This window comes from Streptomyces sp. NPDC002790 (genome assembly GCF_040295505.1).
Classification (GTDB): domain Bacteria; phylum Actinomycetota; class Actinomycetes; order Streptomycetales; family Streptomycetaceae; genus Streptomyces.
The window spans coordinates 56,644-142,459 of record NZ_JBEOVM010000007.1 but is presented as its reverse complement, the minus strand read 5'-3'; the positions used below and the strand labels follow the sequence as shown (position 1 = coordinate 142,459).

85 protein-coding genes and 1 pseudogene are annotated in these 85,816 nt (G+C 70.9%); 46 read left to right on the top strand and 40 right to left on the bottom strand.

What is annotated here, in order from left to right:
- Positions 1-168: 168 nt before the first annotated feature.
- Entirely contained in the window at positions 169-1,044 is an 876-nt protein-coding gene (locus tag ABT004_RS06825) for an SGNH/GDSL hydrolase family protein (protein ID WP_351331993.1), read from the bottom strand.
- A gap of 362 nt (positions 1,045-1,406) precedes the next feature.
- On the opposite strand from ABT004_RS06825, the gene ABT004_RS06820 reads away from it, so the two are divergent.
- Positions 1,407-3,800 (top strand): ATP-binding cassette domain-containing protein, encoded by a 2,394-nt coding sequence (locus ABT004_RS06820; RefSeq protein WP_351331991.1) that lies wholly within the window; start codon positions 1,407-1,409, stop codon positions 3,798-3,800.
- A gap of 71 nt (positions 3,801-3,871) precedes the next feature.
- On the opposite strand, the gene ABT004_RS06815 is transcribed toward ABT004_RS06820, so the two are convergent.
- Positions 3,872-4,258 (bottom strand): hypothetical protein, encoded by a 387-nt coding sequence (locus tag ABT004_RS06815; RefSeq protein ID WP_351331988.1) that lies wholly within the window; start codon positions 4,256-4,258, stop codon positions 3,872-3,874.
- A gap of 346 nt (positions 4,259-4,604) precedes the next feature.
- On the opposite strand from ABT004_RS06815, the gene ABT004_RS06810 reads away from it, so the two are divergent.
- The 7 genes and pseudogenes from ABT004_RS06810 to ABT004_RS06780 all read left to right on the top strand — a co-directional run bounded on the left by ABT004_RS06810 (position 4,605) and on the right by ABT004_RS06780 (position 13,604).
- Positions 4,605-5,129 (top strand): PadR family transcriptional regulator, encoded by a 525-nt coding sequence (locus ABT004_RS06810; protein WP_351331986.1) that lies wholly within the window; start codon positions 4,605-4,607, stop codon positions 5,127-5,129.
- Entirely contained in the window at positions 5,126-5,809 is a 684-nt protein-coding gene (locus ABT004_RS06805; protein WP_351331984.1) for an ABC transporter ATP-binding protein, read from the top strand. Before ABT004_RS06810 ends, ABT004_RS06805 begins: the two co-directional genes overlap by 4 nt.
- Positions 5,806-8,094 (top strand): ABC transporter permease, encoded by a 2,289-nt coding sequence (locus tag ABT004_RS06800; protein WP_351331981.1) that lies wholly within the window; start codon positions 5,806-5,808, stop codon positions 8,092-8,094. Before ABT004_RS06805 ends, ABT004_RS06800 begins: the two co-directional genes overlap by 4 nt.
- A gap of 241 nt (positions 8,095-8,335) precedes the next feature.
- Positions 8,336-9,921, top strand: a pseudogene (gene mdlC / locus ABT004_RS06795) (benzoylformate decarboxylase).
- Between the two features lie 2 nt (positions 9,922-9,923).
- Positions 9,924-11,381 carry an aldehyde dehydrogenase family protein gene (locus ABT004_RS06790; protein ID WP_351331979.1) on the top strand — a complete coding sequence of 486 codons (1,458 nt, stop codon included), beginning with the start codon at positions 9,924-9,926 and terminating at the stop codon, positions 11,379-11,381.
- An 86-nt stretch (positions 11,382-11,467) separates the two neighbouring features.
- The gene (locus ABT004_RS06785; protein ID WP_351331977.1) at positions 11,468-11,953 is read left to right on the top strand and encodes a GNAT family N-acetyltransferase; all 486 of its coding nucleotides are present in this window, start codon (positions 11,468-11,470) and stop codon (positions 11,951-11,953) included.
- A gap of 100 nt (positions 11,954-12,053) precedes the next feature.
- Positions 12,054-13,604, top strand: a complete 1,551-nt coding sequence (locus tag ABT004_RS06780; protein ID WP_351331974.1) for an MFS transporter — start codon at positions 12,054-12,056, stop codon at positions 13,602-13,604.
- Here ABT004_RS06780 and ABT004_RS06775 read toward each other — a convergent pair.
- The 5 genes from ABT004_RS06775 to ABT004_RS06755 all read right to left on the bottom strand — a co-directional run bounded on the left by ABT004_RS06775 (position 13,588) and on the right by ABT004_RS06755 (position 17,397).
- On the bottom strand, positions 13,588-14,526 hold the full coding sequence (locus ABT004_RS06775) for a PDR/VanB family oxidoreductase (RefSeq protein ID WP_351331972.1): 939 nt from the start codon (positions 14,524-14,526) through the stop codon (positions 13,588-13,590). The genes ABT004_RS06780 and ABT004_RS06775 overlap by 17 nt on opposite strands.
- A complete protein-coding gene (locus tag ABT004_RS06770; protein ID WP_351331970.1) occupies positions 14,523-14,693 on the bottom strand; it encodes a hypothetical protein in 171 nt (56 codons plus the stop codon). The genes ABT004_RS06775 and ABT004_RS06770 overlap by 4 nt, the downstream gene beginning before the upstream one ends.
- The gene (locus ABT004_RS06765) at positions 14,690-15,712 is read right to left on the bottom strand and encodes an aromatic ring-hydroxylating dioxygenase subunit alpha (RefSeq protein WP_351331967.1); all 1,023 of its coding nucleotides are present in this window, start codon (positions 15,710-15,712) and stop codon (positions 14,690-14,692) included. The genes ABT004_RS06770 and ABT004_RS06765 overlap by 4 nt, the downstream gene beginning before the upstream one ends.
- 95 nt (positions 15,713-15,807) lie before the next feature.
- Entirely contained in the window at positions 15,808-16,575 is a 768-nt protein-coding gene (locus tag ABT004_RS06760) for an IclR family transcriptional regulator (RefSeq protein ID WP_351331964.1), read from the bottom strand.
- 9 nt (positions 16,576-16,584) lie between these two features.
- On the bottom strand, positions 16,585-17,397 hold the full coding sequence (locus tag ABT004_RS06755) for an alpha/beta fold hydrolase (RefSeq protein WP_351331962.1): 813 nt from the start codon (positions 17,395-17,397) through the stop codon (positions 16,585-16,587).
- A gap of 178 nt (positions 17,398-17,575) precedes the next feature.
- On the opposite strand from ABT004_RS06755, the gene ABT004_RS06750 reads away from it, so the two are divergent.
- Both ABT004_RS06750 and ABT004_RS06745 read left to right on the top strand, forming a co-directional pair.
- Positions 17,576-18,430, top strand: coding sequence for a Cof-type HAD-IIB family hydrolase (locus tag ABT004_RS06750; RefSeq protein ID WP_351331960.1), 855 nt, complete (start codon positions 17,576-17,578; stop codon positions 18,428-18,430).
- 177 nt (positions 18,431-18,607) lie between these two features.
- On the top strand, positions 18,608-19,945 hold the full coding sequence (locus ABT004_RS06745) for a lipase family protein (protein ID WP_351331958.1): 1,338 nt from the start codon (positions 18,608-18,610) through the stop codon (positions 19,943-19,945).
- Between the two features lie 75 nt (positions 19,946-20,020).
- Here the strand turns inward: ABT004_RS06745 and ABT004_RS06740 are convergent, their stop codons facing one another.
- The 8 genes from ABT004_RS06740 to ABT004_RS06705 all read right to left on the bottom strand — a co-directional run bounded on the left by ABT004_RS06740 (position 20,021) and on the right by ABT004_RS06705 (position 27,746).
- On the bottom strand, positions 20,021-21,502 hold the full coding sequence (locus ABT004_RS06740; protein WP_351331956.1) for a SulP family inorganic anion transporter: 1,482 nt from the start codon (positions 21,500-21,502) through the stop codon (positions 20,021-20,023).
- 8 nt (positions 21,503-21,510) lie between these two features.
- Positions 21,511-22,092 (bottom strand): carbonic anhydrase, encoded by a 582-nt coding sequence (locus ABT004_RS06735; RefSeq protein WP_351331954.1) that lies wholly within the window; start codon positions 22,090-22,092, stop codon positions 21,511-21,513.
- 75 nt (positions 22,093-22,167) lie between these two features.
- A complete protein-coding gene (locus tag ABT004_RS06730; protein WP_351331952.1) occupies positions 22,168-22,527 on the bottom strand; it encodes a hypothetical protein in 360 nt (119 codons plus the stop codon).
- Positions 22,528-22,709: 182 nt separating this feature from the next.
- Positions 22,710-24,359, bottom strand: coding sequence for an ABC-F family ATP-binding cassette domain-containing protein (locus ABT004_RS06725; RefSeq protein WP_351331950.1), 1,650 nt, complete (start codon positions 24,357-24,359; stop codon positions 22,710-22,712).
- Between the two features lie 82 nt (positions 24,360-24,441).
- On the bottom strand, positions 24,442-26,076 hold the full coding sequence (locus ABT004_RS06720) for an ABC-F family ATP-binding cassette domain-containing protein (protein WP_351331948.1): 1,635 nt from the start codon (positions 26,074-26,076) through the stop codon (positions 24,442-24,444).
- A gap of 214 nt (positions 26,077-26,290) precedes the next feature.
- Positions 26,291-26,818: an HPP family protein gene (locus ABT004_RS06715; protein ID WP_351331946.1), complete on the bottom strand. Its 528-nt coding sequence runs from the start codon at positions 26,816-26,818 to the stop codon at positions 26,291-26,293.
- A gap of 77 nt (positions 26,819-26,895) precedes the next feature.
- Positions 26,896-27,057 (bottom strand): hypothetical protein, encoded by a 162-nt coding sequence (locus ABT004_RS06710; RefSeq protein ID WP_351331945.1) that lies wholly within the window; start codon positions 27,055-27,057, stop codon positions 26,896-26,898.
- A 131-nt stretch (positions 27,058-27,188) separates the two neighbouring features.
- Positions 27,189-27,746: a Dps family protein gene (locus tag ABT004_RS06705; protein WP_351331943.1), complete on the bottom strand. Its 558-nt coding sequence runs from the start codon at positions 27,744-27,746 to the stop codon at positions 27,189-27,191.
- Between the two features lie 143 nt (positions 27,747-27,889).
- On the opposite strand from ABT004_RS06705, the gene ABT004_RS06700 reads away from it, so the two are divergent.
- Genes ABT004_RS06700 through ABT004_RS06690 form a run of 3 tightly spaced genes read left to right on the top strand, consistent with a single transcriptional unit; the run spans position 27,890 to position 31,801 of the window.
- On the top strand, positions 27,890-28,762 hold the full coding sequence (locus ABT004_RS06700) for an ABC transporter ATP-binding protein (protein WP_351331941.1): 873 nt from the start codon (positions 27,890-27,892) through the stop codon (positions 28,760-28,762).
- Positions 28,759-29,742, top strand: coding sequence for an ABC transporter substrate-binding protein (locus ABT004_RS06695; RefSeq protein ID WP_351331939.1), 984 nt, complete (start codon positions 28,759-28,761; stop codon positions 29,740-29,742). Before ABT004_RS06700 ends, ABT004_RS06695 begins: the two co-directional genes overlap by 4 nt.
- Before the next feature lie 4 nt (positions 29,743-29,746).
- Positions 29,747-31,801, top strand: coding sequence for an iron ABC transporter permease (locus tag ABT004_RS06690; protein WP_351331937.1), 2,055 nt, complete (start codon positions 29,747-29,749; stop codon positions 31,799-31,801).
- Positions 31,802-31,814: 13 nt separating this feature from the next.
- Here ABT004_RS06690 and ABT004_RS06685 read toward each other — a convergent pair whose 3' ends face one another.
- Positions 31,815-32,288 carry a peroxiredoxin gene (locus ABT004_RS06685; protein ID WP_351331935.1) on the bottom strand — a complete coding sequence of 158 codons (474 nt, stop codon included), beginning with the start codon at positions 32,286-32,288 and terminating at the stop codon, positions 31,815-31,817.
- Between the two features lie 121 nt (positions 32,289-32,409).
- On the opposite strand from ABT004_RS06685, the gene ABT004_RS06680 reads away from it, so the two are divergent.
- The 3 genes from ABT004_RS06680 (at position 32,410) to ABT004_RS06670 (ending at position 33,762) form a co-directional block, all read left to right on the top strand.
- Positions 32,410-32,616: a hypothetical protein gene (locus tag ABT004_RS06680; protein WP_326016948.1), complete on the top strand. Its 207-nt coding sequence runs from the start codon at positions 32,410-32,412 to the stop codon at positions 32,614-32,616.
- 278 nt (positions 32,617-32,894) lie between these two features.
- Positions 32,895-33,365 carry an SsgA family sporulation/cell division regulator gene (locus ABT004_RS06675; RefSeq protein WP_351331933.1) on the top strand — a complete coding sequence of 157 codons (471 nt, stop codon included), beginning with the start codon at positions 32,895-32,897 and terminating at the stop codon, positions 33,363-33,365.
- A gap of 112 nt (positions 33,366-33,477) precedes the next feature.
- The gene (locus ABT004_RS06670) at positions 33,478-33,762 is read left to right on the top strand and encodes a hypothetical protein (RefSeq protein ID WP_351331931.1); all 285 of its coding nucleotides are present in this window, start codon (positions 33,478-33,480) and stop codon (positions 33,760-33,762) included.
- Between the two features lie 65 nt (positions 33,763-33,827).
- Here ABT004_RS06670 and ABT004_RS06665 read toward each other — a convergent pair whose 3' ends face one another.
- Positions 33,828-34,574, bottom strand: coding sequence for an IclR family transcriptional regulator (locus tag ABT004_RS06665; RefSeq protein ID WP_351331929.1), 747 nt, complete (start codon positions 34,572-34,574; stop codon positions 33,828-33,830).
- 179 nt (positions 34,575-34,753) lie between these two features.
- On the opposite strand from ABT004_RS06665, the gene ABT004_RS06660 reads away from it, so the two are divergent.
- From ABT004_RS06660 to ABT004_RS06615, 10 genes are all read left to right on the top strand, one after another.
- Positions 34,754-35,914: an amidohydrolase/deacetylase family metallohydrolase gene (locus ABT004_RS06660; protein WP_351331927.1), complete on the top strand. Its 1,161-nt coding sequence runs from the start codon at positions 34,754-34,756 to the stop codon at positions 35,912-35,914.
- Between the two features lie 45 nt (positions 35,915-35,959).
- Positions 35,960-36,355 carry a hypothetical protein gene (locus ABT004_RS06655; protein WP_351331926.1) on the top strand — a complete coding sequence of 132 codons (396 nt, stop codon included), beginning with the start codon at positions 35,960-35,962 and terminating at the stop codon, positions 36,353-36,355.
- Between the two features lie 23 nt (positions 36,356-36,378).
- Positions 36,379-36,747 (top strand): SFCGS family glycine-rich protein, encoded by a 369-nt coding sequence (locus ABT004_RS06650; RefSeq protein WP_351331924.1) that lies wholly within the window; start codon positions 36,379-36,381, stop codon positions 36,745-36,747.
- Complete coding sequence (locus tag ABT004_RS06645; RefSeq protein WP_351331922.1) at positions 36,744-37,079, top strand: DUF4312 family protein; 336 nt, start codon at positions 36,744-36,746, stop codon at positions 37,077-37,079. Before ABT004_RS06650 ends, ABT004_RS06645 begins: the two co-directional genes overlap by 4 nt.
- Before the next feature lie 4 nt (positions 37,080-37,083).
- Entirely contained in the window at positions 37,084-37,872 is a 789-nt protein-coding gene (locus ABT004_RS06640) for a DUF4311 domain-containing protein (protein ID WP_351331920.1), read from the top strand.
- Positions 37,873-37,885: 13 nt separating this feature from the next.
- Positions 37,886-38,638, top strand: a complete 753-nt coding sequence (locus ABT004_RS06635; RefSeq protein WP_351331918.1) for a DUF4310 family protein — start codon at positions 37,886-37,888, stop codon at positions 38,636-38,638.
- 25 nt (positions 38,639-38,663) lie between these two features.
- Positions 38,664-39,767 (top strand): DgaE family pyridoxal phosphate-dependent ammonia lyase, encoded by a 1,104-nt coding sequence (locus ABT004_RS06630; protein ID WP_351331917.1) that lies wholly within the window; start codon positions 38,664-38,666, stop codon positions 39,765-39,767.
- Entirely contained in the window at positions 39,764-40,027 is a 264-nt protein-coding gene (locus ABT004_RS06625; RefSeq protein WP_351331915.1) for an HPr family phosphocarrier protein, read from the top strand. Before ABT004_RS06630 ends, ABT004_RS06625 begins: the two co-directional genes overlap by 4 nt.
- A complete protein-coding gene (locus ABT004_RS06620) occupies positions 40,024-40,650 on the top strand; it encodes a bifunctional 4-hydroxy-2-oxoglutarate aldolase/2-dehydro-3-deoxy-phosphogluconate aldolase (protein WP_351331913.1) in 627 nt (208 codons plus the stop codon). The genes ABT004_RS06625 and ABT004_RS06620 overlap by 4 nt, the downstream gene beginning before the upstream one ends.
- A gap of 74 nt (positions 40,651-40,724) precedes the next feature.
- The gene (locus ABT004_RS06615; RefSeq protein WP_351331911.1) at positions 40,725-42,086 is read left to right on the top strand and encodes an FG-GAP repeat domain-containing protein; all 1,362 of its coding nucleotides are present in this window, start codon (positions 40,725-40,727) and stop codon (positions 42,084-42,086) included.
- Here the strand turns inward: ABT004_RS06615 and ABT004_RS06610 are convergent.
- Complete coding sequence (locus ABT004_RS06610) at positions 42,083-42,499, bottom strand: 5-carboxymethyl-2-hydroxymuconate delta isomerase (RefSeq protein WP_351331909.1); 417 nt, start codon at positions 42,497-42,499, stop codon at positions 42,083-42,085. The genes ABT004_RS06615 and ABT004_RS06610 overlap by 4 nt on opposite strands.
- Before the next feature lie 147 nt (positions 42,500-42,646).
- On the bottom strand, positions 42,647-44,011 hold the full coding sequence (locus ABT004_RS06605) for an FAD-dependent oxidoreductase (RefSeq protein ID WP_351331908.1): 1,365 nt from the start codon (positions 44,009-44,011) through the stop codon (positions 42,647-42,649).
- Positions 44,012-44,260: 249 nt separating this feature from the next.
- Between ABT004_RS06605 and msrA the strand changes: the two genes are divergently transcribed.
- From msrA to ABT004_RS06590, 3 genes are all read left to right on the top strand, one after another.
- Positions 44,261-44,770, top strand: a complete 510-nt coding sequence (gene msrA / locus ABT004_RS06600; protein ID WP_351331906.1) for a peptide-methionine (S)-S-oxide reductase MsrA — start codon at positions 44,261-44,263, stop codon at positions 44,768-44,770.
- Positions 44,771-44,876: 106 nt separating this feature from the next.
- Entirely contained in the window at positions 44,877-46,604 is a 1,728-nt protein-coding gene (locus ABT004_RS06595) for an MFS transporter (protein ID WP_351331904.1), read from the top strand.
- A 70-nt stretch (positions 46,605-46,674) separates the two neighbouring features.
- Positions 46,675-46,857, top strand: coding sequence for a hypothetical protein (locus ABT004_RS06590; protein ID WP_351331902.1), 183 nt, complete (start codon positions 46,675-46,677; stop codon positions 46,855-46,857).
- Positions 46,858-46,860: 3 nt separating this feature from the next.
- Here the strand turns inward: ABT004_RS06590 and ABT004_RS06585 are convergent, their stop codons facing one another.
- From ABT004_RS06585 to ABT004_RS06570, 4 genes are all read right to left on the bottom strand, one after another.
- The gene (locus ABT004_RS06585; protein WP_351331901.1) at positions 46,861-48,036 is read right to left on the bottom strand and encodes a MalY/PatB family protein; all 1,176 of its coding nucleotides are present in this window, start codon (positions 48,034-48,036) and stop codon (positions 46,861-46,863) included.
- 3 nt (positions 48,037-48,039) lie between these two features.
- Positions 48,040-49,632, bottom strand: a complete 1,593-nt coding sequence (gene malX / locus ABT004_RS06580) for a maltose/glucose-specific PTS transporter subunit IIBC (RefSeq protein ID WP_351331899.1) — start codon at positions 49,630-49,632, stop codon at positions 48,040-48,042.
- Between the two features lie 172 nt (positions 49,633-49,804).
- Positions 49,805-50,416, bottom strand: a complete 612-nt coding sequence (locus ABT004_RS06575; RefSeq protein WP_351331897.1) for a cysteine hydrolase family protein — start codon at positions 50,414-50,416, stop codon at positions 49,805-49,807.
- A gap of 7 nt (positions 50,417-50,423) precedes the next feature.
- Positions 50,424-51,413, bottom strand: coding sequence for an LLM class F420-dependent oxidoreductase (locus ABT004_RS06570; protein ID WP_351331896.1), 990 nt, complete (start codon positions 51,411-51,413; stop codon positions 50,424-50,426).
- Between the two features lie 118 nt (positions 51,414-51,531).
- Here ABT004_RS06570 and ABT004_RS06565 point away from each other — a divergent pair, with 118 nt between their 5' ends.
- Positions 51,532-52,125, top strand: coding sequence for a TetR/AcrR family transcriptional regulator (locus tag ABT004_RS06565; protein ID WP_351331894.1), 594 nt, complete (start codon positions 51,532-51,534; stop codon positions 52,123-52,125).
- Between the two features lie 26 nt (positions 52,126-52,151).
- The gene (locus ABT004_RS06560) at positions 52,152-53,390 is read left to right on the top strand and encodes an NADH:flavin oxidoreductase (protein WP_351331892.1); all 1,239 of its coding nucleotides are present in this window, start codon (positions 52,152-52,154) and stop codon (positions 53,388-53,390) included.
- Between the two features lie 26 nt (positions 53,391-53,416).
- Here ABT004_RS06560 and ABT004_RS06555 read toward each other — a convergent pair whose 3' ends face one another.
- From ABT004_RS06555 to ABT004_RS06545, 3 genes are all read right to left on the bottom strand, one after another.
- Entirely contained in the window at positions 53,417-54,070 is a 654-nt protein-coding gene (locus ABT004_RS06555; protein ID WP_351331891.1) for a dihydrofolate reductase family protein, read from the bottom strand.
- Positions 54,071-54,156: 86 nt separating this feature from the next.
- Complete coding sequence (locus ABT004_RS06550) at positions 54,157-54,891, bottom strand: hypothetical protein (protein WP_351331889.1); 735 nt, start codon at positions 54,889-54,891, stop codon at positions 54,157-54,159.
- 150 nt (positions 54,892-55,041) lie between these two features.
- Positions 55,042-55,836: an SAM-dependent methyltransferase gene (locus ABT004_RS06545; protein WP_351331888.1), complete on the bottom strand. Its 795-nt coding sequence runs from the start codon at positions 55,834-55,836 to the stop codon at positions 55,042-55,044.
- A gap of 297 nt (positions 55,837-56,133) precedes the next feature.
- Between ABT004_RS06545 and ABT004_RS06540 the strand changes: the two genes are divergently transcribed.
- Complete coding sequence (locus ABT004_RS06540; protein WP_351331886.1) at positions 56,134-56,859, top strand: GntR family transcriptional regulator; 726 nt, start codon at positions 56,134-56,136, stop codon at positions 56,857-56,859.
- 58 nt (positions 56,860-56,917) lie between these two features.
- Positions 56,918-57,679 carry a sulfite exporter TauE/SafE family protein gene (locus ABT004_RS06535; RefSeq protein WP_351331885.1) on the top strand — a complete coding sequence of 254 codons (762 nt, stop codon included), beginning with the start codon at positions 56,918-56,920 and terminating at the stop codon, positions 57,677-57,679.
- Positions 57,680-57,818: 139 nt separating this feature from the next.
- Here ABT004_RS06535 and yicI read toward each other — a convergent pair whose 3' ends face one another.
- Positions 57,819-60,041 (bottom strand): alpha-xylosidase, encoded by a 2,223-nt coding sequence (gene yicI, locus ABT004_RS06530; protein WP_351332004.1) that lies wholly within the window; start codon positions 60,039-60,041, stop codon positions 57,819-57,821.
- A gap of 332 nt (positions 60,042-60,373) precedes the next feature.
- Between yicI and ABT004_RS06525 the strand changes: the two genes are divergently transcribed.
- The 4 genes from ABT004_RS06525 to ABT004_RS06510 are packed head-to-tail and all read left to right on the top strand — an operon-like array spanning position 60,374 to position 64,823.
- A complete protein-coding gene (locus ABT004_RS06525; RefSeq protein WP_351331884.1) occupies positions 60,374-61,639 on the top strand; it encodes an ABC transporter substrate-binding protein in 1,266 nt (421 codons plus the stop codon).
- A gap of 15 nt (positions 61,640-61,654) precedes the next feature.
- Positions 61,655-62,605: a carbohydrate ABC transporter permease gene (locus ABT004_RS06520; protein ID WP_351331883.1), complete on the top strand. Its 951-nt coding sequence runs from the start codon at positions 61,655-61,657 to the stop codon at positions 62,603-62,605.
- Positions 62,606-62,610: 5 nt separating this feature from the next.
- The gene (locus ABT004_RS06515) at positions 62,611-63,435 is read left to right on the top strand and encodes a carbohydrate ABC transporter permease (protein ID WP_351331881.1); all 825 of its coding nucleotides are present in this window, start codon (positions 62,611-62,613) and stop codon (positions 63,433-63,435) included.
- 8 nt (positions 63,436-63,443) lie between these two features.
- Positions 63,444-64,823 carry a GH1 family beta-glucosidase gene (locus ABT004_RS06510; protein WP_351331879.1) on the top strand — a complete coding sequence of 460 codons (1,380 nt, stop codon included), beginning with the start codon at positions 63,444-63,446 and terminating at the stop codon, positions 64,821-64,823.
- Between the two features lie 8 nt (positions 64,824-64,831).
- On the opposite strand, the gene ABT004_RS06505 is transcribed toward ABT004_RS06510, so the two are convergent.
- From ABT004_RS06505 to ABT004_RS06480, 6 genes are all read right to left on the bottom strand, one after another.
- Complete coding sequence (locus ABT004_RS06505) at positions 64,832-66,241, bottom strand: MFS transporter (RefSeq protein ID WP_351331877.1); 1,410 nt, start codon at positions 66,239-66,241, stop codon at positions 64,832-64,834.
- Positions 66,242-66,393: 152 nt separating this feature from the next.
- The gene (locus ABT004_RS06500) at positions 66,394-67,368 is read right to left on the bottom strand and encodes a dipeptidase (protein ID WP_351331876.1); all 975 of its coding nucleotides are present in this window, start codon (positions 67,366-67,368) and stop codon (positions 66,394-66,396) included.
- Between the two features lie 4 nt (positions 67,369-67,372).
- Positions 67,373-68,110: a hypothetical protein gene (locus ABT004_RS06495; RefSeq protein WP_351331874.1), complete on the bottom strand. Its 738-nt coding sequence runs from the start codon at positions 68,108-68,110 to the stop codon at positions 67,373-67,375.
- Between the two features lie 2 nt (positions 68,111-68,112).
- Positions 68,113-69,807: a hypothetical protein gene (locus ABT004_RS06490; RefSeq protein ID WP_351331872.1), complete on the bottom strand. Its 1,695-nt coding sequence runs from the start codon at positions 69,805-69,807 to the stop codon at positions 68,113-68,115.
- Positions 69,808-69,890: 83 nt separating this feature from the next.
- Entirely contained in the window at positions 69,891-70,619 is a 729-nt protein-coding gene (locus tag ABT004_RS06485) for an IclR family transcriptional regulator (RefSeq protein WP_351331870.1), read from the bottom strand.
- 153 nt (positions 70,620-70,772) lie between these two features.
- A complete protein-coding gene (locus ABT004_RS06480; protein WP_351331868.1) occupies positions 70,773-72,308 on the bottom strand; it encodes a glycoside hydrolase family 18 protein in 1,536 nt (511 codons plus the stop codon).
- 72 nt (positions 72,309-72,380) lie between these two features.
- Between ABT004_RS06480 and ABT004_RS06475 the strand changes: the two genes are divergently transcribed.
- Positions 72,381-72,845, top strand: coding sequence for a TetR/AcrR family transcriptional regulator (locus ABT004_RS06475; RefSeq protein WP_351331866.1), 465 nt, complete (start codon positions 72,381-72,383; stop codon positions 72,843-72,845).
- Here ABT004_RS06475 and ABT004_RS06470 read toward each other — a convergent pair.
- A complete protein-coding gene (locus tag ABT004_RS06470; protein WP_351331864.1) occupies positions 72,766-73,665 on the bottom strand; it encodes a helix-turn-helix domain-containing protein in 900 nt (299 codons plus the stop codon). The two genes, ABT004_RS06475 and ABT004_RS06470, sit on opposite strands and share 80 nt — an antisense overlap.
- 157 nt (positions 73,666-73,822) lie before the next feature.
- Between ABT004_RS06470 and ABT004_RS06465 the strand changes: the two genes are divergently transcribed.
- A complete protein-coding gene (locus ABT004_RS06465) occupies positions 73,823-74,641 on the top strand; it encodes a phytanoyl-CoA dioxygenase family protein (RefSeq protein ID WP_451187661.1) in 819 nt (272 codons plus the stop codon).
- A 5-nt stretch (positions 74,642-74,646) separates the two neighbouring features.
- On the opposite strand, the gene ABT004_RS06460 is transcribed toward ABT004_RS06465, so the two are convergent.
- A complete protein-coding gene (locus ABT004_RS06460) occupies positions 74,647-74,970 on the bottom strand; it encodes a hypothetical protein (RefSeq protein WP_351331862.1) in 324 nt (107 codons plus the stop codon).
- 181 nt (positions 74,971-75,151) lie between these two features.
- Entirely contained in the window at positions 75,152-75,229 is a 78-nt protein-coding gene (locus tag ABT004_RS36365; protein WP_370443954.1) for a 50S ribosomal protein bL37, read from the bottom strand.
- A 205-nt stretch (positions 75,230-75,434) separates the two neighbouring features.
- On the opposite strand from ABT004_RS36365, the gene ABT004_RS06455 reads away from it, so the two are divergent.
- Positions 75,435-76,280: a PP2C family protein-serine/threonine phosphatase gene (locus tag ABT004_RS06455; RefSeq protein WP_351331860.1), complete on the top strand. Its 846-nt coding sequence runs from the start codon at positions 75,435-75,437 to the stop codon at positions 76,278-76,280.
- A gap of 112 nt (positions 76,281-76,392) precedes the next feature.
- A complete protein-coding gene (locus ABT004_RS06450; protein ID WP_351331858.1) occupies positions 76,393-77,373 on the top strand; it encodes an MASE1 domain-containing protein in 981 nt (326 codons plus the stop codon).
- A 47-nt stretch (positions 77,374-77,420) separates the two neighbouring features.
- Here the strand turns inward: ABT004_RS06450 and ABT004_RS06445 are convergent, their stop codons facing one another.
- From ABT004_RS06445 to ABT004_RS06435, 3 genes are all read right to left on the bottom strand, one after another.
- Positions 77,421-77,870: a Fur family transcriptional regulator gene (locus ABT004_RS06445; protein WP_351331856.1), complete on the bottom strand. Its 450-nt coding sequence runs from the start codon at positions 77,868-77,870 to the stop codon at positions 77,421-77,423.
- On the bottom strand, positions 77,870-78,076 hold the full coding sequence (locus ABT004_RS06440) for a DUF2180 family protein (RefSeq protein ID WP_351331855.1): 207 nt from the start codon (positions 78,074-78,076) through the stop codon (positions 77,870-77,872). Before ABT004_RS06440 ends, ABT004_RS06445 begins: the two co-directional genes overlap by 1 nt.
- 108 nt (positions 78,077-78,184) lie before the next feature.
- A complete protein-coding gene (locus ABT004_RS06435) occupies positions 78,185-79,507 on the bottom strand; it encodes a family 43 glycosylhydrolase (protein WP_351331853.1) in 1,323 nt (440 codons plus the stop codon).
- 302 nt (positions 79,508-79,809) lie between these two features.
- Between ABT004_RS06435 and ABT004_RS06430 the strand changes: the two genes are divergently transcribed.
- The 5 genes from ABT004_RS06430 to ABT004_RS06410 are packed head-to-tail and all read left to right on the top strand — an operon-like array spanning position 79,810 to position 84,559.
- On the top strand, positions 79,810-81,057 hold the full coding sequence (locus ABT004_RS06430) for an ROK family transcriptional regulator (protein ID WP_351331998.1): 1,248 nt from the start codon (positions 79,810-79,812) through the stop codon (positions 81,055-81,057).
- Between the two features lie 19 nt (positions 81,058-81,076).
- Positions 81,077-81,889, top strand: coding sequence for an ABC transporter permease (locus ABT004_RS06425; protein WP_351331851.1), 813 nt, complete (start codon positions 81,077-81,079; stop codon positions 81,887-81,889).
- Positions 81,886-82,695, top strand: a complete 810-nt coding sequence (locus tag ABT004_RS06420) for an ABC transporter ATP-binding protein (protein WP_351331849.1) — start codon at positions 81,886-81,888, stop codon at positions 82,693-82,695. The genes ABT004_RS06425 and ABT004_RS06420 overlap by 4 nt, the downstream gene beginning before the upstream one ends.
- 48 nt (positions 82,696-82,743) lie before the next feature.
- A complete protein-coding gene (locus tag ABT004_RS06415) occupies positions 82,744-83,730 on the top strand; it encodes an aliphatic sulfonate ABC transporter substrate-binding protein (RefSeq protein WP_351331847.1) in 987 nt (328 codons plus the stop codon).
- A 16-nt stretch (positions 83,731-83,746) separates the two neighbouring features.
- Positions 83,747-84,559, top strand: a complete 813-nt coding sequence (locus ABT004_RS06410; protein ID WP_351331845.1) for an MOSC domain-containing protein — start codon at positions 83,747-83,749, stop codon at positions 84,557-84,559.
- A gap of 24 nt (positions 84,560-84,583) precedes the next feature.
- Here the strand turns inward: ABT004_RS06410 and ABT004_RS06405 are convergent, their stop codons facing one another.
- Positions 84,584-85,561: a LacI family DNA-binding transcriptional regulator gene (locus tag ABT004_RS06405; protein ID WP_351331843.1), complete on the bottom strand. Its 978-nt coding sequence runs from the start codon at positions 85,559-85,561 to the stop codon at positions 84,584-84,586.
- Positions 85,562-85,816 lie beyond the last annotated feature (255 nt).

Below are 85,816 nucleotides of genomic sequence, written 5' to 3'. Positions count from 1 at the left end.
GGGGGGGGGGCGGGGCCCCCCGGGGGGGGGGGGGGGGGCCAACGGGGGGTTATCCGGCGGATTTCGCCCCCGGGGGCGCGGGGGGGGGGCCGGCGGCGCCCGGGCCCCCCCCCCCCCCGCGGTACCCGGAGATCGCCTTCATGTGAAGCGGGCTCCGCGTCCGTTCCGTCAGCGCATTCCGAGCGCACCCATCGTGGCGTCCGCCATCGCCGACTCGCCCAGCGCGTTCGGGTGCACGGGGACGAAGTTGGTGCCGAAGAGGGCCGGCTCGACCCAGCGGGTGCCCATCGGCTGACAGGCGTCGTGGCCTTCGGAGGACCGGGTGAAGTCCACGTAGGTCACGCCGGTCTCGCTCGCCGCGCGCTGCACCGCACTGTTGAGGTGGGACTGGATGTCGCGCACGTACGGGACGTCGCCGGACGCGATCGGCATCTTCACGAAGCAGCCCTTCTGGGCGGCCGGCGGCATGATCCACGGGTAGCCGAGGATCGCGACCCGCGCGTTCGGTGCCTTGTTCTTGATCGCCTCGAGCGCGGACTTCACCGCCGGGTACGTCTTGGTGTCGATGTCGTTGCTGAACTTGTCGCCGTACTTGGACTGGCACGGGTTGCCCTGGCCGCCCGAGGCGATCCCCGATGCGGCGCAGGACAGGATCGTGTTGATGAAGGTGCTGTTGTCGTTGCCGCCGATGGAGAGCGTCACCAGGTCGGTGTCCTGGCCGAGGGCGTCGAGTTGCGGTGGCACGCCGGGGTACTGCGCTCCGGCGAAGTCCTTGGTCTGTGCGGCGCCGCACGTCACGTCCTTGAGCGCGGCGCCCGTGCGCTTCGCGATGACATGCGGGTAGTTGGCGGTGGAGCGGGCGCACAGCGGGCTGGTCTTCGGGTCGAGCGGGAGCACACCGGAGGCGGCGCTGTAGCTGTCGCCCAGGGCGGCGTAGGAGAGGGGCTCGGGGGCCGCGTGTGCGGGCGCGGCGAGGGTGACGAGGACGGCGCCGGTCGTGGCCGCAAGGGCGGTGAGTCTGCCGTTGAACGCGCGGAGGGCCATCTGATGCTCCTTCGAAGCCTTCGGAAGCCGCGAAACCGGACCGGGGCATGGCCAAGTTCCGTTTGAGGCAAGGGGGTTCAGCGCGCTGGTAGTTGAAGCTACCGACGAGTTTGAATTTGAGTCAATAGGCGTGCACGGGGTCGTGTGCAGGGTCGTGACCAGGGGAGAGTTGTGCAACACGGGGTTGTCAGTGGTGCTCGATAGCCTCACAGACGGATGGCGGACCCGTCGGCAGGCCGCCCGGCGTGTTCACCGATAGCGGTGGCGGGGGCGGCGTGGACGGAGACAATCGAACACACCGATTCGAGACTGGCGACGCCGCGGATTCCCGTCGGCGGCCGTGGACACCCGATGGAGACATGATGAGCAAGGTCGCGAGGACGGGGACCCCGTCGGCACCGTCGCACCCCGCCGACAGCCACGACCTGATCCGCGTGCACGGCGCGCGGGAGAACAATCTGAAGGACATCAGCATCGAACTGCCCAAGCGGCGCCTGACGGTGTTCACCGGGGTCTCGGGGTCGGGCAAGAGCTCGCTGGTGTTCGACACGATCGCCGCCGAGTCCCAGCGGATGATCAACGAGACGTACAGCGCGTTTCTGCAAGGCTTCATGCCGACGCTCGCGCGGCCCGAGGTCGACGTGCTGGACGGCCTGACCACGGCGATCACCGTCGACCAGCAGCGGATGGGGTCCGACCCGCGCTCCACGGTCGGCACCGCCACCGATGCCAGTGCCATGCTGCGCATCCTCTACAGCCGGCTCGCCAAGCCGCACATCGGTGGACCCGGCGCCTACTCGTTCAACGTCGCCTCGATTTCCGCGCAGGGCGGGTTCACGGTCGACCGCGGCGCCGACAAGTCCAAGGTCGAGAAGGTGTCCTTCAGCCGCACCGGCGGGATGTGCACCCACTGCGAGGGCCGGGGCACGGTCTCCGACATGGACTTCACCCAGCTCTTCGACGACTCCAAGTCTCTGAACGAGGACCCGTTCGACATCCCCACCTACACCGGGGACGGCTGGGTGGTGCGCGTCATCAGGGAGTCGGGCTTCTTCGACCCGGACAAGCCGATCCGCAAGTACACCAAGAAGGAGCGGCACGACTTCCTCTACCGGGAGCCCACCAAGGTCAAGATCAATGGAGTCAACCTCACCTATGAGGGCCTGATCCCGAAGATCCAGAAGACCTTCCTGGCCAAGGACCGGGAGTCGATGCAGCCGCACATCCGCGCCTTCGTGGACCGCGCGGTCACGTTCCAGACATGTCCCGACTGCGAGGGCTCCCGGCTCAGCGAACTGGCCCGCTCCTCGAAGATCAAGCGCAAGAGCATCGCCGACCTGTGCGCGATGGAGATCCGGGACCTCGCGGAGTGGGTGCGCGGCCTGACGGAGCCCTCGGTCGCCCCGCTGCTCGCCAAGCTGCGGCACACCCTGGAGTCGTTCGAGGAGATCGGCCTCGGCTATCTCTCGCTCGACCGGGCGGCGGGCACGCTGTCCGGCGGTGAGGCGCAGCGCGTCAAGATGATCCGCCACCTCGGCTCCTCGCTCACCGACGTCACCTACGTCTTCGACGAACCCACCATCGGTCTGCACCCGCACGACATCCAGCGGATGAACAGTCTGCTCCTGAGGCTGCGGGACAAGGGCAACACCGTGCTGGTCGTCGAGCACAAGCCGGAGGCCATCGCGATCGCCGACCACGTCGTGGACCTCGGCCCCGGCGCGGGCACGGGCGGCGGCAGCGTCTGCTTCGAGGGCACCGTCGAGGAGCTGCGCGCCAGTGACACCATCACCGGGCGCCACCTCGACGACCGGGCTGCGGTCAAGGACACGGTGCGCGAGCCCACCGGCAAGCTCGCGATCCGCGGGGCGCACGCGCACAACCTGAGGGATGTCGACGTCGATATTCCGCTCGGTGTGCTCACGGTCGTCACCGGTGTCGCGGGTTCGGGCAAGAGCTCGCTCGTGCACGGCTCCATCCCCGCCGACGACGGAGTGGTGGCGGTCGACCAGACCCCGATCCGCGGCTCACGGCGCAGCAACCCCGCCACGTACACGGGTCTCCTCGAGCCGATCCGCAAGGCGTTCGCGAAGGCCAACGGGGTGAAGCCCGCACTGTTCAGCGCCAACTCGGAGGGCGCCTGCCCCACCTGCAACGGCGCGGGAGTCGTCTACACCGATCTCGGGATCATGGCGAGCGCGGCCGCCACCTGCGAGGAGTGCGACGGCAAGCGGTTCGAGGCCTCGGTGCTCGACTACCACTTCGGGGGCAAGGACATCAGCGAGGTGCTCGCGATGCCGGTGACCGAAGCGGTGGAGTTCTTCGGGGCAGGGGAGGCGCGCACTCCGGCCGCGTACAGGATTCTGGAGCGGCTCAAAGACGTCGGGCTCGGCTACCTCACCCTGGGCCAGCCGCTGACGACGCTCTCCGGCGGCGAGCGGCAGCGGCTCAAGCTCGCCGTGCACATGGCCGACAAGGGGGGCGTCTACGTCCTGGACGAGCCGACCACGGGTCTGCACCTGGCGGACGTGGAGCAGCTGCTCGGTCTGCTCGACCGGCTCGTGGAGTCCGGCAAGTCGGTCATCGTCATCGAGCACCACCAGGCGGTGATGGCGCACGCCGACTGGATCATCGACCTGGGCCCCGGTGCGGGACACGAAGGCGGCAAGGTCGTCTTCGAGGGAACCCCCGCCGACCTCGTCGCCGACCGTTCCACTCTCACCGGTGAGCACCTGGCGCGGTACGTGGGCGCCTGACCGGTTGCCGTCGGCCCGTGGGGGAGGGTCGCGGCGGACGTGTCGACAGGGAGGGCCGGCCGCGGTCGCGGTCAGCCCTCCTGCGTGGGGGCGGGGGGCTGCGGGGCCTGAAAGGCCTGGAAGTGCGGCGCCTGCGGTGCGTGGTGACCCTGGGGGGCCTGCGGTCCCTGCTGGCCGTGCGGCTCCTGCGCCTGGTCGGGGGTGGCGGACTGGGCAGCCTGCTGGTCCTGGAAGGACGGCGAAGCCTGGGGGGACTGCGGAGCCTGCGGCTGCTGGAGGGACTGCGGAGCCTCGGGGGCCTGCTGGTTCCGGGGGGCTTCCGCGTGCCCGAAGTCGAGCACGCCCTCCGCGGTGCGCTCGGCCTTGTGCGCGGCCTCACGCGCGTCGGCGAGCACATCACCGTGCTCGTCGACGAGTCGGTCGTAGATGGGCGCCGGGGCTGTGGACGGTGCGGGCACGGGAAGAGCTCCTGGTCGTCGAGGTACTGATGCCACCCTTCGGGTGAACAAAAGGGGACCCTACGTCGATCAGGTGACGTGGGTACATCCGGGGTGGGCTTGAGGAGCCCAGAACTGTCACTACGGGTACGTACGGCAACGGTGTCGAGCCCGCCGCGGGGACTGCGTCGCCCCGTACGCGCCGGCCTCACAGTCGGGGACCGCAGTGCTGCGGCGCGGCGTCGATCGGGGCGGGCCGAGAGGTCTGAAAGGCTCAACTGGTTGCCGCAGTACGCCAGTTGGTGGAGGCGTGGCCACGTCCGTGGCGTATTGACCGTGCGTATACACCCGGCGTATACACCGAGGTATGACCGTTCCACTGGCGCTTCTTGGGCTCCTCGAACGTGAGTCGAGCCACGGCTATGACCTCAAGCGGAATTACGACACCTACTTCGGGCGCGGCAAGCCACTGCCCTACGGCCAGGTCTACTCGACGCTGCGCCGCCTGGCCCGGGACGGGAAGGTGGCGGTCGGTGAGACCGAGCCGGGGGAGGGGCCCGACCGCAAGCGGTACGTGATCACCGACAGCGGGGTCACGGAGGTGGAGGCCTGGCTCACCGAGCCGGTCGCGCCCGAGCAGCACTTGCAGACCGTGCTGTTCACGAAGGTCGTCATGGCTCTGCTCCTGGAGCGGGACGCCCAGGCGTACCTCGACACCCAGCGGGGCGCCCACATGGAGCGGATGCGCGAGCTGACCGAGCTGCGTCGCACCGGGGGGCTTGTCGACAGGCTGCTGGCCGACCACGGTCTCTTCCACCTCGAAGCCGACCTGCGCTGGATCGACATGACCGTGGCGCGGCTCGGCGTGCTGGCGGCGGAGGTGCGGTCATGAGCCTGCTCGAGGCACGTGACGTGCTGATCTCGTTCGGCAGCACCCCCGCACTACGAGGCGCCGAGCTGTCCGTGGCGCAGGGCGAGATCGTCGCCGTGACGGGGCCGAGCGGCTCCGGCAAGTCGACACTGCTGCACTGCCTCGCGGGCATCCTGGTGCCCGACGAGGGCGAGATCCACTACGACGGGCGGCGCATCGACGCCCTGCGGGAGAGCGAACGCAGCGCGCTGCGCCGCGACCGCTTCGGCTTCGTCTTCCAATTCGGCCAACTCGTCCCGGAGCTGACGGCCGAGGAGAACGTGGCGCTGCCGCTGCTCCTTGCGCGCGGCCGTCGGTCCAGCGCGCTGCACGAGGCCCGCGGCTGGTTCGCGCGGCTCGGCCTCGACGGCCTCGAAGGTCGCAGGTCGGGCGAGTTGTCCGGCGGTCAGGCCCAACGCGTCGCGTTGGCAAGGGCGTTGGTCGCCAGGCCCCGAGTGCTCTTCGCCGACGAGCCCACCGGAGCCCTCGACTCGCTCACCGGGGAACAGATGATGGACCTGATGGTCGGCTCCGCCCGCGAGCAGGGCACCACGGTCGTCCTCGTCACCCACGAGCCGCGCGTCGCCGCCTTCGCCGACCGCGAGGTCATCGTCCGCGACGGCAGGGTGACTTCGCTCTCCGTCGGACGGGCCGTTTCATGATCCGGCTCGCGCTCCGTCTCACCGTCGCGGGCGGCCGTGAGGCCCTGATGCGACTGACCGTGATCGCCGGCGCGGTGGCGGTGGGTGTCGCGCTGCTGCTCTCCACGCTCGCCGCCATCCAGGCCACCCGGACGCAGAACGACCGCAACGCCTGGCTCAACACCGGCGCCGAGTTCACCCAGAGCAGGGACGCGCGGGCCGCGGACGCCGACCCACTGTGGTGGCTGCTGCGGGCCGACCACTACGACGGCGGGCTCATCGGCCGCGTCGACGTGGCGTCCACCGGGCCGAACGCGCCGGTGCCGCCGGGCCTGCCACGCCTTCCGGGCCCCGGCGAGTACTACGCCTCCCCGGCGCTCGCCGAACTGCTCAAGGCCAGGCCCGCCGGTGAGTTGGCGGACCGCTACCCCGGCCGCCGGGCGGGCACGATCGGCAGCTCCGCGCTGCCGGGACCCGACTCCCTGCTCGTCGTGGTCGGACACCGCCCCGGTGAACTGGCGGGGAAGGAAGGGGCCCGGCGCGTCACGACCATCGAGACGCACTCGCCCAGCAGTTGCAACGGTCCCCAGTGCGACGTCGCCGCCGGCATCAACGCCGAGGGCATGGCGCTCATCCTCTCCGTGGTCGCCGTGGCGCTGATCTTCCCCGTGCTGATCCTGACCGGCACGGCGAGCCGCCTCGCCGCCGCCCGCCGCGAGCAGCGGTTCGCCGCGATGCGCCTGGTCGGCGCGACACCGGGCCAGGTGTCACTGATCTCCACGATCGAGGCCGCGGTCGCCGCCGTCGCCGGTACGGCGGTGGGCTTCGCCCTCTGGTACGCCCTGCGGCCCCTGATGGCGCGGGCCAACCTGACCGGCACCCCGTTCTTCACCGCGGACCTGTCGCTCGGCGCGGTCGACGTGCTGGGCATCGCCGTTGGCGTGCCGGTCGCCGCGGCGGTCGCGGCGCGTGTGGCGCTGCGCCGGGTGCGGGTGTCGCCGCTCGGCGTCAGCCGCCGGGCCACGCCCCGTCCGCCGCGCGCCTGGCGGCTGATCCCGCTGGCGCTCGGCATCGGGCAGTTGTGGTGGGTCATCGGGCGCGTTCCCGAGGACAGCTCGGGCCAGATACTCGCCTTCGTCCCCGGCATCCTGCTGATCCTGGTCGGCATCGTCCTCGCCGGCCCGTGGCTCACGATGGCTGGGGCGCGGCTGCTGGTCCGCTTCACCCGGCGGCCTGCCCTGCTCGTCGCGGGGCGGCGCCTCGCGGACGACCCGAAGGCCGGGTTCCGCGCGGTCAGCGGGCTCGTACTCGCGCTCTGTGTCACCAGTACGGCGGTCGGGATCATCACCGCGGTGGTCGCGGAGAGCGGCGTGCCCGAGGACAAGGCGTCGCTCGGCAGCTCGGTGGTCGCCCACTATGAGCGGCAGTTCGGGCCCGGCTCCAAGCCGAAGCTCCCGGCAGAACTGCCCGCCGCGACCCGGTCGGAGCTGGAGTCCATGTCCGGCGTCGAGAGCGTCATGGTGATCCGCACGAATCCGCTCGGTATTTCGGATCCCACTGAACCGACCTCGCAAGAGGGGCAACCCAACATCCTTGCGGGCCTGGTCTCCTGCCGCGAACTGGCGCGGATGCCCGAGCACAACGAGTGCCCGGCGGGGGCCGAAGCCGCCGCGATCCCCCCGGACTTCTCCCGCCTGGGGGTGCAGCAGGACCGGGACTGGCCCGACGTATGGCCCGTGGCGAAGATCAGCGCGCAGCGCCTCGAGTCCCTGCCGGTGAGCCAGATCATGGTGACAACGGACGGCTCCACCGCCGCGGTCGAGGGGGCCCGCACGCTCCTCACCACGGCGTACCCCCACGCACTGCCGCCCTATACCGTCGCCGAGGACTACGCGCAACGGTGGGGCGGCATCGAGGAATACCGGCAACTGGCCACCATCGTCATCGTGGTCAGCTTCCCGATCGCCGGATGCAGCCTGGCGGTCGCGGTCGCCGGCGGGCTGAACGAACGCAAGCGGCCCTTCGCCCTGTTGCGGCTGAGCGGAGTACCGCTGAGCACGCTGCGCCGTGTGGTGCTCCTGGAGAGCGCGGCGCCGCTGCTGATCGTCGCGGCGCTCGCCATCGGGATGGGCTTCCTGACCGCGCAGCTGTTCCTGCAGGCGCAGTTCGACTACTCGATACGAGCGCCGGGGACGGGCTACTACGCCCTGACCCTCGCCGGAATCGTCGTCTCCCTCGCCGTCATCGCCTCCACCCTGCCGCTGCTGCGGCGCATCACGGGACCGGAGACGGCACGCAACGCCTGACCCGCGACACCCGACTCCGCGGCGCCCGCCCTCACCGGCGGGCGCCGCTCACGCCTGCGTCGCTCGACCAGCGTGTCCCGCATGAAGTCCGCCGGCCAGCGCTGCGCCGGAGTGCGGGCGCGGCCCCTCGGAGAACAGCGGGATCCGCTCCACCCGCGGCGAGAGGCAACATTGATTGGAGCACGGTGGACTTTATTTCTAGGATCAACCACATCACCGCCGGTCAAGGAGGAGTCTGCGCATGCCGACCGCACGCCGGATCGCCCACGCGTTCCTCGAGCGCCAGGGCCTCACCACGATCTTCGGGAACCCCGGCTCGAACGAGCTGCCCTTCCTGGCGGGACTCCCCGAGCCCTTCCGCTACGTCCTCGGACTGCACGAAGGCGTCGTCGTCGGCATGGCCGACGGATACGCGCAGGTGACCGGCCGTCCCGCACTGGTCAACCTGCACGCCGCGGCCGGTTCCGGCAACGCGATGGGCGCGCTCACCAACGCGGTGTACGCGCGCTCGCCGCTGGTCCTCACGGCGGGGCAACAGGTGCGTTCCACCATCGGCCTGGAGGCGATGCTCGCCAACGTCGACGCCCAGCAGCTGATGCGGCCGCTCGTCGGGCACGCCGCCGAACCGGCCTGCGCCGCCGACGTCCCGCGCTCGCTGGTCCAGGCGGTCTTCGAGGCCGAGCTGCAGCGCCGCCCGAGCTATGTCTCCGTCCCGTACGACGACTGGGACGCCGAGGTCCCACCCCACGCCGGCGACGTCCTGGCGCGGCGGGTGCGGCGCGGGCTCACCCCCGATGCGGAGCAACTCGACGACCTCGTACGGGACGTGGGCGCGGCCCGCAATCCTGTTCTCGTCCTCGGCGGTGACATCGACGCCGCCGGACACTTCGACCTGGCCGTGGCCTGCGCCGAACACCTTGACCTGCCGGTGTGGGTGGCGCCCTCCCCGCACCGCCTCCCGTTCCCCAACAGGCACCCGCTGCTGCGTGGTGTGCTGCCCGCCGGGATCGGCTCCGTGTCGTCGGCGCTGGCCGGGCACGACCTCGTGCTCGTCGTCGGAGCGCCCGTCTTCCGCTACCACCAGCACGTGCCGGGCCCCTACCTGCCGGATGGCGCCCGGCTGATCCAGGTCACCGACGACGCGGGCGCCGCTGCCCGCGCGCCGACGGGGGAGGCGTTGGTCGCCGATCCGGGGCCTGTACTGACGGCGCTGATGACACGGCTGCCACAACGGACAATCGGGTCAAGGGAGTTCACGCCTCCGCCCGAACCCGCCACCGCTTCCGGAGGCGCCGTCCTCCACCCCGAGGAGGTCTTCGCCGCGCTCCGCGACACCCGGCCGGCCGACACCCGCTACGTCGTCGAGTCGACCTCCACCAACGGTGCCTGGTGGCGGCAGATGGACCTGCGGCGCCCCGGCTCCTACTTCTTCCCGGCCTCCGGCGGACTCGGTTTCGGGCTGCCCGCAGCCGTCGGCGCGGCGATGGGTGACCCGGAGCGTCCGGTCGTCGCGGTCGTCGGGGACGGCTCCGCCAACTACGGGATCACGGCGCTGTGGAGCGCCGCCCACTACAGGTGCCCGTCACCTTCGTCATCCTGCGCAACGGTACGTACGGTGCGCTGCGCTGGTTCGGGACACTGCTCGACACCCCGGACGTGCCGGGCACCGAGATCCCCGGCCTCGACTTCACCGCGCTCGCCGCGGGCTACGGGGTGCCCGCCACCGCCGTCACCGAACTCGCCGATCTGCGCGAGCAGTTGAAGAAGACCGCGACCGATGGGCCCCGCCTCATCCAGGTCGACACCCACCCCACCTCACCGGAGTGAACATGACTCTCCTCGAAAACCCCGTATGGCACGAGCGGATCCACCTCGACGGCTGGACCGCGGGCAGCGGGGGCACGTCCGCCGTCGTCGAACCCGCCACCGGGCAGCGGCTCGGTGCGATCGGCAGCGCCACCGCCGACGATGTGTCCCGCGCCGCCAAGCGGGCCGCCGAGGCCCAGCAGGAGTGGGCCCGCACCTCGCCCGCCGAGCGCGCCGCCGTGCTGCGCAGGGCCGGTGACCTGTTCGCCGAGCACGCCGAGGAGATCAAGGACTGGATCGTCCGCGAGGCCGGCTCGACCCGCGCCAAGGCCGCCGTCGAGACCGACTTCGCCGCCGCCGAGTGCTACGAGGACGCCGCCCTGCCCGCACACCCGCTCGGCGACGTGCTCAGCAGCGGCGAACCCCGCTGGTCGTTCGCGCGCCGCGTACCCGCGGGCGTCGTCTCGGTCATCGCGCCGTTCAACTTCCCGCTGATCCTCGGCATCCGCTCCGTCGCGCCCGCGCTCGCCCTCGGCAACGCCGTGCTCCTCAAGCCGGACCCGCGTACCGCGGTGTGCGGTGGTGTCACCATCGTCCGCATCTTCGAGGAGGCGGGCCTGCCCGAGGGGCTGCTTCACCTGCTGCCCGGCGACGCGAGCGTCGGCGCCGCCGCCGTCGAGGCACCCGAGGTCTCCGTGGTCTCCTTCACCGGGTCAACTGCCGCCGGACGCAAGGTCGGTGAGGCCGCGGCCCGCAACCTCAAGAAGGTCCACCTCGAACTCGGCGGCAATAACGCGCTCGTCGTCCTCCCCGGCGCCGACCTCCCCGCCGCCGCCTCGGCCGGCGCGTTCGGCTCGTACCTCCACCAGGGCCAGATCTGCATGGCGACCGGCCGCCACCTCGTCCACGCGTCGCAGGTCGACGAGTACGTGGCGCTGCTCGCGGAGAAGGCGAACCGGCTGCCCGTCGGTGACCCCGCCGCCGGCGACGTCGCGCTCGGCCCGATCATCGACGGCCGCCAACTCGCCCACATCGACCAGGTGGTGACCGACAGCGTCGCCGCGGGCGCGAAGATCGCCGCGGGTGGCAAGCCCGACGCCCCGTACTACCCGGCGACCGTCCTCACCGGCCTCGACGACGACAGCCCTGCCTGGCGCGAGGAGATCTTCGGACCCGTCGCGCCCGTGCGCGCCTACCGGGACCTCGACGAGGTGGCCCGCATCGTCGACGCCTCGCCGTACGGCCTGTCCGTCGGCATCCTCGGCGATGTCGGCACCGCCATGACCCTCGCCGACCGGATCCACTCCGGGAAGGTGCACATCAACGAACAGACCGTCATGGACGAGCCGGGCGCGCCCTTCGGCGGCGTCGGCGACTCCGGCAACGGCTCCCGGTTCGGCGGCGCGCAGGCCAACATCGAGGCGTTCACCGAGACGCAGTGGGTGACCGTCCGCCCGCAGATCGCGCCGTATCCCTTCTGATCCCCGCAGAAGGTCCTCTGTCCCCCAGGAGCAGCGCGTCCCCGCAGCGGCGGCAGGGCGGCCCGGCCCGTGCCAGACTCCGCACCATGAAGATCAGAGACATCCGGGACGGGGACTGGGAGCGGATCTGGCCGTTCTGGCGGCGGATCGTGCGCGCGGGCGAGACCTACGCCTGGGACCCCGACACCAGCGAGCCCGAGGCTCGCGCCCTGTGGACCGAGGGCGCGGGCAAGCGCGTCCACGTCCTGGAGAACGACGCGGGTGACGTCGTCGCGAGCGCGTACGTGAAGCCGAACTACAGCGGTCCGGCGCGGGACATCGCCAACGCCGGATTCATGGTCGACCCCGACCACGGCGGCCACGGGCACGGCCGGGCGCTGGCCGAACACGTCCTCACCACGGCGACGGCGGACGGCTACCGCGCCATGGTCTTCAACGCCGTCGTCGAGACCAACCCGGCCGTCCGGCTGTGGACTTCGCTCGGCTTCACGATCCTCGGCACGGTGCCCGCGGCGTTCGAGCACCCGCGGCACGGCAGGGTCGGGCTGCACATCATGCATCGCACGCTATAGGCCCTGGTGGGGTGGGGCGGACGCGAGCCATCCGTTGAGTTAGGGTTACCTAACCAACGGGATGGCCCCCGTGTTCTCCGCCTGCCCACAAGGAGCCCGCATGACGGCGACGCCCGCCGCCGAGCAGCCGACCGCCCCCGCGCCCGCCCGGCCGAGGGACCCGCGCCGCTGGCTCATCCTCGGCGTGATCTGCCTCGCGCAACTCGTCGTCATCCTCGACAACACGATCCTCAACGTCGCCGTCCCCACCCTCACCGCCGACCTCGGCGCCGACACCGCCGACGTCCAGTGGATCATCAACGCGTACGTGCTCGTGCAGGCGGGACTGTTGCTCGCGGCGGGCGCCGCCGCCGACCGCTACGGCCGCAAGAAGCTGCTTCTGAGCGGTCTCGTACTGTTCGGCGCGGGCTCCCTCGCCGCCGCACTCGCCCACAACACCGGCCAGTTGATCGCCGCGCGCGCCGGCATGGGCGTGGGTGGCGCCCTCCTGCTGACCACCACCCTCGCGGTGGCCGTGCAGGTCTTCGACGACGACGAACGCGTCCGCGCCATCGGCGTCTGGGCCGCCGTCAACGCCCTCGGTTTCGCGGCGGGACCGCTGGTCGGCGGCGTTCTCCTCGCCCACTTCTGGTGGGGCTCGCTCTTCATGGTCAACGTGCCCGTCGTGCTGCTCGGCCTGTGCGCCGTCGGCGTCCTCGTGCCGGAGAGCCGGGCCGAACAGAGCCACCGCCCCGACCTGTTGGGCGCACTCCTGTCGACGGTCGCGATGGCCTCGCTCGTCTACGCCGTCGTCTCGGGACCCGACCACGGCTGGTCCTCCCCGTACGTGCTCGCGGGCGCGGGGCTCGGGGTGTGCGCGCTGACCGGGTTCGTGCTGTGGGAACGGCACGTACGCGACCCCATGCTCGACATGAGCTTCTTCCGCAACCCGACGTTCACCGGGGCCGTGATCGGCGCCGTACTGATCACGTTCGGCAGCGGGGGAGCGCTCTTCCTGCTCACGCAGCAGCTCCAATTCGTCCTGGGCTACGGCCCGTTGGAGGCCGGGCTGCGCACCGCGCCCTTCGCGCTCACCGTCGTGCTGCTCAACTTCACCGGAGTGTCGGCCCGGTTGAGCAAGCGGCTCGGCATCCCGGGGTCCGTGGCCGTCGGCATGACCCTCCTCGCCTGCGGACTCGCCGCGGTCGCCCTCGCCGGGCGGGTCGTGGACGGGTACGGGGGCCTGCTCGTCGGGCTCGTCCTCATGGGTGTGGGCTGCGCGTTCGCCAACCCGGCGATGGCCGTCGCCGTGATGGGCGCGATCCCCCGCGAGAAGGCGGGGGCCGGGGCCGGCATCCAGGGCACGGTCACCGAGTTCGGCAGCGGAATCGGCGTCGCCGTCCTCGGCGCCGTGCTCAGCGCCCGCTTCTCCGCGCTCGTACCGGTGGCCGCGGCCTCGCTGCCCGCCGCCCTCGCCGCGACCGACTCGGCGGCCGAACGGCACACGGTGACACGCTCCTTCAGCTCGGCTCTGGAGACCGGTCAACTCGTGGGCGCGGCTGCCGTGTTGACCGGAGGCCTGGTGGCGGCCACGCTGCTGCGCCGCGCGGAACACGCGACGCAACCGGAGGCCGAGGCGGTCACGGACGCGGCGGTCACAGATCCAGCGTGAGCCGCTCGCCCTTCGCCCGCGAGACGCACACCATCATCGTCTCGTTGGCGTCCCGCTCGGCCGCCGTGAGCACACTGTCGCGGTGGTCGACCTCCCCGGCGATCACATCCGTCTCGCAGGTGCCGCACGTACCCTCGGCGCAGGAGTACAGCACCTGGATCCCGGCCTCCTGCAACGTGGCGAGGATCGTCCGGTCGGCCGGGACCTTCAACGTCCGCCCGCAGGACGCGAGGTCGACCACGAAGGCCGTGTCACCACTGGTGTCGGCCTCCGTCGGGTTGAACCGCTCCGTGCGCAGCGCCTCGGCCGGCACCAGCTCCTCGACGGCGGCCAGCAGCGGTTCGGGACCGCAGGCGTAGACGAGTTCACCGGGTCGCAGATCCGCGAGGACCGCAGGGAGGTCCAGCAGGCCCTCGACGAGTTCGAGCCGCCCGCCTGCGTGCCGGGCGGTCAACTCCTCGGCGAACGCCATCGTCGAGCGGGAACGGCCCCCGTAATGCAGGGACCACTCCGCCTTCTGGTCGGCCGCCGCGGACAGCATCGGCACGATCGGCGTGATGCCGATGCCGCCCGCGACGAACCGGTATGCGGGTGCCGGTTCGAGCCGGAAGTGGTTGCGCGGCCCGCGGGCACGTACCGCCGCGCCTTCCTGAAGCTCGCCGTGCACATGCGCCGAGCCACCCCGCCCGTCCCGCTCGCGCAGCACGGCGATCCGCCAGGAGCGGGCGTCACCACCGCACAGCGAGTACTGGCGCTCGAGCCCTTCCATGAGCAGCAGGTCGATGTGCGCGCCCGCCTCCCACACGGGCAGCGGAGCACCGTCCGGGCGGCGCAGCAGCAGCGAGACGACGCCGTCGGCCTCCGGGCGGCGTTCGGCGACGACGAGGTCGTACGTGTCGGGGCGGTCGAGCGGGTCGCTCACGAGGTGCGGTCCTTCTGATCGGGGGCCTGCGGGTGGTCCGGGTGGGCGAGCATCCACTCCCACATGCTGACCGGGTCCTCACTCATGGCCTGCGCGCCGCAGTGGCAGCGGCCGTCGAGGAGGTCGGTGCCGGGGAGCCATTCGATGCGGTAGACGGGCCTGTTCACCGCGCCGCCAGCTTCCCGAGGATGCGGCGCGCGGCCAGCCCGCCCGTGTCGATGTTGATGCTGAGCTCCTGGTAACCCTCCGGCTCGGTGTCCAGGGTGCGCTGCAACAGATTGAGCGCGTCCACGTCCTGCATGACGACGGTGTGGTTGAAGTCCCTTAGGAACGTGGTCACTTCATCGTCCTCGGTCGCGAAGTCCCGCGACACCGCCCAGAAGTCGTACACCTTGCCCGGCGATGACGGCGTGATCGCATACGTGATCTCTGTGCGGAACGCGGGTGTCTCCTGCCCCGACGGGCTGATCGTGCTGTGCAGCAGATACAGGCACGGCGCGTGGTACTCGATGTCCTGGCGCCGGTCGATGCGGCCCTCGATGCCGGTGGAACGGGCGTAGAACGGCGGGCACTCGGCGTCCTTCATGTGTCGCGACACCCGCACGATCCCGGACTCCTCGTCGACCTCCGTTGCGATGGGTGTCTCGGCGACCTCGGGCGTGCCGATGTAACCGCCGTGCAGATACGTCTCGTGGGAGAGGTCCATGAGGTTGTCGACCAGGAGCATGAAGTCCGCGTCGATCGGCTCCATGCCCTCCACGGTCACGAAACCGTCCGCGACCAGGTGCGGGGCGCGTGGGATGACGGACGCGTCGGCCCGCTCCGGGTCACCGACCCACACCCACACCATCCCGTCGACCTCGGCGACCGGGTACGAACTCACCCGTGCTGTCCGCGGCACCCGCTTCTGCCCCGGCACGAACACACACGTGCCCGTCGTGTCGTAGGTGAACCCGTGGTATCCGCACACCACCCGGTCCCCGTCGAGCCCGCTCGCCGACAGCGGATAGCGGCGGTGCACACAGCGGTCCGCGAGCGCGACCGGCTCCCCGGCCTCGGTGCGGTAGAAGGCGATCGGTTCGCCGAGGATCGTGCGGCCGAGCAGCTCCCGGCCCACCTCCTTGGACCACGCGGCGACGTACCACTGATCGCGGGCGAAGTCCGAGTAAGACGAGTTGCCGGTCATGACGGGCGTCCCTCCAGTCACCGCGCGCGGCACCGTCGCCGCGCGTCACCGACCACAGTGGTGAGCTGGACCACAGCCCCACAACGGCACTTCCGTCAGACGGAAGCCGGGGGCACGCTCGAGACGGGTTGCCACCCCAGAGCACGCGAAATGCCGCGTCCGGCCAACTGCACCGCCGGAATCAGCGCAGGCGTCCGCGCGCCCTCGACCGGTACGACGACGGAGACCGCGGCGACGACATCCCCACGCGGACCGCGCACCGGCGCCGCCACCGACAGCGCGTCGTCGGTGACCTGACGGTCACTCACCGCGACGCCCACGCGCCGCACTTCGGCCAGCATCCGGCGCAGCCGCACCGGATCGGTGACGGTGTACGGGGTGAACGCGTCGAGCCCGCCCTCCGGGTAGCGGTCCTGCAGATCGAGGCCGCCGTGCGCGAGCAGCACCAGGCCCACGCCCGTCGCGTGCAGCGGCCAGCGTGCGCCGACCCGCGAGTGCACGCCCACGGCCGAACGACCCGACAGGCGCTCGATGTAGACGACCTCACGGCCGTCGCGCACGGCCAGGTGCACGTTCTCGTGCGTGGCCTCGTACAGGTCCTCGAGGAACGGCAGCGCCGCCTGGCGCAGGCCGAGACCGCGCGGGGCGAGCGCCGCGATCTCCCACAGGCGCAGCCCCACGTGGTAGTTCCCCGCGTCGTCGCGCTCCAGGGCGCCCCAGCGGGAGAGCGCGCCGACGAGCCGGTGCGCCGTGGGCAGCGGAAGATCGGCGCGGTGCGCGAGCTGGGTCAGTGTGAGCGACGGGTGTTGCTGGTCGAAGGCGCCGAGCGCGTCGAGCAGCCGGTCGCTCGCGGAACGGGTCACAGCCCTGCCCTATCCGGTCGGGCAGCGGTCGCGGAGGAAGTCCAGGAGCACGGCGTTGAACAGCTCGGGCTGCTCCACGCCCGGCAGGTGCCCGGCCCCGTCGATCACCCGCAGCACCGAGTCCGGCACCAGCTTCACGATCTCCTCGGCGTCCGGGACCGGCGTGTACACGTCGTCCGCGCCGACGACGACGAGGGCGGGAACCCGGGCCGCCGCGAGGCTGTCCCGGTAGTCGGGGCGCTCGGCACGGCCGCGCAGCGCCGCCGCGGCCCCGCGCGGGTCGGTGACCTGCATCATGCCGAGGACATGCGCGGCGACCTCCGGCAGCGCGGCCACGTTGTAGCGCGCGAGCATCTTGTCGATGACCTCGCTCGCGTACCCGCCCATGCCCTCGGCGAGCAGCCGCACCGCGAGCCGGTTGCGGTGGATCTTGCCCTCGGGGGTCTCGGGCGGCGCTGAGGTGTCGGACAGGACGAGCGCGCGGGTGCGGTCCGGGTGCCGCAAGTGGAACTCCATGGCGATCTGGCCGCCCATGGACACACCACCGACCACGGCGGTGTCGAGGCCCAGCTCGTCCAGGAGTGCGGCGATGTCGTCCGCGAAGCGCGCCAGCAGCACCTGCCCCGGAGTGACATCGCTCTCGCCGTAGCCGCGCAGATCGGGCGTGAGTACCCGGTACCCGGCCGCCGCGAGCGCCTCCGCCTGGGTGGCCCACAGGGTCCGGTTGAACGGATGCCCGTGGATCAGCACGACCGCGACGCCGTCCGCGGGGCCGAGATCGTCGTACCGCAAAACGGTGCCATCCAGCGTGAATCGGGGCATGGCGTGCTCCAGGTTGGGTTGGTCCCGCGCGGGGGTGAGTGCCGGAACCGTACGGCGCGGGCGTGCGCATGATCAAGAGTGTTGGCCGGTCAGGGCGGGGAGGGTGGCCCTTTTAGACTGGTGGTGCCGCGCCCGCGCCCGGGGTCCCGCGGCCCGCACCACCGAACCAGGAACCACCGTGAACACCCAGCACCAGGCGGCCGCCGCCACCCTGCCCGACATCCGCCTGGTCGTCACCGACATGGACGGCACGCTCCTGGACGGCGACGGGAAGATACCGGATTCCCTCTGGCCGCTCCTGGCCGAAATGAACCGTCGCGGCATCGCCTTCTGCCCCGCCAGCGGACGGCAGTACGCGACGCTCGCCGCCGAGTTCGAAGCCGTCGACGACAGCGGCATGGTCTACGTCGCGGAGAACGGCGCGTACGTCGTGCGCGGCGGCGTCGAGGTCAGCTCCGACCCGCTGGAGCGGGGCGTCGTCGAGTGGATCGTGAAGTCGGTGCGCGCCCTCGTCGACGAGGGCGGGGCCGACGTGGGCGTCGTCGTCTGCGGGAAGCGGTCCGCCTACGTGGAGCGCTCCGACGAGGCGTTCATGACGCAGGTCCGCAAGTACTACGCCGCCCACGAGATCGTCGCCGACGCCACCGCCGTCGAGGACGAGTTCGTCAAGGTCGCGCTCTTCGACTTCGGCAACGCGCAGGACACCACCGCCCCGCTCCTCGCGCCGCTCGCCGATTCCCACCAGGTCGTCGTCTCCAGCCGGCACTGGATCGACGTCATGAACCCCGCCGCGAACAAGGGTGCCGCCGTCCGCAGGCTCCAGGACGCCCTGGGTGTCACCCCCGCGCAGACCGTGGTGTTCGGCGACTACCGCAACGACCTGGAGATGCTGGACACCGCCGACTGGTCCTACGCCATGGCCAACGCCCACCCCGACGTCCTGGTCCGCGCCCGGCTGCGCGCCCCGGCCAACACCGAGAACGGTGTGGTCCGCACGGTCGGTGACCTCCTCGGGATCACGGTGCGGCCGTAAGTTACTGAACCGTAACGTTCCCGGTGCTACCCGCGGTAACGGTTGTCTGGATAGCGTCCGGCAAGGCGCGCGGTGGCGGTGGGACGACCGCTCCGGACGCGCCGTCGGCCTGCCCGATTTTCCGGCCGACAGCCGCCAGGCGGGGGTCGACTCCCGCCCGTAGACCGGAGGTTCGCCATGCCCGCCGCCCCCACCCGCCTACTGGCCGCCGCTGTCACCCTCGCCGCGTGTGTCGGTGCGCAGGCCGTGCCCGCCGCGGCAGCCACCGGAGCGGAGACCTCCGGTGACACGGTCTCGCGCGGTGTCACGATCCCCGCGTTCTACAACCCGCCGGCCGAACTGCCCGGCGCCAACGGGTCGTTGATCCGCAGCGAGGGGCTCCCGCTCGCCCTCAGCCTGCCCGGCCTGAACGGACCGCTGCCCGGCAAGGCGACCCGCATCATGTACAAGACCACCGACTCCAACGGGAAGCCCGCCGCGTCCACGGGGGCGTACATCGAGCCCAGCGCCAAGTGGCGCGGCTCCGGCCCCCGCCCACTCGTGGCACTCGCCCCCGGCACGCAGGGGCAGGGCGACCAGTGCGCGGCGTCGATGGGTCTCGAGCACCCTCTGCGCATCAACGGGCGGACACTGGTTGCCGGTTACGAGGACCTGGCGATCTACCGGCTCCTCGCGAAGGGCGTCGCCGTCGTCGTCACCGACTACATCGGCCTGGGCGCCACGGACCGCCTGCACACCTACGTGAACCGGCTCGACGAGGCGCACGCCGTGCTCGACGCCGTGCGGGCCGCCCGCGCCCTCAAGGACGCCACGATCACCAGCGGCTCGCGGGTCGGCCTCTTCGGCTACAGCCAGGGCGGCGGCGCCACCGCGGCCGCCGCCGAACTCCAGCCCACCTACGCGCCCGAAGTCACGCTCTCGGGCACGTACGCGGGAGCGCCGCCCGCCGACCTGACCGCGACCACCAAGGCCATCGACGGAACCGACCTCGTCGGCGCGCTCGGCTGGTCGCTCAACGGGTTCCTGCAGTCGGACCCGGAGCTTCAGGCGATCGCCGACAAGCACCTGAACGACAAGGGGCGGGCCGCCCTGAAGGACTTCTCCACGGCGTGCGTCGGCGACGCCATCCTCGGCTACTCGTCGAAGAAGAGCTCGGCCTGGACGAAGGACGGCCAGACCCTCGAAGACATCATCAAGGCCGAACCCCGCCTCCAGGAGTTCCTCGACCAGCAGCGCATCGGCACCATCGAGCCGCAGAGCCCGGTGCGCGTCGCCACAGGTGTCAGCGACAACCTCGTCCCGCACGGCCAGGCCCGCCAGTTGGCCGTCGACTGGTGCGGCCGCGGAGCCCAGGTCACATACAAGCCGGTGAAACTCCCGGACGTCGGCCGCGCCCTGATCAACCACTTCGCCCCGCTCCTCACCGACCAGGGCCCGGCGATCACCTGGCTCACCGACCGCCTCTCCGGCGAACCCGCGACCTCCACCTGCGCCGAACTCCCGTCACACAGCTGAGCGTTCGGGTACGAACGGCGCGCGAAAGCCCCGACTCCCTTGCGTGGCAAGGGAGTCGGGGCTTTCGCAGCGGGGTCAGGTCGATGTCACCTTCACCGGTTCCGTCTCCGCGGAGCTGTGGCGTTCCGCCCAGTTCTCCAGGGCCGTGCGGCACGCATGGTCCAGGTGGTGGAGGCCGGACAGGTTCAGCTCCACGGGGCGGTCCTGCGGGAGTGCCTCCAGGCTGTCGAGGATCTTCGGCAGCTTGAGGAACGTCGCGTTGCCGGACAGGTGAGCCTGCACCGGGCCCGCGCCCTTGTCTATGATCTCCAGCTTGATGTGCGAGGCCTCCCAGGCGGTCTTCACGATCGACAGGGCGAGGCCGATGAGCACGCCCTCGAACATGCTGACCGCCACGATCGACACCGCGGTGACGACCAGGATCAGCGCCTCACCGCGATGGTCGCGCCAGAGCTTCACCAGTGCCCGTACGGGCACCAGCTTCGCCCCGGCGTGGACCAGCACACCCGCGAGGGCCGGGATCGGGATGAAGGCGAGCAGCGCGGGCAGCAGCGCGGCGAACAGCAGCAGCCATACGCCGTGCATGACCCGCGAAGCCTTCGTCTTGGCGCCCGCCTGCACATTGGCCGAGCTGCGCACGATCACCGCGGTCATCGGCAGCGCGCCGAGCACGCCGCACACCGCGTTGCCCGCGCCCTGGGCGAGCAGCTCCTTGTCGTACGCGGTGCGCGGACCGTCGTGCATCCGGTCCACGGCCGCCGCGCTGAACAGCGACTCCGCCGAGGCGATCAGCGTGAACGCCACGAGCATGCCGAGCACACCGACGGAGAGGAGCTCACCGAACGCCTCGAGCGGCGGCGGCTGGATCGAGCCGAGCAGACCGTTGACCTCGACCATGGTGACGGGCGCGTCGAACACGAACGCCGCCAGCATGGCCAGGCCCACCGCGGCGAGCGGACCGGGAACGACGCGCGCCTTGCGCGGCATGTGCTTCCAGAACACGAGGATCGCGACGGTCCCGGCGCCCAGGGCGAGCGAGGCCAGCGCACTGGTGCTGCCGAGCGCGTCGAGGAACGCCTCCGGGAGCCCCGCTATCTTGCCGATCCCGGACTCCGGGGCCTTGGCGTCGAGTACCGAGTACAGCTGGCCCGCGATCAGGACCAGGCCGATGCCGGCGAGCATGCCCTCGACGACCGACACCGAGATGGCCCGGAAGTAGCGGCCCACCTTCAGCGCGCCCATCGCGATCTGCAAGAGGCCGGTCGCCAGCACGATGACACCAAGGACCGGCAGACCGAACTCGCGCACCGCTTCGTACACGAGCACGGTCAACCCGGCGGCAGGCCCCGACACTTGGAGGCTGCTGCCCCGCATCAGGCCGGTGACGATGCCGCCGACGATGCCGGTGATCAAACCGAGTTCGGCGGGCACACCGGAGGCGACGGCCACGCCGACGCACAACGGAAGTGCCACCAGGAACACGACGAGCGAGGCGGTGAAGTCCGCCTTGAGATGAGGGAACTTGGGAGTCGGGGTGTGGGGGGTGGGTTCGGTCACGGTGGCGCTCACAGAGTCTCGAACGCGTCGGTGTCGACACGGTGTTCGCGGACGCCGCCGGTGTGCACCTCGTAGTACCAGCCGCGCAGCGTGAGGCGGCCGTCGGCGAGCCCGCGCTCCACACACGGGTAGGAGCGCAGCCTGAGCAGCTGGGCGAGGACGTGCTGTTGGACGGCCGAGGAGACGGTGACGTCGGCCGGATCGCACGCGCCGGGCTCGTCCGCGGCGTGCGCGAGCCAGTCCCTGACGGCGGGCACGGCCGCGAGGTCGTCGCCGCGCACCAGCGCGCCGATCGCCCCGCAGTGCGAGTGCCCGCACACGACGATGTCCTGGACGCCGAGGACTTCCACGGCGTACTCGATGGTGGCGGTCTCCCCGCAGGGGCTGCCATTGGCGTACGGGGGCACGATGTTGCCCGCGGTGCGGAGCTCGAACAGCTCACCGGGGCGCGCGCCCGTGATCAGGGCCGGCACGACGCGAGAGTCGGAGCAGGTGATGAACAGGACCTGCGGGGACTGGCCGTCGGCGTGACTGGCGAACTCCTCAGGGCGCCGGCCGAACGTGCGGGCGTTGTCGATGAGGGGCTGCATGTGTGGTGATTCCTCCTGGCGCGCCGGCAGGGCGCGTCGGACGGGCAGGACAGGTGGGGGAACAGCTGTCGGGAATCAGCAGCGGAAGACCTGAAGGGACGCCGCTGTCAGCTCGTCGATGGATCTGACCGGTCTGGCGTACGAGGCGTGTGGTGCGATCGCCGATGCGGCGGTGATGCGCGGCGCGAGTGACTCGGCGTCGGGGTGGGGAAGCTGGGACGAGCCCGCGGCCGTCCGATGGCGGTCGCGGGTACGGACCGCTTCGGCGGGCCCCTGGGGGGCTGTCCCGTCGCCGTGGCAGGCCTTCGCGTCGGCCGGCGCCGCGACCGGGGTATGTGCGGAAGCGAACGAATGTCCGGACGCGAGCAGGGGGAGCGACAGCAGCAGGGCGATGACAAAGGCCATCGCTGTGCGCTTGCTCCCACCTCGGGACATGGTTTCCCCTCGCATATCTCTCACCAAGAGATAGCCAACGTACGGTCAACTGATGGTCAAGAGACAGGTTAACTCTGCAAAGGTGGCTCGTGGGTTAACGGGGTGTTTCGGGTCGAAGGATGCGTGAAAGGTGGGGCTGTTTGGCGTGAATGGCACCCCTGGACCCGTGATCTCGCCCTAAGTCACGATCCTTCGTGTGCGTCCCGTACGAGGCGGATCTCCCGGCCCTGCCAGCGTTCGCGCAGCCGGCGGTCGTGGCAGGCGACGACGATGGCGCCGGGCCCCGCGCCCAGCGCGTCCTCCAACTCGTCGCACAGCGTGGGGGACAGATGGTTCGTCGGCTCGTCGAGCAGCAGCAGCTCCGGCGGATCCGCCACGAGCAGCGCGAGCGCGAGCCGGCGCCGCTGGCCGACCGAAAGCCGGCCCACGGGCTTGCCGAGGTCGGCCGGGCCCAGCAGGCCGAGCCCGGCCAGCGGCACCGCCTCGGCCCGCGCGAACCCGAGCTCCTGCGCGTACGTGTCCCGGGCGGTGCGCTCGGGCCGCGCGAACACGGAGTCCTGGGCGAGCAGCCCCACCGACAGTCCCGCCCGCCGCCGTGTCCCGCCGCGCGCCGTCAGCTGCCCGGCAAGAACCGCCAACAGGGTTGACTTCCCACTGCCGTTGGCACCCGTGACCAGTAGGCGGTCGTCGGGCGTGACGTCGAGCCGGTCCAGGGTGAGCCGTCCCGGAACATCGACCGCCCGCAGGGACACCAGCGGCTCATCGATGTCCTCGCCCTCGCCCGACCACCTGTCGGCGAGGCGGTCGGGCCGAAAGCGCAGCGGCGGGGGAGGCGCGGCGACCTGGGTGCGCTCCAACTCCTCCAGGCGCCGGGTGGCGTTACGGACCCGGCGTGAGATCTGACTCTGCACCCGGTTGGCGCGGACGCCGTACCCCATCTTCTCGTTGTCGCGCGGAGCACGGTCCGGGGCGACGCGGCGCGCCGAGACACCGGCCGCGTGCCGCAGCGCGACCAACTCCTCCTGTTCCTCGGCGAATCGCCGCTCCCACCGCCCCCGCTCTGCTCGCTTCTCCCCGAGGTAGGCGCTGTAGTTGCCGCCAAACCGCACGGGCCCCTCCACTGCCGGATCGAGGTCGACAAGGTCCGTGCAGACGGCGTCGAGGAACGCCCGGTCGTGGCTGGCGAGGACGACCACGCCGGGCAGTGCCCGCACCTGTTCTTCCACGAACAGCGCGGCGTCGTCGTCGAGATGGTTCGTCGGCTCGTCGAGCAGTAGCGCGGCGGGGCGGCGCGCGAGCAGCGCCGCCAGGGAGAGCCGCCCGCGCTGGCCACCGGAGAGCGAACCCAGGGCGCGGGTGTGGGCGAGCGACCCGAGGCCGAGCCCGGCGAGGGTGATCTCGGCGCGCCGGTCCGCGTCCCATGCCTCGCGTTCCCGGGCATCCTCAAGCAACTGCCCATAGGTGGCGAGGAGTTCCGGATACGTGTCGGAGTCCTCCGGTGTCCGGGCGAGCTCGTCGCCGATCCGGTCGAGCTCGGCGAGTGCGGCGCGGGTCTCGCGCAGCGCGTCGGCCAGCACGTCCGCGATCGTCGTCGTGGCCTCGTACGGCGCCTCCTGCTGGAGGAAGCCGAGGTCGGGCGGCCGTACGACGCTGCCGGAGTCGGGTGTGTCGACGCCGGCGAGCAGGCGCAGCAGGGTCGACTTGCCGACCCCGTTCTCGCCGATCAGGCCGATGCGGCGGCCGGGAGCGGCGGTGAGCGACACACCATCGAGCACGCGGCGGGTGCCGAGGGTGCGGATCAGGTCGTGGGCGATGAGGGCGGTCGTGGCCATGAGCTGTGTTCCGTCCGACGTGAGCAGCGGTGGGGCCCGCCGGGCGTACACCTCGGGCGGGCCATGTCGTCACGCCGGCGGGTCACATCTCGGGCGCCCCCACCTCGGTCAGCTTGCCGCCCGCGAGCCGCAGCCCGCGCTCCACTCCGATCCGCGCGAGGAACCGCTCGTCGTGGCTGACCACCATGAACGCGCCCTGGTAGGAGCCGAGCGCGCTCTCCAGCTGGCCGACGCCGACCAGGTCGAGGTTGTTCGTCGGCTCGTCGAGGAGCAGCAGCTGCGGGGCCGGCTCCGCGCACAGCACGCAGGCCAGGGTGGCCCGCAGCAGCTCCCCGCCGGACAGCACCCCGACCGGCAGCTGGGCGCGCGGGCCGCGGAACAGGAACCTGGCCAGCAGATTCATCCGCTCCGCCGCCGGGCGCCCCGGCGCGAACGCGGCGAAGTTCTCGGCGACGGTGCGCTCGGGGTCGAGCAGGTCCAGACGCTGAGACAGATAGGCGATCCGGCCGTCGGCCCGCTTCACGCTGCCCCCGCTCGGCTGGAGATCACCGCTCACGAGCCGCAACAGGGTCGTCTTCCCCGCCCCGTTGGGACCCGTCAGCGCGATGCGCTCAGGACCCCGCACCGCGAAGTCGAGGCCCCCGGCGGAGAACAGGTCCCGCTCGCCGTGGCGGACCTGCGCGTGCTCGGCCAGTACGAGGGTGCGGCCCGCGGGCACCTTGGTGTCGGGCAGATCGAGGACGAGGCGCGGATCATCGCGCACGGCGCGCTCCGCCTCGTCGAGACGTGCCTTGGCATCGCCGACGCGGGCCGCGTGCGTCTGCCCGGCCCGGCCCGCGGACTCCTGGGCGCCACGCTTCATGGTCCCCGCGAAGATCTTGGGCAGTCCGGCGCTCTTCAGGTTGCGCGCGGCATTGCTCGCACGCCGCTCGGCGCGCTCACGGGCCTGCTGCAACTCCCGCTTCTCGCGCTTGACCTCCTGTTCGGCGTTGCGGACGTTCTTCTCGGCGACGTCCTGTTCCGCGCTCACCGCCTCCTCGTACGCGGTGAAGTTGCCTCCGTACCAGCGCAGTTCACCGTGGTGCAGTTCGGCGATCCGCTCCATGCGTTCGAGGAGTGCGCGGTCGTGGCTGACCAGCAGCAGGCAGCCGTTCCAGCGCTCCAGCACGTCGTACAGGTGGCGGCGTGCGTCGAGGTCGAGGTTGTTGGTCGGCTCGTCGAGGAGCAGCACATCGGGTCGGCGCAGCAGCTGGGCGGCGAGCCCCAGGGAGACGATCTGACCGCCGCTGAGCGTGTCGAGACGCCGGTCGAGACCGAGGGCACCGAGGCCGAGGGAGTCGAGTTCGGCGCGGGTGCGCTCCTCGATGTCCCAGTCGTCGCCGATGACGGTGAAGTGTTCCTCGCTCACATCCCCGGACTCGACGGCGTCCAGGGCACGGACGATCTCGGCGACGTCGAGCACCTCGGCCACGGTGAGCGAGCCGGCCAGCGGCAGGTTCTGGGGGAGATGGCCGAGCACACCGTGCACGGTCACCGAGCCGCCGGTCGGCTTCAGCTCACCGGCGATCAGCTTGAGAAGGGTGCTCTTGCCCGCGCCGTTCGGGGCCACGAGACCGGTGCGGCCCGTCGGCACGGAGAAGGAGAGGCCGTCGAACACCGGGGTGTCGTCGGGCCAGGAGAAGGACAGGTTCGAGCTGACGACCGAAGCGTCGGACACGGAAGCAGACCTCGCGTGGGAGACGGACAGACCGATACGGCTGCCCGGAACAGGAAAGGGGACGACTGTGAGGCCACTCCGGCGATGCATCCGCGCACCGGCCGCTGGCCTGTGAGAGCCGGGTCATCACCCGGAGATGTCGTCGTCCACCGCCATGTTCGTTCTCCTCGATCAAGCGAAAGGTCCAAGAACACTAACAGCTACGGGCCCGCGGTCACCAGCTTTGCGGGTAGCGCACGGGGTGTCCGCCGATCCGGCCCGGCAGCAGTCCGACGGCGACCAGCAGCCCGGTGCCCAGCGCGAGCAGGGAGAGGAAGGGGACGGGGTGCGGGGCCTGCAGCACGACGATCACCGCCGTGGCGGCGGCGGGGGAGTGGGAGAGGTGCGTGAGCATCATCGCCCCCAGCGAGAGACCGGCGGCGACGGCCGCGCCCCACCCGTTGCTCCCCGTCACCGCGAGCGTCCCGAACCCGATGGCGGCGGAGATCAGCTGGCCTCCGACGAGATTGCGCGGCTGCGAGATCGGCAGTCCGGGCGCGCCGTGCACCAGGGCGGCGCTCGCGGCGAGCGGGGGTATCAGGAGCGGCTGCCGCAGCAGCACGCCGACCGCGACGAGCACCAGCAGGGCGCCGATCGCGAAGACGGTGGCCCGCAGGGCGTGCAGGGGATGAGGGCGGGAGGCGGCGGACGGGGGCGTGGACATGCGATCTCCGGGCAGGACGAGCGGGAACCCGGTGATCATAAACAAAGTGTTGAAGCCTGGGCGTTTTGCTTGCCTCTCGGGCAAGAAAGGGCAAGCAAGGCCAGGACGGACCGCTACTACCGCCGGTTGTCCTCCGCGATCCGGGTCGCCCGCGAGCGCACATCCGCCTCGGACATGCCCGCGTCGCACACGATCGTCATCACGCTGCCGTCGTCCAGAGACACCTGCCGCATCTCGACGCCCAACTTACTTGTGCGCTGCGGCTCTTCGTCGGACATGAGAGCTCCTCACGATCGACGCGGCGCGGTGCCCCGTCGATTCAACAATTGACGAACTCCCACCGTAGACGGCCCCGGTGGTGCGCGGGGTGCACCACCGGGGCGCAGTCACACGATCGGGCCCGTGGGCCTCACCGTACGGCCTGGCGTGCCGCCTCCGTCTCGGTGTCGGCGTCACCGGTGCGCAGGGCGCCGCCCGCCGTCTCCAGGTGGGCGCGGACGAACCACTGGAACTTCTCGAGGTCGCGCAGCTGCCCGATCAGCAGGTCCTGGGTGGCCAGGTCGATCGCGCCGGTCCGCTCGACCGCCTTGCGGACGTCCTCGACGAGACCTGTGTAGACGACGTCGAGGGCGCCGAGGTGGGCGAGCGCGTCCGCCCGGCCGACGCTGTAGTCCTCCCAGGTCCGCGCGGCGACGAGCGCGCCGGGTGTGCCGTGGCTGACGCCGCCGAGCGCCGCGGCGCGCTCCGCGACCTCGTCCGCCATGTCCCGGACCTTGTCGACCTGCGGGTCGATCATCTCGTGCACGGCGATGAAGTGCGGTCCGACGACGTTCCAGTGGATGTGCTTGAGCGTGAGGTGCAGATCATTGAGGGCGTGCAGGCGCAGTTGCAGGATGTCGATGAGCTCGCCGGCCTCGGTGACGGAGAGGCCGGGGACGGTGTACTTCGGGTTGCTCCGCAGAGCCATGGTGCGTGTCTCCCTTCGGAGTTCGAGCGGGATGAGCTGCACTGACGGACTACCCCGCATGCCGGATCCATTCATGGTCGGCGCCGATCGGGGCACGGTCCCCGGGGTTCCCCGGCCGGTAAGGTTAGGCTAACCTTCAAGTCGTGAGATCTGGTGAACGCGCAGGTAGCGCCCCTCGTCCGCGCGGTCACGAACTGTCGGCCGAGCATGTGACCGTGTCGTACGACGGCGTCGACGTCGTGCACGACGCGGCCCTCGTCCTCAAGCCCGGCGAAGTGACCGCCCTCGTCGGCCCCAACGGCAGCGGAAAGTCGACGCTGCTGCGGACCGTCGCACGGCTGCAGAAGCCCCGGCACGGCACCTTGAGCCTCGATCCGGGCACGTCCGACGCCGCCGACGGCTTCGACCTCACCGCCCGCCAGTTCGCTCGCCGGGTCGCCCTGTTGACGCAGAGCAGACCCACGCCGGGCGGGCTCACCGTGCGCGACGTCGTCGAGTTCGGCCGCTACCCCTACCGCGGCCGGTGGGGCCAGGCCGACGCCGACGGCCCCGAGGTCGTCGCACACGTCCTCGCGTTGACCGGCGTCGAGACGCTCGCGGACCGGGGCGTCGACCAGCTCTCCGGCGGGCAGTTGCAGCGCGTGTGGCTGGCGAGCTGCCTCGCCCAGCAGACCGGCGTACTCCTCCTCGACGAGCCGACCACCTACCTCGACCTGCGCTACCAGATCGAACTCCTCGACCTCATGCGGGACCTGGCGGACGACGGCGGCATCGCCGTCGGCGTCGTCCTGCACGACCTCGACCAGGCGGCCGCCGTCGCCGACCGGATCGCGCTGCTCAGCGACGGCCGCGTCATCGCCGACGGCGCCCCCGAGGACGTACTGCGCTCCGAGCGCCTCTCCGAGACGTACGGCATCCGCGTCGACGTCGACACAGACCCCTTCACCGGACGGCTGCGCACCCGCGCGATAGGCCGTCACCACAGCAGAAGCGAAAGGCTCCAGAGCACCTCATGAGACGCCCTCTGATCATCGCCTCGGCGGCCGCGGCCGCGGCCCTCGTCCTGTCCGCCTGTGGCTCCTCCGAGCCCGCGAAGGCCGGCTCCGACGCCAAGTCCGAGAAGATCACCCTGACCGGTGTGGACGGCTCCAAGGTGAGCCTCGACGGCCCGGCGACCAAGGTCGTCGGCACCGAGTGGAACGTCGTCGAGTCCCTCGTCACGCTCGGCGTCGACCCCGCGGGCGTCGCGGACGTCAAGGGCTACAAGGCGTGGGACACCGCCGCGCCGCTCACCAACTCGCCCAAGGACATCGGTACTCGGGGCGAGCCCAGCATGGACAGCATCGCGGGCCTCACCCCCGACCTCATCATCGCCACGAACGACCTGTCGGCGTCCGCCGTCAAGCAGATGAAGAAGATCGCCCCGGTCCTCCAGGTGAAGTCGGCCGACGGTGCCGACCAGGTCGGCACGGTGTTCGAGACCCTCGACACCATCGCCAAGGCCACCGGCAAGCAGGACGAGGCCAAGGCCACCAAGAAGGCGTACGAGTCGAAGCTCGCCGAGGGCAAGAAGGCGCTCAAGGACGCGGGCGCCGACGGCTCGAAGATCGCCACCGCCGACGGCTACTCGGCCTCCAACCAGGTCTCCGTGCGCGCCTTCACCGGCCGCTCCCTGCTCGGCACCGTCAACGAGGACCTCGGCCTGAAGAACGCCTGGAAGGTCAAGGGCGACAAGGACTACGGCCTGGCCACCACCGACGTCGAGGGCCTCACCGGGCTCGGCGACGACGTGCGGTTCACGTACATCAGCAACAAGAAGGCCGGCGGCTCCGACGTCTTCGCCAAGGACCTCGCCGACAACTCCGTGTGGAAGTCGCTGCCCTTCGTGAAGTCCGGTGACGTGCACCGACTGCCCGACGGGACCTGGCTGTTCGGTGGACCGAAGTCGATGGAGCACTACATCGACGGCGTCGTCGCCGCCCTGACGAAGAAGTAGGCACGTGGCCGTCACCTCACCTCCCCGCACTCTGACGGCGCCGTCCTTCGGCGCCGTCGGGGTGACGGCCGGGCTCGTGCTGCTCGTCGCCGTGCTCGCCGTCGTCGACATCACCTACGGCACGGCCGATGTCGGCGCCCGTCAGGTGTGGCAGGCCCTCACCGGGCAGGCCGAGGCGGGCGACGCCTCCGTCGTCGTCGCCTCCCGGCTGCCGCGCATGGTGGCCGGGCTGCTCGTCGGCGTCGCGCTCGGCGCGGCCGGCGCCGTGCTGCAGGCGGTCAGCCGCAACGTGCTCGCCTCGCCCGACACCCTCGCCGTCAACGCCGGTTCGTACCTGGCGCTCGGCGTGCTCGCGGTCACCGGCGCGACCGCCTCCGTGTTCGCGTCCTCCGCGGTCGCCTTCATCGGCGGACTCGCCGCGGCGGCCGTCGTGCTCGGCCTCGCCGGGCGCGCCGCCACCACCGTCCGCCTGGTCCTCGCGGGCAGCGCCCTCGCCCTCGGCCTCAACGCCGTCACCGAGTCGCTGATCCTGCTCTTCCCCGAACAGACCGAGGGCCTCTACCAGTGGAACCAGGGCAGCATCGCCCAGAACGGTTTCGCCGGTGTGGCCCGCATGGCGCCCATCGTGGTGGTCGCGCTCATCGGCCTCATGCTGATCGCCCGCCGCGTCGACGGGCTGACCCTCGGGGACGACGCGGCGCGCGGCCTCGGTATCCCGGTGCGCGGCACTCGCGTCACCGCCGTCGTGCTCGCGGCGCTCATCTCGGCGGCCGCCGTCACCATCGCCGGACCGATCGGTTTCGTCGGCCTGTGCGCCCCGGCCCTGGTCAGGCCGGTGGCCCGTCGCGTGCGCTCGCTCGTTCCGCACCGGGTGCGGATCCCCGTCGCGGGCCTCGTCGGCGCCGCGCTCGTGCTCGGATCCGACCTGCTGCTGCGCGCCGTGACCTCCGCCCAGGTGGCGGTGACCGTGCCGACGGGCGTGGTCACCAGCGTCGTCGGCGCGGTGTTCCTCGTCGTGATGGCGATGCGACTGCGCGACGGGGACGCCGCCGCGCCGCCGGACCGGCTGCGCATCCCGAGCCGCAAGGTCTTCGCGGTCACCGTGGTCGCCCTGGCCGCCGTGCTGGTCGGCACGGCCGTCGCCGGCGTCCTCCTCGGCGACAGCACCCTGCTCCTCGGCGACGTCGTCAACTGGGCGGGCGGACAGGCCGGTCAGGCCATCACGTTCGTCCTGGACACCCGGGTTCCACGCGTCCTGGCGGCCCTGTGCGCGGGCGCGGCGCTCGCCCTGTCCGGCACCCTCGTGCAGTCCGTGACCCGCAACCCGCTCGCCGAACCCGGCGTCCTCGGTGTCTCCGGCGGCGCCGCGCTCGGCGCCGTCCTCATGGTCACCACGGTGCCCGGCGCCGGCTCGTGGAGCATCGCCGGCGCGGCGTTCGCGGGCGCCGGAGTCACCTCGGCGATCGTGTTCGGGCTCGCGGCCAAGGGCGGGTTCCAGCAGAGCCGGCTCGTCCTGATCGGTGTCGGCACGGCGTCGGGGACGGCGGCGTTGATCAGCCTCCTGATCGTGCTCACCGACCGGTTCAGCGCGACGAAGGCCCTGGTGTGGCTGTCGGGTTCGACGTACGGGCGCGGCTTCCAGGACGTGCTGCCGGTCGCGGCCGTGCTCGTCGTCGGCGCGGTCATCGCGGTCGCCCGGCGCAAGGAGCTCGACCTCGTCTCGCTCGACGCGGACACGCCCCGCCTCCTCGGCCTCGACCTCGCGCGCGGACGCCTCGGTTTCCTGGTGCTCAGCGTGCTGCTCAGCGCCACGGCCGTCGCGGCCGCGGGCACGATCGGCTTCGTCGGCCTCGTCGCACCGCACGCGGCCCGCGCCCTGGTGGGACGCAAGCACGTGCGCGTGGTGCCTGTGGCGATGCTCCTGGGCGCCGCCCTCGTCTGTGTCGCGGACCTGCTGGGCCGCTACGTCATCGCCCCGGCCCAGCTGGGCGCGGGCCTGATGACGGCCGTCGTGGGCACGCCGTACTTCGTGTACCTGCTGGTCCGCGGACGGCGTTAGTGAAGGCGGGCCCTCAGCCCGCCTTCGTACGAAGCACCTCGAGAGCTCGGTCCGCGTGCGCGCTCATCCTGAACTCGCTGCGGACCACCTCGAGCACCTGCCGGTCGGTGCCGATCACGAACGTGGCGCGCTTCGTCGGCAGCGGGCCGAAACCGCGCGCCACCCCGAACCGGCCGCGCACCTCGCCCTCGGGGTCCGACAACAGCGGAAACCCGAGGGTGTGCCGCTGCGTGAACTCCCGCTGGCGTTCGACGGCGTCGGAGCTGATCCCCACCGGGCGCGCGCCGACCGCCGCGAACTCCGCCGCCAGATCCCGGAAGTGGCAGGCCTCCGCGGTGCAGCCGGGGGTGAGCGCGGCCGGGTAGAAGAACAGCACGACCGGCCCCTCGGCGAGCAGGGACGACAGCGAGGTCGGCGCCCCCGTCTCGTCGGGCAGTGTGAAGTCCGCGACGACGGATCCGGCTTGGACGCGGGCGGACGTGGGCATGGGGCCTCCCAGGGCAGAGCGGTGAACGTGTGTGCCGTCCACGTATACCGGACGGTAAGGACCGCCGAACAGAATGTGCCCCAGGGATGTTGAGCCGGTGCCGTCTGGGTAGGGGCGCCTCATGGACGTGTCGCATGACCAGAACGTGGAGACGGCAGTGGCTGCTGCCGCCTTCCTCTCCGGACAGCAGGTCACCGAGAAGCAGTGCGGTGGCTGCGGAACCGTGGTGGCAGGCATCAACGGCCGCTACGCGTGCGGCGCTTGTGGCTGGATCAACCACTGGTCGGACGGTGACACCCACCTGCCCGCAGGGGAGGACGACGTCTGACCGGCGTCCTGGGGGAGCGGTGCGGTCGAACGTTCCTGCGGTGTCCGCCCCTCGCGTCGAACTGGCTGTGAAGGCCCTCTGGTCATTCGCGCATATGCCACTCGGCGTATACCCCTTGGCCTAAGGTTGGGAATGTCGCCCTTGTCGGGCGGCAGCACAGTCCGGCGGGAGCGGTGATGGGCCGGGCGACCCCACGCACCGGCAGTGCCGCCGGGTGCGGGGCATGGAGTGGTGAGTGCTCCCGCACAGGTGCGACAGCAGGGATGGGGTGAGTCAGGGTGAGCCCTGACGAACGGCACACGTATGGGCGCCTGGAGGCGCTGACCACGGGAGTTCTCGCCTACCCGGACGGCGAGGGGCTCGCGTGCGAGGTCCAGTTGCGGTACAGCGCGGACGACCCCCTGGTCGTCCGGATCATCGTGCCCAAGGGCGCGGCGCGCGGCGGGAGTTGGGTGCTGTCCCGTGATCTGCTCTCCGCGGGACTCAGCTGTGCGGCGGGCATCGGCGATGTCACCGTGCGGCCCGTCGCGCAGGAGGGCGAGCCGCTCGGCGTGGAGATCGAGATCCGCGGAACCCACGCCGGCGAGCCGGTCCGCTTCGTGATGGGGCACCGGGCGCTGCTCACCTATCTGGAACGCAGTCACGCCCTCGTCCCGTTCGGGGCGGAGGCGGACCAGGGCGCGATGGAACGGGAGTTGGAGCTGTTCCTCGACGAAAGGGGACGCCCGGGAGAGGCCGGAAATGCGTGACAATCCGCGCATTGCGCCTTTCGTGTGATCCTCGGTCCCGGCCGCAACCGGTACATGGCTCCCGTGTCTCTCTGCCTTCGAGACAACGGCGTACGCCACGAAGGAGGCCGGCATGCACACCATCGCGACCGGGCTGGACGAAGAGCAGATCCGCGCCATCGACTGGGCCGACGACTGGCTGCTGGCCCCGCCGAACCCGGCACACCGACTGCCTCCCCGGGTCGACCCGAAGGACATGCGCCGCCTCGAACTGCACGCCGTGCTCACGGCGTCGGGCATCGCGCCCTCGCCCGGCGACACGGAGGCCATTGAGCGGCTCAGCGCGCTCCCGGACGGCGTGCACGCGACGTTGCGCCGCTGGCTGGGATGCTGCGGTCAGTGCGGATGCGCCGCCTGAACCCTGCCGTGACACCAACGGGCCGGGCCCCTGCACACCTGGTGTGCAGGGGCCCTGGTGTGTCGTCACAAGCGGCGGGATACGTCCTGTGCCGCCTGCCCCACCGCCGCGGCGAACCCGGCCAGTTGCTCCTCGGTGACGAGGAAGGTGAGCGAGGAGACCGAGATGGCGGCGACCGGTGTGCCGTCCGCGTCGAGGACCGGGGCCGCGATCGAGCAGATCGACGCGTCCGCCTCCTCGTAGTCGGTGGCGTACCCGGCGTCGCGGATCGCGGCCAACTCGTCGATGAGCGCTGCCCGGTCGGTGTGCGTGTGAGGGGTGCGGGCGGGCAGTCCGGTGCGGTCGAGGACGGCGGCGGCCTCCCCGGTCGGCAGATGGGCCAGCAGCGCCTTGCCCGCGGCCGTCGCGTGCAGCGGTAGCGGGGCGCCGACGTCGGTGGCGATGCGGTAGGCGTGCCCCGGGTCGACCTTGTGTGTGTACGTGGCATGGTCCCCGCTCGGCACCGCCAGGTGCACGGCCTGTCCGAGCCGCTGCTGCAGCGCGCGCAGCACGGCGTCGATGCCGACCGCGTCGTCGGCCAGCACCTGCGCGGCCATCGCGCGCAGTTGGTTGCCGCAGCCGTAGCGTCCCTCGCCGTCGGCGGCCGCGTACCCCTCCTCGACGAGTGTCGCGAGGACCCGGTGCGTGCTGGCCTTGGAGACGCCGGAGCGCTCCGCGATGTCGCCGAGCCGGTGCGGTCCGTCCGCACGCGCCACGGCGTGCAGTACTCGAAGCGCCTTGACGACGGAATTCGCGGGCTTGCTCGGTTCCATTGACCCTCCGAGGAGACGCGGGCTATGTTTCCACTCGATCCGCAGAGCGGAATGCCATTCTACTCCACGGAACGAACTCGGGTCCTCAACTCGTGCGCCCAGCAGCCGTATGCGCTGCCGCGCTCCGGCTGTGCCCGTCGTCGTACGCACCACTTTCATGCCGGGAAAGGTCGCCGTCCATGGCTGTGCACGCAGCTCCTTCCGAAGATCCGCAACGATTCGATCTCGTCGTCTCCGGTGGCCTGTTGGCCGACCCCCTGGGCCCGGAGCCCTACGCCGGTGACCTCGCCGTGCGGGGCGGCCGGATCATCGCGACCGGGGACCCCGGCACGCTGGACGGCGCGGAGCGCGTGGATGCCACGGGCCTGCTCGTGGCACCCGGCCTCATCGACCTCCACTCACACGTCTATGCGCCCCGCACCTCGCTCGGTGTGCCCGCGGACACCGTCGGCGTCGAACAGGGCGTCACCACCGTCGTGGACGCGGGCAGTTGCGGCAGCGACCACTGGGACGACTTCGCGGGCAACGTTGTCAGCGCCGCCGCGACCCGCGTCCTGAGCTGGCTCAACATCTCCCGGCACGGCCTCGTCCACGGCCGCACCGAACTGGCGGGCGGCCCCGGTGACATCGACGAGGCGGCCACCGAGAAGCTGTTGCGCGAGCACCCCGACCGGGTGCGCGGCATCAAGGTGCGGATGAGCTCCTCGGTCCTCGGCGACAGCGGCCTCGCACCCCTGCAGGCCGCCAAGCGGGTCGCCGCGCGGGTGGGCCGGCCGGTGATGGTGCACGTCGGCAACGAGCCGCCGCGCCTCGCCGACGTACTGGACCTGCTCGGCGAGGGCGACGTCGTCACGCACGCCTTCCACGGCAAGCCCGGCGGCCTCTTCGGCAGCGAGGGCGCCGCGCGCCGGGCGGTGGCGCGCGGCGTGCGGCTCGATGTCGGTCACGGCAGCGCGAGCCTCAGCTTCGCCACCGCGGAACGGGCCCTCGCCGCCGGCTTCACCCCGCACACCATCAGCACCGACGTGCACGTGGGCAATGCCGAGGGGCCGGTCCACTCGCTCGTCACCACGCTCAACAAGCTGCTCGCGCTCGGCCTCACGCCGCACCAGGTGATCCGCTGCGCGACACTGCACCCCGCCCAAGTCCTCCGCTTGGACGGTGAGTTGGGCACCCTGCGCGTCGGGGGAGCCGCCGACCTGACGCTGCTGCGGCTCGCCGAGGGCGCCACCGTACTGACCGACGCCGACGGCGACACACGTACCACCACCACCCACCTGAAGGCGGTCGCGACGGTGCGCGCCGGACGTCTGCACACCCTCGGGACCGCACCCGGCTGAGTCCCACCCACCGACCGCTCCACCGAACCACCGAGAGGCCCGTGAATGAGCACGCCCCTGATCGAACGGCTCGCGACGGCCGTCCAGGACACCTCGCAGCCCGTCACCGAAGAGGACCGGGTGGACCTCGCGGAGTTCCTGCCGCTGGCACGGGCCCACGCACAGGTCGCCGGGGTCGACTTCGACGAGACACGGGTGCTCGCCCTCGCCGTGCACGCGCTCGCCTTCGTCCGCCGGGTGCGCACGGGCGAACACCTCGACCCGCTCGACCCGGAACTGGCCTCCGAACTCGGCGCGGACCGCATGGCGGCCGCCCGCACCCTCATCGACACCTACTGCGCCCCGCGCGAATTCCTCGCGGGGGACACCGAAGTCCTGCTGCTCGCCCTGCACTTCGAGGCGGCGGCACAGCTCCAGCACCAGTCCACCCCTCAGGCCTGACCCACACACCAGGGAGCACCGCCATGACAGTCAAGATCGTGATCGGACACCGGCTCGGCAAGGGCCAGGCCGTCGCCGACGGCATCCGCGCGGCGGGCGGCGAGCCCGTCCTCATCCCGGGCCCCGGCGCCGACATGAAGGTCGGCGACGTGATGGACGCCGAGGGCGCCGCGCTCGGCATCTCCTTCTGCGGCAGCGGAGGCGCCGGAGCGGTGACCGCCAAGGCCAAGTACGGCCACGACATCGAGTTCGGCATGCGCTCGGCGCAGGCCGGGGTGACCGCCGTCGAACAGGGCCGCACCGTCCTCGGCTTCGGCTTCCTCGACAGCGAGGAACTGGGCTTCAAGGTCACCGAGGCGCTGATCAAGAAGCTGGGGAAGGACGCCTCGTGAAGCAGACCCGCCACACCCTGCGGCTCACCGGCTCCGGCCCCACCAGGGACAAGGCGTTCGCCACCGCCATCGGGCAGGTGCAGTCGTCGGTCGACAAGGTGACCGACGGCGTGTGCTTCCGCGTCGAACCCCTCGAACTCGAGGTCGTCTCGGCCGTGGAACACCGCTGGACGGAACGCTTCCTCGGGCTCCTCTTCCCCCGCACCCGGCAGCGCTACGAACTCACCCTGCGCGTCGAGGTGCAGGTGGCCTCCCTCGACCTGGAAACCGTCGACTTCACGGTGCGCGAGGAGCGGCTCTCGCCGGTCCAGCACGCCCTGCACATGAGGTGACCCGATGAACGAGACCCTCACCGTCCTGCTCGAGTCCCTCGTCATCGGCGGACTCATCGGCTTCGGTGCCTCCGCGGGCGTGGCCCGCATGTTCCACGCGCCGAAGGTCCAGGGCATGGGCGCCTTCCGCACCCTCGGCGAGCTGAACGCGTGTCAGAACGACCCGGTCGCCCACTTCTCGTTCGGTCTCGGCTTCCTCTTCAACGCCTGGTCGAGCGCGGTCGGCACCGGCGCGCTCACCTCCGACGTGGACCACCGCATCGTGCCGCACTGGACCGCTTCGGTCGCGATGATCAAGAACCGGAAGCTGGCCGAGACGCTGCACAACCCCCGGCGGATGGCGCTCACCGGCACCGTCGTCGGCATGCTCCTGGTCGCCCTCCTCAACACCACGGCCGCCTCGATCCCGCACTCCCTGCAGGATGTCGCGGCCAAGGTGCTCGGGCCCGCGTCGGAGTGGCTCATCAACCCCGTGATGCCGATCATCTTCTGGATGGCCGCCGTCGACGCGGGCCGGCGGGCCGGCGCCTGGGGCACCGTCCTCGGCGGTCTCGGCCACCTCGTGATGGGCAACGCCGTGCCCGGCATCGTGCTCGGCATCGTCATCGGCAAGGGCGTCGACGACCTGGGCTGGACGAAGGTCACCAAGTCCCTCGCGGCCGTGGTGCTCACCCTCTTCGCGGCCAGCACCTTCCTGCGCGGGGCCGACCTCACCCTGCTCCAGCAGCTGAACGTCGACATCCCGCACTGGCTCACGCACTTCCACGACGTGACCGGCACCAAGCCCGAGTGAGGCAGGCAGCGACATGACCGACACATCAACCTCCGCCACGGGCGGCATACCGGCGCAGTCCGGCTCCGGCTCCGGTTCCGGCGAGCAGCCGGCCAAGGGCGGCTTCCTGACCAAGGTGCCGGGCGAGGGCAGCTTCTGGCTCTCCGAATGGGCCTTCCCCGTCTTCGTGGCCTGCCTGGCCGCGGGCATCTTCACCGGCACCCAGCTCTACTACACGTACGGGACCGGCGTGTTCAGCGACGTCGCGGTCGCCTCCATGCTCAAGGCCGGTATGGAGAACGGCAGTTACGGCGCCGCGGCCGCCTTCGGCGCGGGCTTCCTGTTCGCTCGCGTCATCGAGGGGCCCATGGTCGGCATCCTCGACATCGGCGGCTCCCTCCAGACCGGCGTCGGCATCGGCATCCCCGCCATGCTGCTCGGCGCAGGGTTCACCGCCCCGCTGGAGCACTTCTGGCTCGCGATCCCGGTGGGCGCTGCCCTCGGCGGTCTGATCGGCGTCGCGATCCTCGCGATCCGGCGTGCCACCGTGAACTCCACGGGTGGCACCTCCACGTTCGGCGCCGACGTGATGATGGGCGCGGGCAACTCCGCAGGTCGCTATCTGGGCCCGCTCGTCATCATCTCCGCCGCCACCGCCTCGCTGCCCGTCGGCATCGGCTCCACCGTCGGCGCCGCGCTCTTCTACAAGTGGCAGAAGCCGCTGACCGGCGGAGCCATCATCGGCGCGATGATCGCGGGCCTCTTCTTCCCGATCCCCGGCAAGTGACCGCCCCCAGGCCTTAGGACGTACCGTGCACACTCTCCACCACGACCTCGGCACACCGCCTGCCATCAACGCCAGCGGGAAGATGACGGCTCTCGGCGGCAGTGTCCTCAGCGACGGTGTCATCGCCGCGATGGGCGATGCCGCCCGCCACCACGTCGTCATGGACGACCTGATGGCCGCCGTCGGCCGCGAGATCGGCCGCGCCACCGGCACCGAGGACGGCTGCCCCACCACGGGAGCCGCCTCCGGCATCGCCATCGCGGTCGCCGCCGTCATCGCGGGCACCGACCTGTCCCGCATCGAGGCCCTGCCCGACGCGGGCGACGCCCCCTGCGAGGTGATCCTGCCGCGCGGCCACTCCGTCCACTTCGGCGCGCCCGTACGGCAGATGGTCGCGCTCGGCGGCGGCCTTGCCGTCGAGGTCGGCTCCGCGAACAAGGTGACCGCCGACCACCTGGCCGGCGCGATCGGACCGCGCACCGCGGCCCTGCTGTACGTCCAGTCCCACCACGCCGTGCAGAAGGGCATGGTCTCCCTCGCGCAGACCATCGAGGTGGCCCGCGCCCACGACGTCCCGGTCATCGTCGACGCCGCGGCAGAGGGCGAACTGCGCCACTGGCCCGCCACCGGCGCCGACTTGGTGATCTACAGCGGCGGCAAGGCCGTCGGCGGACCCACCTCCGGGATGATCTGCGGCAGCGCCGCGCACATGGCGGCGTGCCGGGCCCAGTACGGCGGCATCGCCCGCCCGATGAAGGTCGGCAAGGAGACCCTCTTCGGCCTCGTCCAGGCCCTGCGCGAGTACGGCAGCGCCCAGGCCGGCGGGCACCGGCCGCGCATGGAGAAGCTCGCCGCGCGCCTCGCGGACCTGCCGGGCCTCACCACCCGGGTCGTCAGCGACGAGGCGGGACGCGACATCCACCGCACCGAACTCACCGTGGACCCCGACACGGCGGGCCGTGACGCGGCCACCCTCGCCGCCGAACTCGCCGCGACCGGCGTGTATCTGAGGGACCATCACGCCGTCACGGGGCGTCTCGCCATCGACCCGCGCCCCATGAACCCCGACGAAGAGGAACAGCTGGTGAACCGGCTGACCGCACTGCTGGACGGAGAGAACAACCGATGACCGTCGTCGAACGCCGCCTGGTGGTCACCGAGGAGGCCGGCCTGCACGCCCGCCCCGCGACCGCCTTCGCCCAAATAGCCGCCCGCGCCTCCTGCGATGTCACCGTCGCGCGGGAGGACGGCCACGAGGTCCCCGCCCGCAGCGTCCTGTCGCTGATGACACTCAGCGTCCGCTGCGGCGACGCCATCGTGCTGCGCGCCCGCGGGGCCGACGCGGAGTCGACCCTGGACGCCCTCGCCGAGATCGCGGCCCCGGCATGACCACAGCCCGCACCCCACCGGAGTCCACCATGCACGCCGAAGTCATCGACGCCCTGCGCGCCGCCCGCGTCACCCCGACCGTGCGCGAGGCCGACGCGGACACCGCCGACACGGTGGCTCGCACCCTCGTCGAATGCGGCCTCACCGCCTTCGAGTTCACCGCCACCACACCCGGCTGGGAGGACCTGGTCGCGGCCTGGGCGAAGGAGTTCCCCGAGGTGACACTCGGCCTCGGCACCGTCACCTCGCCCGACATCGCCGAACGTGCGCTCGCGGCCGGTGCGCACTTCCTGGTGAGTCCGTTCCAGGTGCCCGAGGTACGTCCCATCGCCGATGACGCGGGCCGGCTCCTGGTCGAGGGCGGCCTCACCCCGAGCGAGCTGCGCGTCGCGGCGGACCGGGGTGTCGCCAAACTGTTCCCCGCCCACGCCGGAGGCATCGCCTACCTGAAGTCGGTGCTCTCCGTACTGCCCGGTGCCCGGATCATGGCGACGGGCGGTGTGAGCGTGGACGACGCCGACACATGGCTCGCCGCGGGCGCCTTCTCGGTGAGTATCGGCAGCGACCTCACACGCGGCGACGTGGCGGCCAACGTGGCCCGGCTGAAGCAGCGCGTCGGCTGACGGCAGGTCAGGCACACGTAACGGAGCGATCTCGGCGCTGGAGTCCGGGCGGGCGGATGCGTTGTAGTGGGCCCATGACATCCGAGCCGACAGCGCAGGCACGCGGCGGTGCGGGGTGGCGACGGGGCATGGGTCTCCTCGCCACCCTGGTGCTCCTTGGTACCGCCACGGGCGCCCGTCACCACGAGGGCTACCCGCCGGTCCTGGACAGCGCCTGCGCGGCGTCGGCGGCAACCGCGAAGAGGTCGGGCACACCCGCCCCCGACCTCGACGGCGACGGCCGCCCGGACCTGGCGCTCGGTGTCCCGGCGAGCAACGGCGACGTCTACGAGACCGGCCGGATCGCCCTGTTGCACGGTGCGCGGGCCGACGAGCGCACGGTGTTCACGCCCACCGACTTCGACCTGCCCGAGCACGACTACATGACCGACGAGGAGACCGGCCCGCTCCTCGCCGACCTCGACGGCGACGGCCGCCTCGACCTCGTGGCGGGCGGCACCGCCCATGTGCAGTGGGGCGGCCCCCAGGGCCCGGACCCCGGGCGCAAGGCCACGCGCATCGTGATGCCGCACGACGATCAGCCCGTGGAGATCAGCAAGGGCCACTACGACTACCTGGAACCGCCGGTGGCCGGCGACTTCGACGGCGACGGCCGGGTCGACCTGGCCGCCTACCGCACCGTCCGGGGCGGGTATCACCTCGTGGTGCTGAACGGCCCATTCACACGGACCGGCAAACCCGCGCGGATCACCGAACGCGCCGACCCCTACAGCGAATCGGCGGGCACCGTCGTCGGCGTTCGGCTGCTCGCCGCGGAGATGACCGGTGACCGGGCCACCGATCTGTTGTTGTACGAACCCGGAGAGCCGAAGACGCCGCGCCTGCTGAGCGGGGGAGCCGACACCGCGAGCGGCCTTGCCACGCGGCCTGTGTCGCTGCCGACGGGCGAGAACGTCGCTGTCGGCGACTTCGACGGCGATGGCAGGCCCGATATCGCGCTCGGGAACAGTGGCGTCCCGTTGGACGACGAGTTCGCACCACGCGACCGCAAGGGCAAGGTGACGATCCGTTACGGCAAGGCGCCCGAGTCCCCGGTCATCATCGACGGGGGTGTCCCGAAGGGCGGGTTCGGCATCGGCCTGATGGCCGCGGACGTCAACGGCGACGGCTGCGACGACCTCGCGGTCCGCAGCGACGCCGACCGGGTGGGCGGGCACGACCGGGTCGACATCCTGCGCGGCGGCTCCTCGCCGGGCCTCGGCTCGCGGCCGTGGCACGGGCCGCAGTCGGGCAACCTCGTGGCGGCGGCCGACGTCGACGGTGACGGCCGCGACGAACTCGTCCTCGGCTCGGGCCACACCTGGCGGTTGGTCGACGGCTCCGGGAAACGGCTGGAGTCGTTCGACGTCCGCAAGGTGGCGCGCCCGCAGAGCTAAGCGGCCGGTGTGCACCCGTTGCGCTCGTGGCGGGCGCCCGTCGTGGCGCTGAACTCGCGGCGGGTCGGATAGAGGCTGTACGCCGCGAGGGGGCGCACCTCGACCGAGCACACCACGTCGTCACCGGCTCCCGCGCCCACGTGCTCCAGGAGCAGCGCCAGGATCCGCTGCGACAGGCGTGTCATGGTCCGCTCGCTGCGCCCCGGGAGCAGCGCCACCTCCACGTGCACGACCGGCACGTCGTCGTGTTCGCTGCCGACGACGTAGGTCTCCGTGGCAGCGCGGAAGAACGTCTTGCAGGTGCCGCGCGAGCCGGAGCCCTCCACGACCAGGGCGTGCAGCGCCGTGGCGAGGGCGGCCCGGTCGAGGGTGTCGGTGAGTCGGGGCGAGTAGTCGACGGTGATCTGAGGCACGGCGCCTCCAGGGCGGGCACAACGGGTGGCAGGTGATTGGGTTTTACATCTACCTGTCGGCCACTTTATCCCGTCGTCCAACGCACACCGAACACGCGGGTACGTGTGAGGGCCCGGCCGATCCCGGCCGGGCCCTCACACGTCATGTCACGCCTCGCTGGCGTCCAGCATCTCCGCGCGCTCCACGAGCTTCACGCGCTCGCGGCCCTGCGGCTCGCCGAGCGCCCTCTCGGCGGCGTCCAGCTTGTACCAGCCGTCCCAGGTCGTGAACCGGATGCCGCGCTCGCCGAGGAACTCCTCGACGGACTCCGGGGTGGGCGAGACCGGCGTCTGCAGGCGGCCCTCCGCGTGGTCGGCGAGCAGGTTCGCGACCGCCTCGTTGGCGTCGCCCTTGGTGTGCCCGATGAGGCCGACGGGGCCGCGCCGGATCCAGCCGGTCACGTACGTCGACTGAAGGTGCTCACCGCTCTCCTGGATGACCCGGCCGCCCTCGTCCGGGACGGTGCCGGACTTGATGTCCCAGGGCAGCTTGGGGAGTTCGTCGGAGAGGTAGCCCACCGCGCGGTAGACGGCGCCGAGGTCCCAGTCGGTGAACTTGCCGGTGCCCTTGACGTTGCCCGTGCCGTCCAGCTCGGTGCGCTCGGTGCGCAGGCCCACGACGCGGCCGTCCTCGCCGAGGATCTCGGTCGGCGACTCGAAGAAGTGCAGGAACAGCTTGTGGGGGCGGTTCCCCTCGTCGCGGATCGCCCAGTTCTCCAGGGTCTTGGCGACCATGTCGGTCTGCTTCTCGCTGCGGCGGGCGGCGATCGAGCCCTCGTCGTAGTCGATGTCCTCGGGGTTGACGATGACCTCGATGGACGGGGAGTGGTCGAGCTCGCGCAGCTCCATGGGGCTGAACTTGGCCTGCGCGGGGCCACGACGGCCGAAGACGTGGACCTCCAGGGCCTTGTTCGCCTTCAGGCCCTCGTGCACGTTGGCCGGGATCTCGGTCGGCAGTAGCTCCTCCGCCGTCTTCGCGAGCACGCGCGCGACGTCGAGTGCGACGTTGCCGACGCCGAGGACCGCGACCTTCTCGGCCTCCAGCGGCCAGGTGCGCGGGACGTCGGGGTGGCCGTCGTACCAGGACACGAAGTCCGCGGCACCGTAGGAGCCCTCGAGCTCGATGCCCGGGATGTCGAGCGCCCGGTCCGCCGTCGCGCCGGTGGAGAAGACGATCGCGTCGTAGAAGGCACGCAGGTCGTCGAGGTCGATGTCGCGCGGGTAGTCGACGTTGCCGAACAGCCGGATCTGCGGCTTGTCGAGCACCTGGTGCAGGGCCTTCACGATGCCCTTGATGCGCGGGTGGTCCGGCGCGACGCCGTAGCGGATCAGACCGAACGGGGCCGGCATGCGCTCGAAGAGGTCGATGGACACCCCCGGCTCGGAGGCCGCTTCGGACTTGAGCAGGGCGTCGGCGGCGTAGATGCCGGCGGGGCCGGCTCCGACGATGGCGACCCTCAGGGGGCGAGGCATGGTTCAAGTTCCCTTCGAGTGGTTCCCGTGGGCCGTACGCGCTGGTCGGGCCACGAGTGCTTGAAGGGAAGCCTAAAGTAAGGCAAGCCTTAGAAAGTAGGCGGGTCCGGTCTATGGACTCATAAGGCCACCTTATGGGGGCCGATAGCTTCGCTTTAGGGGCTCGGCATAAGCTGGAAGATCTGTGGGTCGCGCGCTGTTGCACCCGTTGGATCTGTTCGTCGTGTCAGGTAGTGCAGGGAGTGGCGTATGTCGGAGGTAACCGAGAGGGCAGTGCTGGCAGGCGGCTGCTTCTGGGGGATGCAGGACCTGATCCGTGTGCGGCCCGGCGTGCTGTCGACGCGCGTGGGGTACTCCGGCGGTGACACGCCGAACGCCACGTACCGTAACCACGGCGACCACGCCGAGGCCATCGAGATCGTCTATGATCCCTCCGCGGTCACGTATCGGGACCTGCTGGAGTTCTTCTTTCAGGTCCACGACCCGACCACGAAGGACCGCCAGGGCAACGACCTGGGCCGCAGCTACCGCTCCGCGATCTACTACACGGACGACGCGCAGCGCCAGGTCGCCCTCGACACCATCGCGGACGTCGAGGCGAGCGGCCTGTGGCCCGGCAAGGTCGTCACCGAGGTCGAGCCGGTCGGCGATTTCTGGGAGGCGGAGCCGGAGCACCAGGACTATCTGGAGCGCTACCCCGAGGGGTACACCTGCCACTTCCCGCGGCCGAACTGGAAGCTGCCGAAGCGTGCTGCCTGAACGTGCGCCGTGCGGGCGTCACTCCCTGCGGGGGAGTGGCGCCCGTCGTCGTCTTCTCGCCCGCAGGCATCTTGTTTCCGTGTACACGTAAATACATGATGGCTGCATGCATAAGCGGGAGTCGAAGACCACGAGCCCCTTCAAGCAGCCCAAGGCCGTCTGGGCCGTCGCGTTCGCCTGTGTCATCTCGTTCATGGGCATCGGTCTCGTCGACCCGATTCTGCCCGCCCTGGCCGACAGTCTGCATGCCACGCCCAGCCAGGTGTCCCTGCTGTTCAGCAGCTATCTCATCGTCACGGCGGTCGCGATGCTCGTCGTCGGCTGGTTCTCCAGCCGCTTCGGCGCCAAACGCACCCTCGTCATCGGCCTGAGCGTCATCGTCGTCTTCTCGGCGCTCGCCGGAGCCACCGGCTCCATCAACGGAATCGTCGGCTTCCGCGCCGGCTGGGGGCTCGGCAACGCGCTGTTCATCGCCACCTCCCTGGCCGTCATCGTCGCGTCGGCGAGCGGCGGGTTCGGCGGCGCGATCATCCTCTACGAGACCGCGCTCGGCCTCGGGATCGCCGTCGGACCGCTGCTGGGCGGCGAGTTGGGGGCGATCAGCTGGCGCGGGCCGTTCTTCGGCGTCGCCGTCCTCATGGCCATCGCACTCGTCGCCACCATCGTCCTGGTCCCCGATCTGCCCAAACCCAAAAAGATCACGTCGCCGCTCGCCCCGCTCAAGGCGCTGCGCCACCGCGGTCTGCTGACCATGGGCATCATGGCGCTGCTCTACAACTGGGGCTTCTTCACGATGCTCGGGTACGCGCCGTACCCCATGGAACTCGAGGCCCATGAACTCGGCCTCGTCTTCACCGGCTGGGGACTCCTCGTCGCCCTGTTCAGCGTGTACTTCGCGCCGCGCCTCCAGGCGCGCTTCGGCACCGCGGCCGTCCTGTACGCGAATCTGTTCTGCCTCGGCGTCGTGATGGCGGTCATCGCCGCCGGGGTCTCGACGCCCACCGTGGTGATCGTCGCGGTCATCGTCAGCGGCGCCTTCATCGGCATCAACAACACGCTCACCACACAGGCCGTCATGCTGGTCTCACCGGTGGAGCGGCCCGTCGCCTCGTCCGCGTACGGCTTCCTGCGGTTCATCGGCGGCGGCCTCGCGCCGTACGTCGCGGGGAAGCTGGCCGACGCCATGGACCTGAGCGTGCCGTTCTACCTGGCCGCGCTCACCTTCCTCCTCGCCATCCCGGTCCTCGCCAGCGGCCACCGGCTGCTGGGGCAGGCCGAGGCGAACCTGGGCGGAGGCGAGCCGGTCCAGCCCTCGCTCACCCCCGTGGGAGCGCTGGCCCGGAGCGCCGACCCGCGCGTCGTCGTCGCCGTCGGGGACCACGACCGGGCACCGGCCATCGTCGACGCGGCCGCGCGCCTCGCCCGGGACACCGGCAGCCCGCTGGAGGTCGTGCACGTCCGGCAGACCGCCGTGGTCGACGACCAGGCCGCCGACGCCGAGGACCTGGCCCAGGCGCGGGCCGCCGTGAAGGAACACCTCGACCGGCTCGCGGGCCAGGGCATGGCGGCCACCGGGCAGGTCCTGGACAGCGTCGGGGACCACGCCGCCGCCGGCCGCTCGCTGGCCCGGCACGCGGCGGACGCCGGCGCCCGCGTCGTGGCCGTCGGGCACTCGCCGCGCGGCCCGCTCACCCAGTTCGCCGACGGCAGCTTCACCACCGCCCTCACCCACGCCTGCGCGTGCACGGTCGTCCTCGTCGGCACCGACACGGACGCCGCGCCACGCCCGCTGACCGCGGCGGCGCTGGCCGAACTGCGCGGCGCCGGGGCCTGAACCGCGGAACGTTTGATCCGACGCGTATCGGTTAGGTACGGGATCAGTTCAAAAACGGGGAGGTACGGGGATGTTCGGTCCCGCGAGCGGACACTGGGTGCGTACACGCACCGAAGAGGACACGAAGGCCTTCATCAAGGAGAAGGAGCTCGAACGGGAGCTCGCGAGCCAGTCGGGGATGGGCACCGCGATCCTGACCGCGATCGTGGTGCTGTGCCTCCTCGGCTGGGGCGTGTACGCCCTCGTCCGCTGACCCTCAGCGTACGGCGCGTACACCGTCGATGAGGGCGCTCACCCCGCGCTCGACCTTCGAGCGCGGGCAGCCCACATTGAGCCGCACATGACCGGTCGCGCCGTACGCGGTGCCCGGCATGATCGCCACCCGCTGCCGCTCGACCAGCTCGCGCTGGAGCGCCTCCTCGTCGACACCGAGGGGGCGCAGATCGATCCAGGCGAGATAGCCGGCCTCGGGTGGCGTCCAGCCCAGCTCGGGGAACGCCTCGGCCAGGCGCTCGGCCACGTAGGACAGGTTGCCGCGCAGGTACGTGCCGAGCGCGTCCAGCCAGGCACCGCCGTCCCGGTAGGCCGCGATATGGCCGACCACGGACAGCACCGCGGGGGACGACAGGCCGTCGGCCTCCTTGAGGCGGCGCAGGTACGCGTCGCGGGAGCCGGGGTCGCCGACGATGCCGTAACTGCCGGTCAGCGCCGGGATGTTGAAGGACTTCGACGCGGACGTGACGACGGCCCATCGCGTGCCGGGGCCCGCGTGCAGCGCCCACGGCCGGTGGACGGTCGGCGGGTGCGCGAGGTCCGAGTGGATCTCGTCGCTGATGACCGCCACTCCGTGGCGGGCACACATGTCCGCCATGCGGTCGAGCTCCGCCGCCCGCCACACGTGACCGGTGGGATTGTGCGGGGAGCACAGCAGCAGCACCGAGGTGTCCGGCAGCGACAGCAGCCGCTCCAGCTCCGCCCAGTCGTCCAACGGGCAGGTGAGCAGCCGCCGTTCGTGCGCGGCCACCGTCTTGGGGAAGGCGTCGTACGTCGGTGAGTGCGCCACGACGCCGTCGCCGGGCCGCGACCACAGGCGCAGCAGCTGACCGACCTGGTAGATCACGGACGGGCCGTAGACGATCGACTCCGGGTCCACGGGGGTGTCGTGCCGGGCGGCGTACCAGTCGACGATCGCGGACAGGAAGTCCTCGTGGCGCCAGCGGGAGTAGCCGAGCACGCCGTGGTCGAGCCGGGCGCGCAGCGCCGTGAGGACCTCGGGGGCCGTCTCGAAGTCCATGTCGGAGATCGTGAACGGCAGCAGACCCGGCACGCCGAAGCGGTCCTCGACGTAGTCCCACTGCGTGCACCAGGTGCCGTGCCGGTCGACGACGGTGTCGAATTCGTAGGCGGGGGAGTCGGGGGAGGCGTGTCGCATGGTTCAGCCCACCGGGATCATGGTGGCGATGGCGTCCTTCACGGACTGCACCTGAGGGCCGATGACGACCTGCACGGTGTGCGCGTCGAGTTTCACGACGCCGACGGCGCCCAGCTTCTTCAGGCGCGGCTCGTCCACGCGCTCCGCGTCCTCGACCGTCAGCCGTAGCCGGGTGATGCAGTTGTCGAGGGACGTGATGTTGTCGGCGCCGCCGATCGCGGCGAGGATCGCCACCGCGTCGTACTTCCCGGCGATCAGCTCACGCGGCGCCCCGGACTCGTCCGCATCCTCCGCGGGCTCGTCCGCCATCTCGTCCTCGCGCCCCGGCGTCTTGAGGTCGAAGCGCACGATGGCCCAGCGGAACAGGAAGTAGTAGACGGCGAACCACACCGCGGCGATGACCGGAATCAGATACCACTTGGTGGTCGTCCCTTGCAGGACGCCGAAGACGACCCAGTCGATGACGTTGCCGTCCGTGTTGCCGATGAACACCCCGAGGACGGCGGCGGCGAGGAAGCCGAGACCGACGAGGACGGCGTGGAGCAGGTACAGCCACGGCGCGATGAACAGGAACAGGAACTCCAGCGGCTCGGTGATGCCGCCGACGACGCAGGCCACGACGCCGGACACCAGGAGCGCCTTGATCTCCGGCCGCATGTTCCTGCGGGCGCAGTGGTACATGGCGAGCGCGGCGCCCGGCAGACCGCCGAGGTAGGCCGCCATCTTGCCCTGCGAGAGGAAGTGGGTGGCGTCGGTGACGGCGGCCGTGGGCGGCTTCGAGCAGTTGAGCTGCGCGTAGAACATGTTCAGCGCGCCGGACACCTGGTCCCCGCACACCGCGCCGGAACCGCCGACGTCCGTGAAGCGGAACATGGCGACGAGAATGTGGTGCAGGCCCACCGGGCGCAGCAGCACCTCGCCCATGCCGAAGAAGAACGGCCCGAAGACACCCGCGTGACCGATCGCGCGACCCAGGTCGGTGATCCAGCCGTTGAACGTCGGCCACACCAGCGGGATGAGCAGGCCGAGCACGCTCAGCGTGAGCGCGGAGACGATCGGCACGAACCGCAGACCGCCGAAGAAGGCCAGCGCGTCGGGCATCCGCTGCGCACGGAACCGCTGGTGAAGCAGGCTGACAACGATGCCGACGGCGACCGCGCCGAGGAGTCCCGTGTCGATGGACTGGATGCCGATGACATCGGCGATGCCGTAGTGGGCGATCGCCTTCGCGTCGTCGAAGTCCACACCCTTGGCGGTGAGGTAGAAGTTCACCGCGAGGTTCATCGCGGCGTAGCCGACGAAGCCGGAGAAGGCGGCCACGCCCTTGTCCTCGCGGGCCAGCCCGAGGGGGATCGCCATCGCGAACATCACGGGCAGGAACGTGAAGGCGACCTGGCCGGTGTTGGCCATCCACGTGAAGACCAGGTGGAAGCCCTGGCCCTGGAGGAAGGTCAGGTTGTTGGTGACGGCTTCGCTGGAGAGCGAGGAGCCGATGCCCAGCATGATGCCGCAGAACGCGAGCAGCGCCACGGGGAGCATGAACGTCTTGCCGAGGCTCTGGAGGAACTCCCAGAGCGCGGCCTTGGTCTTCTGCATGGGGGGTGTGTCGACTTTCGGGCCTGGACGGGAGGCTGGCACAAGCCGGCCACCTGGTCACAAGCCGACCGGGACGGTCGGTCACCTGCCGCGTACAGGCATCGCCCGTCGAGCGGCGTCGAGGGTGTCCGGTCCGCCGAGACGGATGAGATCACAGCAGCTCGCGCCGTGTCTATGGCCGACCTGTCCCTGGCCGATCCCGCCCGCCCTCAGGCCTGGCCCCGAACGTCACCTCCGAGGCCGCCGCGATGCGGGCGCCCATGTTGCGCCGCATCATCTCCAGCGCGGCGTCCGCGAGCTCCGGATGGATGGCGGCCACCGCGTCGTGCGGCACCGTGGTCCGCAGATGACGGATGTGCGCGTCGAGCGCGGAGTAGAGCACACACTGCTCGGTGACCTGGCCGCACAGCACGATGTGTCCGACGCCCAGTTCCCACAGCAGATACGTGAGCGGGGTCTCGTAGAAGATCGAGTGGCGGGCCTTGACGACGAAGAGGGAGTCCTCGTCGGGCCGCACCGGCTCCACCAGGTCGGCGTGCGGCCCGGCGAGCGCCGTCTCCACCAACTCGCCGTGGTGCGAGCGCCATTCGCCGAAGTTGTCGTTGACGTAGATCACAGGAACGCCGGCCGTGCGCGCCCGGTCGAGGAGGTCCACGACGGCCGGGACGACGGCGCGGGACGCGGGCAGCAGCAGCTCCGCGTCGTCGTGGTCGTATGTGTTGATCATGTCGATCACGACGAGCGCCGAGCCCTCGGTGGGCTGTGCGCGTGTGCGCTCGGTCATCGCCCGGTCATCCGAAGGTCTCGCGCAGGGCGGGCAGCAGCTTCCTGGTGGACCACTCCTGGAAGCCGTACTGCTGGTCGCCGCCGATCTGGACCAGGGCGAGACCGGTGAACCCCGCCTCGGCGAAGGCGCGCGCGGCCTCCACGAACGTGTCCACGTCGTCGCCGCAGGGAATCGACTCGGCGACGTCGTCGGGCCGCACGAACTGGGTCGCGCCCTCGAACGAATCGGGGTGCGGCAGCTCGGAGTTGACCTTCCAGCCGCCGCCGAACCAGCGGAACTGCTCGTGCGCGCGGGCGACGGCGGCCCCGCGGTCCGGATCGTAGGAGACCGGCAGCTGTCCGATGCGCGGCTTGCCCTCGCCGCCGTGCCGGTCGAAGGCGGTGAGGAGGTCCGCCTTGGGCTCGGTGGCGATGAGCAGATCGGCGAGACGGCCCGCGAGATCACAGGACCGCTCGCCGGACACGGCGATACCGATCGGTGGGGCGGACCCGGGCAGATCCCACAGGCGGGCCGACTCGACGTCGTAGTGCTTGCCGTGGTGGGTGACATGCCCGCCATCGAAAAGGGCTCGGATGATCGTGACGGCCTCCTCCAGCATCTCGTGCCGCACGTCCACCGTCGGCCAGCCACGGCCCACCACGTGTTCGTTGAGGTTCTCCCCGGAGCCGAGCCCGAGGCGGAAGCGGCCCTCGGACAGCAGCTGCAAGGTCGCCGCCTTCTGGGCCACCACCGCCGGGTGGTAGCGGAAGGTCGGGCAGGTCACGTACGTCATCAGCGGCAGCCGCGACGTCGCCTGCGCGACGGCGCCGAGCACACTCCAGGCATACGGGGAGTGGCCCTGGGAACGCAGCCAGGGGAAGTAGTGGTCGCTGGTCACCGAGAAGTCGAAACCCGCCTCCTCGGCCCCGACCGCATGGCCCACCAGCTCGCGGGGCCCCGCCTGCTCGGTCATCAAGGTGTATCCGATGTCCATGTCCACTGCGTCCCCGATCATCAGGAGGTCTAACAGTTTCGGTGGATATGTTCGGCATTGCCGACCGCAGGGTGGAAGTTTCCCGCACTGGTTTCCATCACTGATTGAAAAGTGTGCCGGGCCGTGCTGTCCTGTGCCCATGCCCACCGACACCACACGGGCGGCACTGCTCGACGCCGCCGAGCGGCTCTTCCTCGCCAAGGGGTACGAGCAGGTGTCGGTCCGCGCGGTCAACGCGGCGGCGGGCATGAACCCGGCCGCGGTCCACTACCACTTCGGCACCAAGGAAGACCTGGTCGCCGCGCTGCTGCAGAGCCGGCTCGGCCCGCTGTGGGCGCGGCCGCTCGCCGACGTGGAGCGCGGGACGGCCGACGGAAGGGCCCCGCGCGTCGAGGAGTTCGTCGACGTACTGGTGCGACCGCTCGACGAACTGACCCGGACGCCGCACGGCCGTATGCTGCTGCACCTGCTCGCCCGCGTCGTACTGAGCCGCCGTCAACTCCCCTTCGACGAGCGGTGGTTCGAGTATCGGTCATGGCGCGCACTGCTGTGCGCCGCACGGCCCGACCTCTCCCGGGCCGAGGCCGCGCACCGTCTGCGCATGACGTTCGACCTGCTGCTCCAGCTCTACGGGGAGCCGCAGCTGGCCACCGCCGAGCTGGGCGGCACACCGCGCCCTTCGGCGGACACGGTCATCGCCTTCGTCGCGGCGGGCCTCAACACCCGTCCGTGAACCGACAGTTGAGGAGTTGCACAGCCATGAGCACAGCAGACTCCACCCGCGACACCACCGGGCCCGCACCCGACCTGCTCGCCCCCGCGCGGCTCGGCCCCCTCACCCTGCGCAACCGAGTGATCAAGGCGGCCACCTTCGAAGGTGTCACGCGCGATGCCCTGGTCAGCGACGAACTCATCGAGTACCACCGGCGACCCTCGGCAGGCGGCGTCGGCATGACGACCGTCGCCTACTGCGCCGTCGCCCCCGAGGGGCGCACCGAACGCGACCAGATCCACATGCGGCCACAGGCCGTCCCGGGCCTGCGCCGGCTCGCGGAGGCCGTGCACGCCGAGGGCGCCGCCATCTCCGCGCAGATCGGCCACGCGGGCCCCGTCGCCGATCCGGTGTCCAACGGGCTGCCCGCGCTCGCGCCGAGCCGCTTCCTGAACCTGCAGTCCTTCCGCTTCGCCCGCGCGGCCACCCGAGAAGACATCGCGCGCGTCACCCGGGCCCACGCCCGCGCGGCCCGCACCGCCGTCGAGGCCGGATTCGACGCGGTGGAGATCCACCTCGGCCACAACTACTTCGCGAGCTCGTTCCTCAGCCCGAAACTCAACAAGCGAAAAGACGAGTACGGGGGCGCTCTCGCGAACCGGGCCAAGGTCGCCCGGGGCGTGGCCCGCGCGGTCCGTGACGAGGTCGGCGACGAGATCGCGATCACCGCCAAGCTCAACATGGACGACGGTGTGTCCGGCGGCATCTGGCTCGACGAGAGCCTGCGCACCGCCGCCTGGCTGGAGGCCGACGGCAGCGTCGACGCCCTCGAACTCACCGCGGGCAGCTCGCTGTTGAACCCCATGTACCTGTTCCGCGGGGGCGCGCCCGTGCGCCAGTTCGCGGCGACGTTCCCCCAGCCGCAGCGGTTCGGCATCGAGCGCGTCGGCAAGAAGTTCATCCGCGCCTACCCGTACGAGGAGGCGTTCCTGCTCCCGTCGGCGCGTCAGTTCCGGGCCGCGCTGAAACTGCCACTGATCCTGCTCGGCGGCATCGCGGACCGTGAGACCGCCGAACAGGCCATGACCGAGGGCTTCGAGTTCGTGGCCATGGGCCGCGCGCTACTGCGCGAACCCGACCTCATCAACCGCTTCGCCGCGGACCGCGCAGCGGACCGGCCCACGCACTCGCTGTGCATCCACTGCAATCGCTGCATGCCCACCATCTACACCGGCACGCGCTGTGTCCTCATCGAGCCGGAGCCCTTCCACGCGCGCGACCACTGAGTACGTGACCCCACGCGCGCCGGGCGTCACTTCCGCCAGAAAAGATGGTGCCGCACCCCGCCCGTCGGGCTCGGCACGACATCGAGGTGGAAGCGGTCGAGGAGATCGTCCGGAGAGTTCCAGAGCCTGGAGCCGGAGCCGAGCTCGACACCGTCCGCGACCGCCACGTGCAGGGTGTCGACGAGGTCCGCCTCGAGGAACTCGCGGATGACGGTGGCTCCGCCGCCGAGCCGGATGTCCTGGCCCTCCGCCGCCACCCTGGCCTGCTTGAGGACGGTGCCGGGGTCGGCGTCGACGAAGTGGAACGTGGTGTCGGAGAGCGTGATAGACGGGCGTGTGTGGTGGGTCATGACGAACACCGGGGTGTGGAACGGCGGCTCCTCGCCCCACCACCCCCGCCACTCGTCGTCCTGCCAGGGCCCGCGCTGGGGCCCGAACTTCCCCCGCCCCATGATCTCTGCGCCGATGCCGTGGTGGAAGTCCCGCGCCAGATAGTCGTCGATGCCGCGGGAACCTCCCGGCTCCGTGCGGTTGGGCCAGCTCGCCGTGGCCCCGGTCCAGGCGAACATCTGCCCAGGGTCGGCATGGCCGAACGGCCGTTCCTGGCTCTGGCCCTGGCCGGCGCCGAAGCCGTCCGCGGACACGTTGAAATTCTGGACCTTCAGCAGTTGCTGTTTCACGGCGCTCCTTCTGCGTGATCGACAACTGTGAGACTGCCACGGCGAACGAAACTCATCGCGCAGGCGACGGGCGGGGTGTCACGCGGTCACGCGGCGCCGTCCTTCGCCCCGGCCTTGCTCTCCACCGCCTTGTCCTGACCGGTCTTGGTGTCCGCACCGCTCTTGCTGTCGGTGGCTCCCTTCGCGGACGCGCCCGGACCGGGCACGGCGACGTAGAACACCGAGCGCTGCTGGCGGGTGCGCTCGGCGCGGGCCTTGGCGACCAGGGCCTCCAGCGTGTTGCGGACGACCTTGGTGCTGAACTCCCGCTTCGGGTGCGTCTTTTGCAGCGTCGAGGTGATCTCGGCGGCCGAGCGGGGGCTGGTGTCGGCGTCCAGCTGGGACACGATCAGCTCGACGAGCGTGGAGCCCTGCGGCTCGCTCTTCTCGGCCGCGGGCGCGGCCGGCTTGGTGGTGGCCGCGGCCTTGGCGGGCTTCGCCTGCTTGGCCGCCTTCGCCGGGGCTCCGGCCGCGGCCTTCTTGGCCTGCGCGGGCTTGGCGGTTGTCGTCTCCCGCGACTTCTGCCGCGGAAGCTTGCCCGCCGCCTTGCCGACCGCCTTCTCGGCGGCGGGCGCGGGCAGGGTCGGCAGAGCGCCGGTGCCGAGAGAGTTCAGCATGCTCTCCAGGAGCGTGCGGTTCTCCTCGAGTGTGCCCAACTCCGCCTGCAGAGACGAGATTTCCTCGCTGATCCGCTTCAACTCGCCCTCGTTCTGCGCGATGTCGTCGCGGATCCGGTCGGCGTAGCGGGACTTGAGTTCGGTCTGGGACGTGGTGTCCGACATGGTGACTCGCTTTCGTGGCAAGGAGGATCTGTCGGTGTGTGTACGTGTGTGCCGTAGGGCCGGATGGTACTCACCCGGGTGCCCATCGCGTGGCACGTCAGCACAGATCGGTCACCTTTTACGGTACGGGAGTTGGCGTGTTGACGTGCTCTAGGGCTTGCGTCCGATGCCACCGAAGCTGCTGACGGGCTCCGGGAGTTCACCCTCGACGTCGTCGGGGCGCCACTGGGACACCGAGGTCAGACCCGGTTCGACCAGCTCGAATCCCTCGAAGAAGCGGCCGATCTGCTCGGGGGTGCGATTGGTGCGCGGGTTGTCACTGGTGCTGTTCCACTGCTCGACCATCGCCCGCGTGGCCTCGGGGTGGTACACCTCCGTGCTGTCGCACAGAACCAGGTGACTGCCGCCGGGCAGTGCGTTCTTGAGCTCCTCGACGATCGGGTAGGCGCGATCGTCGGTGACATGGGCGACGACCCCGAGCAGCATCAGGGCGACGGGGCGGGTGAAGTCCAGCGTGTCCGCGGCCTGCCGGAGGATGTCGGCGGGGTCGGTGAGGTCGGCCTCGATGTAGTCGGTGGCTCCCTGCGGAGTGCTGGTCAGCAGGGCCTCCGCGTGCCGCAGCACGACGGGGTCGTGGTCGACGTAGACGATGCGTGCCGTGGGGTCGTGCCGCTGCGCCACGTCGTGGGTGTTGTCGATGGTGGGCAGTCCGGTGCCGATGTCGAGGAACTGGTCGATGCCCACGTCCCGTACGAGGTGGGAGACGGTGCGGGCCAGGAAGGCGCGCTGGGCGCGGGCCACCCGCACGATCCCGGGGTTGACCTGCTGAATGGCGTCACCTACCTCGCGGTCGACCTCGTAGCAGTCCTTGCCGCCGAGCCAGTAGTTCCAGATGCGGGCCGAGTGCGGTGAGTCACTGTCGATCAGTGGACGGTCCTGGGGCACGAGTAGCTCCGAAGGGTCGGTGGGTCGCTGTGGATCATGCGTCAACCAGGGTATTCCATGCGGGAGTTGATACGTCGGCGTGGCATGGGGTCGACCGGTGTGCGGGGCGGTGGCCGACGTGCCGGGTGCGTCGTGGGTGTGTGGTGGGTGTGACGCCGGTGACCGGCGTTGCGGCCGATGGCTGCCGCTCCGTCGCAGGTCAGGCGTTTGTGCAGGTCGGAGGGGGTGGCGTAACACCCGCGAAATATGAAGGGGCGTACGGTCTGCCGTCACATGCACCACGGAGAAGGGACGGGCATGGAAGACCGTGACGGATCGCGGGCCGACCGGGCACGCCGCGTCGCCGATGTGCTCCGCCAGCGCATCGTCGACGGCGCGTACGACGGTGTGCTGCCGGACGAGCGCGCCCTCGGCCTGTCCCTCGGAGCCACCCGCAACGCCGTGCGCGAGGCGCTGAACATGCTGCGGGACGACGGTGTCGTGACCCGCCGGCGCGGCATCGGCACGCTCGTGACCGGTCACAAGGCGGAGCACGGACTCGCCCGGCTGGTCGGCCTCGCCGAGGAGTTGACCGCGTACGGCACGGTCAGCAACGAGGTGCGCGAGGCACGCGTCGTGTCGCACGCCCCGCCCGCGATCACCCAGCGCCTCGGCCTCCCGGAGCGCTCCGAGGCGGTCTACATCGAACGCCTGAGATCTCTCGACGCGGAGCCGCTCTCCCTGGACTCGACCTGGCTCGCCCCCGACATCGGCCGCCCGCTGCTCGACCGCCACCTGGCGGGACGCGACCTCTTCGCGCTCATCGAGGAGACCAGTGGCACGCGGCTCGGCAGCGCCGAGGTGACCGTGCACGCCGTCACCGCGGACCCGGACACCGCGCGGCTGCTGGACGTGGCGGAGGGCTCCGCGCTCTTCACCATCGACCGGCTGACCCGGCTCGCGGACGGCCGCCCTGTCGACGCCGAGTCACTGCGGGTGCGCGCGGACCGGTTCGCCCTACGGGCCGTCCTGCCGAGGGACTGAAGGAGTTGTACGTGCGAGGCGAACGACCAAGCGACCGGCAGTACGGGCAGGAGCGCACATGACCCTGGACACGACACACCTCGTCCTCCTGGCGGTGGCCGGGCTGCTCGGCGGCATCGGGATCACCGCCATCGGACCCGGCGGAGTGCTGCCCACCATCGGCCTGTTCCTGTTCTCGGGCCTCACGCCCGCGGGCGTGGCGGGCACCGCGATCGTCACCCACGTCGCCACGGGCCTGCTCGGCACGGCGGCGTACGCCAGATCGGGACAGCTCCGCGACCCGGGAACCCGGCGTTGCGCCGCCGCGCTCGCCGGCGCCGCCCTGGTGGGAGCGCCGCTGGGCGTGCTGTGCAACACCCTGGTCGCGGGCCGCGGCTTCGGAATCCTCCTGGCCTGCGCGGTCGTCGTCACCGGCATCCTGGTGTGGGTGCGCGACCGGCGCGCCACGGACGGCGCCGAGGCCGCCCACATCCCGCTGGGCCGCACGGTCCTGATCGGTGTCGTCGTCTCGGTCGTGGCGGGCCTCTTCGGGCTCGGCGGCCCCATGCTGAGCGTGCCCCTGCTCGTGGTGGCCGGACTGCCGGTCCTGTCGTCGCTGGCCGCCGCCCAGGCCCAGTCGATCGTGATCGCGAGCGTGGGCACCGTGGCGTATGTGGCACACAGATCCGTCGACTGGCGGCTCGCGGCCCTGGTGGGCATCCCGGAGCTGGCCGGCGTGCTCATCGGCTGGCGCATCGCACACGCCCTCCCGGCCCGCCGCCTGAAGTACGCGATGGTCGCGTTCCTGCTGGCCTCGGCACCGTTCCTGGCGCTGCACTGACGGCAGTGCTTCGGGAACGGCCTTGCCGTCCAACTGCACTGTTAACGTGGCCGTGTTGACCAAGGGGCGGAGGCGGCGGATGACATCGGGCACGTTTCGTAACCCACCGCGCCCGCCTCGACCGACTGGCCGCGCGGGGTCAGAGTTCCTGAAGCGTCACTTCGCCGTCACCCTCCACGACGGCCGCCACCCCGTTCGCACCGTCCCGCACCACCCGATACGTCGCGGCCACGCCGCCGTGCAGATCGGGCACCGTCACCGTCACATCCTCCGCGTCGGGCGTGACGAGCAGTGTGAGGCCGGTGAGCCAGTCGCCGTCCGGGCGTGAAGTGTCCGCGCCCATCGGGAGGACCGCACCCGGGCGTACGTACAGCGGCAGGCTGTCGAAGCCGTGCCGTTCGCGGCGCCAGGCCGGGCCCTCGACCCGCTCGCCGGTGAGGAGATGGGTCCACGTGCCCTCGGGGACGTAGAACTCGACGTCGCCGTCCGCGGAGAACACCGGCGCCACCAGGAGGTCGGGGCCGAGCATGTACTGGCGGTCGAGGGCGCGCGCGGTGGGGTCGTCGGGGAAGTCGAGCAGCATGGGGCGCATCAGCGGTACGCCCGTCGTGTGCGCCTCGGCCGCGGCGCCGTACAGATACGGCATCAGGCGGTGTTTGAGGCGGGTGAACTTCCCTGCCACGTCGACCGCTTCGTCGCCGAACTCCCACGGCACCCGGTACGAGGACGAGCCGTGCAGGCGGCTGTGGGAGGACAGCAGACCGAAGGCCAGCCAGCGTTTGAAGACCGCCGCGTCGGGGGTGCCCTCGAAGCCGCCGATGTCGTGGGACCAGAAGCCGAAGCCGGACAGGGAGAGGGACAGGCCGCCGCGCAGCGACTCCGCCATCGCCCCGAACGAGGACCAGCAGTCGCCACCCCAGTGCACCGGGAACTGCTGTCCGCCCGCGGTCGCCGAGCGGGCGAAGAGGACGGACTCGCCGCGGCCGCGCTCCTTCTCCAGGAGGTCGAAGACGACCTGGTTGTACAGGTGCGTGTAGTAGTTGTGCATGCGCTCCGGGTCGGAGCCGTCGTGCCAGACGACATCCGTGGGGATGCGCTCGCCGAAGTCCGTCTTGAAGCAGTCGACACCCTGGTCGAGCAGCACCTTGAGCTTCGTACGGAACCAGGCGCAGGCCTCGGGGTTCGTGAAGTCCACGAGTGCCATGCCCGCCTGCCACAGGTCCCACTGCCAGATGTCGCCGTTGGCCCGCTTCACCAAATAGCCGTGTGTCGCGGCCTCCTCGAACAGGGCGGACTTCTGGGCGATGTACGGGTTGATCCACACGGAGATGCGAAGACCGCGCTCCTTGAGGCGGGCCAGCATGCCCTCAGGGTCGGGGAAGACCGCGGGGTCCCACTCGAAGTCCGACCACTGGTACTCGCGCATCCAGAAGCAGTCGAAGTGGAAGACGCTCAGCGGGATGTCGCGCTCTGCCATCCCGTCGACGAACGACGTGACGGTCTCCTCGTCGTACTGCGTGGTGAACGACGTCGTCAGCCACAGGCCGAAGGACCACGCGGGCGGCAGCGCCGGACGGCCGGTGAGCGCGGTGTAGCGGCGCAGCACGTCCTTCGGGGTGGGTCCCGCGACGACGTAGTACTCCAGCGACTGGTCCTCGACGCTGAACTGCATCGCGCCGACCGACTCCGAGCCGATCTCGTAACTCACCCGGCCGGGGTGCGCGACGAACACGCCGTAGGCGCCCGCGGGGGAGACGTGCAGGCTGAACGGGACGTTCTTGTACGCCTGTTCACTGCTGGTGCCGCCGTCGGCCTGCCACATGTCGACGACCTGGCCGTTCCTGACGAACGGGGTGAAGCGCTCGCCGAGGCCGTAGACCTGCTCACCGACGCCGAGCGACAGCTGCGCGGACATGTGGTGCGCGCCCTCGCCCGTCCGGAAGAAGGCGGTGCCCTTGCGGTCGGACGAGGTGACCTCGCGGCCGTCGGCGTCACGGAAGGACAACTGCCAGGGCGCGGCCTCGTCGAGGGACACGGCCAGCGGCCCGCTGGACAGCTCGATCCGTGTGCCGTCGCGGCGCACCGTACCCGTGCCGGCGTCCTCGCCGGGCAGCCGGAAGTCCGGCCCCGTGCGCCGCTTTCCCGCGTGGTGGGTGACGCGGACCCCGATGACGCCCTCGGCGGGGGTGAGGCAATCGACGGTCAGCAAGGGGGAGTTGAGGGTGTCGCCGCGCCGCTCGATCCGCTGGGTCGCCGCGTACGCGGTGAACCGGTCGGCGTCGACGCGCAGGTCACGGACCTCGGTGGCGTACGAGGCCTCGACCCCGTCGCGCATCAGCCAGAAGCCGTCGGTGAACTTCATCATCTTCCTCGGGGTGGGCAATGTGCGGGAGCAAGGCGCCTCTACACGGCATTTGAGCTCACGCGCATCGAAAGATCAAGAGGTCGAGACGAGTATTCGTCGAAGCGCTTCGATTCGATTGCAACGGGGCGTAGCAGGCTGTGTACGGGTGATGAAGTCGGCCCCAAGGTCTGGTGTCGAAGCGCTTGATGACGTATTAGTCATGGCGGAAAACAAAAACGCGCTCTGCGTGTGCGGCGCGGGCCGGAGTCGTACCGCGTGATGTGAACACCTCGCCGGGACACGGGAGTTCCGTCGGGGCCGGCCATACCTCCAAGGCTTGGGTATCCACCGTGACAGCAGCACTTCCACCGGACGGGCCGCGCCCTCGGCGCGGCCGCCGCGGCCGAGGCACCACCGCGGCACTCACCGCCTGTTCCGCACTCGTCGCCTGCGCGGCGCTCACCGGCTGCGGCGCGGGGCGCGACCCCGGTGTGTTCACCGTCCTCAACTCCTCGACCGACGCCTCGTACCACGGCTGGGACGCCGCCACGCTGAAGCGTTGCAGCACAAAGCTGGGTCTCACCATCGAGCAGCAGAGCGTGCCCGCCGCGCAGGTCATGCAGAAGTCGCTGCGCATGGCGTCGTCGAAGTCCCTTCCGGACGTCATCCAGTTCGACGCCTCCGAGATGCCGACGTTCGCGGACGCGGGCGGCCTCGTCGACCTGCGCTCGCTCGGCCTGTCCACGAAGGACATCCCGAAGGGCATCGTCGACTTCGGCTCGTACGAGGGGACGTACTACGGGGCCGCACGCACGGTGAACACCCTCGCCCTCTTCTACAACAAGGACATCCTGAAGAAGGCCGGCCTCGACGTACCCACCACCTGGGACGAGATGCGGGCGACCGCGAAGAGACTCACCGGGGGCAACCAGTACGGCATCGCGCTGAGCGCGGGCGGAGCGGAGGACGGTGTCTTCCAGTTCGCGCCGTTCATGTGGTCCAACGGCGGCGACGAGACGGACCTCGACACACCGAAGGTCGCGGAGGCCCTCGACTACTGGAAGGGCCTCATCAAGGACGGCTCGCTGTCGAGGTCGACCGTCAACTGGACGCAGGCCGACGTCAACGACCAGTTCATGGCCGGCAATGCCGCGATGATGATCAACGGCCCGTGGCAGGTGGAGACGCTGAACACCAAGAAGAACCTGCATTGGGGCATCGCCCGGATCCCGGTTCCAAGCAGCGGCGACGAGTCCGTCGGCCCGCTCGGCGGCGCCGTCCTCACCGTCCCGAAGACCGAGGACACCGGGCGCCAGAAGACCGCGGCGAAGATCATCCGCTGTATGTCGTCCGAGCGCGAGCAGATCACCTACGCCCGCAACAGCTGGATGGTCCCCGCCAACGAGAAGGCCGCCGCGACCTGGCGCAAGGAAGTGCCCGAACTCGACGCGCTCGCCGACCAGGTGGCCACCGCCCGCTCCCGCACCGCGAAGGTCGGAGCGCGCTGGTCGTCCGTGTCGCTGGCCCTGCAGAGCGCCTTCCAGTCGGCGCTCACCGGGCAGTCCAGCGAGGCCGCGCTGAAGCGGGCGCAGTCCCGCGCCACGAGCGGGAACTGAGGGGGTACTCACACCATGTCGACCACCACGGCCACCGCACCTGCCGTCCAGCGCACGGCAGTTCAGAAGAAGACCGACCCGGCGCGCGCGCGACGCCGTCGCAGGCTGAGCCAGTGGGGGTTCATCGCCCCCGCCGTCGTCTTCATGCTGCTGTTCTTCGGCTACCCGCTCGTCCGCAACGTCGTGATGAGCTTCCAGGACTTCTCGCCGTCCACGTTCTTCGACGGCAAGTCCCCCTTCAGCGGCGCCGACAACTGGACCAAGGTCTTCCACGACGACCTCTTCGGCAAGGCGTTGTGGCACACCATCGTCTTCACGATCGGCTCGCTGATCGGCCAGTTCGGCATCGGGCTCGCGCTCGCCGTCTTCTTCACCAAGCGGTTCCCGCTGAACGGGTTCCTGCGCTCGCTGATCCTGCTGCCGTGGCTCGTCCCCATGGTCGTCTCGGGCATCGTGTGGCGCCGGATTCTCGACCAGGACACGGGTGTCCTCAACTCCTTCGCCGACGTACTGGGGTTGGGCGGGCACACCCCGTGGCTGACCAGCCCCGGCATGGCCCTGTTCTCCGTCATCATGGTGAACATCTGGATCGGCATCCCGTTCAACATGGTGATCCTCTACGGCGGACTCCAGGAGATCCCGAAGGAGTTGTACGAGGCCTCGTCCCTGGACGGCGCGTCCGCCTGGCGCACCTTCCGCTCGATCACGCTGCCGCTGCTCAAGCCCGTCATCACGGTCGTGCTCGTCCTGGGCTTCATGTCGACGGTCAAGATCCTCGACCTGATCCTCGCGCTCACCGACGGCGGCCCTGCCGACGCCACCCAGACGCTCGGCACCCTCACGTACCAGAACTCCTTCGTCCAGCTCGACTTCGGCGCGGGCGCCGTGGTCGGCAACGTCCTCATCCTGATCTCCGCCGTCTTCGCGGTGTTCTACCTGCGGGCCAACCGCTCCGAGGGGAAGTGACCGGCATGGCGAACGCCACCACCACGACCGGGCGCCGCTGGGGCGCCACCGTCGCAGGGATCGTCATCCTCGGCGTGATGCTGTTCCCGCTGTACTGGATGATGAACACGGCGCTGCAGCCGGAGTCGGGGCTCCTCGAAGTCTCGCCCATCCCCGGCGAATTGGACCTCTCCGGCTTCACCTCCGCGATCACCGAGCAGGGCGGCCACCTGCTCACCTCGCTCGCCGTCGCGCTCGGCGCCGTCGTCATCTGCCTGGCGATCGCCGCGCCCGCCGCGTACGGGCTCGCCCAGTTCCGCCTCCGCGGCAGCCGCACCATCGTCTTCGGCACCCTCATCACGCAGATGGTGCCGGGCATCGTCATCGCCAACGCCCTCTACAGCGCGTACGTCGATCTGGGCCTGGTCAACTCCTACTTCGGCCTGATGCTCGCCGACGCCTCGCTCGGCATCCCCTTCGCCATCGTCCTCATGCGCTCCTTCATGGTGGCGATCCCGAAGGAGGTCATCGAGGCGGCGGAGGCCGACGGTGCCGGCAAGTTGCGCACCTTCCTCCAGGTCGTCCTGCCGATGAGCCGCAACTCCCTGATCACGGCGGGCCTCTTCTCCTTCCTGTACGCGTGGAGCGACTTCATGTTCGCGCTCACCCTGAACACGACGGACGACGTCAAGCCGGTGACCCTGGGCATCTACCAGTACATCGGCGCACACGTCGGCGACTGGGGCTCGGTCATGGCCGCGTCCGTCCTGTCGGCGATCCCGGCCGCCGTCCTGCTCGTCCTCGCCCAGAAGTACATCGCGGCCGGAATCACCGGCGGATCCATCAAGTAAGGCTGCACATGAACCACTTGCCCGTATTCCCCGACGGCTTCGTCTTCGGCGCGGCCACCGCCTCGTACCAGATCGAGGGCGCCGCCAAGGAGGACGGCCGCGGCCCCTCCATCTGGGACACCTACAGCCACACTCCCGGCCGCACCCACGAGGGCGACACCGGAGACGTGGCCTGCGACCACTACCACCGCTACCCCGAGGACGTGGCACTGCTACGCGACCTCGGAGTCGACTCGTACCGCTTCTCCCTCGCCTGGCCGCGCATCCAGCCGACGGGGGAGGGCCCGGTGAACCAGAAGGGCCTCGACTTCTACTCGCGGCTCGTCGACGAGCTGCTGGAGGCGGGCATCGAGCCGGCCGCCACGCTCTACCACTGGGACCTCCCGCAGGCCCTGGAGGAGCGCGGTGGCTGGCGGGTGCGCGAAACCGCCGAACGGTTCGGCGAGTACGCGGCGATCGTCGCCGAGCACCTCGCCGACCGTGTCCCGCGCTGGATCACCCTCAACGAGCCCTGGTGCAGCGCCTTCCTCGGCTACTCGGTGGGCCGCCACGCGCCCGGAGCGCAGGAGGGAACCGGCGCGCTTGCGGCAGCACACCACCTGCTCGTCGGCCACGGCCTGGCGATGAAGGCGCTACGGGCAGCAGGCGTACGCGAGGCGGGCATCACCCTCAACCTCGACCGAAACGTCCCGGCCATGGACACCCCCGCGGACCGCGCGGCCGTCGTCCGCGCCGACACCCAGCACAACCTCGTCTGGACGGAACCGATCCTCGCCGGCCGCTACCCGACGACCGAGGCCGACACCTGGGGCGAACTGATCGCGGCGCAGGACTTCCGCCGCGAAGGCGACCTCCAACTCATCGGCCAGCCAATCGACTTCCTCGGTGTCAACTACTACCGGCCGATCGTGGTCGCCGACGCCGCACACCGCGAGCCGGACCCGGCGCACCGTGTCGCCACCGACAACCGGTACGAGGAGCGCCCCTACCCCGACGTACGGCGCACGGCGATGGGCTGGCCCGTCGTCCCCGAGACCTTCACCGACCTGCTCACCACACTCAAGGACCGGTACGGCGACGCCCTCCCGCCGATCCACATCACCGAGAACGGCACCGCCGAACACGACGAACCGGCCGCCGACGGCGCCGTGCACGACACCGACCGCGTCGCCTACCTGCACAGCCACCTCACGGCGCTGCGCGCGGCGATGGACGCGGGCGTCGACGTACGCGGCTACTACGTATGGTCGCTGCTCGACAACTTCGAGTGGGCCCTCGGGTACGCGAAGCGGTTCGGTGTCGTCCGCGTCGACTACGACACCCAGGAGCGCACGCCCAAGGACAGCTACCACTGGTACCGAAAGCTGATCGCGGCGCACCGGGCCTGAACGCCCCGTCAGGCGGTGATGTCTTCCAGGCTCCGGTCCCGCGTCGACGTACCGAACACGGCGACCGCCACCACCGCGACCACGATCACGGCGCACAGCAGCAGGAACACGCCGACGAATGTGAGCGAGGCGTAGGCGGCGCCGAGGATGATCGGGGCCAGGGCCGCGCCCACCCGGCTGAAGACGGCGGACGCGCCGACGCCCGTGCCGCGGATCCACGTGGGGTAGACCTCGGGCGTGTACGTGTACAGGGGCGCGTACGCGCCGTTGAGGAAGAACGCGAGCGCCACGCTGCAGACGATCACCACCGCGTCGCTGTGGGTCGTCGCGGCACCGAGCGCGGCCAGCGCGCCCGCCAGCAGGAAGATGACGATGCTCCACTTGCGGTCGAGGCGCTCGGACAGCACGGCTGCCGGGTAATAGCCGACGACCTGGGCGACCTCGATGAGGATGGAGTAGCCGAAGCTCTCGCTGATGGAGAAGCCCCGGTCGACGAGGAGCGTCGGCAGAAAGACGAGGAAGCCGTAGTAGACGAAGCTGAAGCAGAACCAGAGCACCCAGAGGAGTCCGGTCTGTCGCAGCAGCGGCGGACGCCACAGCGCCAGGAACCTTCGCAGTCCGCGCGGTTGGTCCACGGCCGGAGCCGTGGCGGCCGGGCCTGTGGGCACGGGCGCGGGCTCGGGCAACGGCGCGCCGGTGGCCTTGCGGACCTTGTCCTCCAGGCGCTCCACCTCGGCCATCGCCTCGTCGACCCGCCCGCGCGAGACGAGATAGCGCGGTGACTCGGGCAGACTGCGCCGCCAGAACACGGCGAGGATGATCGGAAGGCCGACGACGATCTGCGCGACGCGCCAGCCGCCGTCGAAGGCCTGGATGATGAAGAAGCCGATCAGCGCGGCCAGCACATAGCCGAACGCGAAGAACCCGGCGAGCGAGCCGACGAAGTGACCGCGCCGGGACGGCGGCGAGAACTCCGCGAGGTACGGCATCACGATATTGGCGTTGATGCCGATGGCGATGCCGCCGACGATGCGGGTGGCGACGAGCACGAAGGCGTCGGGGGAGAACGCGCCGAGGATCATCGCCGCGCTGTAGCAGGTCATCGACCAGACGAGGAGATTGCGCCGGCCGGTGCGGTCGCCGATGACGCCGACGAGCAGCGCGCCGATCACGGCGCCGATGAGGGACGAGCTGCCGAGCAGGCCCTGTTCCAGGCCGGAGAGCGCGAACACTCCGCCCACGATGGGCAGCAGGAACGAGACGATCCCGTTGTCCATGCCGTCGAAGGTGGTGCTCAGTCCGCCCTTGAGGAGGATGCCGCGTTGGACGCGGGTGACCGGTAGCCGGTCGAGCCGGGCCGCCACTTCGCGTGTGGCGCCGGTGAGTTGGAGGGATGGGGTGGAGGTCTGTGGGGTCACGGTGACCGCCCTTCGGGACCGGGAGGAGTGGGGGCTGTCTCCTTGCGGTGGTGCGGGTGGTGCATGTGGTGCGTTGGTGCGTTGGCATGGGTGGTGCGGGCGCCGGGGCAGGGCGGGGCCACGCCCCGGCGCGGGGGATCGCACGGTGGGGGTCAGGCCGGCTTGAGGACCTGGCGGTAGAAGCGCAGCCAGTTCCCGCCCATGATCTTGGCGACCTCGTCCTCGTCGAACCCGGCGTGCTCGGACAGGCACTGGGCCAGGGCCGGGAAGTCGGCGGTGGATTCCATCCAGGTGATCGGCGGGGCCTTGGTCTGGGTGCCGGAGAGGGAGGCGCCGCGCTGCTCGGTGCGCGTCCAGCGGCCCTTGCGCATCCACTGGAGTTCCGGCTCGCCGCTCTTGCGGCTCAGGTCGGTGCCGATGCCGACGTGGTCGATGCCGATCAGGTCGACGGTGCGGCGGACCATGTCGCACCACTCCTCGCGGCTGCCTGCCCACGGCCCGCTGATGTTGCGGTACGTGGCGAGGCCGAGCATGCCGCCGCCCGCCGCGAGCGCCTTGAGCAGTTCGTCTCCCTTGTTGCGCGGATGGTCGTACAGGGAGCGAGGGTTGGCGTGGGTCACGGCGACGGGCCGCTCGGAGACACGGATGGCGTCGAGGCCGGTGCGCTCGCCGACGTGGGACAGGTCCACGACCATGCCCAGCCGGTTCATCTCCTGGACGACCTCGCGGCCGAACCGGGACAGGCCGCTGTCCTCGGGCTCGTAGCAGGAACCACCGATGGCGTTCTGGTTGTTGTACGTGAGCTGTATGACCCGCAGGCCCATGTCGTGGAACAGCTCGAGGTAGCGGATGCGGTCCTCGATCGGCGAGGAGTTCTGGGTGCCGAGGAGGATGGCGGTGCGGCCGTCGCGGTGGGCCTGCTCGATGTCGTCGGCGGTGCGCGCGATGCGGATCAGGTCGGCGTTCTCGCGCTCCAGGTCGCGCCAGCGGCCGATCTCGTCCATCGTCTCCGTGGCGTTCTCCCAGAACGCCAACGTCGGTGTAACGCAGGCCAGTTGGCCCGCGCGGAGTTCCTGGAAGACCTCGCGGTCGTAGAGGCTGCATTCGAGGCCGTCGATGTAGAGCACGCCGTCACCTTCCGTCGCTGAGTATGGGGGCCGGGGCGCTGCCCGCCGGCTTGGCGGCCCAGTCCTCGCCGACCTCGCCGACGATCCGGCCGCTCTCGTCGAACACCGAGCGTCCGGTGTGCTGCCGTGACACGTCCGAGTCCGGGGTCAGGGCCTCGTTGCCGAGGTGGAAAAGGCTCCACCACAAGTCGGCAGGTACATCCAGACCGTGCCGCAGTACGCCGTCCAACGGGGGCGCCAGGGTTGCTTGTTGAAGCGGAGCGCAGTCCAGGATCCGCTCGCCGGGCGCCGCGCCGTCGCCGACGGTGAGCGCTACGCCGAACTCGGCCGCCTGCACGGGCAGTACGTCGAGCAGTTCGGGGCGTACGGCGTCGGTCACGGTAATGCGGGCCTTCACGTGACGGTGGGTCAGTGCCACCGCCAGGTCGAGGAGGTCGGGCGCGGCGGCCAGCGCGTGGCGGCCGCGGGCGTCGACAACGGTGTCGGGGCCGTCCGTGCGGCGGTGGCTCCGCAGTGCCGCCGTCGCACGGACGGTGTCCGCGTCCGCGTGGAGTCGGCGCAGCGCGTCGAGGCCGAGGGCCTGCGCGACGACGGCCGTGTCGCGGGCCGCGGGGGCCGCGCCGCGCGGCACACCGAGTGCGCGCAGCACGCGACCGGTCACCAGCAGGCACTCGCGCAGCGAGACATTGACGGCTGAAGAGCCCTGACAAGTGCCCTTACTGGAGGGGGGAGTTGAGGTCACGATCAGTCACGCTCCTCGGGGCGGCGGGGGTAGATCCAGTCGAAGGCGCGCCCCTCGGCCAGGTCCGTGCGGGTTGGCGCGCCGTGGAAGAGGAGGCCGAGCACGCTGCGGCCGAACGCGTCCACGGTCTTGTCCAGGCCGTGGAACGCGGCGTTCATCAGCCGCACGATGTGCACCGGGACGAAGTTCTTCGCCAGCATGTTCATGTGCGGCGAGTGGTGGTGGCGCCCCGCCAGGCCCTGCGCACGGGTCACCGTCCAGCGCTCCTCGGGACGGTCGGCGAGGAATTCGCCGACGAGGGTGTCACCGGGCACCTCGTCGAGGGCGGCGGCGAGCCGCTGAATGTCACCGGGCAGGTCCAGGGCCCACTCGAAGCCCCCGGGCACCTCCTCGACGGGGCCGCGGCGCGGCTCCTCGGCGTCCCGTGACTTGTACCAGCGGAAGTGCCGTTGGTCCGGGTCGTCGAGGTCGTGGGCGAGGGCCCAGGCGTACTCGCGGGTGAGCAGGTCCCGCAGTTCCGTGACGGTTTCCTGCGGACGCCTGCGCAGTGTCTCGTCCGCGGGCTGGTGGCTCAGCAGCGCGTCGGTGTGCTCCGGGCGCAGTTCCAGCAGGACGGCGTCGAACACCTCGACGGCCTCCTGGCACACCCGGTCGTCCGGAAGCCCGGCGAGTACATCACCGAAGACGGCGTCGGGCCCGGCGCCCGCGAGGCGCTCGACGAGGACGCGCAGCCCGTCCGCAACCACGGAAGAGGCCGTGAAGTCGTGGTACGTGAGCGGGTCCTGGTCGTGGAAGTCGACCGCCCGCGCCAGGAGTTCGGCGGCCCGGTCCGCCTCCGCCGACCCCGGCACCACCGGGATGCGGCGGGCCTCGGCCACCGCCGTGCGGCGCAGGGTGAGCCAGCGGTCGAGCAGCACCGGATGGTTGTTCGCGAAGAACACGAGGCCCAGCGCGGAGCCGTTGCCGAGCCCCAGGAAGCGCCGCAGCTCCGGGTCGAGTCGCGCGGCGTGCGGGTCGCGGCAGCGGGCGAGGTGCTCGACCAGGTCCACGGAGAACTCCCGCATCAGATACGCGGCGAGCATCTGCGCGTGGTACGGCAGGCGCAGCGGATGGTCGTCCTCCAGGGCCCCGTAGGAGCGGGTGCCGAAGGTTCCGTTGCCGTCCAGGCCCGTGTTGCGCATCAGATAGCCGACGGGCCACAGCTCCGCGACGCGCGGCTGCCGGCCGGCCGCGAGGTGCTCGATGACGTGGTCGAACAGGCGCAGGCTGCGATTCGAGCGGCACCACACGAGACTGCCGGGCGTGGCACGGCCCGCGTACAGCTTCGGCATCTCCTCGCGGGTCGCCCGCAGGTCCTCGTCGTCGGTCTCGCCCTCGACGAGCGCGCCCATCATGTCCCAGTCGGTGCCGATGATGCGCCCGGTGCGCCCCTCGAGCTTCGGCTCGAAGGAGAACACCATGAAGTCGAAGACGGCCGTGGGCGTGCGCACGCGGTACACCGCCTCGCCCCGTGCGCGCTCGTCGATGTCGAAGCGGACGAGGTCGACCGTCCACCGCTCCCGTGTCATCAGGTGCATGAGCGAGCGGCTTGCGCTGAGCCTGCTCGGCGCGAGGGTGGCGAGCCGTTCGGGGCGCATGAACGCCGTGGCGGGTTCGGGGTGGTCCTCGGGGGGCCGGAGTTCGCTCCGGGTGGTCATGTGACTCCCTTCAGAGGGGGGCTGCGAGGTACGCAGGAGATGCCCTGCCTGTGAGGTACGCAAGGGGCTGCGCGGTGGGCGGGTCAGGCGGACCAGGACGTGTGGTCGTCGCCGAGGCCCGCGGTGAGCCGGGCCAGGTCGGCGGCGCCGTTCGCGAGCACGTCCTTGGCGGACAGCGGGTCGAAGCTGGTCGCGGGGCCGACCGCACAGAGCGTCACGGTCGGGCGGCCGGTGCGGCCGAGGAGCGGGAAGGCGATGGCGGCGAGGCCCTCGTCGGCGTACTCGGGGATGAGCGCGTAGCCCGACTCCCGGATCTCGACGAGTTCCTCGTCGTCCGGGAGCGGGACTCCGCGTTCGCGCAGCGCCGCCAGTGTCGCGTCGTCGGCGTGCGCGATCAGCACCCGCCCCGTCGCGCCGCCCCGCAGCGACATCCGGCGGCCCAGCGCGAGGGTCACATGGGCGGCGGTGCCGGGTTCCGCGCGCTTGACCACGCGGGTCGCGTCGTCGTCGAGGACCGCGAGACACACCGACTGGCCGAGGCGCTCGGCGAGGTCGGAGAGGACCCGGGAGACGCGCTCCCCGAACCCGGCGTGCTGCAACGCCGCGTTCCCCAAGTGGGCGGCCTTCACGGTGAGTTGGTAGCCGCCGTCGGGGAGCTGCTCCATCCAGCCCGCGGCCACGAGCGTGACCAGCTGGCGGTGCACCTCGGAGCGTGTGGCACCGACGGCTCGGGCCAGCTCCGCCACTCGCACGGGGTCGGTGGTCTCGCCCACCACGTCGAGCAGACGCAACAGCTTGAGGGCGGAACTCATGGGCTTTGTCGTGTTGTTCGCTTCATTGGTCGTCATAAAATGTAGGACACCATCCCGTATTTCGTGACGCCAATTATGAAGACCAATCCCGGAGATGAGTCAAGAGGTCGGCAACGACCAAATGTGCGGGGTTGGTTGGCGCGTCGTCCCACGTCAACGCATGTGTGACAAGAAGGCCTTCGTGAACGCGTCGGTCGACTGGCGCACACCGCTGCACGTCGCCGCCGCGGGGCCGCCCGGCCCATCGGGGCACGCGCGGTCGCGGGCTGCCGACCACAGGGAGACCCAGGCCATGCCCTTGGACTGGGCGAACGCACCGAGCTCGGCGGCGTCGGAGAGCGTGAAGACCTCTTCGTCGATGTCGTTGACACCGATCATCGGGGTGACGGCGACGTGCTTCCACACCGAGCTGTCCGAGCCGCCGATGATGCCCTTGAGCTGGGAGTGCGTGGACCGGGCGGTGTCGATGGCGTACCGGCCCATCCGGCCGCGCGGGTGCGGCGCGGGGGAGGAGCCGAAGTTCATGGCCATGGCGTTGACGGAACCGATGTCGACGCCGTGCTTCTTGGCGTTGCGCAGCAGGGAGAGGCCGTCCGCGGTGATGCCACGGGGAAGCGCCGGGAGTGTGAACGACACGTCCAGGCCCGGGTGTTGGCGCTGCAGCGCCGCGACGACCCGGCTCCGCCGGTCCACGCTCGTGCGGTCGGTCAGCGCGTCGCCCTCGATGTCGAAGTCGACCTTGGTGAGCTTGTAGTGGTCGATGACCTGCTCGTACGCGGAGGTGAGCCGTGACATCGACGTACAGCCGCGGGCGAGTTCGTTGCCGCTCTGCCCGCCGAAGGAGACACGTACGTCGCCGCCTGCCGAGCGCAGTGCCCCGATCTTCGCGGCGACCGGGTCACCGTCGAGCGTCGACCTGCCCCACTGCGGGGTGCAGTCACCCTTGGGCTTCACGAAGGCGAGGGTGTAGGTCTTCACGCCCGTGCGGCGGGCGGCCCGGGGTAGATCGAAGGCGGGGGAGAGGGAGGTGTCGACGTACGGGGCGAACGAGACCGGCCCGGATGGGGCGGTGGGCTTCGGCTTTGGTGTGTGCTTCTTCGGCGCGGAGCGGGAGGGCTTCGGTGACGGCGAGGTGCTGTCGCCGGGGTTCGGGGCGGGTATCGCGCCGATGGTGCACGGGGTGCCGTCGACGGAACAGTCCGTGGGCCGCGCGCCGGCTGTCGAGCGGACCCTGAGGGCGAGGGTGAGCGACTTCCCGGCGGCGAGCGGGGCGGCACCCAGGCGGGCCTCGGCGGTCACGTGCCGGCCCTTCGCGACGTAGCGCGCGCCCGACAGGGACGACAGGGTCGAGCCCTTCGGCAGTCTGAAGGACAGCTTCCAGTCGGAGGTCGCGGAGCCGCCGGCGTTGTGGATCACGTACCGGCCGGAGAAGGCGCCGTGCGTAGTCGCCGTGCCCTGATAGCGCGCGGTCAGAGCGGCCGGTTCGGCGCCGCCCGTGGCCAGCAGGGCGCCGCCGACCGTGCCCGCCACCAGTAGCGCGCCACCGGCGACGAGCACGCCGGTGCGGCGGCCGGCCAGGGCGACCCGTGTGCGTTCCGAGCCGGCGGACGCACGCGCTGACAGCCATGCGGCGGGCGAGGTGCGCGGCTTGCGCCGTTTGCCGGCGGAGCCTCGGGGCGGGGGCGCCATGCGGGTCCTTCACGATCGGGTGCGGGGCACGGCGGCACATCGTAGGCGCTGTGCCCGACCTGTGTCCGCCCGGTGCCCACCGGGCACAACTCGCCCCAGCCGAAACGTGACGTTGAGGTTGCAGTCGCCCGCGCCGCCGGGGTGTCCATCGGTGCGTTGCAGCACCACTTCGACACACGCGACGACCTCTTTCGTGCGGCCTTCGAGTGGTCCATCGAGAAGTTGATCGCCCGCTGGCGGGCCTCGGCGGCCGACGAACCGGACCCGTGGCACCGCTTCGAGCTGCTCGTCCAAGCCCTCACCCAGGACCCGGAGTTGGAGCGCCGCTGCGCGACACGCGGATGTGCTGCTCGGCACCGCACGCGCGATGTTCGGCGTGCGCGCACAGTGAGACGCGAACAGGCCGGAACCGTAAGGAAGTTGCCCGGCGCCGTGGCGCGCCGGAACGGAGAGGCTGTCACTCGGACAGTGCCTCCGAAACGCCCGACCGGTACACACTCGGCGGCACCCCGAAGTGTTCCCGGAAGGCGCGGCTGAAGTGGAACGGGCTGGCGAACCCCGAGGCCCGTGCGACCTGCCCGATGTCCAGGTCGGTGGCGTCCAGGAGTTGCTGGGCGTGGCCGAGGCGCGCGGCGCGCACCGACTGCATCGGCGTACGGCCGCTCTGCTCGGCGTACAGGTGCGCGAACCGTGAGGGGGACAGGCCGACTTGGCGGGCGAGGGAGCGGACCGTGTGCGCGCCGCCCGGGTCCGCGGCGATGATCGCGTCGGCCTGCCCCATGCGCGGATCGTGCGGAGCCGCGGCCGCCCGGCCCGCGGCGGCGGTGGATCCGGTGGCCAGGAGCAGCACCTCCTCGATCGCGCCGAGCGCCAGTTCCCTGCCGGGCCCGGCGGAGGCGATCGCGATGCCCGCCGGATCCTGGCCCGGCGGCGCCTCCCCGTCCGCCCAGCGGGCGTCGGCGTGCAGCCGCCGGAAGGCCGCGTCGACCCGGCCACGCGCCGCTGCGGGCACGCCCGCGACGCAGTACACCCCACCGTCCCGGCCGTGCCCGCGCAGCCAGGCCGGCCAGGCCGCGCGCGGCTGGAAGTGCACCCACCAGCCGCCCCAGGAACGTACGGAGGGATCGGTGCGGTAGGCATGCCGGCGGCGGGCGGGGAGCACGGCGAGGTCCCCGGGCCGCTGCGCGATCCAGGGACCGCTGCCCCGCACCTGGCCGCGACCCTCGGCGGTCCACATGAGTAGCCAGTTGGCGGCGCCCGCGGCGCGCGCCACCCGGTAGTCGGCAGGCTGCGAGAACCGCGAGGCGACGAGCAACTGCGCCGGCGGGGAAGGTGTGTCCGCAGCAGTTTCAGGCATGTGCGCGCTGGTGCCCGTCATTCGGTGTCCACCGCCCCCGGCCGTAGTTTCGGATCAGACCGCTTGGCGCGCGGACCACGAGTGCGCAGCAGTCCAGCACACGGTCCGCGCGTGCTCAAGAGATCTCAAGAGAGCCGACGTCCGAGAGGAACACCCAGTGCAGAGACGCGAGTTCACCGCCCCCGACTCAGTGGCCTTCCAGGAAGAGTTCCGCACCCGTGGCTACGCGATCGCCCCCGCCCTCTTCGACGCCGCCGAAACACGCGAACTCACCGACGAGTTCATGCGCGTCCAGGCCGCAGGCCCCGTGCCCGGCCACTTCGAACCCGAGCCGCAGCCGGCCGGCGCCGTTCTCGATCCCCTCCTCTCCCACCCTCGCGTGATGCAGCCGCACCGCTTCAACGACCTGGCGCGGCGCCGACTGCTCGACCCGCGCCTCGCGGGGATCCTCGCGGGCCTCTTCGGCGAGGAACCGTTGGCCGCGCAGAGCATGTTCTACTTCAAGCCGCCCGGCGCCCGCGGTCAGGCCCTGCACCAGGACAACTTCTATCTCCGGGTCGAACCCGGAACCTGCATCGCCGCCTGGGTCGCCCTCGACCACATCGACCGGGACAACGGCGGGCTCGAAGTGGTCCCCGGCACCCACCTCATGGACCTGTTCTGCCCCGAGGAGGCGGACGCGAGCGTGTCCTTCGCGCGCGAATACGTGCCGCCGCCCCCCGGCCTCGTACCCGAGCCCGTCGACATGGAGCCCGGCGACGTCCTCTTCTTCAACGGCACACTGGTCCACGGCTCCGGACCCAACCGAACCCCGGACCGCTTCCGCCGCTCGTTCATCTGCCACTACGTCGGCCGGTCCACCGAGCGCATCGCCGGCTACTACGGCCTGCGCACGATGGACGGGCAGGCGGTGGACGCGGAGGAGAGTACCGGCGGCGGCCCGTGCGGAACCGAGTTCGCACCGGCCCCGCACTGACGACCTCACACCGTCTCGGGACCCGCCCGTCCATTGATCTTGTCGATGGCCTGCCGGGCCTGCTCGCCCGGGGCGCGGCCGTTCGGAACGGACACCGTCAGCGCCGCGGCACTGGGCTGGGGCGGCTTCGCGTGGGAGGCGGGTGGACGGGAACGCAGCCGGTGGCTCACCGCCTCGTCCAGCGTCACGGCCCGCTGCGCCCGTTCGGCGAGCCTGCTCGCCTCCTGCCCGATCGCGGCGACGTCCTCCCACGTCAACCGCAACACCACGGCGAGTTCCGCCTCACCGTCCGGCAGGGCGTGCAGCGGTGGTTGGCCGGATTCCGACATCTCTACGGTCCTCCTCCACGCCTCACAGCGCGTAGCGAGCAGTGCGTCACACAGAGATACGCACGCCCCTGCGGGCGCGTTCAGTATCCGACCGGGCGCGTGGCCGATCACGCGGACCGGCACACGCGAGAGCGGGGCGGCAGATCGCTCTGCCACCCCGCTCTCTTGCTGCCGTCAGTCGTCAGGACTGGGGACGGCTGCCGTGGTTGGCGCCGTTCTTGCGGCGGGCCTTCTTCTTACGGCGTCGCTTCGAGGACATCGATACCTCCCAGGGTGTGGTGTTTCCTGTCGTTCTCCCTGGATCTGTCCAGGCAGCGTGCGTGCGCATACCCGTGATCATGCGTGCCCAATGTGTGTTCTGGGTCACATCATCTAGGGTCACGTGATTCTGATGCGGACGCGGACGTGCGACCGGGGCGGTCCGCGGGCAAAGTGGGGAAGGATCTCCTGGAACGGGGGGAACGATGTTCCGCAGCGAGTCCCTCGAGGACGGTCAGCAGCTGCTGACCAAGCTCGGCGCGCTCACCGCTCGGGCGCAAGAGCTCGCGCAGCTGCAGCGCTCCCGGGTCGAACTGGCGGTGGCGCTGCAACGGGGCATGCTGCCTCTGGATCTGCCCCACCCCGAGGGCGTCCGCCTCGCCGTGGGCTACATGCCCGCCAACCGCGGACTCAACGTCGGCGGCGACTGGTACGACGCCTTCACCATGGCCGACGGGAGCATCGGCCTGTCCATCGGCGACGTCCAGGGGCACAACATCCAGGCGGCCGCGTACATGGGACAGGTCCGCGTCGTGCTGCGCGCGCTGGCCTCCGTCACCGGAGATCCGGGGGAACTGCTGGCCCGCACCAACGACCTCCTGGTGTCTCTGGACCGGGACCTGTTCGTCACGTGCACCTTCCTGCGGCTCGACCCTGCCACCGGCACCCTGGAGAGCGCGCGTGCCGGTCACATCCCGCACATCTGGGCCACCGCCGACGGCCGGTCCGGCATCGACGAGGAGGAGGGCGGGCCGCCGCTCGGCGTCCTGGCGGGCGCCACCTTCCCCGTCGCCTGCCACCGGCTCACCACCGGTGGCGTGGTCGTCCTGCCCACCGACGGCGTCGTCGAGGGGCCGGACCTCGACCTCGACGACGGTCTCCGCAAGGTGCAAAGGCTCGCCGAGGTGACCGCCGCGGCCGGTCTCGGGGTCGACACACTCGTCGGGGGTGTGATGAAGCTGGCGGATTCGGTGGGTCACGAGGACGACGCCGCCGTCCTCGTCGTCGGCCACGACGTCAACGCCGCGGGGCGCCGCCCGCCGGCCGGCTGAGGAGTCCGTACACACGCGGAACACGCGCGGAGCGCCTCGCCTGGCCGAGGAGCCCCGCCCGGTGTCTGATGGCTGAGTGGTGGTTTCTCGGCGGTTAAGGCCGGTCATGGAGATGGCCCTCAAGGCACTCGCCGTGGCCGTCTGCTATTACGTGGCAGGGCGACTCGGCCTGCTCGGCCAGGTAGGTGTCGAGGGCGTGGTGGTCACCCCGATCTGGCCGCCGACCGGCGTGGCCGTGGCCTGCCTGCTGGTGTTCGGCCTGGCCGTCTGGCCCGGTATCGCCTTCGGTTCCTTCCTCGTGATCACCTCTCTCACCACCCCCGACCTCACGACGATCGTCACCGTCGCGGGCAACACCGCGGGACCGCTCTGCGCCTGCCTGCTGCTTCGAGCGGTCGGATTCCGGCTCGACGTGTCACGGCTGCGCGACGGAACCAGCCTCGTCTTCCTCGGCGGGCTCGGCGCCATGCTGATCAGCGCGACGGCCGGCGTCGCGCCCCAGGTGTGGACGGGGTCCCTGGACGTCGGGGACTTCCTGTCCGTGTGGCTGGCCTGGTGGGTGGGCGACGCCATGGGCGTCCTGCTCGTGACTCCGCTGCTGCTCGTGCTGTTCCGGGGCACGTTCCTGCCCCGCCGGCGTGAGACGCAGCGGATACCCGTTCGGCGTTGGGTGGAGGCCGGGTGCCTGGGGATCGCGACCCTGCTGCTCGTGCCGTTCGCCGTACTGAGCTCGCCCGGCATGCTCTTCCTCGTCTTCCCGCTGCTGATCTGGGCGGCGCTCCGCTTCGAGCTCGCCGGAAGCATGCTCTGCGCGCTGTTCGCGTCCGTGCTCAGCACCTACGCGGCGAACGAGCTGCGGGGCTCCTTCCTCGACCTGTCCGACATCGAGGTCATGACCAAGCTCCAGGCCTTCAATGGAGCCGTCGCGCTGACGGCTCTCCTGCTGTCCGCGCTCGTCACGGAACAGCGCGCCATGCGTCACTCCGTACAGCACGCCTGCAACGAACTCGCCGAACTGCTCGAACACCTCGCCGCGGGCGAGGACCCGACGGAGTCCTCCGGCAGGCGCACTCCCGAGGCCCCCGACGGGTGACTCCCCGTGCTCAGGGATGCCGGGCCCGCGCGGCCGGGGCCCGGGTGTCAGACAGGCCGCTCCGGCGCCCGGCTGCAGTCCGCGCACCGGCCCCACCAGGTGACCTCGGCCTCGTCCACGGTGAAGCCGCTGTCCTGGACCGGGTCGAGGCAGGGCGCCGCGCCGACGGCGCAGTCCACGTCCTCGATCCGGCCGCAGGAGCGGCAGACCAGATGATGGTGGTTGTCCCCCACGCGCAGTTCGAACCGGGCGGGGGAGCCCGCCGGCTCGATGCAGCGCACGAGGTGGACACGGGTGAGGTCCTCCAGGACGTTGTAGAGACCCTGGCGCGAGAGACCCGCGGAGGAACCCTCGGGCCTGGACCGACCGATCCACTCCTCCAGATCGGCCGCGGACGCGTGCGACCGGCTCTGGAGCGCGGCCAGCACCGCGCGCCGCTGCGCCGTGCTGCGCAGGCCCTTGCGCTTGAGGAGATCGCCCGCGTCCTGGCCTGTCATTACGCGGCCTCGGCGGCCAGGCAGGTGCGGCAGACGACGCGCCGCCCGGCGAGACGGCTGGTCGAGCGGCTCATGCCGTTGGCCCGCTGTACGTGCGTGGCGAGCACGCGCGCGTGGTCGTGGCAGGTGGCCAGGCCGCAGCGGGTGCAGATGCCGATGCCGGTCGAGTCGGAGCGGTTTTCCTGGATGCAGTCGTAACAAGCCATGTGCGGCCTCCGTGGTGATTTGTTACCGGAGGTGGCAGGCGTCACTGGCTGCGCTGATATGTACCTCGGTCTCTTTGATAGTAGATCCCAGTCTGGATCGAGTCCAATCTAGGTCCGCTTTACGTACAGGCGGTTGCCCTGCGGCCCGGTCCACTCCAGGCGTGCGACACCGGCCACCGCGGCGTCGTCGGAACGCGACGGATCCGCCCAGTAGCCGAAGGCGGGATTGCGGAAGAACGTCGCCCACAGTCCGCCGCGGTGGTCCTCGAAGAAGTTGTTGTGCCCGGCGCCGACACCCGCGGTCCAGCGCTTGGAGTACGGGCCCTCGAGGTGGTCGGCCACGGCGACGACCGCGTCGTACTGGTACTGCGTGCGGCCGGTGCCCGGCGGATCGTAGGCGTGCCGCGCGCTGCCGTCGGTCCCCGTCGAGGTGCGGTCCCACGCCGCGTGCACCAGGAAGTACTTGCCGCCGTACTTGAAGACGTACGCGCCCTCCAGGTACGGCTCGGGCGAGTACGGCGTCTGCTGGAACGCCGGAAGGTTCGTCGTCGGGACGATGTCCTCCATGTCGGGACGGAACTTGGCGTACAGGTTGTTGTGCAGGACCAGCCACGCGTCGTCGCCCTCCGTGTAGAGGCCGCCGTCGATGTGGTGGTACGCGCCCGGCTCGATGAACGAGGGGCCGCCGATGAACGAGTCGCCGAACGGCTTGTCGAGATTGCCCTCGACGAGCCGGTAGGGACCCTCGACTCCGCCGTCGCTCACCAGCATGAAGGAGCCGACCAGTTGGGAGTGGTCGCCCATGCACGCGACGATGTACCACTTGCCGCGGAAGCGGTGCAGCTCGGGCGCCCAGGCGTTGGCCCGCTTGCCGAACTGCTCGTCGTGCCAGTACTCCTGCCACGGCGCGACCACCGTGCGTCCCGGCCGGTTCTCGTCCACGAACTCCGGCGACCAGACCTTGCCGCGCTCGGCGCCGGGCCGGATGCCGGTGGTGTCGGCGAGGCGCCACGGGCCGTGCAGCGACGGGGCGGTCCACACGAAGATGCCGTCGTTCCAGGGACCTGCCGCCGAGAGGCCGGGCACGCGGGTGGTGCCGGTGGCCACGTACAGCGGACGGCCGTCCACGACGAAGCAGTTGACGTAGGTGTCGCGCATCCACACACGGCCCAACTCCCGGTCGCGCGGCCGAAGTTCGAGCGGCAGAACGAAGGAGTTGTCCTCGCGCGGCCAGAGGTCCTTGCGGGTGTCCGCGAGCCCATACGGTTCGAGGGTCGGCCAGTTGGGCGGATACGGCCGCCCCGGTGCGGGCCGGTCGGGCTGTGCGAGCGCGGAGCCCGCGGGCAGTGCCACCGCCCCCATGGTCCCGGCGATGCCGGCCAGTACGCCGCGGCGGGCGATGTGTGCTGCGTTGGTCTCTTCCCGGGTCATCAGGTGTGGCTCCTCGGCTGGTCGGTCTGGGGTGTGCGCAGCATGTTTCAGCGTGCTCACGATTTAAGTCAAGAGCACCTACATAAATGGGTGCGGGAGGTGCGGACCGGCAGTGGCAAGGCCGCTGGTCAGCGGCGAATGTTGCAGTCGTGTGGCGTTCCCCGGACCTCGCGCGGCCCGGTCGCTACGTGCGGACTCCTGTGTCGTCGCAGGTCAAGTCCGGTGCGGGGGAGTGGTGTTCCGGGCGAGGTTCGGCGCGAGTATTTCGTTCCGACTCATTGACGAAAATCGTCGGCCCTCACATGCTGTGCGGCATGCACGAACACGACGGCCCGCTGACGCGGCTCCGGCGCGGCCACGAGCAGTCCGTTCTCGAGCTGCTGCGCAAGCAGGGCCCGCTGAGCCGCGCCGAGTTGGGCATCCGCAGCGGACTCTCCCGCACCACGCTCCACGACATCGTCGCCGCCCTGGTGGGCAGCGGCGCCGTCGTCGCGAGCACTCCGCAGGTCGAGACCCGCAAGCGTGGCCGACCGGTGGAGAAACTCAGCCTCAACCCGGCCGCGGGCGAGGCGGTCGGCATCGACTTCGCACGCCGCGCCGTGCACGTCGCAGCCGTCAACTTCGCCCATGAAGTGGTCGGTTCGGCGAGCGAGCCGCACGCCCCGGACCTCTCCTGGCCCGAACGCGTCGAGCACGCGGAACGGCTCCTCGACGCCCTGGCCACCGGCCCGCCCGACGCCGATACGGGCGAGGCAGATGGCCGGGGCCGATCCTCGGGCGTACACCTCGACGCGCTCACCGCCATCGGAGTCGGCGTCGTCGGACCGATCGCCGACCCCGGCAGCGAACACGCCCACGCCCAGGGCATCGACGGCCTGCCCGACCTGCTGCGCAAACGGTTCGGTGTGCCGGTCCTGCTGGACAACAACACCCGGCTCGCCGCCCTCGCCGAAGCGGTCTGGGGCGCGGCCGCCGACAGCAGCGACGTGCTCTACCTGCGCCTGTCGCACGGCGTCGGCGGCGGCCTGGTCGTCGGCGGCGCACTGCACCGCGGCCGGTACGGCCTGTCCGGCGAGTTCGGACACATCACCGTGGACCCGGTGGGCCGCACCTGCGAATGCGGCGGCACCGGCTGCCTGGAGACCCGCGCCTCGCTCGACGCGGTGCTGTGCCGCTACCGGGAATCCGGCGGCCGGGCCGAGGACCTCGCCGGATTCCTCGCAGCGGTCGATGCTGCCGAACCGACGGCCCTGGCCATCCTCGAGCGCGTCGGCAGCGACGTCGGCGGGGTGCTGGCCGCCGTCTGCCACGTCGTCGGCGCGGGCGTCATCGTCGTCGGCGGCGAACTCGCCGAGGCGGGAGGCGCCCTCCTCGACCCGGTCGAACGCACCCTGCGCAGGCACCTGATGCCGATGGCCCACCCTCACGTGGACCTGCGCCGCGCGACGCTCGGCGAGGCCGGCAGCGCACTCGGCGGCATCGCCCTCGTCCTCCACGAATCCCCCCTGCTCACCCAGTATCCGCAGCCCGTCTCCGAGGAGCACGCGTGAAGCCATCAGCGAGGAAAACATGGCTGTGATCACCCCCGCGCAGAAGACCACCGCCGACACCCCGCGGCAGCAACCGCGCCGCGGCCGCGGCAGACCCCTGATCCTGAACGTCGTGGCCGTGGCGGCGGGAATCGCCGTCTGGGCCGTCGTCGCCGCCCTGGGCTGGGTCGAGAACCTGCCCACCCCGGCGGCCGTGGCCGAGAAGGCCGGCACCATGATCTCCGACGGCACCCTGGCCGACGACACCCTCGCCAGCCTGCGCCGCGTCCTGTCCGGCTACGCCCTCGGCGTGCTCGCGGCGGTGCCGGTCGGCTTCCTCATGGGCTGGTACCCGACGGTGCGCGCCCTGGTCGAGCCGTACATCCAGTTCTTCCGCACCATCCCACCGCTCGCGCTGATCCCGCTGGCCGTGGTGCTGCTCGGCATCGGCGAGGTGCCGAAGATCGCCGTGATCTTCCTGGCCTCGTTCATGTCCTGCGTCGTCTCCTCCTTCCAGGGAGTCGTCGACGTCGACAAGACGCTGATCAACGCGGCCCGGGTGCTCGGCGCATCCGACCGGACCATCTTCGCCAAGGTGGTCGTCCCCGCCTCCACCCCGTTCATCCTCGTCGGCATGCGCATCGGTCTCGGCGCGTCCTGGGCGACCGTGGTCGCCGCCGAACTCATTGGCGCGCAGGAGGGGTTGGGCTACCGGATGCAGAAGGCGTCCACCTGGTTCGAAATGGACACGATCTTCGTGTCCCTGATCTCCATCGGTGTGCTCGGACTCGTCATGGACCGGCTGCTACTGCTGGCCGAACGGCGGCTCACCGGCTGGCAGGAGCGTCGATGAACGGCAAGACAGCACACCACGGGACGACCGACAGCAAGATCAGTTTCCGGGACGTGGTGAAGACCTTCCCGCTCAAGGGGACCACCTTCACCGCGCTGAACGGGATCAGCCTGGACATCGCCGACCAGGAGTTCGTCACGGTCGTCGGCCCCTCGGGCTGCGGCAAGTCCACCCTGATGAGCATGGCCGCAGGCCTCCAGGACCCCGACTCCGGCGCCGTCCTCGTCGACGGCACCCCCGTGTCGGGGCCCGGACCCGACCGCGGCGTGATCTTCCAGCAGTACGCGCTGTTCCCGTGGCTGACGGTCCGCCAGAACGTGGAGTTCGGGCTCAAGTTGGCCTCCGTACCCACCGCGGAGCGTCGCCGCCGCGCCGAAGCGGCCATCACCCTCGTAGGACTCGACGAGTTCGCCGACGCCCTGCCGAAGACGCTGTCCGGCGGCATGAAGCAACGCTGCGCCATCGCCCGCGCCTACGCGGTCGACCCCCAAGTCCTGCTGATGGACGAGCCGTTCGGCGCGCTCGACGCCCTGACGCGCGTGCAGCTGCAGGACCAGCTCCTCGCGACCTGGAGCCAGGAGAAGCGCACCGTCCTGTTCATCACCCACGACGTGGACGAGGCGGTCTACCTCGCCAGCCGCGTCGTGGTGATGGCCGCGCGGCCCGGCCGCATCCACCGCGTCGTCGAGGTCGACCTGCCCTACCCGCGCACCGAACAGATCCGCCTGTCCACCGAGTTCCGGCGCATCCGCAACGAGGTGTGGACCTCGGTCTACCACCAGGACGCACCGACCAACGCCGCCTGACACACCATCACCCCCGCTCGCACGTACCACCCCGAGAGGACATCCAGCATGCCCAGAAACAGGTTCAGGCGCACCACACTCACGGCGCTGCCCGCCGCCCTGATGCTCTCGCTCTCCGTCACCGCCTGCTCCGGCAGCGGTTCGGGGGACGACAACACGGTCCGCTTCGGCTACATCGCCGACTACAACGGCGCCAGCCTCCTAGCCATCGCCGAGAAGCAGAACCTGTGGAAGAAGGCGGACCTGACCGCGAAGGTGAGGGCCTTCAACAACGGCCCCGTGCAGATCCAGGCCCTCAGCGCCGACAGCCTCGACTACGGATACATCGGCCCCGGCGCCATGTGGCTGCCCGCCTCCGGCAAGTCCAAGGTCATCGCCGTGGACACCCTCACGTATGCCGACCGTGTCATCGGGCAGCCCGGCATGAAGTCCATGAAGGACCTCAAGGGCAAGCGGGTCGGTGTGCCCGAGGGCACCTCCGGCGACATGATCCTCAACATCGCCCTGGCGAAGGCGGGGATGACGACGAAGGACATCACCAAGGTCAACATGGACCCGTCCACCATCGTCTCCGCCTTCTCCTCCGGAAAGATCGACGGCGCCGGCTTCTTCTACCCCGCCATCGACACCATCAAGAAGAAGGTCCCTGGCCTGCACGAGATAGCGAGCACCAAGGACACCAAGGACTCCTTCCCCACCGCGTTCGTCGCCGGGAACAAGGTGCCCGAGGCGAAGAACAAGAAGGTCATCAAGGTGCTCCAGCAGGCCAACGACTGGCGCCAGGAACACCCCGAGGAGACCATCGCCCTCACCGCGAAGATGCTCCAGGTCACCGAGGCCCAGGCCAAGGCCGACGCCTCACACGTCGAGACACTCTCCACCAAGGACCTCGTTGCCAAGACCAAGAACGGGGAAGTGGACACGTGGTTCAAGAAGCTCGGTGACTTCTTCGTACGCAACAAGCAACTGGACGACAACACCGACCCCGGGAAGTATTACGTGGCCGACCTGTACTCGGAGGCGTACGCCAAGTAAAAGGGAGCACCGACACATGACACCCGTTCCAGCCCTCCAGGTCACCTCGCTGACGACCACCGCCATCAAGGGACTCGGGGTCGTGCCGCGCGACGAGATCGGGCTGACGAGAACGGGAGTCGCGGGCGACCGGGCCTTCCTCATGGTGGACGCGGAGGGCAACCTGCTGTCCATGACCCGCACGGGAGCCTGGGCCGGACACACCGCCCACTACGCGGCGGAGTCCGGGACGCTGACCGTGACCTGCCCGGACGGCACCGCGGTCACCGGCGAAGTGCGTCTCGGCGGCGCGCTGGAGGTCGACTTCTTCCGGCACCACACGGTCCCCGGACGCGTGGTCGAGGGCCCGTGGTCCGAACTCCTGGCGGACCGCGTGGGACAACCGGTCCGCCTGGTACGCCCCGACACCGACCACGGCGGCGTGGACCTGCGGCCCGTCACCCTGCTCGGCGACGCCTCCGTGGACGAACTGGCCCGCAGGTCCGACCTCGACGCGGTCGACAGGCGTCGCTTCCGCATGACGCTCGGCTTCTCAGGCGGCGCGCCCCACGCCGAGGACACCTGGCAGGGCCGCACGGTGCGCGTCGGCGGGGCGGTGCTGCGCGTCGAGGGCCCGGTGAAACGGTGCGGCGCGGTGAACCGCGACCCGGTCGACGGCTCCGGGGGAGTGCGGGCCCTGTCCCTGATCAAGGGCTACCGGGGCCTGGGCCAGAGCACGCTGGGCCGCGGCGTCCTGTTCGGCGTGTACGCGGACGTGGTGACACCGGGCCGGATCGCACTCGGCGACACCCTGGAACTCGACGCGGCGCAGGCGGCGTTGAGCCGCTGAGGGGCCGCCCGCCACGCATACCCGTCAGGACACCCGCGGCGGCGCCGTCGACGCGCGGAGCACCGGCGCCGCGGGCACCCGGGACGTCACCGTGCGCCGCTGCCCGCCGACCAATTCGTGCAGACGGGTCACGGCGAGCGTGCCGACCTCCCGCAACGGCACGTCCAACGCGGTCACCGGCGGCGTCGTCGCCCCGAGCGTGCTCAGGTCGTCCGCCGCCGCCAGGCTGATGTCCTCGGGAACACGCCGCCCGGTCGAACCGAGCCCGTGCAGCAACCCCAACGCGAGATAGCTGTTGTACGCGAGGACGGCCGTGGCAGCGCCCGGCAGGGAGCGCGAGGCCTCGATGCCCGCGTCGAACGTGGGCGGCAGCGGGCCCAGCACATGCACGCGGGCGCCCGCATTCGAGGCCTGCGCGGTGAGGGCCGAGCGCCGCTGCTCGTCCGCCCAGGAGCCCGCGGGCCCGGACACGTAGGCGATCTCGCGGTGGCCGAGGTCAAGCAGGTGGCCGAGGAGTTCGGCCAGGCCCGCCGCGGTGTCCGCCACGACGGCGGGCAGCCGCCCCACCTGTCGGTCGACGAGCACCAGCGGGCGGCGCCGGAAGCGCTCGCGCAGCGCCGCGTCCGTGCCGACCGGAGTCACCATGATCAGCCCGTCGGCCTGCTCGGACAGCCGGTCGGCGAGGGCGGCCTCGCGCTCCGCGTCGTACTCGGACACGGCGATCAGCAGATGGCTCTCGGTGTCCTCCGCCGCCTGCTGCGCCCCGATGACCAGGGGAGCGAAGAAGGGGTTGGAGAGCGTCGGCACGATCAGGCCGATGAGCCCCGTGCGGCCCGTGGTCAGGGCGCGGGCCGCGGCGTTGAGCTGGAAACCGAGCCGGTCCGCGGCCTCCCGCACCCGCAGCCGGGTGCCTTCCGCGACCATGTCGGGGCGGTGCAACGCCCGCGAGGCGGTGGCCTTCGACACCCCCGCCGCGTGCGCCACATCCAAGAGCGTCGCCACTACTGCCCCCTGCTCGCCGTCCCAACCGGTGGTCCCGGCCGGTTGGTCCCGACCGAGGTGCCAGGACCGGTGTCCCGAGGTTTCACCCGGGCCGCTGTTCACTTTCCCTTTATGCCGTGTCATGATACCTGCAACCGGTCTCTGCAACCGGTTGCAGAGACCGGTTGCAGAGACCGTACCCAGCCGGGTGCCCGCACGCCCCGCGTATGCCTCGCGCCGACGTCGCCGCGGACCGCCCCTGCCCACCCCTCATCC

Bases quoted from the DNA above. Each gene is read 5' to 3' on its own strand.
- ABT004_RS06825 (WP_351331993.1), bottom strand. From the start codon at position 1,044: ATGGCCCTCCGCGCGTTCAACGGCAGACTCACCGCCCTTGCGGCCACG.
- ABT004_RS06820 (WP_351331991.1), top strand. From the start codon at position 1,407: ATGAGCAAGGTCGCGAGGACGGGGACCCCGTCGGCACCGTCGCACCCC.
- ABT004_RS06810 (WP_351331986.1), top strand. From the start codon at position 4,605: ATGACCGTTCCACTGGCGCTTCTTGGGCTCCTCGAACGTGAGTCGAGC.
- ABT004_RS06805 (WP_351331984.1), top strand. From the start codon at position 5,126: ATGAGCCTGCTCGAGGCACGTGACGTGCTGATCTCGTTCGGCAGCACC.
- ABT004_RS06800 (WP_351331981.1), top strand. From the start codon at position 5,806: ATGATCCGGCTCGCGCTCCGTCTCACCGTCGCGGGCGGCCGTGAGGCC.
- ABT004_RS06790 (WP_351331979.1), top strand. From the start codon at position 9,924: ATGACTCTCCTCGAAAACCCCGTATGGCACGAGCGGATCCACCTCGAC.
- ABT004_RS06785 (WP_351331977.1), top strand. From the start codon at position 11,468: ATGAAGATCAGAGACATCCGGGACGGGGACTGGGAGCGGATCTGGCCG.
- ABT004_RS06780 (WP_351331974.1), top strand. From the start codon at position 12,054: ATGACGGCGACGCCCGCCGCCGAGCAGCCGACCGCCCCCGCGCCCGCC.
- ABT004_RS06765 (WP_351331967.1), bottom strand. From the start codon at position 15,712: ATGACCGGCAACTCGTCTTACTCGGACTTCGCCCGCGATCAGTGGTAC.
- ABT004_RS06755 (WP_351331962.1), bottom strand. From the start codon at position 17,397: ATGCCCCGATTCACGCTGGATGGCACCGTTTTGCGGTACGACGATCTC.
- ABT004_RS06745 (WP_351331958.1), top strand. From the start codon at position 18,608: ATGCCCGCCGCCCCCACCCGCCTACTGGCCGCCGCTGTCACCCTCGCC.
- ABT004_RS06735 (WP_351331954.1), bottom strand. From the start codon at position 22,092: ATGCAGCCCCTCATCGACAACGCCCGCACGTTCGGCCGGCGCCCTGAG.
- ABT004_RS06730 (WP_351331952.1), bottom strand. From the start codon at position 22,527: ATGTCCCGAGGTGGGAGCAAGCGCACAGCGATGGCCTTTGTCATCGCC.
- ABT004_RS06725 (WP_351331950.1), bottom strand. From the start codon at position 24,359: ATGGCCACGACCGCCCTCATCGCCCACGACCTGATCCGCACCCTCGGC.
- ABT004_RS06715 (WP_351331946.1), bottom strand. From the start codon at position 26,818: ATGATCACCGGGTTCCCGCTCGTCCTGCCCGGAGATCGCATGTCCACG.
- ABT004_RS06710 (WP_351331945.1), bottom strand. From the start codon at position 27,057: ATGTCCGACGAAGAGCCGCAGCGCACAAGTAAGTTGGGCGTCGAGATG.
- ABT004_RS06705 (WP_351331943.1), bottom strand. From the start codon at position 27,746: ATGGCTCTGCGGAGCAACCCGAAGTACACCGTCCCCGGCCTCTCCGTC.
- ABT004_RS06695 (WP_351331939.1), top strand. From the start codon at position 28,759: ATGAGACGCCCTCTGATCATCGCCTCGGCGGCCGCGGCCGCGGCCCTC.
- ABT004_RS06685 (WP_351331935.1), bottom strand. From the start codon at position 32,288: ATGCCCACGTCCGCCCGCGTCCAAGCCGGATCCGTCGTCGCGGACTTC.
- ABT004_RS06680 (WP_326016948.1), top strand. From the start codon at position 32,410: ATGGACGTGTCGCATGACCAGAACGTGGAGACGGCAGTGGCTGCTGCC.
- ABT004_RS06670 (WP_351331931.1), top strand. From the start codon at position 33,478: ATGCACACCATCGCGACCGGGCTGGACGAAGAGCAGATCCGCGCCATC.
- ABT004_RS06665 (WP_351331929.1), bottom strand. From the start codon at position 34,574: ATGGAACCGAGCAAGCCCGCGAATTCCGTCGTCAAGGCGCTTCGAGTA.
- ABT004_RS06660 (WP_351331927.1), top strand. From the start codon at position 34,754: ATGGCTGTGCACGCAGCTCCTTCCGAAGATCCGCAACGATTCGATCTC.
- ABT004_RS06655 (WP_351331926.1), top strand. From the start codon at position 35,960: ATGAGCACGCCCCTGATCGAACGGCTCGCGACGGCCGTCCAGGACACC.
- ABT004_RS06650 (WP_351331924.1), top strand. From the start codon at position 36,379: ATGACAGTCAAGATCGTGATCGGACACCGGCTCGGCAAGGGCCAGGCC.
- ABT004_RS06640 (WP_351331920.1), top strand. From the start codon at position 37,084: ATGAACGAGACCCTCACCGTCCTGCTCGAGTCCCTCGTCATCGGCGGA.
- ABT004_RS06635 (WP_351331918.1), top strand. From the start codon at position 37,886: ATGACCGACACATCAACCTCCGCCACGGGCGGCATACCGGCGCAGTCC.
- ABT004_RS06625 (WP_351331915.1), top strand. From the start codon at position 39,764: ATGACCGTCGTCGAACGCCGCCTGGTGGTCACCGAGGAGGCCGGCCTG.
- ABT004_RS06620 (WP_351331913.1), top strand. From the start codon at position 40,024: ATGACCACAGCCCGCACCCCACCGGAGTCCACCATGCACGCCGAAGTC.
- ABT004_RS06615 (WP_351331911.1), top strand. From the start codon at position 40,725: ATGACATCCGAGCCGACAGCGCAGGCACGCGGCGGTGCGGGGTGGCGA.
- ABT004_RS06605 (WP_351331908.1), bottom strand. From the start codon at position 44,011: ATGCCTCGCCCCCTGAGGGTCGCCATCGTCGGAGCCGGCCCCGCCGGC.
- msrA (WP_351331906.1), top strand. From the start codon at position 44,261: ATGTCGGAGGTAACCGAGAGGGCAGTGCTGGCAGGCGGCTGCTTCTGG.
- ABT004_RS06595 (WP_351331904.1), top strand. From the start codon at position 44,877: ATGCATAAGCGGGAGTCGAAGACCACGAGCCCCTTCAAGCAGCCCAAG.
- ABT004_RS06590 (WP_351331902.1), top strand. From the start codon at position 46,675: ATGTTCGGTCCCGCGAGCGGACACTGGGTGCGTACACGCACCGAAGAG.
- ABT004_RS06585 (WP_351331901.1), bottom strand. From the start codon at position 48,036: ATGCGACACGCCTCCCCCGACTCCCCCGCCTACGAATTCGACACCGTC.
- malX (WP_351331899.1), bottom strand. From the start codon at position 49,632: ATGCAGAAGACCAAGGCCGCGCTCTGGGAGTTCCTCCAGAGCCTCGGC.
- ABT004_RS06575 (WP_351331897.1), bottom strand. From the start codon at position 50,416: ATGACCGAGCGCACACGCGCACAGCCCACCGAGGGCTCGGCGCTCGTC.
- ABT004_RS06570 (WP_351331896.1), bottom strand. From the start codon at position 51,413: ATGATCGGGGACGCAGTGGACATGGACATCGGATACACCTTGATGACC.
- ABT004_RS06565 (WP_351331894.1), top strand. From the start codon at position 51,532: ATGCCCACCGACACCACACGGGCGGCACTGCTCGACGCCGCCGAGCGG.
- ABT004_RS06560 (WP_351331892.1), top strand. From the start codon at position 52,152: ATGAGCACAGCAGACTCCACCCGCGACACCACCGGGCCCGCACCCGAC.
- ABT004_RS06550 (WP_351331889.1), bottom strand. From the start codon at position 54,891: ATGTCGGACACCACGTCCCAGACCGAACTCAAGTCCCGCTACGCCGAC.
- ABT004_RS06540 (WP_351331886.1), top strand. From the start codon at position 56,134: ATGGAAGACCGTGACGGATCGCGGGCCGACCGGGCACGCCGCGTCGCC.
- ABT004_RS06535 (WP_351331885.1), top strand. From the start codon at position 56,918: ATGACCCTGGACACGACACACCTCGTCCTCCTGGCGGTGGCCGGGCTG.
- yicI (WP_351332004.1), bottom strand. From the start codon at position 60,041: ATGAAGTTCACCGACGGCTTCTGGCTGATGCGCGACGGGGTCGAGGCC.
- ABT004_RS06520 (WP_351331883.1), top strand. From the start codon at position 61,655: ATGTCGACCACCACGGCCACCGCACCTGCCGTCCAGCGCACGGCAGTT.
- ABT004_RS06515 (WP_351331881.1), top strand. From the start codon at position 62,611: ATGGCGAACGCCACCACCACGACCGGGCGCCGCTGGGGCGCCACCGTC.
- ABT004_RS06510 (WP_351331879.1), top strand. From the start codon at position 63,444: ATGAACCACTTGCCCGTATTCCCCGACGGCTTCGTCTTCGGCGCGGCC.
- ABT004_RS06490 (WP_351331872.1), bottom strand. From the start codon at position 69,807: ATGACCACCCGGAGCGAACTCCGGCCCCCCGAGGACCACCCCGAACCC.
- ABT004_RS06485 (WP_351331870.1), bottom strand. From the start codon at position 70,619: ATGAGTTCCGCCCTCAAGCTGTTGCGTCTGCTCGACGTGGTGGGCGAG.
- ABT004_RS06480 (WP_351331868.1), bottom strand. From the start codon at position 72,308: ATGGCGCCCCCGCCCCGAGGCTCCGCCGGCAAACGGCGCAAGCCGCGC.
- ABT004_RS06470 (WP_351331864.1), bottom strand. From the start codon at position 73,665: ATGCCTGAAACTGCTGCGGACACACCTTCCCCGCCGGCGCAGTTGCTC.
- ABT004_RS06460 (WP_351331862.1), bottom strand. From the start codon at position 74,970: ATGTCGGAATCCGGCCAACCACCGCTGCACGCCCTGCCGGACGGTGAG.
- ABT004_RS36365 (WP_370443954.1), bottom strand. From the start codon at position 75,229: ATGTCCTCGAAGCGACGCCGTAAGAAGAAGGCCCGCCGCAAGAACGGC.
- ABT004_RS06455 (WP_351331860.1), top strand. From the start codon at position 75,435: ATGTTCCGCAGCGAGTCCCTCGAGGACGGTCAGCAGCTGCTGACCAAG.
- ABT004_RS06450 (WP_351331858.1), top strand. From the start codon at position 76,393: ATGGCCCTCAAGGCACTCGCCGTGGCCGTCTGCTATTACGTGGCAGGG.
- ABT004_RS06445 (WP_351331856.1), bottom strand. From the start codon at position 77,870: ATGACAGGCCAGGACGCGGGCGATCTCCTCAAGCGCAAGGGCCTGCGC.
- ABT004_RS06440 (WP_351331855.1), bottom strand. From the start codon at position 78,076: ATGGCTTGTTACGACTGCATCCAGGAAAACCGCTCCGACTCGACCGGC.
- ABT004_RS06435 (WP_351331853.1), bottom strand. From the start codon at position 79,507: ATGACCCGGGAAGAGACCAACGCAGCACACATCGCCCGCCGCGGCGTA.
- ABT004_RS06430 (WP_351331998.1), top strand. From the start codon at position 79,810: ATGCTGTGCGGCATGCACGAACACGACGGCCCGCTGACGCGGCTCCGG.
- ABT004_RS06425 (WP_351331851.1), top strand. From the start codon at position 81,077: ATGGCTGTGATCACCCCCGCGCAGAAGACCACCGCCGACACCCCGCGG.
- ABT004_RS06420 (WP_351331849.1), top strand. From the start codon at position 81,886: ATGAACGGCAAGACAGCACACCACGGGACGACCGACAGCAAGATCAGT.
- ABT004_RS06415 (WP_351331847.1), top strand. From the start codon at position 82,744: ATGCCCAGAAACAGGTTCAGGCGCACCACACTCACGGCGCTGCCCGCC.
- ABT004_RS06410 (WP_351331845.1), top strand. From the start codon at position 83,747: ATGACACCCGTTCCAGCCCTCCAGGTCACCTCGCTGACGACCACCGCC.